89 protein-coding genes, 2 tRNA genes and 2 pseudogenes are annotated in these 98123 nt (G+C 65.7%); 48 read left to right on the top strand and 45 right to left on the bottom strand.

What is annotated here, in order from left to right; genetic code table 11:
* Positions 1–106 precede the first annotated feature (106 nt).
* Both GKO32_RS17610 and GKO32_RS17605 read right to left on the bottom strand, forming a co-directional pair.
* Positions 107–179, bottom strand: a tRNA-Thr gene (locus tag GKO32_RS17610).
* A 73-nt stretch (positions 180–252) separates the two neighbouring features.
* Positions 253–2874: a putative bifunctional diguanylate cyclase/phosphodiesterase gene (locus tag GKO32_RS17605; protein ID WP_154757964.1), complete on the bottom strand. Its 2622-nt coding sequence runs from the start codon at positions 2872–2874 to the stop codon at positions 253–255.
* Positions 2875–3339: 465 nt separating this feature from the next.
* Here GKO32_RS17605 and GKO32_RS17600 point away from each other — a divergent pair, with 465 nt between their 5' ends.
* The 3 genes from GKO32_RS17600 to GKO32_RS17590 all read left to right on the top strand — a co-directional run bounded on the left by GKO32_RS17600 (position 3340) and on the right by GKO32_RS17590 (position 7148).
* Positions 3340–4191 (top strand): SAM-dependent methyltransferase, encoded by an 852-nt coding sequence (locus tag GKO32_RS17600; protein WP_154757963.1) that lies wholly within the window; start codon positions 3340–3342, stop codon positions 4189–4191.
* A gap of 204 nt (positions 4192–4395) precedes the next feature.
* Positions 4396–6798 carry an endopeptidase La gene (gene lon, locus GKO32_RS17595; protein ID WP_154757962.1) on the top strand — a complete coding sequence of 801 codons (2403 nt, stop codon included), beginning with the start codon at positions 4396–4398 and terminating at the stop codon, positions 6796–6798.
* Positions 6799–6932: 134 nt separating this feature from the next.
* Positions 6933–7148 (top strand): hypothetical protein, encoded by a 216-nt coding sequence (locus tag GKO32_RS17590; RefSeq protein ID WP_154757961.1) that lies wholly within the window; start codon positions 6933–6935, stop codon positions 7146–7148.
* Positions 7149–8128: 980 nt separating this feature from the next.
* Here the strand turns inward: GKO32_RS17590 and GKO32_RS17585 are convergent.
* Together GKO32_RS17585 and GKO32_RS17580 are read right to left on the bottom strand one after the other, a co-directional pair.
* On the bottom strand, positions 8129–9148 hold the full coding sequence (locus GKO32_RS17585; protein ID WP_312868024.1) for a FecCD family ABC transporter permease: 1020 nt from the start codon (positions 9146–9148) through the stop codon (positions 8129–8131).
* Complete coding sequence (locus GKO32_RS17580; RefSeq protein WP_312868023.1) at positions 9145–10173, bottom strand: FecCD family ABC transporter permease; 1029 nt, start codon at positions 10171–10173, stop codon at positions 9145–9147. Before GKO32_RS17580 ends, GKO32_RS17585 begins: the two co-directional genes overlap by 4 nt.
* 145 nt (positions 10174–10318) lie before the next feature.
* Between GKO32_RS17580 and GKO32_RS17575 the strand changes: the two genes are divergently transcribed.
* The gene (locus GKO32_RS17575) at positions 10319–11335 is read left to right on the top strand and encodes an iron-siderophore ABC transporter substrate-binding protein (RefSeq protein ID WP_154757960.1); all 1017 of its coding nucleotides are present in this window, start codon (positions 10319–10321) and stop codon (positions 11333–11335) included.
* A 20-nt stretch (positions 11336–11355) separates the two neighbouring features.
* Entirely contained in the window at positions 11356–12354 is a 999-nt protein-coding gene (locus GKO32_RS17570; protein WP_154757959.1) for an ABC transporter substrate-binding protein, read from the top strand.
* Positions 12355–12412: 58 nt separating this feature from the next.
* Here GKO32_RS17570 and GKO32_RS17565 read toward each other — a convergent pair whose 3' ends face one another.
* The 7 genes from GKO32_RS17565 to entS are packed head-to-tail and all read right to left on the bottom strand — an operon-like array spanning position 12413 to position 36188.
* Positions 12413–15766: a non-ribosomal peptide synthetase gene (locus tag GKO32_RS17565; RefSeq protein ID WP_376765969.1), complete on the bottom strand. Its 3354-nt coding sequence runs from the start codon at positions 15764–15766 to the stop codon at positions 12413–12415.
* A complete protein-coding gene (locus GKO32_RS17560) occupies positions 15760–22797 on the bottom strand; it encodes a condensation domain-containing protein (RefSeq protein WP_154757958.1) in 7038 nt (2345 codons plus the stop codon). The genes GKO32_RS17565 and GKO32_RS17560 overlap by 7 nt, the downstream gene beginning before the upstream one ends.
* Positions 22790–26971 (bottom strand): non-ribosomal peptide synthetase, encoded by a 4182-nt coding sequence (locus GKO32_RS17555; protein WP_166459618.1) that lies wholly within the window; start codon positions 26969–26971, stop codon positions 22790–22792. The genes GKO32_RS17560 and GKO32_RS17555 overlap by 8 nt, the downstream gene beginning before the upstream one ends.
* On the bottom strand, positions 26968–33888 hold the full coding sequence (locus tag GKO32_RS17550; RefSeq protein WP_154757956.1) for a non-ribosomal peptide synthetase: 6921 nt from the start codon (positions 33886–33888) through the stop codon (positions 26968–26970). Before GKO32_RS17550 ends, GKO32_RS17555 begins: the two co-directional genes overlap by 4 nt.
* Positions 33889–33890: 2 nt before the next feature.
* Positions 33891–34106 (bottom strand): MbtH family protein, encoded by a 216-nt coding sequence (locus GKO32_RS17545; protein ID WP_312868021.1) that lies wholly within the window; start codon positions 34104–34106, stop codon positions 33891–33893.
* A 49-nt stretch (positions 34107–34155) separates the two neighbouring features.
* Positions 34156–34959 carry an alpha/beta fold hydrolase gene (locus tag GKO32_RS17540; RefSeq protein ID WP_154757955.1) on the bottom strand — a complete coding sequence of 268 codons (804 nt, stop codon included), beginning with the start codon at positions 34957–34959 and terminating at the stop codon, positions 34156–34158.
* Positions 34932–36188, bottom strand: a complete 1257-nt coding sequence (gene entS, locus GKO32_RS17535; protein WP_312868020.1) for an enterobactin transporter EntS — start codon at positions 36186–36188, stop codon at positions 34932–34934. The genes GKO32_RS17540 and entS overlap by 28 nt, the downstream gene beginning before the upstream one ends.
* Positions 36189–36257: 69 nt before the next feature.
* Here entS and GKO32_RS17530 point away from each other — a divergent pair, with 69 nt between their 5' ends.
* Genes GKO32_RS17530 through GKO32_RS17520 form a run of 3 tightly spaced genes read left to right on the top strand, consistent with a single transcriptional unit; the run spans position 36258 to position 39747 of the window.
* Complete coding sequence (locus GKO32_RS17530) at positions 36258–37796, top strand: (2,3-dihydroxybenzoyl)adenylate synthase (protein WP_154757954.1); 1539 nt, start codon at positions 36258–36260, stop codon at positions 37794–37796.
* Positions 37793–38776, top strand: a complete 984-nt coding sequence (locus GKO32_RS17525) for a FecCD family ABC transporter permease (RefSeq protein WP_312868019.1) — start codon at positions 37793–37795, stop codon at positions 38774–38776. Before GKO32_RS17530 ends, GKO32_RS17525 begins: the two co-directional genes overlap by 4 nt.
* Positions 38773–39747, top strand: coding sequence for a FecCD family ABC transporter permease (locus tag GKO32_RS17520; RefSeq protein ID WP_154757953.1), 975 nt, complete (start codon positions 38773–38775; stop codon positions 39745–39747). Before GKO32_RS17525 ends, GKO32_RS17520 begins: the two co-directional genes overlap by 4 nt.
* Positions 39748–40043: 296 nt before the next feature.
* On the opposite strand, the gene GKO32_RS17515 is transcribed toward GKO32_RS17520, so the two are convergent.
* Entirely contained in the window at positions 40044–41306 is a 1263-nt protein-coding gene (locus tag GKO32_RS17515) for a salicylate synthase (RefSeq protein WP_312868018.1), read from the bottom strand.
* Positions 41303–42583, bottom strand: a complete 1281-nt coding sequence (locus GKO32_RS17510; protein ID WP_154757952.1) for a lysine N(6)-hydroxylase/L-ornithine N(5)-oxygenase family protein — start codon at positions 42581–42583, stop codon at positions 41303–41305. The genes GKO32_RS17515 and GKO32_RS17510 overlap by 4 nt, the downstream gene beginning before the upstream one ends.
* Before the next feature lie 107 nt (positions 42584–42690).
* On the opposite strand from GKO32_RS17510, the gene GKO32_RS17505 reads away from it, so the two are divergent.
* The 3 genes from GKO32_RS17505 (at position 42691) to GKO32_RS17495 (ending at position 46087) form a co-directional block, all read left to right on the top strand.
* A complete protein-coding gene (locus GKO32_RS17505; protein WP_154757951.1) occupies positions 42691–43632 on the top strand; it encodes a methionyl-tRNA formyltransferase in 942 nt (313 codons plus the stop codon).
* A 233-nt stretch (positions 43633–43865) separates the two neighbouring features.
* Positions 43866–44897: a glycosyltransferase family 2 protein gene (locus GKO32_RS17500; RefSeq protein ID WP_166459628.1), complete on the top strand. Its 1032-nt coding sequence runs from the start codon at positions 43866–43868 to the stop codon at positions 44895–44897.
* Complete coding sequence (locus tag GKO32_RS17495) at positions 44894–46087, top strand: MFS transporter (RefSeq protein ID WP_154757949.1); 1194 nt, start codon at positions 44894–44896, stop codon at positions 46085–46087. Before GKO32_RS17500 ends, GKO32_RS17495 begins: the two co-directional genes overlap by 4 nt.
* On the opposite strand, the gene ligD is transcribed toward GKO32_RS17495, so the two are convergent.
* Together ligD and GKO32_RS17485 are read right to left on the bottom strand one after the other, a co-directional pair.
* Positions 46084–47058, bottom strand: a complete 975-nt coding sequence (ligD, locus tag GKO32_RS17490) for a non-homologous end-joining DNA ligase (protein ID WP_154757948.1) — start codon at positions 47056–47058, stop codon at positions 46084–46086. The genes GKO32_RS17495 and ligD overlap by 4 nt on opposite strands.
* On the bottom strand, positions 47055–48131 hold the full coding sequence (locus GKO32_RS17485) for an ATP-dependent DNA ligase (RefSeq protein WP_312868017.1): 1077 nt from the start codon (positions 48129–48131) through the stop codon (positions 47055–47057). Before GKO32_RS17485 ends, ligD begins: the two co-directional genes overlap by 4 nt.
* 121 nt (positions 48132–48252) lie before the next feature.
* Between GKO32_RS17485 and GKO32_RS17480 the strand changes: the two genes are divergently transcribed.
* Positions 48253–49059 (top strand): mechanosensitive ion channel family protein, encoded by an 807-nt coding sequence (locus GKO32_RS17480; RefSeq protein ID WP_154757947.1) that lies wholly within the window; start codon positions 48253–48255, stop codon positions 49057–49059.
* Here GKO32_RS17480 and GKO32_RS17475 read toward each other — a convergent pair.
* The gene (locus GKO32_RS17475; RefSeq protein ID WP_154757946.1) at positions 49050–49391 is read right to left on the bottom strand and encodes a DUF6401 family natural product biosynthesis protein; all 342 of its coding nucleotides are present in this window, start codon (positions 49389–49391) and stop codon (positions 49050–49052) included. The two genes, GKO32_RS17480 and GKO32_RS17475, sit on opposite strands and share 10 nt — an antisense overlap.
* Before the next feature lie 98 nt (positions 49392–49489).
* Here GKO32_RS17475 and GKO32_RS17470 point away from each other — a divergent pair, with 98 nt between their 5' ends.
* From GKO32_RS17470 to GKO32_RS17440, 7 genes are all read left to right on the top strand, one after another.
* Complete coding sequence (locus GKO32_RS17470; RefSeq protein WP_246243961.1) at positions 49490–49879, top strand: VOC family protein; 390 nt, start codon at positions 49490–49492, stop codon at positions 49877–49879.
* Positions 49880–50359: 480 nt separating this feature from the next.
* The gene (locus GKO32_RS38060) at positions 50360–50902 is read left to right on the top strand and encodes a cytochrome P450 (RefSeq protein ID WP_166459627.1); all 543 of its coding nucleotides are present in this window, start codon (positions 50360–50362) and stop codon (positions 50900–50902) included.
* Between the two features lie 73 nt (positions 50903–50975).
* Complete coding sequence (locus tag GKO32_RS17460; protein ID WP_154757944.1) at positions 50976–51443, top strand: VOC family protein; 468 nt, start codon at positions 50976–50978, stop codon at positions 51441–51443.
* 64 nt (positions 51444–51507) lie between these two features.
* On the top strand, positions 51508–52527 hold the full coding sequence (locus tag GKO32_RS17455) for an aldo/keto reductase (RefSeq protein WP_154757943.1): 1020 nt from the start codon (positions 51508–51510) through the stop codon (positions 52525–52527).
* 78 nt (positions 52528–52605) lie between these two features.
* Positions 52606–53019, top strand: a complete 414-nt coding sequence (locus tag GKO32_RS17450; protein ID WP_154757942.1) for a DUF1761 domain-containing protein — start codon at positions 52606–52608, stop codon at positions 53017–53019.
* 166 nt (positions 53020–53185) lie between these two features.
* Entirely contained in the window at positions 53186–54088 is a 903-nt protein-coding gene (locus tag GKO32_RS17445; RefSeq protein ID WP_154757941.1) for an MBL fold metallo-hydrolase, read from the top strand.
* A gap of 52 nt (positions 54089–54140) precedes the next feature.
* Positions 54141–55055, top strand: a complete 915-nt coding sequence (locus GKO32_RS17440; protein ID WP_154757940.1) for an AraC family transcriptional regulator — start codon at positions 54141–54143, stop codon at positions 55053–55055.
* A 116-nt stretch (positions 55056–55171) separates the two neighbouring features.
* Here GKO32_RS17440 and GKO32_RS17435 read toward each other — a convergent pair whose 3' ends face one another.
* The 3 genes from GKO32_RS17435 to GKO32_RS17425 are packed head-to-tail and all read right to left on the bottom strand — an operon-like array spanning position 55172 to position 58419.
* Positions 55172–55783 carry a response regulator transcription factor gene (locus tag GKO32_RS17435; RefSeq protein ID WP_154757939.1) on the bottom strand — a complete coding sequence of 204 codons (612 nt, stop codon included), beginning with the start codon at positions 55781–55783 and terminating at the stop codon, positions 55172–55174.
* A complete protein-coding gene (locus GKO32_RS40190; RefSeq protein ID WP_312868016.1) occupies positions 55777–56874 on the bottom strand; it encodes a GAF domain-containing sensor histidine kinase in 1098 nt (365 codons plus the stop codon). Before GKO32_RS40190 ends, GKO32_RS17435 begins: the two co-directional genes overlap by 7 nt.
* 27 nt (positions 56875–56901) lie before the next feature.
* Complete coding sequence (locus GKO32_RS17425; RefSeq protein ID WP_208024446.1) at positions 56902–58419, bottom strand: class I adenylate-forming enzyme family protein; 1518 nt, start codon at positions 58417–58419, stop codon at positions 56902–56904.
* A 651-nt stretch (positions 58420–59070) separates the two neighbouring features.
* On the opposite strand from GKO32_RS17425, the gene GKO32_RS39160 reads away from it, so the two are divergent.
* Positions 59071–59556, top strand: coding sequence for a MarR family winged helix-turn-helix transcriptional regulator (locus tag GKO32_RS39160; RefSeq protein ID WP_208024445.1), 486 nt, complete (start codon positions 59071–59073; stop codon positions 59554–59556).
* A gap of 55 nt (positions 59557–59611) precedes the next feature.
* Here the strand turns inward: GKO32_RS39160 and GKO32_RS17415 are convergent, their stop codons facing one another.
* Positions 59612–59899, bottom strand: a complete 288-nt coding sequence (locus tag GKO32_RS17415; RefSeq protein ID WP_154757938.1) for a type 2 periplasmic-binding domain-containing protein — start codon at positions 59897–59899, stop codon at positions 59612–59614.
* A 232-nt stretch (positions 59900–60131) separates the two neighbouring features.
* On the opposite strand from GKO32_RS17415, the gene GKO32_RS17410 reads away from it, so the two are divergent.
* Positions 60132–60296 (top strand): hypothetical protein, encoded by a 165-nt coding sequence (locus tag GKO32_RS17410; RefSeq protein WP_154757937.1) that lies wholly within the window; start codon positions 60132–60134, stop codon positions 60294–60296.
* A gap of 384 nt (positions 60297–60680) precedes the next feature.
* Positions 60681–61499 carry an enoyl-CoA hydratase/isomerase family protein gene (locus GKO32_RS17405; RefSeq protein ID WP_154757936.1) on the top strand — a complete coding sequence of 273 codons (819 nt, stop codon included), beginning with the start codon at positions 60681–60683 and terminating at the stop codon, positions 61497–61499.
* Positions 61500–61563: 64 nt separating this feature from the next.
* On the opposite strand, the gene GKO32_RS17400 is transcribed toward GKO32_RS17405, so the two are convergent.
* Together GKO32_RS17400 and GKO32_RS17395 are read right to left on the bottom strand one after the other, a co-directional pair.
* Positions 61564–62082: a YceI family protein gene (locus tag GKO32_RS17400; protein WP_154757935.1), complete on the bottom strand. Its 519-nt coding sequence runs from the start codon at positions 62080–62082 to the stop codon at positions 61564–61566.
* The gene (locus GKO32_RS17395; protein ID WP_154757934.1) at positions 62079–63140 is read right to left on the bottom strand and encodes an LLM class flavin-dependent oxidoreductase; all 1062 of its coding nucleotides are present in this window, start codon (positions 63138–63140) and stop codon (positions 62079–62081) included. The genes GKO32_RS17400 and GKO32_RS17395 overlap by 4 nt, the downstream gene beginning before the upstream one ends.
* A gap of 116 nt (positions 63141–63256) precedes the next feature.
* Between GKO32_RS17395 and GKO32_RS17390 the strand changes: the two genes are divergently transcribed.
* Positions 63257–63457: a hypothetical protein gene (locus tag GKO32_RS17390; RefSeq protein ID WP_154757933.1), complete on the top strand. Its 201-nt coding sequence runs from the start codon at positions 63257–63259 to the stop codon at positions 63455–63457.
* A 471-nt stretch (positions 63458–63928) separates the two neighbouring features.
* Here GKO32_RS17390 and GKO32_RS39155 read toward each other — a convergent pair whose 3' ends face one another.
* The gene (locus GKO32_RS39155) at positions 63929–64207 is read right to left on the bottom strand and encodes a helix-turn-helix domain-containing protein (RefSeq protein ID WP_154757932.1); all 279 of its coding nucleotides are present in this window, start codon (positions 64205–64207) and stop codon (positions 63929–63931) included.
* A 205-nt stretch (positions 64208–64412) separates the two neighbouring features.
* Here GKO32_RS39155 and GKO32_RS17380 point away from each other — a divergent pair.
* The 3 genes and pseudogenes from GKO32_RS17380 to GKO32_RS40545 all read left to right on the top strand — a co-directional run bounded on the left by GKO32_RS17380 (position 64413) and on the right by GKO32_RS40545 (position 67084).
* Positions 64413–65614 (top strand): annotated as a pseudogene (locus GKO32_RS17380) (transposase).
* Positions 65615–66118: 504 nt separating this feature from the next.
* Positions 66119–66406 carry a type II toxin-antitoxin system Phd/YefM family antitoxin gene (locus tag GKO32_RS17375; protein ID WP_154757931.1) on the top strand — a complete coding sequence of 96 codons (288 nt, stop codon included), beginning with the start codon at positions 66119–66121 and terminating at the stop codon, positions 66404–66406.
* A 429-nt stretch (positions 66407–66835) separates the two neighbouring features.
* Positions 66836–67084 (top strand): alcohol dehydrogenase catalytic domain-containing protein, encoded by a 249-nt coding sequence (locus tag GKO32_RS40545; protein ID WP_376765970.1) that lies wholly within the window; start codon positions 66836–66838, stop codon positions 67082–67084.
* A gap of 219 nt (positions 67085–67303) precedes the next feature.
* Here the strand turns inward: GKO32_RS40545 and GKO32_RS17365 are convergent, their stop codons facing one another.
* Positions 67304–67513 (bottom strand): hypothetical protein, encoded by a 210-nt coding sequence (locus GKO32_RS17365; protein ID WP_154757929.1) that lies wholly within the window; start codon positions 67511–67513, stop codon positions 67304–67306.
* Between the two features lie 157 nt (positions 67514–67670).
* Between GKO32_RS17365 and GKO32_RS17360 the strand changes: the two genes are divergently transcribed.
* From GKO32_RS17360 to GKO32_RS17305, 13 genes are all read left to right on the top strand, one after another.
* Positions 67671–68027, top strand: coding sequence for a DUF6907 domain-containing protein (locus GKO32_RS17360; RefSeq protein WP_154757928.1), 357 nt, complete (start codon positions 67671–67673; stop codon positions 68025–68027).
* Positions 68024–68263, top strand: coding sequence for a hypothetical protein (locus GKO32_RS17355; RefSeq protein ID WP_154757927.1), 240 nt, complete (start codon positions 68024–68026; stop codon positions 68261–68263). The genes GKO32_RS17360 and GKO32_RS17355 overlap by 4 nt, the downstream gene beginning before the upstream one ends.
* Complete coding sequence (locus tag GKO32_RS17350; RefSeq protein ID WP_154757926.1) at positions 68260–68634, top strand: hypothetical protein; 375 nt, start codon at positions 68260–68262, stop codon at positions 68632–68634. Before GKO32_RS17355 ends, GKO32_RS17350 begins: the two co-directional genes overlap by 4 nt.
* A gap of 56 nt (positions 68635–68690) precedes the next feature.
* Entirely contained in the window at positions 68691–68885 is a 195-nt protein-coding gene (locus GKO32_RS17345) for a hypothetical protein (RefSeq protein WP_154757925.1), read from the top strand.
* Between the two features lie 242 nt (positions 68886–69127).
* On the top strand, positions 69128–69259 hold the full coding sequence (locus GKO32_RS39850) for a hypothetical protein (RefSeq protein ID WP_281353875.1): 132 nt from the start codon (positions 69128–69130) through the stop codon (positions 69257–69259).
* Positions 69260–69377: 118 nt separating this feature from the next.
* The gene (locus GKO32_RS17340) at positions 69378–69563 is read left to right on the top strand and encodes a hypothetical protein (protein ID WP_154757924.1); all 186 of its coding nucleotides are present in this window, start codon (positions 69378–69380) and stop codon (positions 69561–69563) included.
* Positions 69564–69699: 136 nt separating this feature from the next.
* Positions 69700–70887: a DUF2637 domain-containing protein gene (locus tag GKO32_RS17335; protein WP_166459626.1), complete on the top strand. Its 1188-nt coding sequence runs from the start codon at positions 69700–69702 to the stop codon at positions 70885–70887.
* A complete protein-coding gene (locus GKO32_RS40185) occupies positions 70884–73007 on the top strand; it encodes an FtsK/SpoIIIE domain-containing protein (protein ID WP_208024444.1) in 2124 nt (707 codons plus the stop codon). The genes GKO32_RS17335 and GKO32_RS40185 overlap by 4 nt, the downstream gene beginning before the upstream one ends.
* A 198-nt stretch (positions 73008–73205) precedes the next feature.
* Complete coding sequence (locus GKO32_RS17325; protein WP_154757922.1) at positions 73206–73490, top strand: hypothetical protein; 285 nt, start codon at positions 73206–73208, stop codon at positions 73488–73490.
* A 5-nt stretch (positions 73491–73495) separates the two neighbouring features.
* A complete protein-coding gene (locus tag GKO32_RS17320; protein ID WP_154757921.1) occupies positions 73496–73663 on the top strand; it encodes a hypothetical protein in 168 nt (55 codons plus the stop codon).
* Positions 73664–73931: 268 nt separating this feature from the next.
* Positions 73932–74330, top strand: coding sequence for a type II toxin-antitoxin system CcdA family antitoxin (locus GKO32_RS17315; protein WP_154757920.1), 399 nt, complete (start codon positions 73932–73934; stop codon positions 74328–74330).
* Positions 74330–74548 carry a hypothetical protein gene (locus GKO32_RS17310; RefSeq protein ID WP_154757919.1) on the top strand — a complete coding sequence of 73 codons (219 nt, stop codon included), beginning with the start codon at positions 74330–74332 and terminating at the stop codon, positions 74546–74548. The genes GKO32_RS17315 and GKO32_RS17310 overlap by 1 nt, the downstream gene beginning before the upstream one ends.
* 194 nt (positions 74549–74742) lie before the next feature.
* Positions 74743–75195, top strand: coding sequence for a helix-turn-helix domain-containing protein (locus tag GKO32_RS17305; protein WP_166459625.1), 453 nt, complete (start codon positions 74743–74745; stop codon positions 75193–75195).
* A gap of 27 nt (positions 75196–75222) precedes the next feature.
* On the opposite strand, the pseudogene GKO32_RS17300 reads toward GKO32_RS17305, so the two are convergent.
* Positions 75223–75779: pseudogene (locus tag GKO32_RS17300) on the bottom strand (HD domain-containing protein).
* Between the two features lie 8 nt (positions 75780–75787).
* Positions 75788–76909 (bottom strand): helix-turn-helix domain-containing protein, encoded by a 1122-nt coding sequence (locus GKO32_RS17295; RefSeq protein WP_166459624.1) that lies wholly within the window; start codon positions 76907–76909, stop codon positions 75788–75790.
* Positions 76910–77116: 207 nt separating this feature from the next.
* On the opposite strand from GKO32_RS17295, the gene GKO32_RS17290 reads away from it, so the two are divergent.
* The 4 genes from GKO32_RS17290 to GKO32_RS17275 all read left to right on the top strand — a co-directional run bounded on the left by GKO32_RS17290 (position 77117) and on the right by GKO32_RS17275 (position 79528).
* Complete coding sequence (locus tag GKO32_RS17290) at positions 77117–77323, top strand: hypothetical protein (RefSeq protein ID WP_154757916.1); 207 nt, start codon at positions 77117–77119, stop codon at positions 77321–77323.
* 80 nt (positions 77324–77403) lie between these two features.
* Positions 77404–77871, top strand: coding sequence for a glycine-rich domain-containing protein (locus GKO32_RS17285; protein WP_154757915.1), 468 nt, complete (start codon positions 77404–77406; stop codon positions 77869–77871).
* Between the two features lie 13 nt (positions 77872–77884).
* Positions 77885–78562, top strand: coding sequence for an SAM-dependent methyltransferase (locus GKO32_RS17280; RefSeq protein WP_154757914.1), 678 nt, complete (start codon positions 77885–77887; stop codon positions 78560–78562).
* A gap of 219 nt (positions 78563–78781) precedes the next feature.
* Positions 78782–79528, top strand: a complete 747-nt coding sequence (locus GKO32_RS17275; protein WP_154757913.1) for a hypothetical protein — start codon at positions 78782–78784, stop codon at positions 79526–79528.
* Between the two features lie 417 nt (positions 79529–79945).
* Here GKO32_RS17275 and GKO32_RS17270 read toward each other — a convergent pair whose 3' ends face one another.
* The 3 genes from GKO32_RS17270 to GKO32_RS17260 all read right to left on the bottom strand — a co-directional run bounded on the left by GKO32_RS17270 (position 79946) and on the right by GKO32_RS17260 (position 81067).
* Positions 79946–80230, bottom strand: coding sequence for a hypothetical protein (locus GKO32_RS17270; RefSeq protein WP_154757912.1), 285 nt, complete (start codon positions 80228–80230; stop codon positions 79946–79948).
* Positions 80231–80306: 76 nt separating this feature from the next.
* Complete coding sequence (locus tag GKO32_RS17265; RefSeq protein WP_154757911.1) at positions 80307–80822, bottom strand: hypothetical protein; 516 nt, start codon at positions 80820–80822, stop codon at positions 80307–80309.
* A 29-nt stretch (positions 80823–80851) separates the two neighbouring features.
* A complete protein-coding gene (locus tag GKO32_RS17260) occupies positions 80852–81067 on the bottom strand; it encodes a hypothetical protein (protein ID WP_154757910.1) in 216 nt (71 codons plus the stop codon).
* 512 nt (positions 81068–81579) lie between these two features.
* Between GKO32_RS17260 and GKO32_RS38055 the strand changes: the two genes are divergently transcribed.
* The 3 genes from GKO32_RS38055 to GKO32_RS17250 all read left to right on the top strand — a co-directional run bounded on the left by GKO32_RS38055 (position 81580) and on the right by GKO32_RS17250 (position 82759).
* Entirely contained in the window at positions 81580–81996 is a 417-nt protein-coding gene (locus GKO32_RS38055) for a helix-turn-helix domain-containing protein (RefSeq protein ID WP_166459623.1), read from the top strand.
* 7 nt (positions 81997–82003) lie between these two features.
* Positions 82004–82414: a helix-turn-helix domain-containing protein gene (locus tag GKO32_RS39845; RefSeq protein WP_166459622.1), complete on the top strand. Its 411-nt coding sequence runs from the start codon at positions 82004–82006 to the stop codon at positions 82412–82414.
* 87 nt (positions 82415–82501) lie between these two features.
* Positions 82502–82759 (top strand): hypothetical protein, encoded by a 258-nt coding sequence (locus GKO32_RS17250; RefSeq protein ID WP_154757908.1) that lies wholly within the window; start codon positions 82502–82504, stop codon positions 82757–82759.
* A 203-nt stretch (positions 82760–82962) separates the two neighbouring features.
* Here GKO32_RS17250 and GKO32_RS17245 read toward each other — a convergent pair whose 3' ends face one another.
* From GKO32_RS17245 to GKO32_RS17175, 15 genes are all read right to left on the bottom strand, one after another.
* Positions 82963–87084, bottom strand: coding sequence for an aggregation-promoting factor C-terminal-like domain-containing protein (locus tag GKO32_RS17245; RefSeq protein ID WP_154757907.1), 4122 nt, complete (start codon positions 87082–87084; stop codon positions 82963–82965).
* A 442-nt stretch (positions 87085–87526) separates the two neighbouring features.
* Positions 87527–87778, bottom strand: coding sequence for a hypothetical protein (locus GKO32_RS17240; RefSeq protein ID WP_154757906.1), 252 nt, complete (start codon positions 87776–87778; stop codon positions 87527–87529).
* Positions 87775–88314, bottom strand: coding sequence for a hypothetical protein (locus tag GKO32_RS17235; RefSeq protein WP_154757905.1), 540 nt, complete (start codon positions 88312–88314; stop codon positions 87775–87777). The genes GKO32_RS17240 and GKO32_RS17235 overlap by 4 nt, the downstream gene beginning before the upstream one ends.
* A 100-nt stretch (positions 88315–88414) precedes the next feature.
* Positions 88415–88609 carry a hypothetical protein gene (locus GKO32_RS17230; protein ID WP_154757904.1) on the bottom strand — a complete coding sequence of 65 codons (195 nt, stop codon included), beginning with the start codon at positions 88607–88609 and terminating at the stop codon, positions 88415–88417.
* Positions 88610–88653: 44 nt separating this feature from the next.
* Positions 88654–89160, bottom strand: a complete 507-nt coding sequence (locus tag GKO32_RS17225) for a hypothetical protein (RefSeq protein ID WP_154757903.1) — start codon at positions 89158–89160, stop codon at positions 88654–88656.
* A 17-nt stretch (positions 89161–89177) separates the two neighbouring features.
* The gene (locus GKO32_RS38050; protein ID WP_166459621.1) at positions 89178–89408 is read right to left on the bottom strand and encodes a helix-turn-helix domain-containing protein; all 231 of its coding nucleotides are present in this window, start codon (positions 89406–89408) and stop codon (positions 89178–89180) included.
* A gap of 764 nt (positions 89409–90172) precedes the next feature.
* Positions 90173–90394 (bottom strand): hypothetical protein, encoded by a 222-nt coding sequence (locus GKO32_RS17215; protein ID WP_154757901.1) that lies wholly within the window; start codon positions 90392–90394, stop codon positions 90173–90175.
* A complete protein-coding gene (locus GKO32_RS17210) occupies positions 90391–90792 on the bottom strand; it encodes a DUF6011 domain-containing protein (protein WP_154757900.1) in 402 nt (133 codons plus the stop codon). Before GKO32_RS17210 ends, GKO32_RS17215 begins: the two co-directional genes overlap by 4 nt.
* A gap of 331 nt (positions 90793–91123) precedes the next feature.
* Positions 91124–91579: a single-stranded DNA-binding protein gene (locus GKO32_RS17205; RefSeq protein WP_154757899.1), complete on the bottom strand. Its 456-nt coding sequence runs from the start codon at positions 91577–91579 to the stop codon at positions 91124–91126.
* Positions 91580–91694: 115 nt separating this feature from the next.
* Positions 91695–91958: a hypothetical protein gene (locus tag GKO32_RS17200; RefSeq protein ID WP_154757898.1), complete on the bottom strand. Its 264-nt coding sequence runs from the start codon at positions 91956–91958 to the stop codon at positions 91695–91697.
* A 311-nt stretch (positions 91959–92269) separates the two neighbouring features.
* Positions 92270–93487 carry a hypothetical protein gene (locus tag GKO32_RS17195; protein WP_154757897.1) on the bottom strand — a complete coding sequence of 406 codons (1218 nt, stop codon included), beginning with the start codon at positions 93485–93487 and terminating at the stop codon, positions 92270–92272.
* Positions 93488–93603: 116 nt separating this feature from the next.
* On the bottom strand, positions 93604–93903 hold the full coding sequence (locus GKO32_RS17190) for a hypothetical protein (RefSeq protein WP_154757896.1): 300 nt from the start codon (positions 93901–93903) through the stop codon (positions 93604–93606).
* Entirely contained in the window at positions 93900–94418 is a 519-nt protein-coding gene (locus GKO32_RS17185) for a hypothetical protein (RefSeq protein ID WP_154757895.1), read from the bottom strand. The genes GKO32_RS17190 and GKO32_RS17185 overlap by 4 nt, the downstream gene beginning before the upstream one ends.
* Positions 94419–94496: 78 nt before the next feature.
* Positions 94497–94799 (bottom strand): hypothetical protein, encoded by a 303-nt coding sequence (locus GKO32_RS17180; protein WP_154757894.1) that lies wholly within the window; start codon positions 94797–94799, stop codon positions 94497–94499.
* On the bottom strand, positions 94796–95059 hold the full coding sequence (locus GKO32_RS17175; protein ID WP_154757893.1) for a hypothetical protein: 264 nt from the start codon (positions 95057–95059) through the stop codon (positions 94796–94798). Before GKO32_RS17175 ends, GKO32_RS17180 begins: the two co-directional genes overlap by 4 nt.
* A gap of 588 nt (positions 95060–95647) precedes the next feature.
* Here GKO32_RS17175 and GKO32_RS17170 point away from each other — a divergent pair.
* Together GKO32_RS17170 and GKO32_RS17165 are read left to right on the top strand one after the other, a co-directional pair.
* Entirely contained in the window at positions 95648–96343 is a 696-nt protein-coding gene (locus GKO32_RS17170) for a helix-turn-helix domain-containing protein (protein WP_166459620.1), read from the top strand.
* The gene (locus tag GKO32_RS17165) at positions 96330–97865 is read left to right on the top strand and encodes a tyrosine-type recombinase/integrase (protein WP_166459619.1); all 1536 of its coding nucleotides are present in this window, start codon (positions 96330–96332) and stop codon (positions 97863–97865) included. Before GKO32_RS17170 ends, GKO32_RS17165 begins: the two co-directional genes overlap by 14 nt.
* Positions 97866–97977: 112 nt before the next feature.
* Here the strand turns inward: GKO32_RS17165 and GKO32_RS17160 are convergent.
* A tRNA-Tyr gene (locus GKO32_RS17160) sits at positions 97978–98059 on the bottom strand.
* Positions 98060–98123 lie beyond the last annotated feature (64 nt).

The following is a 98123-nucleotide window of genomic DNA, read 5'->3' as shown; positions in this document are numbered from 1 at the left end:
GTCCAGGGGGCTTGCCCCCTGGCGGGGGTCTGGGGGCTCGGCCCCCAGAGGACACTGCGAAGCGAGTCAGGTCCACGCTTGCGTGGACAGACTACACCCGCTCGCGAGCCCCTTTACGGAATCGAACCGTAGACCTTCTCCTTACCATGGAGACGCTCTGCCGACTGAGCTAAAGGGGCGGGTCAACGCCTTCACGTTGAAGCCTCGAAGAGATTACACAATCGGCCGACACCGCTGAGCACCGGGGTCCCCTCACGTCAGCAGGGTCAGGATCGCTTCCCGCTGCCGGCCCGCTGACCTTGCCGTTCGAGCCTGTAGCCAGGCTTCCAACCGGTCCTCGGCGAGCGGACGTGAGATGAGATAGCCCTGCGCGACGTCACAGCCCATCGCCTCGAGCTGGTCACGTGCGATGTCCTCTTCGACGCCCTCAGCGACCACCGTCAGGCCCAGCGAGTGCCCCAGCTCCACGATGGACCGGACCACCGCGAGATCTCCGAGGTCCGTGCCCATCCCCAGCACGAAGCTCTTGTCGATCTTGACCTCGTCCACCGGAAGGCGCCGCAGATAGGCCAGCGACGAGTAACCCGTCCCGAAGTCGTCGACGGCCAGCACGATCCCCAGCGCATGCAGTTCCTGCAGGATCGGCAGCGCCTTCTGCGGGTCGGCCATGACCCCGGACTCGGTCAGCTCGAACGTCAGCAGCTCCGGCGGCACATCGAATCGCCGCAGCGCCTCGACGACCTTGGCCGGGAAGTCGGCATCCGCGAGGTTGCGCACGGACAGGTTGACCGCCACGGCGATGCGCAGCCCCTCGTCCATCCACTTGCGCACCCGGATCAGCGACTGCTCCAGCACGAACTCGGTGAGCACGCCGATCAGCCCCGCCGCCTCGACGGCGGGCACGAACTCGTCCGGATCGATCTTGCCGAACTCCGGGTGCACCCACCGCACGAGCGCCTCAACGCCGAGCACCTGCTTGCTGGGCAAGGAGATCTTCGGCTGATAGTGCACGCTCAGCTGGCCCTCTTCGAGTGCCTGCCGGAACTGCGTGACCATCTGGAACCGGCGCAGGAAGATCTGGCCCATGCTCGGCATATAGCCGCGGACTTCCTCGCCACCGCGAGCGGCCCGCACGGCGACGTCGGCATGCTGCAACAGGGTGTCGATGTCCAGCCCGGCGGCACTGTCCTCCGCGGTCGGCGTCGCGTAGCCCACCATGGCGTTCGTCTCGACGGTCAGCTTGTCCACCGGGTACGGCGCGGAGAGCTGCGTACGCAGTCGCTCGGCCACTTCGTGGATCTGCGTGCTGTGGTACCCGACGAGCAGCGCCGCGAACGAGCCGCCTTCCAGCCGGGCCAGCGGCACGTACGGCCCGAGCGCGTCCCGGATCCGCCGCCCCGCCGCGACGACCATCCGGTCCGCCCAGGCGTAGCCGAGCGCGTCGCTGACAGTGGACAGGATGTCGAGCTCCACCCGCAGCACGGCGCCGTCCCGCCGCTCCCGCAACGGTTCCCGCGCCACCTGACGGAAACCCGGCCGGTTCAGCAGCCCGGTCAGCGGGTCGTGATAGGCGTCATGGCGCAGCGTCGCGAGCAGCCGCCGGTTGTCGAGCGCCGTCGCGAGGTGACTGGCCATCGTGCCGAGCAACTGCACGTCGTACTTGCCGAACCCGCGCCACCGCGAGAGCCGGTCGTGCGCCTCGATGACACCGAGCAGCTGGGTGGCACTGCGCAACGGCACCACCAGTGCCTCCTGCACACCGCGATGCTGCAACGCGGAAGCGACTTCGCCGGTCGCCTCGGCACTGCGGAACTGCCGCACCTGCGAGCCGGACAACTGGATCAGCGGGTCCTCGCCCACGATGTCGCCCGCGGGCAACGGGTCTCCCGCGACGACCGTCGTCATGGCGGCGTTCGACTCCAGGCGAAGTCGCAACACCACCCGCGCCGCGGCGAGCTGATCCTTGATGCGCTCGGCGATCGTGGTCCAGTCCCCCGCGCCCGGCCCGCCGGCCACGTCACCGCCTGCTGGGCGGACCACCGCGTGCTGGCCGGATTTCGCGACCATCAGACTCACGTCTGAAAGCGCTTCCATATCGCGCTGTTCACGGAGCAGATCCGAATAGGCCCAGTACAGCGCGGAAAGTCCGAGGAACACCGCGACCACGAGCGGCCACGCGTTGCTGGTCCCGGCGATCACGAGATAACCGCTCAGGCCAACCGACGCGTTGACGAACCCGACGACGAGGATGCGCCCGGTCAGCCGCAGTGCGGTGCCGATCCGCATCCGCCGCCGCAACACCCGCACCGCGGCAAGCGCGAGCAAAGTGCTGGCGAGCGGGGCGGTCAGAGTCCCGGCGAGCGCGGCGGGCCAGGTCATCGTCGTACTGCCCATGGTGTGCAGGACGAGCCACGCCACGGCGAACGCACTGGTGATCTCGAGCAGGAAAGCACCGGCGTTGTAGAGGACACGGCCGGAAACCCGCCGCACCAGCAATGTGCTGATGCCCGCGACGAGATGTGCCAGCAGCACGACTTGGAACGGGGCCACGAAAAAGCCGATGACAAGCGGGATCTCGGTGAAGGAAATGGTCCACGAGATACCACTGCGGACATCGACGTTGATGCCGAGTTGCTCCGCGAGCAGGAACGAAAGCGCGAGCACCGGACCGATCCACCACAGTTGTGCGTGCCACTGGAAAGGCAGCCACAGCAAGGAGACCGTAGTCGCGGACACGACACCGAAGGTCAGAACGACCGCGGTGTAGACCCGGAACCGGCGCTCATCACCGCGCGCCGTACCGGACTGCGCGTGAGCCTCGGCGTCGGACAGCGCTGGGTCGGATGCATCCGGCGTGCTGCGCTTGCGCGGCATGCAACCTCCTTCCCCGCCCGAAGGCCCCCAAAGCGGTCCGCCATGTGATCTCGGCGCGAACGAGGTGACACTGTACCCCCGTGGGGGTAGTTCAGGCTGTTTCTCACTGCCATGAGATCAGTCCGTAGTTAACAATGCGCCAACTACACGGAGACACCACGACTACCGGGTGAAACCAGCGCCTACTTACGTTGCCTGGCACTAACAAACGGTAACCAGACTTCGCTCGCCGCGATCGTCACACCCGCGCGGACACCGCCACGACTCGCGTGGCGCACGGCGGCCGGTTGAACAGCGCAGATCCATCCGCGGGACACGACGCCCCTCCGCGCGGGCGCCTGTGATCGGGCATGGGCGGGATTCGCAGTCCGTAACGAAGTATTCGCAATTTCAAGTGACTCTCCGTGGCAGGCCTCGTCAGTGGCCTCCTGGTCCCCCGGGCCCGCCGTGCGATAAAAGATTCCTATGGGTGAAAGCCAGAGGTCTGCACCAGCGGCACCCGAGGGTGTCGACGTCGAGAAACCGTCCGCGGCCAGGATCTACGACTGGTATCTGGGCGGCGACCAGAACTGGGCGATCGACCGGGAGTTCGGCAAGCGGGCGGTCCAGCTGTTCCCGCCGATCCGGGACTCGACCCGGCAGAACCGGGCGTTCCTCGGCCGGCTCGTGAAAGCGGCGCTGGACGCCGGGATCCGGCAGTTCCTCGACCTCGGTTCCGGGGTGCCCACCGTCGGCAATGTGCACGAGCTGGTCCGTGAACATCTGCCGGAGGGCGAGCGGGCGACCGTGGTGTACGTGGACTACGAGCCTGTCGCCGCCGCGCACGCGACTGTGCTGCTGGAACGGGACGGCTCGACGGAGTGGGCCGGTCTCGTGCACGCAGACCTGCGCGACACCGACGCTGTGCTGCGGCACCGGACGACAACGGAACTCATCGACTTCGACCAGCCCGTGTGCCTGCTCATGATCGCGGTCCTGCACTTCGTCGGTGACGAAGACAAACCCGGCGAGATCGTCGCGCGGTACCGGAACAAACTCGCACCCGGGAGCTGGCTCGGGATTTCGCATGCCACGGACGAAAACGTGTCCGCGGAGGACGCTGCCGCACTGCACGAGTTCGCCGACAGCTACGCGCGCACGAGCAATCCGATGTGGGTGCGGCAGAGCGCGGACATCGAACCGTGGTTCGGCGGCTGGCCGCTGATCGAGCCCGGCCTCGTGTCGGTCGCGGACTGGCGTTCGGAGGCGACGCTGAGCCCGGCGGGACAGCGTGCGCGGCCGTTCGGGATCTGCGGGGTCGCCGAACGCCCGCGCTGAATTACCAATCCGACCGAAAGCAGGCGAACACGGTCCGCAGCCGATCGCTTGTAGACGCCCGTTTCCGCGGTGGCTGCCGTCGGATTGGTAACGAACGGCACAGTATTCCCGGATGGCTGCTCGCTCATAGCGAACGACCTGCGGAAACAAATCGGGACCCGGCGAAGTTGAGCTGTGCAGACTCAACTAAGAAGGAGCGTCCCGATGACCGAAATCAGGCTCCTGCCCGTGCTGCCCCTCGACGAGGACGTCGTGCTGCCCGGCATGATCGTGCCGCTCGAGCTCGATGTCGCCGAGGTCCGTGCCGCGGTGGAGTCCGCACAAGCCCGGACCGCACAGACCCCCGGTCCCTCTTTCCCCGGTATCCGGTCGCTGCCCGCCGCGAAGGCCGAAGTGCTGATCGTGCCGCGAGTGCATGGTGAGTACGCCGAAGTGGGGACGGTCGCGACCATCGAGCGGGTCGGGCGGATCCCCGGCGGCAAGGCTGCCGTACTTCTGCGTGGCACCAGCCGCGCGAACGTCGGGGCGACCGGCGACGGACCGGGCGCGGCACGCTGGGTGCGGGCCGAAGGCGTCACGGAGCAGAGCGACGAGCGTGCGCAAACCCTTGCCACGGAATACAAATCGGTCGTGATCTCGATCCTGCAGCAGCGTGGTGGCTGGCAGATGATCGACGCCGTTCAAGAACTCGAAGACCCGTCGGCGATCGCCGATCTTGCCGGCAATGCGCCGTACCTCAAGTTCGAGCAGAAGCTGGAGTTGCTGCGCACGCTCGACGTCGCGGCCAGGCTGGACCGCGCACTCGAATGGAGCCGCGAGTACCTGGCCGAGCTGGAGGTCACCGACACGATCCGCAAGGATGTGGCCGAGGGCATGGAAAAGCAGCAGAAGGAATTCCTGCTGCGCCGCCAGCTCGAAGCGATCCGCAAGGAGCTGGGCGAGCTGGACGGCTCGTCCGACGACGAGGACGACTACCGCGCCCGCGTCGAGAAAGCTGACCTGCCCGAGCACGTCCGCAAGGCAGCACTGTCCGAAGTGGACAAACTGGAGCGGGCGTCCGACCAGTCCCCCGAGGGTGGCTGGATCCGGACCTGGCTGGACACCGTGCTGGAGCTGCCCTGGACGAAGCGGACCAAAGACCAGCTGGACATCGCGGGCGCGCGGGCGGTGCTCGACGCCGACCACGCGGGTCTGGACGACGTGAAGCAACGCATCATCGAGTACCTGGCGGTGCGTGCGCGGCGCCAGGAATCGGAAATCGGCGGGCGGCACAACGGTGCCGTGCTGGCGCTCGTCGGTCCGCCCGGTGTCGGCAAGACGTCGCTCGGCGAGTCGGTTGCGAAGGCGATGGGCCGCAACTTCGTCCGCGTCGCGCTCGGTGGAATCCGGGACGAGGCGGAGATCCGCGGTCACCGCCGCACGTATGTGGGTGCGCTGCCCGGCCGGATCGTGCGTGCCATCTCCGAAGCAGGCTCGATGAACCCGGTGGTGCTGCTGGACGAGGTGGACAAGGTCGGTGCCGACTACCGCGGTGACCCGACCGCGGCGCTGCTGGAAGTCCTTGACCCGGAACAGAATCACACGTTCCGCGACCACTATCTCGAGGTGGAGCTCGACCTGTCGGACGTGGTGTTCCTGGCGACGGCGAACGCATTGGAGACGATCCCAGGGCCGTTGCTGGACCGGATGGAGCTGGTCACCCTCGACGGCTACACCGAGCGCGAGAAGGTGATCATCGGCCGTGACCACTTGCTGCCGCGTGAGCTGGAGCGGGCGGGTATGGCGCAGGGCGACGTGGTACTGACGGACGCCGCGGTGAGCCGGATCGCCGCCGAGTACACCCGCGAGGCCGGTGTGCGTGACGCGAACCGGACCATCGCGAAGGTGTTGCGGAAGATCGCGACCAGGGTCGCGCTTGACGAGGTGTCCCTGCCGGTCACGATCGACGCCGGTGATCTGCCGGTGTATCTCGGCCGGCCGCGGCATCTGCCGGAGTCGTCGCTGCCCGCGTCGACGCAGCGCACTTCGACCCCGGGCGTGGCGACGGGGTTGGCGGTGACCGGAGCCGGCGGTGACGTGCTGTATGTCGAAGCGTCGCTGGCGGATCCGGAGTCCGGTGGTACTGGGCTGACGCTGACCGGTCAGCTGGGCGACGTGATGAAGGAGTCGGCACAGATCGCGTTGTCGTACCTGAGGTCGCATGGCGCGGAGCTGGAGTTGCCGGTGGGCGACTTGAAGGAGCGCGGCATCCACGTGCACGTGCCCGCGGGCGCGGTGCCGAAGGACGGGCCGTCGGCCGGGGTCACGATGACCACTGCGCTGGCGTCGCTGCTGTCGGGCCGGGTGGTCCGGACGGACGTGGCGATGACCGGCGAGGTGTCGTTGACCGGGCGGGTGCTGCCGATCGGTGGCGTGAAGCAGAAGCTGCTTGCGGCGCACCGGGCGGGGATGAAGACGGTGATCATCCCGCAGCGCAACGAACCCGATCTCGATGATGTGCCCGCGGACGTGCTCGCCGAGCTCGACGTGCACCCGGTGTCGAATGTGCGGGAGGTGCTGGAGCTGGCGCTCACCCCCGCATCGGCTCCGGTCGCGCAAGCGGCTTGACGTCTCGCTGCGATGCCCCCCTCGCCGCGGTTGCGGCGAGGGGGGCATTTCGGGCCGAAGATCGTACTCCGGGATGAGGTCGGGGCGGGGTTCGCCTGGCAGCCTGGTGCGGTGCTCGACTCGAAGGAGGAACGATGACCGACCGGCGCCTTACGTTCATCCCGCGGACCGCGCTGATGTGCGTGCTGTATCTGGTGATCGGCGCGGCCCTGCTGGTGGGTGCAGTGTTGGACCTGACGCGGCACCCGGACCGGATACCGCCGCTGACGGTGGTCGTCATCGTCGCGGCGGGATTGCTGGTGATCGTCTCGTTGATCGGGTTGCTGGTTCCCCGTACGCGCGGACGGTGATCACTGACCCCCCGGTGGGTCGGCCGTCTCGGAGCGGCGCTTTGTTCCGAGAGCAGTGCTCTCTGATGAGAGCGCCTCGCGCAGGCCTGCTCGAAGCGGTGCTTCGCAACGAGAGCACTGCTCGCTGCCCAGAGCGCGGCATGCAGGCCTGCCCGAAGCAGCGCTTCACGATGAGAGCAGTGCTCACGGACGAGAACACGTCACGCAGGTCTAGTCGAGACGGCGCTTCGCAACGAGAGCAGTGCTCACCGAGCAGAGCACGCTACACAGATCCGCCCGAAGCAGCGCTACACGACAAGAGCACTGCTCGCGAACGAGAACGCGTCGACCGATCTACCGGGAACGGCGCTTCGCAACGCGAGCAATGCTCAGAGGCAGGGACGAGAACGCATCACACACGTCGCTCGAAGCGGTGCATCGCAACGAGAACAGTGCTCACCGACGAGAACACGTCACGCAAGCCCAGCCGAGACGGCGCTACGCAACAAGAACAGTGCTCACCGACGAGAGCGCCTCACGCAGGTCTAGTCGAAGCGGCGCTTCGCAACAAGAACAGTGCTCACCGACGAGAACACGTCACGCAAGCCCAGCCGAGACGGCGCTACGCAACAAGAACAGTGCTCACCGACGAGAGCGCCTCACGCTGGTGCGCCGAGTGGCGAGGGACCCGATCTTCTCCGGCGCCGCGTCACCTGTCGCCGATACCAAAGATGGGTCTCGAGTACGGGCGCGCGCCGGGCGGAGATCGTCGGTGCGGCGCGCGATTTGGTCGCTTACAAGGGTTTCTTCGGTACGTTCGGGCGGCCTTTCGGACCCAACGGGTTGTGGAGGCGCTGTAGCGGTATTCCCCCACAAGGAACGCCTCGCGCCGAGCGGCATCGAGGATCCGCGGGGCGGCGTGGGCGCCGAGTTCGTGCTGGCGCCAGAAAATGAACCGGGACGCCCAATGGATTCTAGCCGTCCATAGTGGACCGATGGATTCAGGAGCGGCGCCGCCACTGCTGAACTAGCAGCCATGCCAGATAGAGGCCTCCGAGAGCGCCGCTCACAACGCCGACTGGCAGTCTCGAATCGAAGCCGCGCTGCGCGATGAGATCACTGCTCACCAACAAGAGCGCCCCCATCAGCGCGGAGGTGCACAGGGCGGGGCCCGCTGTTCCGGACAACCGCCGGGCGATCTGCGGGGCGGCAAGCGCGAGGAACGCGATCGGCCCGGCGACGGCCACTGCGAAGGCTGCCAGAGCGACGCTCACAGCCAAGAGCACCAGTCTCGTTTGCTCCGGGTGCACTCCGAGCGCTTGAGCCTTGTCGTCGCCCAGTTCCAGCAACGACAAGCGCCGCGCGAAGGCTAGCGCGACCGGAAGTAACACCACGACGGCAAGCCCGGAAACCGTTACGTGCTCCCAATTTCGCCCATTGAGTCCGCCCACCAGCCAGGATTGCGCAACGATCGCGTCCGGCAACGCGGCGCGCGTGATCAGGTAGGAGTTGACCGCCAGCAGCGCCGCGCTCACCCCGATGCCCATCAAGATCAACCGTGGACCCTGCACCCCGCCGCGATAGGACAGTAGGTACAGCACGATCGCGGTCACGATGCCGCCGGCGAGCGCACCGGCCGAGCTGGCGGCGGTGCCACCGTCCAGCACCAGGATCACAAAGAACGCGCCGACCGCCGAGCCCTGTGTAAAGCCGATGACGTCCGGGCTGCCGAGCGCGTTCCCGGAAACACTCTGCAGGATCCCGCCACTCGCGCCGAGCGCGGCGCCGACGCAAAGACCGGTCAGCAGCCGAGGCAGGCGCAGTGTGGTCACGACGAAATCGGCGCCGGGCGGGCCGTTGCCGGACAACGTCTTGACCACTTCGACCGCCGACAGCGGGTAGTCGCCGGTGGTCAATGCGAGAACACTGATCACAAAAGTGAGCACCGCCAACGCAATCGCGATGGCGACCGCGCGCGGGTGCACGCGCAGCGAAAGCGGTCCGGCACGGAGAACTGTCACAGCCGTGCCAGCTTCCTGCTGCGGCACAGCAGCACGAACACCGGCGCGCCGACGATCGCGGTGACGATGCCGACCTCGACCTCTTCGGCCCCGCCGATCACGCGGCCCAGGATGTCCGAGCCGATCAGCAGGATCGGCGCGAGGATCATCGAGTACGGCAGCACCCAGCGCTGGTCGGGGCCGACGAGCAGGCGCACCGCGTGCGGCACGGCAAGCCCGACGAACGTGATCGGCCCCGCGGCCGCGGTCGCCGCCCCGCACAGCAACGTCACCGCGACCGCGACGAGCACCCGGGTGCGGCCGACGTGCGCGCCGAGAGCTTTGCCCGCCTGGTCGCCGAGCGCGAGCGCGTTCAGCGCTCGGGCCTGCGAAAGCGCGAGGACGACGCCGATGACGACGAATGGTGCGACCTGCGTGACGACATCCATCCGGCGCGAGGCGAGCGAACCGACGTCCCAGAACCGGAACTGGTTGAACGTCAACGGGTTCAGCAGCAACACCGCCTGCACGAAGGCGAACACCACGGCGGTGATCGCGGCGCCGGCGAGCACGAGCCGCTCCGGAGTCGCCGAACCGCGGCCGGCCGTACCGAGTACGTAGACCAGCACCGCGGCGCCCGCGGCACCGGCGAGCGCGAACCACAGGTAACCGGTGAGGCTGCTCAGTCCGAAGAAACCGATCGCGATGACGACCGCGGCCGACGCACCCATGTTCACGCCGAGCAGGCCGGGATCGGCGAGCGGGTTGCGGGTGAGCGCCTGCATGAGCGCGCCGCCGAGGCCGAGTGCCGCGCCGGCGAGCAGGCCGAGCAGCGTCCGCGGGATGCGCAGGTCCTGGATGATCGCGGCTTCGCTCGAACCGTTGTCATGCCAGAGCAGGTCCCAGGTCGCGGTGAACGGGATGCCTTTGGCACCCACCCACAGGCTGACCAGGCACGCAAAGGCAAGCAGTACCAGCGCCAGGACCAGGCCCCATGCTCGCGAACCAGAGCGGTGCTCTCGAAGTTGCTCAGTGTTCACGGGCACGAACTTAGACTAGCCTTACCTATCTATGCGAGGCGCGACGGCGCGATGAACGACACGTCTGCCCGGGGCGCTGACGCCTGATTGGTCCGGGTTCGTGATCTATCGCGCCTTGACTTGCAAGTTTGGGTAGGCAAACCTAACTGCCATGACCTCATCCCTCGTCGGCCGGCGCCGGCTGCTGTTCGGCGTGCTGGTCTCGGCACTACTCGCCGTGACCGCGTGTGGCGGCGATGAGACCACGAGCCAGGCGGGCGCCGCCGGTGGTGCCTACCCGGTCACGATCGCCCACAAGTACGGGAGCACGACGATCAACGCCGTCCCGAAGCGGGTGGTCACCGTCGGCCTGACCGACCAGGACGCGTTGCTCGCGCTGGGCGTGGTGCCTGTCGGCACCACGGAATGGTTGGGCCACTTCCCCGGCGCGATCGGACCGTGGGCTCAGGACGAACTCGGCAGCGCCGCCAAGCCGGAAGTACTGTCCACTACGGACGGACTGCAGTACGAGAAAATCGCCGCGCTGCGGCCGGATCTGATCCTCGGCCTCTACTCCGCACTGACGCAGGACCAGTACGACACGCTGTCGAAGATCGCGCCGACCGTCGCGCAGCCCAAGGAGTTCAACGACTACGGCATCCCCTGGCAGGAGTCGACCCGCACGGTCGGCCGCATTCTCGGCAAGTCCGCCGACGCCGACCGGCTCGTGTCCGATGTGGAGGACCGGTTTACCAAGGCACGCAGCGACAATCGCCAGTTCACGGGTGCGACCGCGGCGATCGCGACGACGTACCAAGGCTACTTCGTCTACGGCAGCGAGGATCCACGCTCCCGCGTGCTGACGTCGCTCGGTTTCACCCTGCCCGCCGACCTCGACCAGGTCATCGGCACCAGGTTCGGCGCCAACCTGTCCGCCGAACGCACCGATCTGCTCAACGTCAAGGCGCTCGTGTGGCTGACCTCGGCGGCCGATGGTCGCAAGGCGCTCGAAGCGGACAAGCTGTACTCCGGGCTCGACGTGGCCAAGCAGAAACGTGAGGTCTTCATCCCCGACAACACCGACTTGGGCAACGCCATGTCCTTCGTATCCGTGCTGAGCCTGCCGTCGTTGCTCGACCAACTCGTCCCCCAGCTCGCCGCGGCTGTGGACGGCAATCCCGCCACCTGATGAGGAAAGGCAATTTCTCCATGTCCCGTAAGAGAGTTCTCGGTGCACTGCTGCTCGCCGGCGCCGTATCGTTCGGTGTCGCCGCGTGTGGTGATGTGCAGGACTCGTCGTCATCGGCCGCATCCGCCGCGGCGACCGACCCGGCGGCGTTCCCCACGACGATCACGCACAAGTTCGGCACGACGACGATCGAGAAAGCGCCTTCACGCGTCGTCGTGATCGGCACCTCCAGCGACGATCTGGACGCTGCGCTCGCACTGGGTGTCACGCCGGTGGCGTTCTTCACCAAATCCGGATCGACCAGTGTGCCCGGCTACCTGCAGGGCAAGCTCGACCCGGCGAAGACGAAGATCGTCGACGCGGCCAACGGGGTCAACGCCGAAGAGGTCGGTGCGCTCACCCCGGATCTGATCCTGGCCACCGCCGACTACGGTCTGGACCAGGAATACGCGAACCTGTCGAAGATCGCCCCGACGGTCGGGTACGCCACCGAATGGGGTGCACAGACCTGGCGGGAACACGTGCAGGTGGCGGCGAAAGCGCTCGGTAAGAGCACCCAGGCACAGAACGTCATCACCACCACGCAGTCCACAATCGACAAGGTCAAGGCGGACTATCCGAAGGCGGCAGGCAAGACGTTCACGGCGTCGGTCGGGAACACCCCTGGCAAGATCTTCACCCTGGCGTCCGAAAAGGACTTCGCGGTGCAGCTGATCCAGTCGCTCGGCCTGAAACTGAGCCCCGCGGTGGCCGGCCTCGGCCAGAACGACTCGGGCAGCCCGACCGGCTCGCTGACCCCGGAACAGTACGACAAGCTGGCCGCGGACCTGGTGCTCATCGCCTTCACGTCGCCGGATTTGCAGCAGGCGTTCGAGAGCAACCAGCTGGTGACAAACGTCAAGTCGGGCAACTACCTGGTGACCGACATGGAAACGATCTCGGCGCTGCGCTACCCCACGGTCTACGACATCCCGTGGGTACTCGACAAGTTGCGGCCGGGTCTGGCGAAGCTTTCCTGAGCTGACGACGGAAGAGTGCCTCCTCCCGCAGCGGCGGGAGGAGGCACTCTTCCGTCGGCTAGGACAATTCGGCGTCCACATCGGACTCGCTCAGCGCCTCGATCTCCAGGTAGATCTCCGCGACCTGCGTGAGCCGGCCGGGGGTGGTCTCGTCGGCAAGCAGCCGCTCGGCCATCGCACGGACGCTGAGCGCCGCGAACAGGGTGCGGACGGAGATCTCGTTGGTGTCCAACGCTTCCCGCAGCCGACCGACGATCACGGTCGCCAGCACGGAGTCCCCGCCGATGGCGAAGAATGGATCGTCGGCACCGACACGCTCGACCTCGAGCACATCCGCCCATACCTTCGCGATGACCTTCTCCAGCGGCGTGGTCGGCGCGACATAGGACTCCGACTCGGCCGACCAGTGCGTCGCGACCGCTCGCCGGTCGACCTTGCCGTTGGCCGTCAGCGGCATTTCGTCCAGTACCACCACACGCGCGGGCACCATGTGTGGTGGCAACAGGGTGCGGGCGAACTCGCGGACGTCGTCCGCCGTCACGTCACCCGCGACCGCGGCGACGAGCTGGTTCCCTGCGACACCCGCGATACCGCGCCGCACGCCGGGATGCTCGGCCAGTGCGGCTTCGACTTCGCCGAGTTCGATCCGCACGCCGCGCACCTTGACCTGGTGATCGCGTCGGCCGAGAAATTCGAGCGTGCCGTCCGGCCAGTAGCGGGCCAGGTCGCCGGTCCGGTACCAGCGACGGCCTTCATACTCGACGAACCGGTCGGCGGTGCGCTCTGGATCCACGCGATACCCGTGTGCGACACCGTCTCCGCCGATCCACAGTTCACCGCCGACCCAGTCCGGGCAGTCGCGCCCGCGGGCATCCACGACACGGCAGGCAACATTGCGCAGCGGCGTGCCATAGGGCACCGATCGCCATTGCGCAGGCACCCCGTGCACTTCGCACACCGTCGAGTGGATCGCCGTCTCCGTCGTGCCACCGAGCCCGGCGAACCGGCAGCGCGGCGCCTGCGCGGCCACCCGGCCGGGCAGGTCGGTGCCGACCCAGTCACCGCCGAGCAACACCGTTCGCATCCCGGCCAACTCGCCCGGCCGGGCCGCGGCCAGCAACATGTCGAGCAAGGCGGGCACGCAGTTGACCAGCGTAACGCCTTGTGCCGCACCGAGTTCGACCCAAGCACGCGCGTCCCGGCGGTCACCTTCCCCGACGAGCACGACCGCGCCACCGGCGCCGAGCAGACCGAAGATGTCGTACACCGAAAGGTCGAAGTCCAAAGCGGACACGGCAAGACACCGGTCGGACTCGCCGATACCGAAGCGTTCGTTGAGGTCGTCGATCGTGTTCATGGCCGCCCGATGAGGGACCTCCACGCCTTTGGGCTCACCGGTGGAGCCGGAGGTGAACAACACGTAGGCCACGGACTCTTCGCCAACACGCACTGGTTCGGCGAGCGGTTCGGCTGTGCTGTCAGCGTTGGTGAGGACGGTGCTCAGGCCCGCGATGCGGCGGATGCGCTCGGCGCGGGCGGGTGGCTGATCGATGCCGATCGGCACGTACGCGCCGCCCGCGGCGAGCACCCCGAGTACCGCCGCGATCTGGTCCGGTCCTTTCGGCAGGCTGACGCCGACCGTGTCACCCGGCGAGACATCGAGAGAACCCGCGATCCGCAGCGCCCGATCGGCCAGTGCGCCGTAGCTGAGACTGCCGGTGGACCACAGCAACGCCGGTGCGTCCGGATTCTCCCGCGCCCGCCGGAAAAACCCGTCATGCAAAAGGTTCCCGCTGCGCGGACCGGCCGTGTCGTTGACCTTCGCGCGGATCTCAGCCTGCGCGGCGGGCAGCGCACCACCGACCGGCCGTGCCCACGCGTCGCCGTCCTGGCCGAGCCGGGTGATCAAACCGTGGAACGCGGCGAACATGTCGTCGATGAGACCGGACGGGAAAGCGCTTTCACGGACGTCCCAGTTGATCAGCAAACCTTCGTTGACCTCGGTGACCTGCGCGTCCAGCAGCACCTGCGGGCCCTGCGAAATGATCCACACCGCCTCCCCGAACAGACGGCGGACCTCGGCGTCGAACAGCTCGCCGAGGTTCAGCGCGCTCGTGAACACCACGGGGGCGAGCACCTGCTCACCTTGGTGGCGGGAGAGATCGCGCAGCACCTCCACACCCGAGTACGCCGCGTGCGCCGCGTCCGCGTGCATCCGGTTCTGCAGCGCCCTTGCGTGGTCCACAAAGGACGATTCTTCGGAAAGGTCCACGTCCAGCAGTACGGAGCCGGTGAAGTCGCCGACGAGCTTGTCCACCTCGGGATGAGTGCCCTCGCGGTCGAACATCGGAACGTTGAGCAGGAAGCGCGGTTGCGCGCTCCAAGAGGCGAGTGATTCCGCGAACGCGGTCGCGACAACCATCGCCGGGGTCAGGCCGTGTTCATGGGCGCGCGACGCGAGCCGCTTACGATCCTCGGGGGCAAGCCAGTGGTGGCGGCGGGTCACACGCGTCGTGTCGCCACGCTCAGCTTCCGGGACGAGAGGCAAATCGGGCGCAGCAGGCAGCCCAGGAATCCTTTGCTGCCACCATTCCCGGGCGCGTACGCGGTCAGTCTTCCGGGCCGGCTCGCGTTCGGCCAGATAACGCGGATAGCTGTAGGCCATCGGCTCACCGGCCTCGGGGTCCTGGTAGAACCGCGCGAGATCGGCGAGCAGGACGCGGTAACTGAGCGCGTCGGCAGCCAGCATGTCAACGTCCACATGCAACCGGGTCCGGCCACCGGGCAGGCGGCTGAGCTGGATTGAGAACACCTCGCCGTCGGCGACGTTCAGCTGGGCATGCGAGCACCGCTCGCGGATGGCTTCCAGTTCTTCCTCGTCGTCGATGTCATGCACGACGAGCGCCGGCTGGGTGCGCTCGGGCATGATCTGCTGCCGGCCGTCGTCGGTGAACTTCGCGCGCAGCATTCCGTGCCGCTTCACCAGCGCCTGCACGGCACGTTCGAGTTTCGCGGCGTCGACATCGTGACCGTCGAACTCGACATACAGGTGCGCGGCGACCGAGCCGAGCGTGGTCTCCTCATCCCGGCCGATCCAGTACGCGTGCTGCATCAGGGCGAGCGGGAATGGCTCGCTCTCGTCGATGTCAACGGTGACAACGGGTTCTGGCGCGACCCCGGCCGCGTCGGCGAGTACCTGACGCCAGCCCGCGAGCGTCGGGTTCTTCGCCAGCTGTGGGAAGCCGACCTTGATCCCCTTGCGGCGCCACTTGTTCGCGACCTGCATGAGCTGGATCGAGTCCAGCCCCCATTCGATGAGACTGTCGTCTTCGGACAGTCCAGCCGCCTCCGGGCCCAGCAGGTCGGTGACCTCCCGCAGGAGCTCCCCCGCCGTCGGTTGCTGACTCACCACGTGCCCAGCTCCTCTTCGAACTCGTTGATCTCGTCGTCACTGATGTCCACAAGAGACAGATCCGGTTCGGTTCCGTCCAGTGCTTCGGCAAGCCTGGCGACCAGCAACGTGACGTCATGCCGGCTGGCCAGGCTGATCCACAATTCACCGTCGATGGCGGCGGCGTTAATCTCGAGCGCCCAGTCCGGGCGGCGGCCGGGCCGCGGCGGCACACGCAACATCGGTGCCTCGGGCGCGACGGTCCATGGCGAACCGTCGCTCGCGTCCACCCGGCCGAGGTAGTTGAGCACGATGGTCGGCTCCGGCAGGCCGAGCGGGCGCAGGAGCCCGTAGCCGATACCACGGTCGGGCAGGTCGTCGACGCTTCCGTTGGTGCGCAGGGGGAATATCGTGGTGAACCAGCCGACTGTCGCCGACAGGTCCACACCGGACGCGATCTGCTCCACCCGGCCGTGTCCTTCGACGGCGATCACCGCGTTGTTCACGCCGAGCGCCTGGCCGAGCGCGCGGATCAGGGCGTGCTGAACATCGCCCGCCGGCAGCGGCGCGGCGAACTCCGTCACCACCGGGATGGCGTCGGTCAGGGGCAGCACGGGATCGGCGCCGTCGAGGATGCCGCGCCACAGCTCCCATTCGCCACCACGGTCCTGCTGTCCGAGTACCTCACTCCACCGGCGGAACGACGTACCGGTGCGGAACAACTCATGTCCTTGCCAGGCTTCGGCCAGATCATCGAGCAGGATCCGCCAGGACACGCCGTCGACGACAAGGTGATCGGCGACGACCAGCACCCGTTCGTCGAACCAGACGACCTGCACCATCCGCTCGTCGGAGATCCGGTCCCGGGCGGCGAGCAGCTCGTCGTCGAGTGATCCGGTCGCTCTCGTCAGTATTTCCTTGGCAGGGAAGGACTCTTCGGGTACGACGAGGGTCTCGCCGTCCCAGCGGGCGCGCAGGATGTCATGCCGGTCGATGATCGCTTGCAGGGTACGAAGAAGCTCCGGTTCGGTCAGGTTTTCCGGCGCCACAAGGAGCATCGCCTGGTAGAGCCCCCGGTAGCGCATGATGGGCGTCGGCTCGACGCGTCCGAACGGGGTGTCGGCGTGCACGGGGAACTCGGCCGCGGCGGCGAGCCCGGCAGGGGTGCGGTGCTCGAAGATCTGCCGGGGGGTCAGCGTGATACCTGCCTTGCGAGCGCGGCTGACGAGCCGTACCGAAACGATACTGTCGCCACCGAGTTCGAAGAAACTGTCGTGGATGCCGACATCCGGCAAGCGCAGGATCTCGGCGAACAGCGTGCACAGCACCCGTTCCCGCTCGTCTCGTGGTTTGTCATCCCTGGCGAGCGCCGCGAAGTCCGGAGCAGGAAGCGCTTTCCGATCCAGCTTTCCGCTGGGGGTGAGCGGCAGATCGTCGAGCGTGACGACGGCGGCCGGCACCATGTGTTCAGGAAGTGAGCCGGCCAATTGCTCCTTGACGTCGCCGGGTTTTCCGGTGACGTAGGCGACCAGTCGCTCGTCTCGCACGACGACGGCCGCAGCGTCGACACCGGGCACGGCCGCCAGCGCCGCCTCGATTTCGCCGAGTTCCACGCGGAAACCGCGGATCTTGACCTGGTCGTCGGTCCGCCCCAGATAGTGCAGGACACCGTTGACCGAGCGCACCAGGTCGCCGGTGCGGTAGAGCCGTTCACCGTTGTGACCGGCGACGAACCGGGATGCGGTCAGCCCCGGCCGGTTCAGATACCCCCGCGCGAGTTGCACGCCACTGAGGTACAGCTCGCCCGGAATTCCTGGCGGTACGGGCCGCAGTAGGCGATCGAGGACGTGGACTTCGGTATTCCACACCGGACGTCCGATTGCGACCTCGTCGGTCACTGTCCAATGCGTGACGTCCACCGCGGCTTCGGTCGGGCCATAGAGGTTGTGCATCCCCGGCTTCGCGATATCCGCCGGAAGCGCCTCACCACTACAGATAACCCGTTTCGGTAGCGGCCGGTCACCGTACGCCCGCAGCATCGACGGAACAAAATGGACAGTAGTCACCCGACCCATCACCGACGCCAGATAATCCGGATCCCTATGCCCACCCGGCCTCGCCACCACCAACATCGCACCAGTAATCAACGGCCAAAAAAACTCCCACACCGACACATCAAAACTCGACGGCGTCTTCTGCAAAACAGCATCACCGCCGGTCAACCCATACTCATGCTGCATCCACAATAGACGGTTCACGATCGCACGATGCGTGACCACCACACCCTTGGGGCGCCCCGTCGAACCCGACGTGTAAATCACATACGCCGCGTTGTCCGGCCCTGCCTTCCGTGGCTCAGCCCGACCAGCCAGGGCCGCAGGCAACACCACCACCGGCACCGCATCCGAAATCATAAAATCCAGACGCGCCTCCGGATAGGAAGGATCCAACGGCAAATACGCGCCACCGGCCTTGAGCACTGCCAACAGCGACACGATCAAATCCAACGACCGATCCTGCCGAACACCAACAATCCGATCAGGCCCCACACCCACCGCCGCGAGACTCTCCGCGAGGCCGGAAGCGCGCATGTCCAGTTCCGCGTACGTTAGTGACTCCCCCTCGAACACCACGGCTGTGGCATCGGGCGTCCGCGTGACCTGCGCCTCGAACAGCTCCGGCAACGTGGTCGCCGGGACGTCGACGACCGGGAACGTTTCGGTCTCGGTGAGCGCCAGTTGCGAAAGCGGGCGATCGGGGTCGGCAAGCAGCCATTCGACGACGGTGACGAACCGGGTCGCTACCTCGTCCACTGTGGATCGGTCGAAGAGATCCTTGCTGTAGACCAGCCAGCCGTCGATCCCGCTCGCGCCCTCGAACAGATGGAACGACAGGTCCATGCGTGCGGCATAGAAATCGACGTGTTCCTCACGCATGGATGCCGCCCCGAAAGGCACGGCGTCACGCGGCCCCTGCTGGTAGGCCAGCATGACCTGAAACAACGGATGCCGCCCCATCGAGCGCGCAGGGTTCACCGCTTCCACGAGGCGTTCGAACGGCAGGTCCTGATGAGCGAACGCGCCGAGATCGGTGGTGCGCACTCGCTCGACGAGCTGCCGGAAGGTCGGGTTCCCGCTGACGTTTGTGCGCAGGACCAAGGTGTTCACGAAGAACCCGACGAGCCCGTCGAGCGCGTCGTCGGTCCGCCCTGCGACGGGGGTGCCGAGTGGGATGTCACTGCCCGCGCCGAGGTAGTCGAGCAATGCGGCAAGGGCGGCCTGCACGGTCATGAAGACGGTCGACCCGGTCTCGCCCGCCAACTCCGCAAGTGCGGCATGCATCTCGGGGGAAAACCGGAACCGCACGGCGTCGCCTTCGAAGCTCGGAACAGCCGGACGCGGCCGGTCGGCAGGCAGTCGCAGCTCGTCGGGCAGTTCGGCCAGCTGGTCCCGCCAGTATTCGAGCTGAGTGGAGAAAGCGCTTTCCGGATCAGCGGCATTCCCGAGAAGGTCGCGCTGCCAGAGCGCATAGTCGGCGTACTGCACCGGGAGCGGCGACCAGCTCGGCGTTCGGCCGCGCACTCGCGCGGTGTAGGCCGTGGCGAGATCGGCCAGCAACTGCTCACCGGACCAGCCGTCGCCGGCGATGTGGTGGGTGAGCAGCGAAAGCACCTGGCCGTCCAGCAGCCGCGCCTCGAACGGCGGTTCGCGGTCCAGTTCGAACGCCCGCCGGGCGGCCTCCTCCACGGTACCGCCGGACCGCAGCGTCGGTGTCCAGTCGAGAACCTGCTGGTACGGCTGCCCTTCGAAGTCGGGGTAGACGGTGCGCAGCACCTCGTGCCGTCCGACCACATCGGACAGTGCGGCCGTCAATGCTTCGACATCGAGTGGCCCGTCGATACGCACCGCGAGCGGGATGTTGTACGTCGGGCTCGGACCTTCCAGCCGGTAAAGGAACCACAGGCGTTGCTGGGCGAAGGACAGCGGCACCCGTCGCGGCCGCGGCATCGGAGCGAGTGCGGGCTGCTTCTGACCACCCTCATCGAGCGCAGCGGCCAGGCGCGCGACGGTGGGTGCGTCGAAAATGGTGCCGATGGCGAGCTCTATCCCGAGCTCGGCGCGGACCCGGCCAACGAGTTTCGTGGCCAGTAGCGAATGTCCGCCCAGCGCGAAGAAATCGTCATGAATGCCGACGCGGTCCAGCTCGAGGAGGTCGGCGAAGAGCCGGGCGAGGGCGTGTTCGCGTTCGGTGGTCGGCTCCGCGTCGGTGACCGTGACCGACGGTTCGGGAAGCGCTTTCCGGTCGAGTTTGCCACTGGGGGTCAATGGCAGTGCCTCGATGTCTACGACGACGGAGGGCACCAGGTGCTCGGGCAGTGACTTCGCCAGTTTCCTCTTGACGCCATTGGCTTCGCCGACCACGTACGCGATCAGCCGCTCCCCCCGCGCGATGACGGCGGCGGCCTCGACACCGGGCAGCGCGGTCAGAGTTGCCTCGATCTCGCCGAGTTCCACCCGGAAACCACGGATCTTGACCTGGTCGTCGGCACGGCCAAGGTATTCGAGCGCACCGTCTTCGCGCCAGCGCACGAGGTCACCGGTGCGGTAGAGCCGTTCACCGCTGCGCCCGGCGACGAACCGGGATGCGGTCAGCCCCGGCCGGTTGAGATACCCACGCGCGAGTTGCACGCCACCGAGGTACAGCTCGCCGGGCACGCCGGGCGGGACCGGGCACAGGAACCGGTCCAACACGTGGACTTCGGTATTCCATACTGGACGCCCGATCAGCACCTCGTCGGTCACTGTCCAATGCGTGACATCCACCGCAGCTTCGGTCGGGCCATACAGATTATGCATCCCCGGCTTCGCTATATCCGCCGGAAGCGCCTCACCACTACAGATAACCCGCTTCGGCAACGGCCGGTCCCCATACGCCCGCAACATCGACGGAACAAAATGGACAGTAGTCACCCGATCCATCATCGACGCCAGATAATCCGGATCCTTGTGACCCCCCGGCTTCGCCACCACCAACATCGCACCAGTGATCAACGGCCAAAAAAACTCCCACACCGACACATCAAAACTCGACGGCGTCTTCTGCAGAACAGCATCCCCACTCGTCAACACGTACTCGTCCTGCATCCACAGTAGACGGTTCACGATCGCGCGATGCGTGATGACCACGCCTTTAGGGCGCCCTGTCGAACCCGACGTATAGATCACATACGCCGCATCATCCGGGCCTGGTTTCCGCGACTCAGCACGATGTTCCAGGACCGCAGGCAACACGACAACCGGCGCCGCATCGGAAATCATGAAATCAAGGCGCTCCTCCGGATACGAAGGATCCAGCGGCAAATACGCACCACCCGCCTTCAACACCCCAAGCAACGACACAACCAAATCCAACGACCGATCCTGCCGAACACCGACGATCCGATCCGGACCCACACCCACCGCAGCCAACGACCCAGCAACAACAGACGCCCGCGCATCCAACTCCGCATACGTCAACGACTCACCCTCAAACACCACCGCCGTCGCATCCGGAGTCCGCCTCACCTGCGCCTCAAACAACTCCGGCAACGTCGTCTCCGGAACCTCGACGGCGGTATCGTTCGGCAGCTGCTCGGAGTGGTACTCAAGGCGGCCAATGTTCTGGTCGGGTGCAGCGAGAGCCGCCGCGAGCAGCGATTCCAGATGTCCCAGGAACCGGTCGATCGTTCCGGCGCGGAACAGATCCGTCGAGTACGTTGCCTCGATGCGCAGCTGCCCCCCGGTGAGGAATGCTTCCAGCGCAAGGTCGAACTGGGTGGTGTCGTTGTGCACGGTCTCCCAGCTCGCGGTCACGCCGGGCAGATCGAGGCCCTGCAAACCTTGGGTCAGAAACAGCAGCATCACGTCGAACAGCACCGAGCGTCCCGCAGTTCGCGGTGGCCGCAGGCGTTCGACAAGGAGATCGAACGGCAGGTCCTGATGTGTGTAACCGTCGGTGCAGACCTGGTGCACTCGCGCGACCAGGTCGGCGAACGATGGGTCACCGCCGAGATCCGCGCGCAGTACCAGGGTGTTGCCGAAGTTTCCGATGAGCCGTTCGACCTCACCGGCGTCACGATTCATCGACGCCGAACCGATCGGCACATCGGTGACGCCCGTGTACCGATGCAACAGTGCGGCGTAGGCGGCAAGCACGATCATGAACGGGGTGACGCCGCGGGACTGTGCGAACGCCGTCGCCCGCTCAGTGAGTGCAGAGTCGAATGTCCTGAAGCGACGGTCGCCACGACTGGATCGGGCGGCGGGACGAGGAAAGTCGGTCGGCAGGGGAAGGTTCTCCGGCATCGGATCGAGTACGCCGCGCCAGTAACCGAGATCGCTCGCGAGCCGTTTGCCGGTCAGCGTTTTCCGTTGCCACAGCGCGAAGTCCGCGTATTGCACCGGCAGGGGCTCCAGACCGGCGGGGCGTCCGGTGGTGTCCTCGCGGTAGAGCGCGGACAGGTCGTGGGACAACGCGTTGAACGTGAATCCGTCCCAGGCGATGTGATGCACGGTCATCACGAGGACGTAGTCGTCCTCGCCGCAGCGTAGCAGCCGCAACCGCAGGGAGTGCTCGCGGGAAAGGTCGAACGCGTGTGCAGCCTCCTCGCGAGAAAGCGCTTTCACCATCCGCGCCCGCTCGTTCTCCGGCAGGCCGCGCAGGTCGACCTCGGCCATGGTGACCACGGCATACGGGTCGATCACCTGCCGCGGCTCGCCGTCCCCGCCTGGAACGTAACGCGTGCGCAGGATTTCGTGCCGCTCCACCAACCGCTGGAAAGACCGGTGCAGTGCCGCGGTGTCCAGGTCGCCTTGCAGGCTGATCGCGAGGCACACGTTGTACGCGGCACTGGCTGGTTCGAGCTGCTGCAGGAACCACATGCGCGACTGCGCGTACGAAAGCGGCAGGTCGTCGTCGCGGTCGCGGCGCGGAATCTGGTTCGTGCTCGCGAGCCCGGCGTGCGCGAGCCGCCGGCGCAAAAGTTCACGCTTGCGGGCGGCAAGGTCACTCATCCGAAATCTCCTTCAACGCCGCGAACCATTCGCGCGACAACTCATGAATGCGGTCTTCCGAAAAGATCCCGCTCGCCCATTGCCAATCTGCTTCGAGCGCCTGCCCGTTGACCAGTGCGTTGAGCACCAGGCAATACGGCGCGGGCATCTCACCGTCCACGCCACCGCCCATCGCGCCGGCTTCGGGCGCACCGGACCAGGGTTGGCCGTCGGTTTCGCCGACCGTCAGCCGACCGAGGTAGTTGAACTCGACCTGTGGTTCGGGCAGGCGCTGCAGTTCCGGCGCTGTGCGCGGGTTGAGGTAGCGAAGCAGACCGTGACCGATTCCCTTGTCCGGCAAGGACAGTTGCTCGTGGACCTTGTGCACGTCGATCGGGTCGATGCGGACAGGATGGACACTGGTGAACCAGCCGACGGTGCCGGACAGGTCGGTTCCGGCCACGAGTTGCTCCTCCCGGCCGTGCCCCTCCAACGCGATCAGCACCGAACCCGGCTCACCGCGCCACCGGGCGACGGCACGCGCGAACGCGGTCAGCAGGACGTCGTTGATCGACACGCCGAGCCGCTCGGGCACGGTGGTCAGCAACTTTCCGGTGAGCTCGGCGTCGAGCACCGTGCGAGTGGCGCGCATCGTCGCGCGCGTATCGATCGCCGGGTCGAGCCTGCGGGTGCCGAGTACCGGATCGGGCCCCGACAGGATGTCGCGCCACAAGTCCAGCTCGCCCGCCTTCGTGTCCGCCACCTCGGAAAGCGTTTTCGCCCATGCGCGGAATGAGGTACCGACCGGCGGAAGGTCGCGCCCCTGCCACAGATCCGCGAGCTCCGGCACCAGCACGCCCCACGAAGCGCCGTCAACGACCAAGTGATGCAACAGAATCAGCAGGCGGCCGTCGCCTTCTCCCTCGAACCAGACGAATCGCGCCATGTCCCCGCGCTGTGGGGAAAGCTCGCGCAGCTCCTCCTCCATTACATCCGCCAACTGGGCGGCCACGTCCTCGAGCGGCACCCGGCGGACGGATGCCTTTACCGCGCCTCGGGGCCGCACGGTGAACGAACCGTCGAAAGTGGACCGGAGCACATCGTGCCGGTCCAGCAGGGCCTGGACCAGTTCCGTGAGCCGCTCGAACGTCAGCCCGGCGGGAGTGCACAACAACCGGGCCTGGCTGAGCCGCTCGTAAGGCTTGTTGTGTGTGAGCCAGGCGAGCATGGGAGTCATTGGCACGTCGCCGATACCCGCGTCCGGGTCGGCGGACCGCGTCGCCGCGCCGGCCACCTTGGCAAGCTCGGCGACCGTCCGTCGTTCGAACACGTCACGTGGGCTGAACCCGACGCCTAGCGCACGGGCCTTGCTGACCAGGCGCATCGACACGATGCTGTCGCCGCCGAGGGCGAAGAAGCTGTCGTCGGCGCCGACCTCGCGAACCCCGAGCACCTCGGCGAACAGGCCGGCCAGCTGTCGTTCGGTGTCGGTGCGCGGCGGCCGAGTGATTCCCCGGTAGTCCGGGGCAGGAAGCGCTTTCAGATCAAGCTTGTCGTTGCGCGTCAACGGAAAGCTGTCGACGGCGATGACCGCGGCGGGGACCATGTAGTCCGGCAGGCTCGCGGCGACCCGCTCACGGAGGCCACCGATATCACCGGCACGCAGCACGACGTAGGCCACCAGGCGACAAACACCGGGCGTGTCCTCGCGCGGCACGACGACCGCACGTTCGACCCGATCTTCCCGCGACAGTACGGCTTCGATCTCGCCCGGTTCGATGCGGTACCCGCGAATCTTCACCTGGTCATCGACACGGCCGAAGCATTCGATGCGCCCGTCGACGGTCCACCGCGCGACATCTCCGGTCCGGTACAGCCGACCAGGGCCGAACGGGTTGGCCACAAAGCGTTCCGCCGTCGTGCCGGGACGGCCGAGATAGCCGCGGGCGAGCCCTGCACCAGCCAGATAGAGTTCGCCGTCGACACCGATCGGGCAGCGCCGCAGCCGACGGTCGAGGATGTAGGCGTTGGCATTGCCTACGGGCGAGCCGATGGACGGCGAGTCGCTGTCGGCGAAATTCGCGGCCATGGAGTCCACAGTGCACTCGGTCGGGCCATACAGGTTGTAGACGGCCAGATCCTCCTGGTTCCGCAGCATCCGCCACAGCTCGCCGGGCACCGCTTCACCGCCGACACCGAGCATCCTGAGCGACCCGCGCCATGGCTCACTCGCGACCTGCGCGAGCAGCGATGGCGACAGCTCGACGAACTCGATTCGGTGCTGGGCCAGGAACGTGCGCAGCAAATCGGCGTCGCGCCGGACGTCAGGTGGCACCAGGTGCAGCTCGTGCCCGGCGAACATCCACAGCATCGGTTGCCATGACGCGTCAAAGGCCATGGGCCACGCGTGCGCGACCCGCAGTGGCCGGCCAACCCGCCGCCGTGCCGGGTCGAACAGGTCCGTGCTGTGGCTGACCAGCAGGTTGGTGATCGACCAGTGTGTGGCCACCACGGCTTTCGGTGTCCCGGTCGAGCCCGAGGTGTAGATGACATACGCAGGGTTCTGCGGTCTTGCGCGTTGTGGAGGGTTTTCGGCATGACCGTGCGGAATTTCGGTCACTACCACCACGGGCTGTGCATCCGCCAGCATTGTGGCGATGCGCTCCGCCGGCCAGTCCGGATCAAGCGGAAGATACGCGGCGCCGGCCTTCAACACCGCGAGGAGCGCGATGATCAGGTCCGGGCCTGGTGGCATGTTCAGCGCGACGATCCGTTCCGGCCCGGCGCCCTGATCGACGAGTCCATTCGCGACGAAATTGGCCCGGCTGTTGACCTCGGCGAAGGTGAGCCGCTGCCCGTCGGCGACCAGCGCGATCGCGTCCGGGGTGAGCCGGGTCTGCGCTTCGAACGCCTCGGATATCGTGGCCGATCCGGGCTCGAGCGGTTTACCGGTACCGAATTCGGTCAGCTGCCGGTGTTCTTCCGCCGACAGGACGTCAAACGGTTGGTGGTCAGCGAAATTCGCGGCCACCCGGGTAAAGTATCGGGCGATCGCCTCGATCTGCGCGTGGTCGAACACATCCGGCCGGTACTCAAAGGCCACGGAAAGCGCTTTCTCAGCGGCGACAGCGAGGGTCAGCGGGTAATGCGTCGCGTCGTCGACCTCGACGTGGCTGATCCTGATGCCCGCCCGGTTCTCGCTCTCCCCCACCGCGTCCGAGTCGATCGGGTAGTTCTCGAACACGATCAGCGTGTCGAACAGGTCACCGGTGCCGCGCTGGATCTCGGTGAGCCCGAGGTACTGGTGCTCCAGCAGTGCGGAGTTCGCCGCCTGCAGGTCTCGCAAAGGCTCGTCTGTCCGGACCCGCACGGGAACCGTATTGATGAACAGGCCCACCATCGAGTCCACACCGGACAGCTCCGCCGGCCTGCCGGAGACCGTCGCGCCGAACACCACGTCGTCCCGGCCGGTCAGCCGCGCCAGCACCTGACCCCATAGGCCCTGCACGACGGTGTTGATGGTCAAGCCCTCCGCACGCGCCCGCGCATACAGCCGATCGGCAGGCAGGTCGATCCGGATCTTGCCGGGCCGCTCAGGCACACGTGACGCGCCAGGTGCCAGCAGGGTCGGTTCCGCTCCGGCGAGTGCCTTCTGCCAGGCGATTGCCGACGCGGCGGTGTCGCATGTGGACAACCAGGTGAGGTAGTCGCGATACGGCCGGGGCCGGGCCGGCTCGGCTCCGGCGTACAGCGACAGCAGTTCGCTGATCAGCAGCGGCAACGACCAGCCGTCGAGCAGGATGTGGTGATTCGTCAGCACCAGCCGGTAGTCGGTTTCCGCGAGCTTCACCAGCGTCATCCGCAGCAACGGCGGGTTGGTGAGATCGAATTTCACCTCGCGGTCGCGCCGCAGCACACCCGGCAGATCGCCGTCGACTTCGGCCCACGGCAACTCGACCTCGTCGAGGATAACCTGCACCGGATCGTCGACGTCCTCGTGCACGAACGCGGCCCGCAGGTTCGCGTGCCTGGCCAGCAGCGCTTGCGCCGACCGATGTAAGCGCTTTCCGTCAACGTCCCCTTCGAGGCCCAGCACGAACTGGACGGTGTAGACATCGTCGGCGCTCTGGTCGAACAGCGCGTGGAACAGCATGCCCTGCTGCAGCGGCGACAGCGGCAGGATGTCCTCGATCACTTTTTTCCCCACTTCGCCGCGAGCTTGTCGAGTTGCCCCTGGTTCAACGAAACCAGCGGGACGTCGGACGGGGTGAGCCTGGTGTCGGGCTCGCCGGAAAGCGCTTCCAGCCAGCTGCGCGCCAGCGCGCGTACTTCGGGCTCGGTGTACTTTCCCGTCCATGACCAGGTCGCCTTGAGCATCGGCCCATCCGGGCCGTCTTCGGTGAGCGCGTTGATCTCCAGTGGACGGTGCTGGGTTTCCGGGTCCGGCAGTTTCTCCGGCGCGGGCGTCCAGTAAGCGTCGCTGAGATCGAACCGGCCGAGGTAGTTGAAGCCAACGGCGGTTTCGGCGTCACCGGTAACGGTTTCGTTGGCTCGAAGCCGTTCCTTGACCTCGTCGAGGGTCGGCCGGTTCAGCTCGAACGGCAATACCGTGGTGAACCAGCCGATCGTGCGGGACAGGTCGGCGCCCGGGACTAGCTGTTCGTCACGGCCATGTCCTTCGAGTGCGACGACTGTCGGCTCGAGCACCTGTCCCAACGCGAACAGCAACAGCTCTTGGACCCGAGTGTGCTTGCCCGCCAATACCTTCCTGGTCTCCGGTACTCCCAGCTCGATCGTCAGCCTGCCTGCCACCGGCTCGGACTGTCCTGACGCGACGGTCATCGGGTGCGCTGTCGCGAGCGCCCAGCTGCGGAAAGAGGTCGGCACCAGGGCGAGCTCGGGCTCGCGGCCGGCGGCGCGCGCGACCCACGCCTCGGCCAAGTCGTCCGCGAGAATCCGCCACGACACGCCATCGACAACGAGATGGTGCACCACCAGCAGAAGCCGCCCGTCGAAGGCGACCGCACGGACCATGGAGTCCGCCGGGTCAGCTGCGCCGTAGTGCTCCGGGCGATAGGAGCCCGCGACGTGTTCGACAACGGCCTTGACCGAACCCGGCGGCGGGACATGCAGCACCCCGTCACCGAGCCGCGCGCGCAGCAGATCGTGATGGTCAAGCACATCCTGCAGCACCTGCTCGAACGCGTCCGGCGCGAAGGGTTGGGGCACTCGCAGCAGCGCGGCCTGGTGCATCGCGCGGTCGCCGGCCGCCTTCCACCATTGCATGATCGACGTGAACGGCACGTCACCGGTCCCGTCGTCATGTGTGACAACGGAAGCCGCGTCAACGGTACGGGCGAGCGCCGCGGCGGTCTGGTGCTCGAACACCTGGCGCGGTGAGATCGCCAGCCCGGCGGCGCGGGCCTTGCTCACGAACCGGATGGACAGAATGCTGTCACCGCCAAGGGCGAAGAAGTTGTCCTCCGCACCAACGTCCGGCAGCCGCAACAAGTCCGCCATCAGTCCACAAAGGATCTTCTCGGTGTCGGTGGCCGGTGCCCGGGTGGTCGTCTCCTCCGGTGCGGGCACAGGCAGCGCACGGCGGTTGACCTTGCCAGATGGCATCAGCGGGAACTCGTCAAGAAACACGAACCGTTGCGGCACCATGTGTTCCGGCAGCCGCGCGCGCACCCACCCGGCGAGGTCGTCGATCGGCGGCGCGAGGCAGTACGCGGTCAGACCAGGCCGTTCCTCGCGCACCAGCACCACGGCCCGCCGGATCTGCTCATGTTGTTCGAGCACCGCATCGATCTCCTCCAGCTCGACGCGCATGCCCCGGATCTTGATCTGGTTGTCGGCGCGGCCGAGGAACTCCAGGCTCCCGTCGGGCCGCCACCGGGTGAGGTCGCCGGTTCGGTAGAGCCGGGATCCAGGCGGGCCGAACGGGTCCGCGACGAAATGGTCGGCCGTCTTCTTCGGATCGTTGAGGTAGCCACGGCCGAGGTAGACCCCGCCCGCGTACAGCTCGCCCGGCGCGCCGACAGGAACCGGTAACAGGTTACGGTCCAAAACGTACAGTCGGGTGTTGCCGTTGGGCTTGCCGATCGAGACCGCACCACGGATCTCGTCCGGATCGCGGTAGACGACATGGCTCACCCCGATCGTCGCCTCGGCCGGTCCGTAACCGTGGTACATCACGGCGTCGCTGGCCCGCCGGAACCGCTGGAAGAGTTCCGGGGTGAGCACTTCGCCGCCGCACCAGACATTCCTGAGCGAGCGAGCCTTCCGGGTGAAGTCGGCGTTCTGCAACAACAAATCGAGGATCGACGAAGGCAGATAGGTGAAGGTGACTTCGTGCCGTTCGATAAGATCCATCAGGTAGTCGAAATCACGCTCGCCGCCGGGTTCGGCGATGACCACCTTCCCACCCGTGACCAGCGGCAGAAAGACCTCGTTGATCGAGATGTCGAACCCGAGGGGAGCCTTGAACAACGCCGCGTCACCGAGACCGAACGGGAGCATTTCCCGTTGCCACAGCAGGCGGTGGGTGATCGCACGATGCCGGATCATCGCGCCCTTCGGTGTACCCGTCGAGCCCGACGTGTAGATCACATAAGCCAGGTTCTCCGGTTCGATCGGCACACTGACCGGGTCCGAAGTGGACTCGTCGATATGCACTACCGGGACGCCGAGCCCGCGCACTGGCTCGTCGTGCTTCTCACCGCTGAGGATCGCGGCCAACCCGGCGCTCGCACAGACCTCCGCGATACGGCGCTGCGGCCACGACGGTTCGAGCGGCACGAACGCACCGCCGGCCTTTTCCACGCCGAGCAGGCCGACGATCATCTCGACCGACCGCTCCCAGTGCATGCCCACGGTCTTTTCGGGCCCGACACCGTGTTCACGCAACGCGCGGGCGACGTGGTTCGCACGCGCATCGAGCTCGGCGTAAGTGAGTTTCTGCTCATGGAACTCGACCGCGATCGCCTCGGGTGTCCGGGCGACCTGCTCCTCCACCATCGCCGTCAATGTCGTCGCCGGGCGATTTTCGCTGGTATTGTTGAATTCCCGGAGCTGGGCATGTTCTGCGGGAGCCATGATGTCGACGAGGCCGATCGGACGGTTCGGGTCGGCGATGAACGCCTCCAGCAAGAAAGCCAATCGCTGCCCGAACCGCTCCACTGTGGACTCGTCGAACAGGTCCTCACGATAGGAGATCTGGCATTCACCGGATGCGAAGTGGAACGCCAGGTCGAACTTCGCGCCGGTCACGCCCGGGTCGAGCGGGGTCGTGGTGATATCGGGCAGCGTCAGCTCGGCGCTCGTCGGGTCCTGCTGCGACACCATCGTCTGGAACAGCGGGTGGCGGCCGGCTGAGCGCGCCGGGTTGAGCGCCTCCACCACTCGTTCGAACGGCAGGTCCTGGTGCGAGTATGCGTCGAGATTCGTATCCCGGACCCGTGCCAGCAGCTCGCGGAACGTCGGGTCGCCGGACACGTCGGTCCGCAACACGAGCGTGTTGACGAAGAATCCCACGAGGTCGTCGAGCGCCTCGTCGCCACGCCCCGCGGTCGGGGTGCCGAGCGGGATGTCCTCACCCGCACCGAGCCGGTGCAACAGGACCGCGACCACGGCCTGGCCGATCATGAGGTCGGTGACGCCGAGCTTGCGAGCAAGCTGCCGGGTATCCGGCAGCGGCAACCGGACGCTGCCGGCCTGGCCGCTCGGGGTCCGCGGTCGTGGCCGATCGGTCGGCAGCGGTAGTTCCTCGGGCAACCCGTCCAGCTGCTGGAGCCAGAATTCCTTGTCGTCACGCGCGTTTTCCCGCTGCCACAGCGTGTAGTCCGCGTACTGCACGGGAAGTGGCGGCCAGTCCGGCGCTTTTCCTTGCACCCGAGCGGCGTAGGCGAGACCGAGGTCCCGCAGCAGAGGCCGGGCGGACCATTCGTCGGCCGCGATGTGGTGCACGACGAGGGTGAACTCGTACTCACGCTCACCGATCCGGCGCAGGTCGTAGCGGATCGGCAGTTCCTCGTCGAGCCGGAAGGAATGCTCAGCCGTACCCCGCTGCGGTGCCTGGGGTTCGAGGATCTGTTGGCGCGGCTCGGTTCCCGGGAAGATCGTGCGCAGCGGTTCATGCCGCTCGATGACGTCGTACAGCGCGGCTTCGAGTGCGTCCGGGTCAAGCGGACCGTTGAGGCGCGCGGTGAACGGAAGGTTGTACGTGGGGTTCGGGCCTTCGAGGCGGTAGAGGAACCACAAGCTTCGTTGCGCCGGGGAAAGCGGTATCTCGGCGGGGCGCGGGCGTTTGACCAGCGCGGGTCGGCCGACGCCGTCATCGAGGAACCGGGCGAGACGCGCGGCTGATGGCGCGTCGAACACGGCACGCAACTGCAGGTCCACACCGAACGTGCGGCGGACGCGGCTGATAAGTTTCGTCGCCAGCAGGGAATGGCCGCCGAGAGCGAAGAAATCGTCCTGCGGACCGACGGCGTCGAGACCGAGAACGTCAGCGAACAGTTCACAAAGGATCTCTTCGCGGGGGTCCCTCGCCTGACCGGCCCCGGCCTCGACCCGCGGCTTGGGAAGCGCTTTCCGATCGAGTTTCCCGCTCGGTGTCAGGGGAATCTCATCGAGCATGACGATCGTGGACGGAGTGAGGTGCTCGGGCAACCGGAGCCCGGTGGTATCGACGACGGCGCCGTCCTGCGGCACGACGTAGCCGATGAGCTGCTGGCGTTCGGCCTGCACCGACGCGGCGGCGGCCTTGACCCCGGGTAGCGCGGCCAATGCAGCCTCGACTTCGCCGAGTTCCACCCGGAAACCGCGGATCTTGACCTGATCGTCGGTCCGGCCCAGGTAGTGGAGGACACCGTTCTGCCAGGCCACGAGATCGCCCGTACGGTAGAGGCGCTGACCATCCGGCCCGGCAACGAACCGCGAAGCCGTGAGCCCAGGTCGGTTGAGATACCCCCTCGCCAGCTGCACCCCGCCGAGGTACAGCTCACCTGTCAGGGCTGGGCGTAGCATCCGGTCGAGCACGTACACCTGCGTGTTCCACACTGGATGTCCGATTGCGACCTCGTCGGTCACTGTCCAGTGCGTGACATCGACAGCGGCTTCGGTCGGGCCGTACAGGTTGTGCATCCCCGGCTTCGCGATATCCGCCGGAAGCGCCTCACCACTGCAAATAACCCGCTTCGGCAACGGCCGGTCCCCATACGCCCGCAACATCGACGGAACAAAATGGACAGTAGTCACCCGACCCATCACCGACGCCAGATAATCCGGATCCCTATGCCCACCCGGCCTCGCCACCACCAACATCGCCCCAGTAATCAACGGCCAAAAAAACTCCCACACCGACACATCAAAACTCGACGGCGTCTTCTGCAAAACAGCATCACCGCCGGCCAACCCATACTCATGCTGCATCCACAGTAGACGGTTCACGATCGCACGATGCGTTACCACCACACCCTTAGGGCGCCCCGTCGAACCCGACGTATAGATCACATACGCCGCATTATCCGAACCCGGCCTCCGAGGCTCAGCACGACGTTCCAGGGCCGCAGGCAACACCACCACCGGCACCGCATCCGAAATCATAAAATCAAGGCGCCCCTCCGGATACGAAGGATCAAGCGGCAAATACGCACCACCCGCCTTCAACACCCCAAGCAACGACACAACCAAATCCAACGACCGATCCTGCCGAACACCAACAATCCGATCAGGCCCCACACCCACCCCCGCGAGGCCCTCCGCAAGGGTAGAGGCGCGCATGTCCAGCTCCGCATACGTCAACGACTCACCCTCAAACACCACCGCCGTCGCATCCGGAGTCCGCCTCACCTGCGCCTCAAACAACTCCGGCAACGTCGTCTCCGGAACCTCGACCGCGGGGAAAGACTCGGCTTCGGGCAGCACGAGTCGCCCCACGGGAAGCTGCGGTGTCGACACGAACCGGTTCACGACCTCCTGGAACCACGACGCGATCAAGGAAATGTCGGGGAACTGTGCCAGATCGTGATCGATCCGCACAGTGACCTTCTCCCCCGGGACGACCAGCAACGCGAGCGGGTAGTGCGTCGCGTCGCGTACGGAAACCTTGTCCAGCAAGGGAATCGAGCTGTCCATCGGATAACTCTCGAACACGACAAGCGTGTCGAACAGGCTCGAATGCCCGCTGGTGCGCTGGATGTCGGCGAGGCCGAGATGCTGGTGCTCGAGCAACCGCGCCTGCTCTTCCTGTATCCGCGCGAAAAGCGCGATGAGGGACTCGCCTGGGCTCAGCCGCACGCGCACGGGCACGGTGTTGATGAACATGCCGACCATCGAGTCGGCACCGGCTACTTCGGCACTGCGGCCGGACACCGTCGCGCCGAACACCAGATCGTCACGCCCGGTCAACGCCGACAGCGTCAACGCCCACGCGCCCTGCACAACGGCATTCACCGTCACACCGTGGCGACGGGCCGATTTCTCCAGCGCGCCACCGTCCAGTGTGAACTCCTCGCGCCGCGGAAACCCGAGCGAAGGACCACCCACCAGCGTCGGCTCCTCCAGCCCGGAAAGCGCTTCCTGCCAGGCGCGCGTTGCCGCGCCTTTGTCCTGTTTGGACAGCCAGGCGAGATGGTCACGGAACGGCCGGACTGCCGGCAGTGGCTGCCCCTGGTAGAGCGCGAGCAACTCGCGGACCAGGATCGGCGCTGACCAACCGTCCCACAACAGATGGTGCGCGGTCAGCACCAGCTTTCGCGTTCCTACCAACGTAAATCGCAGCAACGGCGGGCGCGCGAGGTTGAACGGTTCGGCGCGCTCGGCATCGAGGTCGACTTCCTCGACGACGCGGAACGGCACCTTCACGGTGCGCCGCACCACCTGCACGAATTGCCCGGAAGCCTGCGTACGGAAGGCCACCCGCAGGTTCGCGTGGCGGCGCAGCAAAGCCTCGCCCGCGTCACGCATCCGCTCGGGATCCACATCCTCGGACAGGCGCAGCACGGTCTGCACGGTGTACACGTCCACCCGGTCGTCGAGCAGGGCGTGGAACACCATGCCCTGCTGCAACGGCGTGAGCGGGAGGACGTCCTCGACGCTCGAAACCACCGTCAGGACTCGGTTTCCATCGCGCGCACGAGACTGCGCGGACGCAGGTCGGTCCAGTTCGCCTCGATGTGGTCGAGGCACGCCTGCCTGCTGTCCTCGCCGAACACGATCGTCCAACCCGCCGGCACTTCGGCGAAGGTGGGCCACAGCGAGTACTGGCCCTCGTCGTTGATCAGCGCGTAGAAGCGGCCGCTGTCGTCGTCGAAGGGGTTTGTCACGGAAGCCTCCCAGTCGTCGTTAGCTGAGGCTTACCTTAGTAAGGTGAGACTAAGTATGTCTACCCGCGAAAAAGGTGATGAGCGCGGCGTTGACCGCGTCCGGTCGCTCCAGGTAGCCGTAGTGCCCGCAGTCCGCCAGCTCCAGATAACGCGCCGATGGGATCGCGGCGGCGACTTCCCTTGCCAGATAAGCGGGTAGCCGCAGGTCGTCGGCGAAACCGATGACCAGGCAAGGAACATTGATCGCGTGATATGCGGGCAGCCGGTTCCCGGTGATGTCCAGGCGCAGCTGCGCGCGCAACCCAGGCGTCCAGATCGTGGGCGACATGGTGAAAAGGTCAAGCCAGTCGCGCATCGCCGCGTCGTCGTTCAGCGTGCGGGGCGACAGATTCTGCACCGCCCGCGTCACGGCTTCATAGCGCGCCGGCAACCGAACGTCGCTGTCACGCAACTCTCGTTCGGCGGCCCCCATTTCCTGCCGCAGCACATCCGGACGGCCGCGCGTCGCCATCATGACCGCCTGCGTCACCAGTTCCGGACGGGCCAGCGCGAGTTCGGTGACGACCTGGGCGCCCATCGACGTGCCGACAAGACGGCAGGGCCCGAGATCAAGGTGCTCGATCAGCTGCGCGGTGTCGACGACGAGATCGTCGATCGTGAATTCCGTTTCCCCACCGGAAAAACCGCGGTTGTCGAACGTGATCACGCGGTAACCGGCGTCGACGAGCGCGGGCACCTGATGCAGCTGCCAGACCCGGCCGCTCGCCGCGGTCCCCATCACGAGCACCACCGGCTGGCCGGAACCTGTGTCCTGATACGAAATCTTCACGCCGTTGACGGCAGCGAGGGGCATTGGTCTCCTTGCAGGCTCGCCCGGCGCAGCCGGGGCATCGTCACCGCGACCAGGCAGACACCCAGCACGCACACCAATCCGCCGCCGATCACAGCGCCGGAACCACCGAGCAGCCGCGCGGCCAGACCCGCTTCGGCGTTCCCGATCGCGGTCCCACTCGTCGCCTGCGCGAGCCACAGGCTGGACACCCGGCCCTGCAGATGGTCCGGCGTGTAATGCTGCAACAACGCCCGGCGCAGGATTTCCGATGTGGTGTCACCGATTCCCGCGATCCCCAGGCACAACAGCCCGAGCCACAGGTGCCCGGACAAGCCGAACGCGGTGATTGCCAAGCCCCACAACAACACCGACGCGATCAGCGCGCGCCCACTGTGCCGGATACGACCGGTCCAGCCGCTGGCCAGCGCACCGAGGAACGCGCCGACCGCGGGCGCGGTGTAGAGCAGCCCGACGGTCGAGGGTCCACCGTGGAACACCTGTTCGGCGAGTTGCGGGAACAGCGAGTACGGCATCGCGAACACCATGGCCCACACGTCTATCAGCAGCAATCCCGCCACGACCTGGTTGCCGCGCACGAACCGGAACCCTTCGGCCAGTGCCCGCAACGGATGCTGGGGCTCCTGGTCCGATCGCAGCGATGGTATGGACCACATGAGCATGACACCGAGGACGTAACCGGCGGCGTCGACCGCGAAACACACCGCGACGCCCGGCCCGGCCGCGATAAACCCGGCGATCGTCGGGCCGACCATGGCGCCGAACTGGCTGGTGACGGTGAAAAGCGCGCCGGCCGCCGCGAGCTGCGCGGGCTGCACGAGCGACGGGACCGCCGACATCAAGGCCGAGCCGCCGAGACCGTTGATGCTCCCGGCCAGCACGGCGGCGAAATAGACGACGGCCAGCACGGGATGCGGCAGCGCCGCGTTGACCGCGAGCCCGGCGAGGATGAGCGCAACCACTGAGCGAGTACCCAGGACGAGGCGCCTGCGGTCGAGCCGGTCGGCGAGCACCCCTCCCGCGAGCAAGCCGGCGAGCAACGCGAGACCGAACACGAGGCTGACCAGACCAACCTGGACGCTCGACCCGGTGACCTGGTAGACGTGCAGGTTGATACCAACATTGGTGAGCGCCGTGGTCAGTACCGTGAGCGTCTGCGCGGCGAATACCTTGCGGTACGCGGGACTGGTCCGCAACGGTGTGACGTCCATGACCAGTTCACCGAGTCGCACAAGCTACCTTCCTCCCGTTTACATCGGCTAGCCTAACCTAAGTTCGTCGCCGGACCCAAGGAGCCGAGGATGCTGGACGGGTGTGTGCCCTGGCCGGAAGAGCTGGCCGAGCGCTACCGGGCGAAGGGGTATTGGACCGGGGAGCCGCTGGACGTCCTGTTGCAGGACGGGGTCTCGCGGCACGCCGGGCGCACCGCCTTGGTCGGCGCCGATGGCGCACGATGGACCTACGCCGAACTCGATGCCTGGGTTACGCGGCTCGCGGCCGGTCTGTCCAAACTGATCTCGCCACGCGAGCGAGTCGTGGTGCAAGTCCCCAATATTCCGGAATTCGTGGCGCTTTTCTTCGCGTTGCTGCGGGTCGGCGCGCTTCCGGTGCTCGCGCTGCCCGCACATCGTGAGGCGGAGATCGTGCCGCTGTGCGAACTCAGTGAGGCGGTCGCGTACTTCATCGCCGACGAACACCGGGAACTCGGTCTGGCGGTACGAAAGGCGGTGCCGGGCCTGCGGCACGTCATCGTCGTCGAGGACGAGCTGCCGACCGCGGACCCCGTGGTGCTGCCTGATCCCGACCCCGCAGACGTCGCGTTGTTCCTGCTCTCCGGGGGGACCACAGGGACGCCGAAGCTGATTCCCCGTACCCACAACGACTATCTGTACAACGCCAGGGCCAGTGCCGAGGTCGCCGGGTTCGACGAGTCCACTGTGTACCTCGTGGCGTTGCCCGCCGCGCACAACTTCGCATTGGCGTGCCCTGGCCTGCTGGGCGCGTTCGCGGCGGGCGGCACGGTGGTACTCGCGACGGATCCCAGTCCTGGCACGGCTTTCGAGCTGATAGAACGTGAGCGAGTGACGGTGACCGCCGTGGTGCCGCCAGTCGCTCTACTGTGGATGGACGAATCGGAGTTCGCTGACGAAGACCTCTCGAGTCTGCGGCTGCTCGAAGTCGGCGGCGCGAAGCTCAGCGCCGAGCCGGCGAGCCGTGTGGGTTCGACGTTGAGCTGCGCGTTGCAACAGGTGTTCGGAATGGCCGAAGGGTTGCTGAACTTTACGCGGCTCGATGATCCGGAGGAGCTGGTCGTCACCACTCAGGGGCGTCCATTGTGTCCGGACGACGAGGTGCGCGTGCTGGAGAACGGCGAGTTGCTCACACGCGGCCCGTACACGTTGCGGGGCTACTATCGTGCGGCCGAGCACAACGCGCGGTCGTTCACCGAGGATGGCTTTTATCGCAGTGGTGATGTCGTGCGGCAGCTGCCGTCCGGGCATCTCGTCGTCGAAGGCCGGGTGAAGGATCAGATCAACCGGGGCGGGGAGAAGATTCCGGCTGAGGAGCTGGAAAACCACCTGCTCGCCCACCCGGCGGTGCACGACGCGGCGGTCGTCGGGATGGCGGACGAGGTGATGGGTGAGCGCACGTGCGCGTTCCTCGTCGTCAAGGGACCGGCGCCCACGCTGCGCGACGTCACGGCTTTCCTGCGGGAACGCGGGGTTGCCGCGTACAAGTTGCCGGACCGGATCGCGGTGCTGGAGAAGTTCCCGCTCACGAACGTCGGCAAGGTCAGCAAGGTCGAGCTCGCCCGGCGTCTCGCCGGTGACGCCGGGTGAGGTCACGCTCCGCCGGCTTCGTCGTCGCACTCGTGCTGCTGGTTGTCGTCGCGCTGCTGAGCATCGCGGTGGGTGCCCGCTCGATTCCACTGTCCATAGTGGTCCATTTACTGTTCGAACGGGACGGTTCGGACTCTGCGTTCGTGGTGTGGGACTTACGTATCCCGCGCACGCTGATCGGGATCGCCGTCGGTGCGGCGCTCGGTGTTGCGGGCGCGGTCATGCAGGCGCTGACCCGCAACCCCCTTGCCGACCCAGGCCTGTTGGGTGTCAACGCGGGGGCGTCCGTCGCGGCCGCGTTGTCGGTGAGCGTGCTGGGCCTGACCGATCTGCGGGCGTTCGTATGGTTCGCGTTCGCGGGCGCCGCGATCGCCGGGACGGTGTTGTACGTCATCGCGGGCCGGGGCGGGGCGTCGCCCGTCCGGTTGGCGCTCGCGGGGACGGCGGTTTCGGCTGCCCTCACGGGGGTTACCCAAGGATTGACCTTGCTGGACCAGGAAACGCTGGACCAGATGCGATTCTGGACGGTGGGCTCGTTGCAGCGGGCCACTGGGGCGACAATGGTTCAGGTCGTACCTTTCCTTGCGGCCGGTTTGATTCTGGCGCTGTTACTGGCACGTCCGCTCAACGCGTTGGCGCTCGGCGACGACGCGGGGAAGTCGCTCGGCGCGCATCTCACGCGCACGCGGCTGCTGGCGCTCGTCGCGGTCACTCTGCTGGCTGGAGCGGCGACGGCTGCGGTCGGTCCGCTCGTGTTCGTCGGTCTCGCGGTGCCACACATGGTGCGTGCGCTCACTGGTCCGGATCAACGTTGGGTGCTGCCGTACTGCGCGGTGCTGGCGCCGACGCTGCTGCTCGCGGCGGATGTGCTCGGCCGGGTCGTGGCACCTGAGGAGATCGATGTCGGTGTGGTGACGGCTTTCCTCGGGGCGCCGGTGTTCATCTGGTTGGTGCGCCAGAGCAAGGCGGCGCGGGCATGACCAGATCCTTTGTGGTTTCGGCTGGTTTACTGGCGGCGATCATGGTGATCGGTGTCGTCGCTCTCGGCGTCGGCTCGATTTCCGTGGCACCGCTGGATGTCGTGCGCACGCTGCTGGGCAATGGGAGCAGGCTGACCAACTTCGCGGTGCTCGATCTCCGCTTGCCCCGGGTGCTGATCGCGCTGTGCGTCGGGGCCGCGCTGGGCATGAGCGGCGCCGTTTTCCAAAGCCTTTCGCGGAACCCGTTGGGGAGCCCGGACATCATCGGGTTCAATTACGGTGCGACGACCGGCGGCCTGCTGGTGATCCTCGTTTTCGGCGGAGGCTTGCTGAGGGTTTCCTTTGGTGCCCTCATCGGCGGGATCGTGACCGCGCTGGCGGTGTATCTGCTTGCGTGGCAACGAGGCGTGCGCGGGACGCGGTTGGTGTTGATCGGGATCGGGATCAGTGCCATCCTGCAGGCGGTAAACTTCTATCTGATCGTGAACGCGAAACTCGCCGATCTCTCCCGCGCCACCGTGTGGATCACGGGAAGCCTGAACAACCTTGGCTGGGAACACTTCTGGCCGGTTATCATTGCTATCGTCATTATTGGGCCACTACTTTTGGTAGGCTCACGATGGCTGACCATCCTGGAAATGGGGGACGATTCGGCTGCCGCGCTCGGTGTCCGGGTTGAGCCGAGCCGCCTGTACCTGATCATTGTCGGCACCGCCGCATGCGCCGCCGCAACGGCCATCGCGGGTCCGATTGCCTTCGTTTCACTGACCGCGCCACAATTGTCGAAGAAACTCACCCGGGGCCCCGGCCCGGGTTTGTTACCCGCCGCGTGGATGGGCGCACTGTTGGTGCTGGCAGCGGACTTCGTGGCACAACGGGTGGCAGGGAACGGGACTCTCCCAGTCGGCGTCGCAACAGCGGCGCTCGGCGGAGCTTACCTGGGATGGCTCCTACGCCGGACACGTCGTTGAGGAGTGGGGACGTGATTCCCGTCCCGCCAACTCACCGCCGAAACCGCCACCGTGCAACGAAAAGCCGGCCAGGCCCCCCAAACCAACACGAAGCCTCCGCAACGATCAGGCGAAGTGGGGCGGGGGTCCCCTGAAGGCGCCCAGCGCCCGGTCACCCAGGCACCCCAAGGGGCCACCAGGGCATCGCGCGGAGCGGGACAAAAAAAGATGTCCTCGCCGGACGGGCGCCGGACGGGCTGGCTCCGGGATGACAGACCCAACGGGACGTCACCTTGTCGCGGTGGTCGAGGCTTTTTTCAAGCCCCTTTTTCTACTACATATGGGGCTACGCTGGTTAGTTTTTCGCACGTTTCCTCTAGTTCGCGGTCTGGGGTCGAGTCTGCGACGATGCCCGCGCCGGCGCGTAGCCAAGCGACGCCCGCCTCTTGGTATACCGCCCGCAGGACCAGCGCCGCATCCAGGGAACCGTCGTGTGCAGCAGTGATCACTGCCCCCGAGTATAGGCCTCGGGGCTCGTCCAGGCGGGCGATCGCGTCCAGGGACTCGGGTTTCGGGATGCCGGAAGCGGTCACCGCCGGGAACAGGGCTTCCAATGCGTCCCACGAAGTGCGTCCCGCCGCGAGGGTGCCATTGACCAGCGAGGCCAAGTGTTGCACACTCCCCCGTTCCTTGACCCCCATGAAGTCTCCGACCCGCACCGATTCCGCGACGCAGACGTGCCGCAGTTCTTCTTGCGCAGTGCGTACGGAAACCGCGTGCTCAAAGATTTCCTTCGGGTTCGATTCCAGCTCCGCACGCGCGGCAGCATCGACATCTGCACCCCGGCCGAACGCGCGTGTGCCCGCCAGCGGTTGTGTCGTCACGTCCCCCGAGGCGGAAACCGTCACGACGATCTCGGGACTGAACCCGGCCGCCTCCAAGTTTCCCAGCCGCATCAGGAAAGAGCGCGCCGGGGTGTTGCCGCGCCGGCCCAGTTCGTACGTGGCGACCATGTCCGTCTCAAAAGGAATTCTGACCGATCGCGAAAGGATGACCTTCTGATATTGCCCTTGGCGGATTTCCTTGACTGCCTGCGCCACCCGTTCCCGGTAGCTCGCCCCATCCACCCGGACATCAACGAGCGTCGGCTTCCCCGACGAAACGCCCGGTTCCCCAAGGATTTCCCGCACGCGGTCCTGATCCTCGCCCCGAAGCGTCACCTCGCCATCGGCGATCCGCACCTCTGTGCGCGGAATCAGCAACCGTACCAGCTCACCGGCCGGCGCCGCGGCGCCTCGCAGTCCCAAACCGGGCAGCAACCCAGCGAATCCAAAATGGACTCGACCGTAAGCACGCCAGTCACGCACCGGCAACGAGTCAAGCGCCTTCCGCAACGCAGCACCGGGAGAGCCCGACCATTCAATGTCAGAGTCCAGCACACCCCGCACCCGGACATGCGTGGCGTCCAGGGTGACGGTCGCGAGCGCGCCACCCGCGAAAGTCCAGGCGCCATCACGTTCGTACACAACGTAATCGTCGAACCCGGCGCGTGCGAGCGCCGTCACCATCTCCAGTGTCACGCCCACTCCTTAACGGCATACTCAGCCGGCCGGCCGGCTCCTGGCCGCCGTTCCACAATGGAAGAAAGGATTTCGCCCACCCGGACGGCGGTGTTGGACAGCAACGACGAAGTGATGCCGTGCGTGTGCTCGGTGCCGCCCTGCAAGTAGATTCCGCCTCCCACGCCCGGCACGGAAAGCCGATAATCCCGCTCGATACGCAACCGGCCGTGCTCGTCACGACGGCACCGTTCCCCGAGCTCCCCGAGCAACGGCACCGGATCCGCCGGCAGGTAACCAGTGGCGTAGACCACCAGATCCGCGTCCAGCACGGTTTTTTCACCCGTGGTCAACGATTCCACGGTGACGCGTACCGTCTCGTCCTCGGTGATGTCCACCGGGCGAGAAGTGTTGAAGATCCGCAACCGCTGCCTGCCCTGGACCTTCTCTTGATACTCACGCCGGTACAGGTCGTCGATGAGGTCGATGTCCACGGCCGAGTAATTGGTGTTGGCGTGGTAGTTCATCAAGCGCCGCTTGACATCCTCGGGTGCGGAGTAGAAATTGTCGACACCCTCGGGGTCGAAGATCCGGTTGGCGAACGAGCTGTCGTCCGACGGGCTGTAGCCGTACCGGGCGAACACCGAGCACACCTCGGCGCCGGGAAAACGGTTGTGCAGGAACGCCGTCACCTCGGCGGCGCTCTGGCCCGCACCGACCACCACACAGCGCCCGGGCTCCCGGATGTCGCCGATGCGGTGCAGCAGTTGATGGTTGTGCCAGATGCGGTCGCTGGTCTCCGTTCCTTCCGGCAGGTTCGGGCGCAACCCGGTGCCGAGCACGAGATTGCGCGCACAGTAGACCTCGCCGTCGGCGGTGCGCACCTCGAACAACGGGTCACCGCCGCGCACGGACACGACTTCCTGGCCGTACGAGACCTGGTCGGCCATGCGCGCGGCGGCCCACTCGAAGTAGTCGTGGAACTCGATCCGCAGCGGGAACAGGCTTTTGTGGTTGATGAAGTCGACGAGCCTGCCTTGCCCATGCAGGTACGAAAGGAAACTGAACGTGCTCGCCGGATTCCGCATCGTGACAAGGTCTTTGAGGAACGAAACCTGCATCGTCGCGTCCTCGAGCAACATGCCGCGATGCCAGCCGAACCGGGGCTGGCGCTCGAGGAACCGCGCGGTCACCGGCTGGGCGGCCGCGGCGTTGTGTTCAGCCACGGCGATTGCCAGCGCGAGGTTGGAGGGCCCGAAACCCACTCCGATCACGTCCAACTCCGGCGATAGTGGCATGCCCGTCCAATCTGTCGATGTACAACCCAGGCAACCCTAACCTAACTTAGGTGAGCCTCAACTACTACATTCGGGCGTGATGTTGATCCCTTACAGGAGGAGAGCCGATGCGGGTCGCGATGTTCGGATACCAGACCTGGGGACACCGAACGCTGCAGGCGTTGCTGAACTCGCCGCATGACGTGGTCCTGGTGGTGACCCACCCCAAGAGCGACCACGCATACGAGCGGATCTGGTCCGACTCGGTGGCCGACCTCGCGGAGGAGCACGGCGTTCCGGTGCTGCTGCGGAACAGGCCCGATGACCTGGCCACGCACCTGAAAGAGGCGGAGCCGGACATCATCGTGGCGAACAACTGGCGCACGTGGCTGCCACCGGAGATCTTCACGTTGCCGCCGCGCGGAACACTCAACGTGCACGACTCCCTGTTGCCCGCCTACGCCGGGTTTTCCCCGCTGATCTGGGCGCTGATCAACGGCGAGCCGGAGGTCGGCGTGACCGCCCACATGATGGACGACGAGCTCGACGCCGGGGACATCGTCCTGCAGCGCTCGGTCGCCGTGGGGCCACGTGACACCAGCACGGACCTGTTCCACAAGACCGTCGACCTCATCGCACCCGTGGTGACCGAGGCGCTCGAACTGATCGCGTCGGGGCGCACGGACTGGACACCACAGAACCGCGCCAACGCGAGCTTCTTCCACAAACGGTCCATTGAGGACAGTCGCATCGACTGGACCTGGCCCGCCGAGGACCTCGACCGCCTCGTTCGCGCCCAGGCGGACCCGTACCCGAACGCCTTCACCTTCCATCGCGGGCAGCGCCTGCGGATCGTGCGAGCCTCGGTGTCGCAAGGACTCTACGGCGGTACGCCGGGCCGGATCTTCATCAAGGAAGGCGACGGCGTGGTGATCGTCGCCGGTGCGGACGCGCGATTCGGCCGCAACCACGGCCTTGTGGTGGAACGAGTTCGTACGGACGACGGAACCGAATCAGCCGCGCCGGACTACTTCCGCACGATGGGCGGTTACCTCACCACACAACCCTGACCGCGGAAGTCGTTGTAGACCAGGATGAGTCGAACGACTGGTCTCGTTGCCCCTTCAACACCTATGTGGTTCGGACCACAAGAATTCAGCGCCGTGAAGGCGGCGGTCAAAAAAGGCATTTCCGCCTGCAGTTAGTCGTCATTGCGTCTTGGTCCGGGGATCAAGGCGCAATGACCTGTTTACAGTTGGCCACAGAGCGCTCAAGTGTGACAAAAACACCCCAAGGAGCCTCAGTGCCTTCTCCCATCCCCGGCCAGTCGGCAACTGTGGCGTTCGTAGTCCCGTATTTCGACGACGGACTTGCGTGGCGCCGCGAATGCCTACGTCTCACCCTAGCCAGTCTCGAACAGCAAACGGATCCGCACTGGTGCGCCTATGTGGTCAACGACGCCTCACCCGCCGCGGACACCTCGGAGTTTCTGAAAAGCCTTGCCGCGTCGACAGTCGGCCAGGTGACCGTGCTGCACACCCAGGACCATGGCGGCGCCGGGCGGGCCCGGAACGTCGCCATCGAAGCCGCGCATCGGGACGGCCATGCATTGCTGGCATATCTGGATGCCGACGATCTGGCGCACCCGCGGCGGGTGGCCGCCGTCCGCGCGATGTTCGCCGCTCAGCCGGAACTGGACTTCGCTTACAGCGACATCGAGTTCATCGACGAACACGGCAAGCCATGGGAGTCGAACCAGCTGCTGCCCGGATTGCATTTGCTCAACGAGCAACAGCGGCTGCCCAAGTTACGGGGCCGCGAGCGATGGATCGAGCAGGCCGTCGAGCGTGACAACATCGCCATCCCGTCGGCGATGAACCTCCGTACTTCCCTTGCGCTGCAAATACCTTTCCCGATCGTGCCATTCTGTGAGGACGTCGCGACGTTGTTCCGTTACCTCGGTAGCGGCGCCGTGATCGACCATGTGCCGGGGATTCCGACCCGCTACCGGGTGCCCCGCACCGGCGGTAGCGCCTCCCGCAAACAGTCCGGTGGAGTGGACGCGTTCAACCACTTGCGTTGCGCGAACGAGCGAGAAGGATTGGAGAAGGCCATCGCCATGGCTGTCGCGCGTGGTGCGGCCAGCGAGCGGCTGGGCCAGTCGGTGCTGTGCCGCTACCTGATCCGGATCGGGCGCACCGTCACCGCGGATGGCAGCCCGGAACTGGGCCGATCCCAGCTGCGCCAGGCCCAGGAGCTGGATCCGGAAACCTTCGCCCAGTACGCCACGGCGGTGGAGAGCCGCGAAACCGGCGCCGCCGCAATGGTTCCATGACCACGGCCGCGCCATCCGGCGTCTCCATCGCGGAGAATTCCCGGCAGTCCCCGGGTTATGGCCTGATCAGCTGCTACCTGTTCGTGGTGTATGGCACCGTGGCACTGGGCATGGGTCTGGTCCCCGCGCTGATCACGACCTTTCGCGAGGACTACGGACTCAGCGGCGGGCAACTCGCCAACATCCAGAACCTCAAGGACATCGGGCTGATCGCGGCCATGTTCGCCGGGCCGGTCCTGTTGCGCCGGCTCGGCGTCGCACGGATGACCACGCTGGCGATCTCGGTGGGGCTGGCGGGCTGCGTAATCCTGATCACCGCCCGAAATCCCGCGGCGGTACTAACCGGCGCATTCATGCACGGCGCGACCTTCTCGCTCGGCACCCTCGCCGCTGTGTCGTATTTGTACCGGCTACCGAAGCGCTACCACCGGATTTCCGCGCTCTACGCCACTTTTGGCGTGGCCAGCTTCACCGCACCCGCCATGGTCGGCGCGCTGGTGCCGGCCGACGGCGACTACCGAGTGGTCTATGCCATTTTCGCCGCGGCACTGGCGGTTCTGGTGGCGGCGGGTACCGTGCTGAACCGATCAGCCGGCAAATCCGTTACGCAGCAAGCTGATCAGGCCGTCCAGCCCCGGCTCAGCCGGGCAATGCTAGGCGGCTGGCTCACCAACATCGTGGTGTTCGCGACGCTCATGGCCGGGGAAACGGTGGTCGTCTCCTGGGTGACGTCGCTCGGTCAGTATCGGTACGGGCTTTCCCTGCCCGACGCGTCGTTCCTGCTCGCGCTGCTGTGGGTGGCGTACACACCCGCCCGTGCGGTCGGCGACCTGTTGGTCAAACGCCTGTCCATCACCACCATCATGGTGATGGGCGCCGCGCTCGTGATCATCGGCAACATCCTGATCTGCGCCGGATCGGTCGCCATGGCTTATGCCGGTGTGGTGGTGTTCGCCTTCGGCACGGCACCGCTCATTCCCGTTTACCAGGGTTGGCTGCTGAGCCGGACCCCCGCCGAACAACACGGTCCGCTCAACGCGTCACTGGGTGTGGGGTCAGCGGTCGTCACCACCGTGATGGTGTGGTTGACCGGGCTCACCGTCGACGTCGACGCTCGCCTGCCCTTCGCGGTGTCAACAGGCTGCCTGGCCATTGTCGTCGCGTTGGTGGTACGTACCCGCAACGCCTAGGTTTTCTTGGCACGGCTCGGCGCGACGCGCGGTGGCTCGTTCGGCATCTTCGGATAGACCGGCGGCCACGGCGCGTCCATCAGCCCGTTTTCCGTGTCCTGGCGCGACATTTCCAGTAGCGGTTCCAGAGATTGCGGCCGCATGTCCGCCCACGGATCGCCACGCTCGGCCACGAGCGTGGGTACCGTCGCGATCGTCAGCTCCGCGGGGTCCACCGATTCCAGCTGATCCCAGCCGATCGGCGTGGAGACCTGAGCACCGGCGCGTGGCCGCACACACCACGCCCCGAATACGGTCTTGTGCGGCGCGTTCTGGTTGAAGTCCACGAAGACGCGGGCGCCCCGCTCTTCCTTCCACCACTGGGCCGTGATGAGTTCCGGGTGCCGCCGCTCAAGCTCGCGCGCCAGCGCCACCGCTGCCGCGCGCACCTGGTAACCGTCCCAATTCGGTTGCAGCGCAACGTAAATGTGCAGGCCACGCGAGCCCGTCGTCTTGAGGTGCGGCTCAATACCGAGTTCTCGCAACAAAGCACGGGTGAGCGCGGCGGCCTCCCGCACCTGCGGGAAACTCACGCCCGGCGACGGGTCGAGGTCCACTCGCAGTTCGTCGGTCACGTCGGGCGTCTCCGCATGCACGGGCCAGACGTGGAAACCGATACACCCGAGATTGACCGCCCAGAGAATATGCGCCAGGTCCGCGGCCACCAGCGCGTCACTCGTGGTGCCGTTGGGCGTCGAGACAACGGTCGTGGTGACCCAGTCCGGTGTGGACTTCGGGACTCGCTTCTGGAACCACGATTTCCCGCTCGCTCCATCGGGATAACGTTCCAGCAGCAACGGCCGGCCCCCAAGGCGCGCGAGCAACGGATCTTCCACCGCCTCGTAGTACCGGATCAGATCGAGCTTGGTCTCCCCGCGCTCGGTGAAGTACACCTTCTCCGGGTGCGAAATCTCGACGCCGTCGACCCTCATGCCCGAACCTCACTGAACAAAGTGGACAGTTCGGCCGGAGCGATCTCCTCGAGCTGTCCGTAGGTGCACGACTCCGGTTGCCGGTCCTGCCGGAACCGGACCAGTCGCGTGCCGTGGCGAAACCGTCCACCTTGGACGTGCTCGTACCGCACCTCCGCAACGAGCTCCGGCCTGATCGGTTCCCACGAGAGATCTTTCCCGACACTCCAGCGACTCTGCGCGCCCGGCATCCGTCCGGCCCACTCGGACTGCGCCTCCGCCCATTGCCGCCACGGATGCTCGTCGAGCGCTCGTTCCCGCAACGGCGCGAGCTCGTCGACCAGCTCCTTGCGCCGTGCCGCCGTGAAACTGCTGGCGACACCGACATGGTGTAGCGTGCCGGCCTCGTCGTACAGCCCCAACAGGAGCGACCCGACACCTTTTCCGTCCTTGTGCCAACGAAAGCCGGCGACGACGCAGTCGGCGGTGCGCTCGTGCTTGACCTTCCACATCACCCGCTTGTCCTGCTCGTACGGCTGATCGGCGGGTTTCGCCATGACACCGTCGAAACCGGCGCCCTCGAACCGGTTGAACCAGTCCTGCGCGATGTCGGGATCCTCGGTCATCGGCGTCAGGTGCACGCGCGCGAACTCGCCGCTGACAACGCTTTCCAGCAACCGGCGCCGCTTGGCGAACGGCTCTGCACGCAGATCACGATCGTCGAGCGCGAGCAGATCGAAAACGACGAAACTCGCCGGGGTTTCCCGCGCGAGCTTGCGCACCCGGGACGCCGCCGGATGCAACCGCAGTTGCAGGCTCTCGAAATCGAGACCATGCTCGGTGACGAGCACAATTTCCCCGTCCACCACACAGCGTGTTGGAAGCGCATCCTGGAGTAGGCCGACCAATTCGGGGAAATACCGTGTGAGTGGCCGATCATTTCGTGAACCGAGTTCGACCTCGTCGTTGTCGCGGAACACGATGCACCGGAAACCGTCCCACTTCGGTTCGTACAGCAACCCGGGCGCGCGCGGGACCTCGTGCACAGCCTTGGCCAGCATCGGCCGGACCGGCGGTAGCACAGGAAGATCCACGCTGTCGATGCTAGGCCACTCAACGTCAGCCGGCTTCCCACCCGACTGGGTGACTCGTTTTGCGGCCTTTCCCAGGTCGTTCGACCATTTCGATAGTGATTTTCACGAAGGGAGAAGAACCATGGCGACAAGTCATCTAGCCGCTGTCGACTTCGGACAGGGCGTATCCAACGCGTGGAGTTCGGTCGCCAATTTCGTCCCGAAGCTGGTCGCCTTCCTGGTGATCATGCTGATCGGCTGGATCGTGGCCAAGCTGCTGGCAAAGCTCGTCGACGCGATCCTCGGACGGGTCGGCTTCGATCGCGTCGTGGAACGCGGTGGCATCAAGCAGATGCTGTCGGGGAGCAAGTACGACGCGTCCGGCATCATCAGCAAAATCATCTACTACGCGATCCTGCTGATCTTCCTGCAGATCGCACTCGGCGCCTTCGGCCCGAACCCGGTGAGCGGCATGGTGGCCGGCATCGTCGCCTGGCTGCCGAAGGCCGTGGTCGCGATCATCATCGTGGTCATCGCCGGGGCGATCGCCCATGCGGTCAAGGATCTTCTCGAAAACATGCTCGGCGGGCTGTCCTACGGCAAGGTGCTCGCGACCTTGGCCTCGGTGTTCATCTGGGGCCTCGGCATCATCGCCGCGCTCAACCAGATCGGTGTTGCCACCGCGGTCACCACGCCGGTGCTGGTCACCGTTCTCGCCACCGTAGCCGGGGTGATCATCGTCGGCATGGGCGGTGGCCTGGTGCGGCCGATGCAGCAGCGGTGGGAGAACTGGCTTGGCAGGGCGGAAAACGAGCTGCCTTCCGCACGGGCGCGCACGGAGGCCTACCAGCGCGGACGTGAGGACGCGGCACGCCAGGGCGAGCCGGCGACCGAGGAGATGCCGGCGTCGCAGCATCCGACGTCGGCCCCGCCGCGCGGTCAGGAGTGAGCGTCGTGCCGTTTCGCCAGCGCGCAGATCGCCAGCAGGCGCGCGGTGAACCAGTCGGCGTGATTCCAGTCCGCAGGTGAGGTGAAGCGCCAGCCGTGCTCCTTGGCCTGGTCAAGGAGCCCGCTGGCGTAACCCGCGAGTACGACACTGGCCGCGACCGCGGCGGACCCCTCGACGCCGTAAAGCATGATGTCGCGTACCGCGGCGGCGTGCTGGTCGATCACCGCCAGCAACCCCGGTGCCGCGGCCGCGGCCAGCAACCCTGCGCCCAGCTGGCGATGCAGGCTGTCCAGCGTCCTGCGCGCCGAGAACTCCGCCAACAGACTTAGCATGGCGGCAGGCTAACCCGAATGGGTACATTCGCCGCCCATAGATGTGAGATATCGCAGCTCAGAACCGCGCCAAAGTCCCGGGTTGGCCGGTGTTCCCGATGAGTTCCGCCGCTTGCCCGGGTCTCTCCCGCATGACGCACATCAACGGAATCGCGACGGTGGCCATCCCCGTCACCGATCAGGAACGGGCGCTCGAGTTCTACGCCGGCACGCTCGGCTTCGAGAAACGCCGCGACACCACCCTCGGCGACATGCGCTGGATCGAGGTGGCACCGGCGGGATCACCGGTTTCGGTCGCCCTCGTCACCGGCACGGGCGGCATCGACACCGGCATCCGCTTCACCACCGCGGATGCAGACGCAGACCACCAGAAGCTGCGGTCCGCCGGGGTGGACGTGGACGCGGAAATCCTTCGCTGGCAAGGTGTTCCGCCGATGTTCACCTTCCGCGACCCGGACGGCAACAGGCTGGTGCTCGTGGAACTTTGAGGCGGTGATCGCCTGCCTGCAGTCACTTGCCGACGTCGAGAACGGTACTCACCCGGCTCCATTCCCCGGGCACGTCAGACGGCGGGTGGCGCGAGTCGCACGTTGAATGCGCGCGAGTTGCGCGTTCCAAGCGCCCGAGTTGCGCGTTTCGGGCGACCGGAACGCGCAACTCGCGCCACCGGAACGTGCAACTCGCGCCGACGCGCTTTTCGGCGAAGCCGTCGACTCGGATTCCGTAGACGAGCTGGGAAGAATATTTTCGACCTGGATGGATGGCACCCTGAGCCGCCAGATGTTCCCGTTTTGGGCAAAACCTCCCACCGCGGGAAATCGGCGATATGCCAAGGCTCTCGCGCGTTGGCACGGCTATGCGGATCGTCTGATATCGCGTCAGTCTTACCACTCGGACAGACTTGGCCATCTCCTCAGCGCTTTGCTGGAATTTCGTACTTCTTCGGGCCAGCCGTTGCCGACAATGAGTTGGCGGACCAGGTCGCCGTACTTCTGCTTGCCGGGATCAAAACCACGAGTACCGCCTTGACCTGGTGCCTCTATCTCATCAGTGAGCACCCCGAGGTGCAGAAACGACTTTGCGAAGAGTCTGACCAGGTTCTTGGCGGGACAGTCGCGGGGTGGGACGACCTGCTGAACCTGCCCTACGCTCATTCGGTTCAGCGACGAGCTGACAGTTATGTGGAGCCGCAAAAATTCGACCCACTGCGCTGGATGGGGAGACCACCGGCACCGCAGGGTGGATTTATTACGTTCGGCCTGGGGGTAACCAAGTGTGTCGGGGGCAAATTCGCGGTCAATGAGGCGGTGCTCGCCCTGGCCTCGATTTCGGGAAGATTCAATATCCGGCGAGATGTGTCAGTGAAGGTGCGGGCAAAAGCCAAGACCACCCTCGAACCGTCAAAGTTCGTTGCGATTTTTTCCCCGCGGCAAGAGGCGGCCTCGCCCCGTTCCCACCCGCTACCAGGCTCACAGTCCGGAGAATTCCCTCGAGTAAAGGACAGATCCTGACCGGTACTCGCGGAACAGTGGATCTCGCCGCCGGAAGCCTCCGGCGGCGGAACCACTATGAGGACGGACCATCATGTCGCTCAACGCTGTTGCTCACCTGAACTTCCACGGCGAGGCCCGTGAGGCCCTGGAGTTCTACCAGTCGGTGTTCGGCGGGCAGCTTTCCATCGCAACCTACGCCGACTTCGGTATGCCCCCCGAGGTGCCCGGCGCCACGAACGTCGTCTTCGGTCAGGTCGTCGCCGACAACGGCTTCCGCGTGATGGCCTACGACGTGCCCGGCGCGGATACGCCGGCCCGATCGGATGCGCCCACGACCTACCGTGAGAACGGCACCACGATCACCAAGGAGCCGTTCTTCCTGTCCGTCCGCGGGGAAACCGTCGACGAGGTCACCCCCCTCTGGGAAAGCCTCGCCAAGGGCGCGACCGTCATCGAGGAGTTCGGCCCGGCGCAGTGGGCGCCGGCGTTCGGGATGCTGACCGACCGCTTCGGCGTCACCTGGATCGTCGACGTCGCGGCCCAGTACACCCAGGCCTGACTTTCCCCAGGGCTGCGGCCGGGTCCGGCCGCAGCCCTCCCGTACCAACTCAGGAGAAATCCCTATGCACATTCGTCCGCTCGGCCGGACCGGCATCCAGGTCAGCCACTTCACCCTGGGCACGATGATGTTCGGGCCGCACGGCAATCCCGACCCCGACGAGTGCGTCCGCATCGTCCACCGCGCCCTCGACGGCGGCATCAACGTCATCGACACCGCTGACGTCTACGGCGGCGACGGCACATCCGAGAAGATCGTCGGCAGGGCTCTACGCGGCCGGCGCGACGACGTCATCCTCGCCACCAAGGGCAATGGCCCGATGGGCGCGGACCCCAACCGGCGCGGCAACTCCCGCCGGTGGATCGTGTCCGCGGTCGAAGGGTCGCTGCGCCGCCTGGGGGTCGACCACATCGACCTCTATCAGACCCACCACCCCGAACCCGGCACCGACATCGAAGAAACTCTCGGCGCGCTGACCGACCTGCTCCGCACGGGTAAGGTCCGCGCGATCGGCCACTCCAACCTGCCTGCGTCGGAGATCGTCGAAGCCCAATGGGTGGCCGAACGGCGTGGGCTGGCCCGCTTCCGGACCGAACAGCCGCACTACTCGATCCTCAACCGCGGCATCGAGCGCGAGATCCTGCCGGTCTGCGAGCGCTACGGGCTGGGTGTGCTGGTGTGGAGCCCGCTGGCGATGGGCCTGCTGGCCGGCCGTCTCCGCAAGGGCAACGCGGAGAAGGCGTCGGCAGGCCGGCTGCACTGGGCACGGCAGCACATGACCGACGAACGCAAACTCGACGCGGTCGAGGCACTGGCCAAGGTCGCCGAGGAGGCCGGGTTGTCGCTGCCGCACCTCGCCTTGGCGTTCGTGACCACCCACCCGGGAGTCACTTCGGCGATCATCGGGCCGCGCACGCCCGCGCAGCTCGACGACCTTCTGGCGGGAGCCGACATCCGCCTCGACGACGAGGTGCTCGACCGCATCGACCAGATCGTGGCCCCGGGAACCGACATCGGGCCGGTCGACGTGGCCTATGTTCCGCCCGCGCTCACGCAGCCTGCGCTCCGGCGCCCCGCTGCCTGACACCCGTCACCCGCGCGCTGCCGACAGCCGGGGATCGTTGCGCTCCCCGGTACACCACCGTTTCAGAAGGACGAAGCCATGTTCGCTGTTTTCCCCCAGATCAACTGGATCGCCGTGGTCGTCTCCACGGTCGTACTGTCCGGCCTTGGCGCCGCGTACTTCATGGTCGCTGTTCCACAGCAGTACGCTCGCGTCCTCGGCCGCGAGGGCGCCCCGGCCCCTGAGCGGCGCACCGTCGACGGGGTCGGCCCGCTCGTGTGCAACCTGATCAACGTGCTCGCCAGTGCGGTGCTGTTCGCCGCGCTGGGCATCACCTCCGTCGGGGACGCGCTCGTGTTCGGCGTGATCGTCGGTGTCGGCTACCTCGTCGCGATGACCTTCAACATCGCGATCAACCCGAATTTCCCGCACCCGCTGCGCTACGGCTTGCTCAATGCCCCCTACTTCCTCGTCAGCAGTGTTCTCACCAGCCTCGCCCTTGTCCTGATCTGACGTCACCAGTCGTCAGGACCGGACGGAAGACCAGATGCGTCCGATGATCCGGGCGATCGTCGCCGACACCGTGGTCGCACCGTCTGTGTCTTCTCCAAGACGCTGGATTAACCAAATGAGACGCCAGAACATTTCGCGTCTCGCCTACTCTGATCATCATCAGATCATGAAGCAGTTCATTCTTGGTGACGTCGAGATCTCCCGGGTGGTCGAATGGCACGGCCCCTTCGCCCCCGTGGACTTCCTGTTCCCGTCCGTGCCCGCAGAGCTCTGGCAGGAGCACGAGTCCTGGCTCGACCCCGACTTCCGGGACGCCACCTCCGGGGACTACCACGCGTACATGCAGACCTGGGTTCTGCGCAGCGCAGGCCGCACCGTCCTGGTCGACACCGGCCTCGGCAACGACAAGCCCCGCGAGCACCCGCTCATGAACCGGCGCGACGGTGACTTCCTCACCCTGCTGGCAGACGCGGGAGTGCAGCCGGAAGAAGTCGACCTCGTCATCAACACCCACCTGCACTCCGACCACGTCGGGTGGAACACCCGGTTGGTCAACGGTGAGTGGGTTCCGACGTTTCCCAACGCCCAGTATCTGATGAACAAGACCGACTACGGCTACTGGAACCCTGCCAACGGCCACACCCGCCAGGCCACGTTCGGCTCGGTCGCCGACGACAGCGCAACGTTCGAAGACAGCATCCTGCCGATCCACCAAGCCGGCCAGGCAGTGCTGTGGGAGGGCGATGCCCACCGCATCGACGCGGACCTGTCCCTCGAACTCGCAGCGGGCCACACCCCCGGCTCGGCGGTGCTCCGGCTCGAGTCCGGCACGGACCGGGCGCTGTTCGTCGGCGACGTCGTCCACACTCCGATCCAGATGATCGAACCCGACCACGACACCTGCCTGAGTGAAGACCGGGTCGAAGCCGCCCGAGCGCGGCACCGCGTCCTGGACCAGGCGGTCACGACCAACAGCCTGGTGGTGCCCGCGCACTTCGGCGGAGCGGGAGCTGCCGAAGTCGCGCGCGAGAACGGGCAGTATTCGATCAAGCGGTGGGCACCCCGGTGACTGGCGGGCCGGTCGCGATCGGACTGGCGCGGTCTGAAGGGATGATCGTGGTATGGATGTGCTCAGTGACGCGATCGGCGCCATGCGCGCGGGGCGCCCTTACTCCTCGCTGACGGCGGCAGAAGCGGCGTGGACAATGGAATTTCCCGCGTTCGGGGGTGCCCGGTTCCACGTGGTCACCGCGGGCGTCTGCCACGTGGTCCGAGCGGCCGGCCCCACCGTGACGCTGGAGCCCGGCGACGCGGTCCTGTTCCCGCACGGAACGGCGCATGCGCTGCAGAACGCTATCGACGGCGAAAGTCAGCTCGTATGCGGCGCCTACCAGCTCGACCAAGCCCGGCCACATCCGCTCATCGAAGACTTGCCCGAGCTGATACACCTGCCTGCCCGGGCGGACCGCTACGCCGGTCTCGAGTCTTCGATCACCCTCTTGCGAGACGAACTCGCCGACTCGGAGCCAGGCAAGGATGTGCTGGTACCGGCGTTGCTCGACGTCCTGCTGGTGCACCTGATCCGCGCCTGGTTCACCGAACGCGCCGGACGGCAGGACACCGGGTGGTGCGTCGCTCTCGGGGACAAGGTCATCGCCCCGGCGCTGCGCGCGATCCATGAACAACCTGGCGATCCGTGGACCGTGGAATCCCTGGGTGCGCGGGTGGGTCTGTCCCGCGCGGCCTTCGCCCGCCGGTTCGCCTCGCTCGTCGGGCTGCCTCCCCTCACCTACCTGACGTGGTGGCGGCTCACCAGCGCGGCACGCCTGCTCCGCACGACCGACGCGCCGCTGGCCGCGGTCGCTCAACGCAGCGGGTACGGCTCGGCGTATGCGTTCGCCAACGCGTTCAAGCGCGAGTACGGCATTTCCGCGGGGCAATACCGGCGCCAGCGTCGCGCCGACCACAAGCACATCTCCGAATGGACGCCTAAGTCCACCGGCCTTCCGCGGGCCCTGATTCCGGAGACACAATGACAGTGCTGTTCGGGCGTTCCCTGGTCGGGGTCATCGAAGGCGACGCCGTGCCCGACCGGTTCATCCCGCTGATGATCGAGCTGTTCCAGGAAGGCCGGTTCCCGTCCGAGAAGAGGTCAAAGCAGGCCGTGGACCCGGGCGTTGGTGATGACCTGCGCCCGGTTCCGGGCCCCCAGCTTGTGCATTACGTTGTGGAGATAGGTCTTGACGGTGTTGAGCGAGAGACCGAGTTGCTGTCCGATCTCGGCATTGGTGTGACCCGCAGACACGAGCCGCAGGACGTCGTATTCGCGCGGCGTGATCGGCGCCCGCGCCGGCGATGCCTGGGTCGACGTCGCCCGGTAGCTCCCGGTGCGGGCGACCTGGAGGAGCGCTTCCCGCAGTGCGGGCCCTGAGGCGTCCTTGACCAGCAGACCGCACGCGCCGGCAGCCAGGGTGGGGGCGACCGCTGCGTGCTCCGGGAACGCGGTGAACAAGAGGATCTTGCTCGAGGGGCTGACCTCGTGCAGACGTGGCACGACGTCGGCAGCCAGCGCGTCGGGCAGCCGCAGATCGAGCAGGACGATGTCGGGTTGCTCCCGCCGGCAGCCAATCACCGCTTCGGCCGCGGTCGCGGCGTGGCCCACGACCTCGATGTCGCGGTGCGGCCCGAGCTGGGTGACTACTCCGTCTCGCACGACTGGGTGGTCGTCGGCGACGAACACGCCGACGCGTGGTCCGGTCAGCATGGGATCTCGACGCGGAAGGTGGTCCCGCCGTGCGGGTCGCTCGTCACGCGCAAGGCACCGCCGACGCGCGCCACCGCCTCCTGAGACTTGGACAGGCCCAGGCCTGGGGCGTGGCCGGTGCCCAGGCCGACCCCGTCGTCGGTGACCGCGACGATGATCTCGCCGCTCGGGCGGCGGCTGACGGTCACCACGACCGCGGAGGCGCGAGCGTGCTTCTCGACGTTGAGCAGTGCCTCTCGGACTGCGCTGATCAGCACGTCGGCACGCGATGGGGCCAGCTCGGGGGGGTCGTCCAGGATGATCAGCTCGGCGGGCAGGCCGGTGCGGTCGCTGAACGCCGAGCAGTCTCCTTGCATCGCGACCGACAGCGCCAGTGCCGACGGTGAGGCACGTAGCGTGCGCAACGAGGTACGCAACGCGTTCGTCGCCTCGGCGACCTGGGTCTGCAGGCGCTGCAGCTGCGCCGCGACGTCCGGATTGCCGGTGGAGGTCTCCGCCAGGCCGGCGACGCCGGAACCGATGGCGAACAGCAATGCTCCGACGGTGTCGTGCAGGTCGGCGGCGACCCGGCTGCGCTCCTCGAGGACCGCGGCTTCACGGGCGTGACGCGCGCGTTCGGCGACTGCCAAGGCGAGCGCCGCCTGGCCTGCGACTTCGTTGGCGTGCTCCGCAGCCCGGTCACCGAACGTTCCATCACACCTGGCCCCGACCGCGAGGACACCGAAGACCTGCTCGCCGTGCACGATCGGCACCGCGAGCAGGCGGCGGACCCGTTCGGAACGGATCTGCCGGTCGAAGGTGTGGGTGATGACCGGCGAGCCGAAGTAGTCGTCGACCCAGGCTGGGGCGGCGGCCCGGTGGACCTTGCCTGTCAGCCCGAGCCCGAGGGGGACGTGCAAGCCGCGCAGCTGGCCGGTCAGGTCGCCGTGAACGGTGCGGAGCACGAGGTCGTCCGCGTGGTCGGGTTCGCCGATCCACGCGATGTTCCCGTCTTCGGCGAGCTCCTCGACCGCGGCGCGAAACGCCTCGCCGCGGTCGAGGAGCGTGACGAGGTCGAGGTGGTCGCTGCTCGGTTTCGTTGCCTCAGCCACGATGCGTCCCCGTTCGTCGTGCCGGTCCTACGGCGTGAACTGCTTGATCAGCTCCCGGCGCATGATCTTTCCGGTCGACGTTGCGGGAAGCCGGTCGACGAAGCGCACTAGGCGCGGGCGTTTGTAGGCGGCGAGGCGTTCACCTGCATAGGCGATCAACTCCTCCTCCGTCGCCGCGGCACCGCCGACGAGGACGACATAGGCGCAGGCGAGTTCGCCTCGGACCTCGTCGTCGACCGGGCCCACCGCCACTAGCGCGACGGCGGGGTGCGCGGCCAGCACCCGCTCGATCTCGGCCGGATAGACATTGTAACCGCCGGTGATGATCATGTCCTTGCGCCGATCGACGACGAACACATGTCCGGTTCCGTCCATCGTGGCGATGTCGCCGGTGTGCAACCAGCCGTCGGGTTCGATCGCCTCCGCTGTCGCCTCGGCGTTGCCGTGGTAGCCCAGCATCACCAGCGGACCGCGCACCATCAGCTCGCCCGGCTGCCCCGTGGGCGCGTCCCGCCCGACGTCGTCGAGATCGGCGATACGGACATCCAACCCAGGGAGCGCCACGCCGATGGAGCCTGGCACCGGCGGCGCGTGCAGGGCGTGGGTGGTGCCCAGCCCGGAGATCTCGGTCATGCCCCACAGCTCGATCAGCGGAGCTCCGGCGCGCGTCTGCCAGCGCTCGATAGTAGACAGCGGGATCGTCTGACCGCCGACGGTGCAGCGGGTCAGCGAGGACAGGTCGGCCTCGTCCAGCTCGGGGGCGGACAGCAGCATCGAATACATCGCCGGGACGCCTTCGAACATCGTCGCGTGGTGTTCGGTGATGAGTCGGAGGGCCTCGGTTGCTGCGAAGCGTTCCATCAGCACGACCGTGCCGCCGGCCAGGAAGGTCCCGTTGATGGCGACGTTGCCGTAGACGTGCGGGGCAGGCAGCGCGGTCACGACGATGTCCCGTTCGTCGCGGCCGTGCATCGTCGCGGTCAACGCGCAGTTGAGCAGAACAGCCTGGTGGCTCTGGACCGCGCCTTTCGGATGGCCGGTCGTTCCTGAGGTGTAGCCGATCGTGCACGGCGCCGTCGGATCGGCGGTGAAGGTGGGGGTTTCGCTCTCGGACGCGAGAAGCTCGTCGAATCCGAGCACGCCGTTGGCGCCGCCGCCGAAGGCGACGACGGCTCGCAGGTCCGGAAGGCCGCGGGTCAGCTCGGCGACCCGCGGTGCTTGCGCCGCGCTGGTGAACACGGCGGCGGCTCCGCAGTCCTGCAGCACGAAGGCTAGTTCTTCCATGGTGAGCATGACGTTCACCGGGTTGACGACCGCGCCGGCCCGGAGTGCCCCGTGGTAGGCGGCGATCCACTCCCAGCGGTTCTGGGAGTACAGCGATACCGGAAGCCCGGGGCGGACACCGTGTTCGAGCAGCCCGGCGGCGACGCGGTCGGCGAAATCGTCAAGCTGCGCGTAGCTCAGCGTCTTCGTCGCGGTAATCAATGCGGTCCTGTCGCCGAATCGAGCTGCGGCGGCTCGCAGGATGTCGCCTGGACCGTTCACGGGACCTCCTCGTCTCGGAGGTGACAGGAGACCGCACGCGGGCGTCGGGCGGCACACCCGAATGGGTGTGCCGTGGTGGCGGGCGCACGCCTACCGTTGTCCCAGTCGGACATCGATACGACGAAATCCCTGAGGAGGACGGAGATATCTGTCGTCGCCTGCCGAAGTGATCTCTCTGATCCAGTCCGGCAAGGTCAAGGACCACATCCTGCTCGTTCGCGGTGGCACGACGACGTTCCCTGCCCCGGCGCCGTCGCTCGTCACCGCGAGCATTCGGCGTCCCGATCACCGCCTCGTTAACCGCCCATGCCCGCCGCCAAGCCCTACGTCGACATCACCATTGACGAGATCCTAAGCAGGCGGAAGTGGCGCACGGCTTGCTCTTCCTGCCGACAGCGGCCTCACCCTGCCCCACGGCGAACCCAGCACCTGCGGCTACTCCGCCATGGACGGCTCTCCGCGGAAACAGTCCGCGAGGTTCGGCACCGGCAAACTTGCCCCCGCGCTCCGGTCGAGATCTACGAGGACTGAGTTTCAGGGCGGCGGGGGCGGTACCCGTGTGGCTGCTCCGCCGATCAGCGGGGTCAACGATCGTGATTCCCGACGATCGTGGCGCGCGCCTCTTCGGCGCGACGGCTGTACCATGAATCGGTGATCGTGGAGACAGGTGACGACTTCGGCTGGTTGCTCGGCACCGTGATGCGGGCGTACCTCAAGGCAGCGGAAGACGCCGTGGCCTATTTCCCGAGCGGGCCGCGCGGCTACCAGGTCATCGAGGCCGCGGCGGCGATGGCCGCGACGGGTTCCATACCCAACCAGGCCGCGATCGCCGAGCGGCTGGGCATGGACCGCACCATCATCACGCATCTGCTCGACGAGCTGGAGCGGCAGAAGCTCGTCCGCCGCACGCCCGACCCGGCGGACCGCCGGTCCCGGCGCGTCACTCTGACCGCGAAGGGCGAGAAAACCCTCCAGTCGCTTTCCGCGCGGGTGGCTGAGGCCGAGCGGCACGTTCTCCGGCACCTTTCGGACGACGAAGCCCGTCAGTTGACGGCCTTGCTCGGCCGGGCCGCGGAAAGCGCCGGCGAACGGGCGACCAGTGCCTGCGAGTTGGCCGCCCGAGCCGAGCCCAGCTGACGGTCGCTTCAGAAAAGCTTGCGGCGTCGGGGCAATCGGCCGACTGCGGACCGTCTCAGTGGTTCGTCGCGGGCAGGCCTCGCCAGCCGGGTTCGGACTCGGCTGGCAACGGGTCGGTGGGGCCGACATCGAGTTCGTTCCGCAGGCCGGTGTCGGACGTCACGACGGCCCACGCGGTCGTCGGCTCCTTGTCAAGCTTGGTGTAGCCGACCGCGAGCGGCGCCGGGAGGTTCTCATCGAGGTCCTTCTGCCCGATCGTCAGGGGAATCACCCACGCGTCGACGGTGCCGTTGGCCACTTGTGTGAAGGCCGGGTTCGAATCGGGGAAGCGCACCACCTGCACGCCGGAGACCTCAAGTCCACTGTAGACTTGAAGAACTCGCTCGAGACGATGGCTGCACTGCCGATCGTCAACCGGCCGTTCGCGACGCTGTTTGGCAGGCTCGAGAAGAAGTCGACGTCGGGCGAATTGCAGTCACAGCCTTCCCGGCGGGCGATGTCGCACAGCAACTCGTTGTCGTACCTGGCTGCACTGGCCGTTCTGCACGAAGGCGGCCGACGGCGAGTCTCCGAGCGTGCCGACGTTGTATCACCGAAGGGCAGGACGCGATCTCGCGGAGTTCGACGCGCTGTTCGCGGCCGCGGGCTGGCGCCGCGTCGCCGGTCAGGACGCGCAGCCGATCGTCGGGCAAGACGGGCCGGCGGGCGGACCAGGCCGGCGCGATCCGGAGCCCCGATGAGGGCAATCAACGAGCCGCTTTCGTTGATGTACGGCGGAAGGAAGGTGTCGCCGCCGTCGGCCGAGATCACCGTTTTTTGAGACCGGATCGGCGGCGGCGAGTTCCAGGCCGCGCCACATGGTCGAGCGGATCACGGCCGGGACGTCCGGGCTCGCGGCTGCGCGAAGCGCAAAGGTTTCAACCACTTCGCGATGATACGTCATTCTGGTCAGTCCGACAATTTCCTTGACAGTTCCCGTGTTTCGTCAAGTAGGATGATCTACAGACGTTCTGTCTGCTCGACGTCACGGTGTGGTCCTCGGAAACCCGCTGCGATCGTCATTCTTTCCGTCAAGCGCGCGCGATTGCGCTTCGGGTAATTTCCTGGAAATAGAGGAGAAAGTCATGACTGTGGTGCGTTTCCGGCAGGATGGTGCGGTCGGGCATCTGATCCTGGCGGGCGGCCCTAATAACTGGGTCGATGACGAGTTCCGCCATGAGATCCGCGAAGCCGTGCACGCGGCGAGTGAGTCCGACATCCGGGCTCTGCTGATCGAAGCGGAGGGACCGAACTTCAGCGTCGGCGGCGCGGCCCATGAATGGCCGGGAAAGAGCCGGGACTGGTTCCGCACGTTCATCGCGGAGATTGACACCGCGTACCGGGCGATCGAAGCGCTGCGGGTTCCGGTGGTTGCTGCGGTCCGCGGGCTGGCGGTGGGTGGCGGTTTCGAACTGGCGCTGGCTGCCGACTTCTTGGTGGCGGCGGAAAACGCCGTCTTCTGGAACATCGAGATCAACGGCAACAACGTGCCGCTCGCCGGTGGCCTCCAGCGGCTCGCGACGAAGATCGGCCCGGTGAAGGCCACCAAGATGGCGATGCTCGGCGAGCCGACCCCAGTGCGCGAGATCCCGGAACTCGCGTCCTACGTGGTGCCCGACGACGAGCTCGACGAGTTTGCCGCGAAACTGGCGACCCGCCTGTCCCAGGGGGCGACGCAGGCCCTGGCCGTCACCCGGACACTGCTGAAGGCCTGGTCGATCGGCGGCACTGCGGCAGCCGACCGACTCACGCATGACCTCACCATCGACCTGTGGGACAGCCCGGACACCCAGGCGGTCTTCCAGTCGGTGAAGGAGAACCACGACGAGCGCGTCAAGGCCGAGGGGCCGGACTACGCCGGCCCGGCCACAGCGCCGCCGCACGTCATCTTCACCAGCCGCTGAACACCACGAGAACGGGGCCGTCCGCAACGCTGCGGAACGGCCCTTTCTCGTGTCGGATCGTCGATCAGGACACGACTTTCACCGCGTGCACGGCGAGATCCAGCTTCAACCGACGCGCGGCGAAGCCCTTTCCGGCGGTGATGCCGTGGGCGTAACGGTCGACGACACCCTCTGCGTGCAGCGAGAGGCCGTCACGCGTTGTCTTGGCTTCGGTGACGGCAAACTCCACCGGCGCAGTCTTGCCGCGGACCGTCAGGTCGCCTTTGAGCACCCACTGCCCGTCTTCGAGGCGCACTTCGGTGGATTGGAAGGTGAGGCTGGGGTGCTTTTCGGCGTCCAGCAACATCGCGGAGCGCACGATCTTGTCCCGAAGCTTGATCTTCGTGCGGAAGCTCGTCGCGTCGGCCTCGGCGTGCACCTTCGACGTCGTGGCCGGCAAGCCGACCTCGATCCGCCCGTGGTTGAGGTCGAAGGACCCGGTGACCTTGGCGCTGCCGAACAGGTGCCGCGTGACGAACGAGATGGAGGACCGGCCGGGGTCCAGCTCGTAAATACTGGCTTCGGGGACCTGCCGGTATGTCAAGCGACGGGTTGGGTAACGGTGATTTCCTTGCGCAGTACGGGCGCGACCTCCGTGCCGAGCAGCTCGATCGCCTTGAGGTGGTCCTGCTGAGGTACCCCACCGAGTCCCATGTAGACGAGGACGCGATTGTTGTTGTACAGCTCGTGCTGGAGCATCAGCTTGTCGATCACCTCTTGCGGGCTGCCCGCCATCAGCGCACCTACGGGCGAGGCCTGGGTATCGAACATCGGCCGCGGCATGCGGGGACCGGCCTGCGCGCGGTGCCGCGCGTTCGCGACCATGCCGTTGCTGAAGTACGGGTACATCAGGTCCCGAGCCTCCTGGCTGGTCCGCGCCACGAACCCGTGCCCGGCGATCGTCTTGTCAAGCGAACGCGGGTCGTATCCGGCGCCGACGGCAGCAGAGTTGTACGCCTCGTCCACACGCAACGCGTCGTCCACCCGGCCGAGCAGGACACCGTAGGCGAGAGGCAGCCCGAGCCGCCCGGCGCGAGCACCCGAGGACGGAGTACCACCCACACCAACAAAAATCGGCAGCCTCGACTGGACCGGCCGAGGCGCGACATCGGCAGCGTCAAGCGCCGGCCGGAACGTCCCCTGCCAACTGATCGGATGCTCGTTACGGATAGCCACCAGCAGTTCCAGCTTCTCCGCGAACAGGGCGTCGTAGTCGGCAAGATCGTAACCGAACAGCGGGAAAGAATCGATATGCGAGCCCCGCCCCGCGATGATCTCCGCGCGGCCACCCGAAACCAGGTCCAACGTGGCGAAGTCCTGGAACAACCGGACCGGGTCCAGCGAGCTGAGCACCGTCACAGCACTGGTCAGCCGGATCTTGCAGGTCCTGGCAGCGATAGCGGCCAGCATCACCGCAGGCGAGGACGCAATGAAATCCCCCCGATGATGCTCGCCAACACCGAACACATCCAACCCGGCCTGCTCGGCCACGACGGCCTGCTCCACGGTGTCACGCATACGCTCCAACGCGGAAGGCACCCTACGGGTGAAGGGGTCGGGAGAGATTTCACCGAAGGTGTGGATGCCGATCTCGAATGCCATAACCAGTCCCTCAAGATGTGCTAAAGTCGTTATAGTCGAGTATAACGACGATCGTTCATATCAACTAGTTTTCCGCTGTGAGCCGAGTCACGGCAGACGGGAGGTGGGTAGCTCACGTGCTGGGACCGCTGGTCTCCGCAGCGGCGCGTGACCGGGTGCTGGACCTAGTGGGCGCCGCAGAGTTGGCCGGCGCCAAGATCACCGTCGACTCAGTCGTGCGCGTTGGCGGCTGGAACGCGTCCCGCTTCGGGGGCCAGCACATGGCCGGCACCGAGGGCTACCGCTTCTACACCCAGCGGGCCGATAAGGAGGCGTGAGCCCTGTCCTCGGCATGAGATCTCCGACCGGAAACGGCGACATCCCGCTGCTCCAGATCGACCACCAGATGAGCGGGGTGGGCGATGCCTGTCGCCTCCAGCATTCGAGGAGTGACGAGTATGGGTTGGTCACCCAGCCCGGACGGCGCACCGAGGGTGCGCAGGGTTGTATTTGTGATCGCGCTAACATAACCCTCTATTATCGAATAGTTGGACTTCCCACGACGGCTGGAATCGACGCCGTCGCTTTTTTGGTCAACGGACCCACGTTCATTCGTACGCGGCCACGCCGTCAACGAATCGGACACTATGAGCACAAGGCGGGAGATGCCGGTGACGGTCTGGCGACGAGTCGTACTTTGACGCAACCGCATTCGGGTCAGGCGAGAGCTAGCAGTCCTGCTCCGTCGCCGGAGGATCTCGTGCCGCGGTCAATGTCTGATTAGGACAGCTGTTGCCAGAACGGGCTAGCTAGGGCCGCCGGCCCGGGTCTCGCCGTGTGTGGACCAGATCCACCAGCTCCCGCATGATCGGGGCGGGGTCGATTCTGAGGGCGTGAAAGAGGAAGACCAGCGTATCGAGCTTCGCGGTCGCATCACCCTGTTCGATCCGGTGGATTGTCGTCCGGTCGAGGCCGGTTCGTTCGGCCAGGTCGTCCAGGGACAGCCCGGCATCACCTCGAGCGCTCCCAAGCCGTTTGCCGAGCACTTGCTTTAGCTGGTCCAGCAGAAGCGGAGACTCGTCGGGCACGCTGTCAACTTACCCAGAGTTCACGATTGCCTGTCATCGGCGTGCACGCATAAATCCACACGGTCAGTCCGGGGTGTCGCACGAGTCCGGCAGTCAGGAGGGGTGATCTGAAAGGTCTGGAGTTCTGATCAGGGCCAGCGTTGGCGCGCTGGTTCGGGAAGGTACGCCCATGCTCACGTAGTCCCTGGCCCCGAATCCGGTGGCGATGACCGGCCTGGTCGCGAATGATTCGTCGTCGTTGATCGACCGGATCGTCCGGGAGGGCGCGCGCCGGATGCTCGCCGAAGCTCTGCAAGCCGAGGTCGACGCCTATATCGCCGCTTATGCCGACCAGCGCGACGAGCACGGCCACCGCCTGGTCGTGCGTAAGGGCTCCCGCCAGCCCCCGCGAGGTGTTGACCAGCGCGGGTGCGGTGGAGGTGACCGCGCCGCGGGTCAACGACAAGCGCGTCGATCGCGAGACCGGCGAGCGGAAGGGGTCGCCTCGACGATCCTGCCGTCCTGGGCGCGCAAGACCCCGAAGATCACCGAGGTGCTGCCGCTGCTCTACCTGCACGGCCTGCCCTCGGGCGACTTTGTGCCCGCGCTGGGTCAGTTCCTCGGCTCGGCCAAGGGTTTGGCCGAGCCGGTGGTCACGAAACTGACCGAGCAGTGGAAGGCTGCGCAGCGCGCGTTCGCCGAATGCCATCTGTCCACTGTGGACTTTGTGTATCTGCCATCCGCCAGGGCAACGAGTTCCTTGCGCCCGTCGGCGCGCATGTTTAGCGCCGCGGGATGCGGGCCTCGGCGCTCGCGGTCGGGGACGGTGCGCTCGGATTTTGGGGCGCACTGCGCGAAGTGTTCCCCGAAACACGGGAGCAGCGCCGCTGGTTCCACAAGATCGCCAACGTGCTGTCCGCGTTGCCCAAGTCCGCGCATCGCGGGGCGAAGAAGGCCCTGGCCGAGATCTGGAACGCCGAGGACAAGCGACACGCCCTGGACGCGGTGAAGGTGTTCGACGCCGCCTACGGGGCCAAGTTTCCCAAGGCCGCCGCCAAGATCACCGAGGACGTCGACGTGCTACGAGCGTTCTTCGACTACCCGGCCGCGCACTGGATCCACCTGCGCACCACCAACCCCGTCGAGTCCACCCCCTCCACGGTGCAGCACCGGACCAAGGTCACCAAGGGACCCGGCTCGCGCGGGGCCGGGCTGGGGACGCCGTTCACGCTCATCGAGTCAGCGCAGACCCGCTGGCGCGCGGTGAACGCGCCCGAACTCGTCGCACTCGTCCGCGCCGGCGCCCGCTTCGAAAACGGCCAACTCCTCGAACGCGACCCCACACTCGAGACACTCACCGAGCCGGACACGGCGCCCGATCAGCTCGCCAGCCCCCGTCGCGCAATGACCTTCATCCACAGGCCTTGACAATTGCTCCAGCTGGGTCGCTCACAGCCCTGATACCGCGGAGTCACACCACCAACGGCGCGGACAACCTTCGGACAACTCCCGGCCGTTCGAGCTCGTCTCCGCGACCGGAGGTGATCGACGCTAAGAGAGCAAGGATTCGAACCTCTGAAGGCAGTGCCATCTGATTTACGGACGATCAAGCAAACCACCTTTGAACTGCGGTTTCTCGGCGTACACCCGCCGTTTGGGCGTTGATTGGGCGCTGGCGTCCAAATGCCGACCCCGCGTTGATCGCCACCCACGACGACGGCGCTATCAGGCAGGTCCGCGGAGGCACGAACATACAGACAGGAGACGCTAGCGTGCTGGGCATGGCTTCGATCGAAACGAATGAGACCAGGAATGAGACCACCAGCAGCCCGCCCAACCCGTCCGGACCTGTCACATTCACCCCTGGCGGTACCGCACTGTGACACGCCCGCCCGCTGTCTAGGAACGCATGAGCCCCGTATCCTGAGAACCATGACCGAACCGGCAGGCACCATCCGCGCCGAGGACAACCCGTCCTTGGCCGATGTCGTGCGCCGCGCCGAACACGGCGAAACCATCTCGGTGATCGCCCACGGCGAGCACGTGGCCGACCTCGTGCCCTCCGGCGAGCTGGACCGCTTGCGCGAGACCATCGAGGTGTTGTCCGACCCCGGCGCTCGCCGGGCGCTGGAGGACACCGAGCCCGTGGTCGTCGGCCGTGACGCCCTCAACGCGCTGATCGCCGAACGCATCAAGCGCGAACGGCCGCATGACCGCTGAGCCCTACGACGTCAACCTGACCCGCACGGCCCGCCGAGCCCTCGCCGAACAACTCCCGATCGACGTCGTCATAGCCGTGTCCGACTTCCTCAACGGCCCACTCACCGAAAATCCCCACCGCGTGGGCAAGGACTCGACTCGCCCTTTCACGGCGTCCACTCAGCCCGCATCATGCGCGAATGGCGCATCCTGTATGTGATCGACGAACAAACGCGAGAAATCACCATCCGCGACATCCGACACCGACGCGACGCCTACAAACCACGCTGAACCCCGCCTGGTCGCCTCCCCCAATGTCCGCCCCGGACCCAACTGGTACCCGGTACAGTAAGGCCCAGGGCACGTCTTCGGTGGCAGGCGGCAACGTTGGTCGCACGGGGCAAATTCGATATCCGCGAAGTCACCTTCGATGAGTCCAGCACCGGCCACGTGCTTGTTCAGATGGTGACGGCCGCAGTCTGCGGCAGCGATTTGCATCGTCTCTTCGGTCACAAGGCGGACCAGATCAGTTACCCGGGGCTTCCGGGTTTTCCCGGACACGAGGGAATCGGGCAGGTTGTAAACCGTGGGCGCCCATTGGGCGCCAGCGGCCGTGGACGGCGGGACATGGCCGGACACCGCCGGACAACACCAAAAACACCCCCATGCCCTGTTCTCGCAGGTCATGGGGGCGTTTGAGCTGGTGTGGCGGGTAGAGGATTCGAACCTCTGAAGGCAGTGCCGTCTGATTTACAGTTCCACCCTGTTCATGTTGGACCGTGCCGAAAACTGTCAGAAATTGGCGTTGGCCCTGCTAGAGGCGCTGTTCGCGTGTCGGACCATGACTTGCCCTGTTGGACTCTGTCGACAAGTGCGGCACCGAACATGGCACCGAATCGCGGCCCGGTCCTGTATCCCTCACACGAGGCCCTTGACGATCTTCCGCACGTACTCGTCGCTCCACACGTGATCGATGCCGCGAACGATGTCCGCCTGGCGCATGCCGGCGGCGTACTCGGTGCGAATCCCATCGATGAGCGCCAGGCGGGCGTCTTCCAGATCGTTCTGAGCACGCCGGTAGTGGTCGACGAGTTGAGTCAGCGAGGGCGGCGTTCGTTTGGTCGTCACGCGCAGCATGGTTTCACAACAAAGTTCCCCAAGCAAGTTGCCCAACTCGGTTGCATTTCCAACCAAGTTGGGCAACACTGTTGGTAGAACAAAGGCGGCCCCCGGTGGTGCTGGAACACCAGCCGGGGACCTTGATCGACTGCGAAGGAGTCGACCCATGCAGAACCCTATCGACAAGCCGTTTTGGCTGACCACCGATTGCCCGAAGTGGTGCACGGAGACCCACCAGGCCAGGCACTCCGGCAGTGACCGTGCCCACTGGTCGGACACGGATGCCACGGTGAAGTTGACGCTTGGCCAGGCTGTCGTTCTCGATACTGATGAGGGTTACACCGCGTACCCGCCGTCGTTGTCGGTGTTTTTGCAGCAGGAATACCGTGAGACGGAGCCGCGGGTCGTCGTGGAACCCGATTTCACCGACACGGGTTCCCGTTACGACCTGACCCCTGCTGAGGCGATGCAGTTGGGGCATGCCCTCATCGAGGCCGCTGAACTGGCTGGGGGTGTGGCGTGAACGCGCTCGCCACACCACCCCGGCCCACCAGCAACCCGTTTTGGCGGGCCTACGGCCACAACCAGGCCGGTAACCGGGTTGAGGTACGAGCCCTGCACGTCCACACCCCCCGCGGCGTGGAGATCGGAATACAGGTCGGCGCCCAGCAGCCGGTGTTCTTCGACCTGCACGGCCTCGGGCAGCTGCTGGCGAACCTCCGCCAGGTGGGTATCGCGGCGTGGGAGGTGGACCGGTGAGCAAGTACCTCCCTGTTGCGGATTTGGTTGAGCGGTGGGCAGAAGCCCGGGTGCGCACGTTCATGGCCCGGGAAACCCATGGTGTCGCTGCGGCGGCGGACTACTGGGCCGAACTCAGTGCCGGTACGGAGATCGCCCGCGAGGTCACGACCGGCCGGTGGGTGGTCGTGATGTACCTGCTGCGGCAGGGCGAGATCACCTCGTGGGCGCAAGTCGGTGAAGCCTTGGACATGACTGAGACCGAAGCCCGTGACGGGTTTTCGGCGTGGATCGCCGGGCAGCGGGACCTTCACGCCGTGACCGGGAAGCTCGGTGTCACGACCGCCGAGGCTGAGGAGTTGTACGGCCTGGTCAGGGCGGTGTCGTGGTGAACCTCGATGGGACATTCCGCTTGGGTTCAGGTTCGCGGTATGGCGGGGGTGGGCTGGTGAGCGGCCTGTTGCCTTGCCAGCAGGCCGAACTGCTGAGGATCAACATCGGCTACCTGGTGGGTTACTACAGCGCTCACCGTCACAGCGGAGTGGTGCCCGTCGAGCACCTTCGCCGCGCCCTCACCGTCACGTCCCACGACGAACTTCGCATGGCGCTGGAGGCCGTGGCGGAGGACGAAGAAACCTCCTGATGAAACACCACAAGGAAGGAACTGATCCATGTTTCTGGTGATCGAAACCCCACCCGAAGCCACCACTTCCCAGGCCCCGGTTGGTGGGTGCGGGTCCGTGTGCACCGTCGTTCCCCGCGGTGATTCCTGGGACGACTACGGGCCGTGCCCGATGACCCGCGGCAAGCACTGTCCGAGTGACCCGGCCGAGCAGGCGAAGTGCCCGGTCTGTTGACCCGGCCTGAACGCGAGGAGGTGAACCTGTGACCTGTCCCGACTGCGACGGCCAGGGCTGCACCACGTGTGGCGGTGTCGGCACCGTCCCTGACTGGCTGGCCGACCCGAACATCACGGGTGAGTCCGCCAAGGACTGGGCCAAGAACAAGCAGAAGTGACCAGCGCGCCCGTCCTGTTGGCCTGACCGAACGTGGCGCTGGGTCACGACCGCAACGCCTTCCAGGGCACGTGATCGACCCAGGAGCCGATCCGATGGAGAACCAAGGAGAAGGGGACATGAGGAATCTTGACGACGCTGCCCGTGACGTGGTGGAAGACGAGGTCGAGACGGGGATGTTGCTGCGGGAACGGGCCGAGGAGCTGAAGCAGGCCGGCGATCACCGGCAGGCGGCTGTGTACGACCGGGCCGCTGCGAAGGCTGACAACCGCGCAGGCGTGTTCCGCGGCTTGCTGAAGAAGTAAGGATTTGGACGCCCCTGGGTGGCGACTCCACTCGCCACCCAGGGACTTGATCGGAAAAGAGGCTTCCGACCCGATGAAGCAAGATAGTGGCCGATCGGCCCGCCCACGTGTCGGCGTGCTGACTTGGCTTGGATTGTTGGCCGTCGCGACTGGCGCAGCGGTGTTGTCGTTCACGTCGCTGACGGACTTGGCGATCGTGTGCGGCACTCACCGCAACCTCGCTTGGTTGTTCCCGGTGGCGTTGGATGCGGCGGCTGTGGTGGCGACCCGCGTGTGGTTGGCGCGGGTGTCCTCTGAGGTGGTCGTGGAGGCCCGCAGGATCGCGGTCGGCACACTCGTGCTGTCTGTGCTCGGCAACGCGACCGACCATTACCTGAGGGCCTACCAGGTGGTGCCGCCGTGGTGGCTGGTCGCCGTGGTGGCGATGGTGCCCCCGGTCGTACTGGTCACCACCGTGCATCTGGTGGCGGCGATGGTCAGCGACCGGCAGGCAGTCACCGCTCCCGACGCGGCCACTGTTGGGCAGAGCCCAATGGTTGAGCTGGACCAGGGGCAGGACGAGAAGGGTACGGCGATCTGCCGCACCCCTGGCGGCGAGCAGCCGGTTGGACTGGACCAGGCAGAGCCCGGTTCAGGTACCAGGCAGAGCCCGGTACCTGCCGCTCCTCAAGCCGCAGGCAAGCATCCAGACACGGAAAAGCCGGTCGTCGGTGTTGACCTGCGGAAACACGATGGGCCTCCGGGAAAACCGCAGTTCAGCGCACCGAGCGCGGATGGGCGTGACGCCGAGGTAGCGGAGGCCCCGACGAACTCCACGCCCGCCGCTCCTGACCGGCAGGAACCCGAGGACGAGAAGGGTACGGAGGCTATCCGTACCCCTGGCGGTGACCGGTCGGACACGCCGACCGGTCGGCCGCCCGAAACCCTGACCGAGGCCCGACCGGTCGATGTCGAGGAGGCCCGACCGGTCGGGCCGACCGACGCCAACGGGGTCGGTTCAATCGACGCCCTTGGCGGTGCCCAGTCGGTCGGACCGGTCGGGGCGACCGATGCCCGACCGGTCGCCCCACTGAAACCCCGACCGGTCGGGGGTGCGAAACCCCGACCGAGGCCCGACCGGTCGAGGCGGAAAAAGTCGACCGGTCGGGCCGACCGGTCCGACGATGAACTCCTCGACCAGTTACGTGAAATGCCCCGACCGGTCGGGGGTGAACTGCCGTCCCGGACCGCCGTGATGAAGGCCCTGTCGGTCGGATCCGGTCGGGCCTCCCGACTGCTCGACCGGTTGCAGCCCCAACCATCGGAAGCGGGGGCTGACCAGTGACGACCCATCCGATCGTCGGTGAACTGGTCGACGACGACCACGACGGTGAATCCGACCGTTTCAACCACGCCGCAGGGCTACCCGCCCGCCGGCCACCCGCCGCGCTGGTGCGTCGTGTGGGCGGAACCGTGGTGCGGGTCGCCAAGGACGACCGCACCCAGTTCGTTGTCCGCAAGACCGGTCGGCAGCTGTACACGGTCGGCGCGGGCTACCGGTCGTGGGCGGTGCGCATCTGGGACGCGACCACCATGGGCGTCTACCGAAGGCAGATCACAGCCGCCGAACTCCGGGGCGACCGGGAAGCCCTGACCGACTGGCTGGACCGCAAAGAGGCCGCCGTCCAGCGTCGGTTCCAGCGCATCAAGGAAGTCCCTAAGATCGCGCTGGGCTTCGCGCTGGTCGGCGTCGGCAGCGTCGCCGCTCTGGTCGTCATCGTGCTCGTGTCCGGTCTGGTTGCGCAGCTGACCGGGGGCCAGTTCGGGGCGGTCGTACTCGGGGTGCTGGATGTGTTCGGGTGGATCATCTCCGCGATCGCGATCGCGTGGACCCCGTTCTTGATTGCCTTGCCGTTCCTGATCTCGTGGGGCGCGTACCGGGAAGGGAAACGTCGCGGCACCCCACCGACCTGGTTGATGACCGCGGACGAGCGGAAGCAGGACACCGAGGTCGTTACCCCGTCCATCGTGGTGAAGGCATTGCGTGATCTGGGGATGTCGCAGCTGCGGAAGCTGATCGACGCGATGGACGACGCGGGCGCGGGCATGTTGTCCCCCATCACCCTGGCTGGTCCGGGCGTGGAAGTGCAGGTACAGCTGCCCTCCAGCATCTCCACAGAGGACATCCAGAAGCGGCGGAAACGCCTCGCGGAGAACATGGGCCGGCACGAACACGAGCTGTTCATCACGATCCCGAAGCGTGCCCGCAGTGTCCTGTTGTGGATCGCGGACTCGGGTGCGCTGGATGAGCCGATCGAACCGTCTCCGCTGGTCACCGAACCGCCGACGCGGGTCAGCATGTTCCGCGACCGGGCACCGTGGGGCAAGAACCTGCGAGACGACCCGATCGGTCTGAACCTGTGGCAAAAGCACCTGCTCATCACGGGCCTGTCCAACATGGGCAAGACCGCCGCGTTGCGCGCCCTGGCGTTGTGGCTGGCGTTCGACCCGACCGTGGAGTTCCGAATCGCCGATTTGAAGGGCCTCGGGGACTGGCACATGTTCCAGGGCTTGGCGACCGTGCTCATCGAAGGCCCCACCGACGAGCACGTGATCTCGGCTACCGAGATGTTGGAAGCGGCGGTCGATGAGATGGAACGCCGCATGGTGGGGTTCGACCCCGAGCAGCACCCGGACGGTGTGCCGCCTGGCCTGCCCGGATACCACCCCATCGTCGTGATCGTGGACGAAGAACAGGTCGCGTTCATGTGCCCGGAGAAGGACGAGCACAAGAAGCCCTACGGCGGGAAGTCCAACACCAGTCGCTACTTCAACGCCGCCCGCAAGGTCCACAACCAGGGGCGTGCGGTGAACGTGCTGCTGTGGGACGGAACCCAGGACCCCACGGACCAGAACCTGCCGAAGCTGGTCCGGGAGGGCGCGCACATCCGCGCTGGTCTGAAGCTGGGTAGCGAGTCGCAGTCGCGGATGGCGCTGGGCGACAACGCCGTGAACGACGGTGCCGCCCCGCACGAGTTGAAGCAGGAGCACAAGGGCACGGTCGTGGTCACCGGCATGGGTGTTCCGACGCAGCAGGGCCAAACGTCGGAGACGGTGCGCACCCACTACATCGGCGGCAAGGACGCGGTCGAGGTCGCCGACCAGGCGAAACAGTTGCGTGGCGCGGTCGACACGGCCGACACGAGCCCAGACGAGCGGGACTTGCTCACTGACGTGGATCAGGTGCTCGGCGGGAAGGACGCTCGGGCCGCGGATGTGCCGCGCCGCCTGCGGCAGCACGCCCCCGGCTACGCGCCCTATCGGGAACTGACCGGTGAATCGCTGGTGGCGCAGCTCGAAGCGCTCGGGGTGAAACGGGGAAGCCAGGGCGGCTATCCGATGGTGCGCACGGAACGTGTCCGTCACGCGCTCGCCGAGAGGGAGGTGAGCGATGACGACGACTAGGCAGAAAAGCCGCTTCCCAGGGGCCTCACGCAGCAGTGGTCACCCGATTCACCTCGCTCACCTTCCGCACGTTTACGCAGCTCAACATGGGTGACTGGCCAAGGTGGGTGGTGTTGGTGGGTTTTCACCTTCTCCGCTCCACTCACCTTGGCTTCCACCAACAACAACACGTCACAGAAAGTGAAGGGAGAAGGGAAAATGTTGGGTGGCAAGTGGGTGTCGACGGTCGCGTTGACCGGGGTCCTGGCGGCCGGTTCGCAAGGCACGCAGTCCTGTGACACCACAACCGGGAAGTCTCCGAGCGGTGGAGGTTTGAGCCGCCAGGAGAAGGCCCGCGGCGTCGAGTACACCGCCGAATGCGACAACGACGGCAACGTCAAGAGCTACCGTCCGCACACCGCGGAGGCGAAACGGGAAGCCGTCAGGGCGTGCAAGAACGTTGACGACTACGCCGACCGGATCCAGCGCGGAATCCGGCGGTAGATGTCATGTCGAAGAACACGCACGCTGCACGGGAAATCACGAACGGGATGGTGTACACGTTCTGCGGGATCTCGTTCCCCGAGAAAGGATCCGGGAAGCCGTGGATCTTCTGGGGTGTCTGCCCGCGGTGTAATCGGGCGATGAAGCGGGACGCGAAGCAGGGCCGGCGATGAACACCGCAGAGTGGGTCGTTGGTGGAATCGTGGCGTTCCTCGCCTACGTCGTGTCCTGCCGCATCTACCCCTACGCGGCGTGCCGCAACTGCAAGGGCACGGGGAAGTTCCGGTCGCCATCCGGGAAGGCGTACCGCAACTGTCGACGCTGCGGTGGCCGAGGGCGTCGGCGTCGCCTGTTTGCCGGGTCGGAATGACGGCCTGGTTGCAAGCCTCAGACCGAGGGGTTATAGTTAGGGTTATAACCCCCGACGTGAAGGGACATCCAATGGGGAAGATCAACGTGTACCTGCCCGACGAGCTGGAGCAGCAGGTGAAGGCGGCCAACATCTCTGTCTCGCCCGTGTGTCAGCAAGCGCTCCAGCAGGAGTTGCAGCGGCAGGCCAGGGCATCCGAACTGCAAGCGGGTATGTCACGGATCGAGTTCGTCGACGACGACATCCCGAAGGCATTCACGGGTACGCAGATCGCAATGGACCTCGACCACGACACCGATGTGTTCCTGACCAAGAACGGGCGCATTGCGGTGCTCGACCACGGGCGTTCGAAGATGTTTGTCTACGACGAGTTCAGTGACTTCGCAAAAGACTGCACCGACAACGACGAGTTGGTGCAGTCCGTTGCGAACGCCTTGGGCAATAACCACTTTGTCGAGTTGGACATCTGATGGCGATCAGCGATGAGGACTGGCAGCGCATCAACGCAGTGAAGCGTGAGGCGATGCTGCGCAACCAGGAGGAACGTCGGCTGGTGCTGGAGAGGGCGAGCAAGCCCACTGCCGCGCAGGTCAGGCGCAAGCAGGAGGAGGAACGCCTTCTACAGTCGCGGCTGCGGAGGCTGCGTGACGAAAAGGTCAAGCCGATCGATCTGGACAACCTGGGGTAGGTCCTGACCAATCCAGCGGCTCAGCGGCCGTCTGGTCCGCGACCGACATCTTGCCGGGCACTAACGAGTGCGCCGCAGTGCCGGATGTCGGTCGCGTCGTAACTCGGTGGATGTGGACGCTGTGGCAGCCAACTGGCCGTTCGGATAGCTCGGAAGCCGTGCGAACTCTCGCCACAGGTGCCTACGGTTCGACCATGCCGAAAGCAACTGTGCACCTCCGCCAAACCCGCAAGAACCGGGGTCTGAAAGTGGCCGAACTGGCAACCCTCGTCGGAGCGAAGGCGCACCACCTCCGCAACGTCGAATGTCAAGCCGGCGGCCTCTCGATCGAGCTGGCCAACCGGATCGCGTCTGTCTTGGATGTGCCAGCAGCCTCGTTTCTCGAACTCCCCGAAGGGGTCACAGCGGAGGACCTGCCGCAACTGGTGAATCCCATACACCCGGTGGATGAGGTCGACAAGCCCACAGTTGAGCGGTTGGCGTTCAACTCCCACCAAGCCGCCGAAACCCTCGGAGTTTCACCCAGGGCAGTCCTAGCTTTGATCAAGAACGGTGAACTAGCACACCGCAAGATCGGCCGGTCTTACATCATTCCCCGCTCAGAGATCGAGCGACTGCTGGACAGCTGCGAAAGGAAGGCCGTCTGACTCCCCGCAGCGATGCCGGGGTCATCGTCAACGCTCACGCCAGGCGAGTGGCGAGAGGTGAACTGCTGCCTCGGCCACTCGCCTGGCTGTGTTAGTCGTGAGACCTTTCAGCGCACTATCGATCCACCCCTGCACCCGCTGTACACCAACTTCGCGGTATTCGACGGCTTGCAGCAGCATTTCGAGCTTGTCGGCGTCCCGGGCGCATCGGGCCTCGATCGTTTCCTTCGCCTCATACTCGGCGACCGCTGACCGAACTGACCCGCCGGCCGCCGTCGGTAGGTCCGCAGTCTGATCCACGGTGATCTGCTCGGGATCGGGCTTGGTCAGGTAGGGCTTCACGGTGTGCGGCAGGTCGCCGGTCCGGGTTTCCTGCGAGTCGTGCCAGATCGCCAGGTACGCGGCACGTGCTGGGTCGGCGCCTTCCTCGGCGGCCAGTAGGCTGGCCAACTGCGCGGCGCGCAGCGAGTGCTCCGCAACCGATCGGGGTCCCGCACACCGACCTGCCACCACCCGGCGCGGCGGATCCGCTTCAGAATGCCCAGCTCGTACGCGAAGGCGGCGATGGCGTTGGCGTCGGACACCTGTTCTCCTAGCGGTCGGCGATACGTAAGGCGTAGTGCAGCCCGGCGAACTGGTCGCGCTCGACGCGGGCGAGGCCGTTACTGGACAGTCCGGCCTCCACGGCCTGCGCGAGCGGTGCACGGAGGTGGGGCCAGTCGGTCAGCAGCGACGGCCGCGAGGCTATCAAGGCGCACAGCGTGTGGAGGTTGAGTGCCAGATGCGGCGACGCGGGGTCGACCCGCTGGGTCAGGTGCTGAACAAGGTTGACACCACCCCAGGAGCCGGGATCGGTGTCGAGCATGAACTGGTCGTCGACCTGATCGTCGCGAAGTTCGCCGATCCAGTAGGCCCAGTAGTTTAGGTTCGCTGCCTCGGGTCGGGGGTGGTCCGACAGGCGGGCGGTGAAGCCGTCGAGAACGTCGCGTTCGCCGAGGGTGGCGAGCGCAACCGACGCTGAACGGGCTTCTAGCAGCCGAGGTACGTCGTTGTCGGCGACACGGCGTTGGCTGGCGCGTCGCCATTCACTGCGCAGCCATTCACGGGTGTCGGCGCTTCCGTCGAACCCGAGGAGGTACACGGCTTGACGCCGGAGAAGCGCAGACTCGGGTGTCGTGCTTTGCTCGGTGAGGGTGAGCATGTGCTCGAAGAACCTGGCTTGCTCGTCGGAGTAGAGCACGGGGCGGGTCGCGACCGGGCCCCGGCGACGACCTGTCGACGCGAGGGAACGCAGCTGGGCAGGCATCGCGCCCGTGATAGGCCAGGTGATCAGGTTGGTGAGGGACCGGCGGTGCACGTTCGCGGCCAGCGGATGCTGATGCGGGGCAATCCACCGGTTGCTGGCGTCAACCGCAGCGGCGAGCACTAGGTCCGCCTCGATCGCCTCATTCAGGTGCCATCCGACAGCCGCGGGTGCACCGAGACGGGTGAGGGTGGCGCGGAGACGGACGAAGTCGCCTATCTGCATCGCGGCAAGCGGACGCCGCCCAGACTCCCAACCCTGAACCGTCGTGGTGTCCACTCCCGCAGCCTCAGCCAACTGCTCCTGGGTCACCCCAGCGGATTGGCGGCCAAGCTTGAGCACAAACCCCGCGATGATCCCGAGGCAGCGTGAACCCTGACTGCCAGTCGGTGTTCGCGGTGCCTTGCCCATCGGTGCCGCCCCGCCCATCGCCGTTGAGGTCCGCCGCAACTCGTACTGCTGGTCCGTTCTGTCGAAACCGGCGCGATTCTAACGTGTTCCCATGCAATTACGGCGAGTGATCGAACGGTGGAAGGCAGGGGCAAAGCACCACCACACGGCACAGCGCGTAATCGTCGTGATGAACCAGGCGAACGGCTGGCCGAAGGTCTACCGACGATGAGCGCCTGGTTGTTCATCGCCCGCCCCCTTCCCGGCACAGTCGGCGAAACCCGGCGGGTGGCGCACCTGTTTCCCGAGCCCACGACCCCAGACACCATCACCGCCTACTGCGGTGCCGCATTCGGCCCGCACCAACTCGAACTACTCGACACCGTGGGCGGCATGCCCTGCGAAGCCTGCCTCGCTCGATCCCCACGCCCCTAAACGCCCGGTCGGCGACGGCCGCCCCGACCCATCGTCGCCGACCGGGTCCTCATATCGGTCACAAAAGATGAAGGAGAGCCATGCCCACCGCTATAAACCAGGCCCGGCCCAGCCACTCACTGATCAACGCGGAACTGTTCGATCGCCTTGTCGACCGGATCGTGCGCGACGAAGACATGACTCGACCGCTCGCTACCCGCGTCATGGATCAGGCACTCGCATTCCTCGCGGCATGCGCCAGGGACCACGGCGAACCCCTAGCGCCCAGCCCACTCGTTGACATCGGGTGGCACACGTTCCTGCTCCACACCCGTGCCTACGCCCTGTTCTGCCAGGATGTCGCGGGCCGGTTCCTGCATCACGAACCAACCGAACCGGCCACTCTTGACCGTGGCGAGATCAGCGAGACGCGGCGGCGGACCCTGGCAGCCATCGAGGCCGCCGGCTACAGCGTGGACCTCGACCTGTGGCCCGGCGTCCATGCCGAGTGCAAGCAGGACTGCCACCAGTGCCACCAGGGATGCTCGGACAGCCCGAAGAAGAAGTGACGCCCTGTCTGCCATGACCGATCTAGCCGTCGCGTGGGACACCTACTCCCGCACCAAGCCATCGAGACGGACTACCAACGCCGCCGGCAACACCACGTGGTTCAACTGGACCCAGCACCCCGATTACGGGCCAGGGGAAGAACTCCTCGCGCCACAACCGGGGGCACGCATCCTCGAACTCGGGTGCGGCAAAGGCGGCAACATCGCCCATCTCGCAGCTTGTGGTGTCCACGCGACGGGCATCGATATCTCCCCCGCTCAACTCGACGCGGCCCGGGAACGGTGGAGGCAGGTGCCAGCCCTAACACTGCTGGAAGCGGACGCGCTGGAGTTTCTGCGCCGCGGGCAGCAGCAGTTTGACGCGATCTACTCCGTTTTTGGGGCCATGTGGTTTGTCGATCCCAGGATTCTACTTCCCGCCATACGCGACCGGCTCACCCCCGGAGGCCGGCTGGTGTTCTCGCACCGGCCACCCATCGAGGGCTGCTACGGATGCCAGTCGGGGCTGATCCAGCGTGGCGACGGGCAGGAACCTTTCGTCATTCGCCGCTGGGACTACACCGCGGACGCCTGGATCGACCTCCTCGCCGATAACGGGTTCGTCGATGCCGCGGCGCACGTCGTCCCAAGCCCCGGCGGCCAGCAGCAGACGGCGGGCACCTTACTAGCCCAAGCACGCAATGCTCAATGAGTAGTCACACGGACACAATTAGTCACTACAGCTTTCGTGTGATCACGTGAGACGGCGACCAATACCCGCTGGTCAGAGCCCAGAATTCGGCTGCCATTTGATCAGGCATCAAGTGGTGGGACGCTGAAGCTTCGTGATCAACCACGAAGTAGTGCAAGCTGTGGGGTTGTGGAGCTGATCCCGGAACACGTACATCGCGCCCTCTCATACGTTCGACTGATGAACGACCAGGGGCACGAACCGAGGCGAACTGAGGTTGACCAGTTCGCGACAACAAGCCCGCCGCGGCCCGCCGTGTACGGATATCAGGGGTTTAGCGTGCCTGGTGTAGCCGCACTGATCCGACACACGCCGGTTTTGGACGCCGACCTCGTTGTCGGCTACCTCGAAAAGATGCTCTGGGTGGAGCAGTCGGATGATTTCCGGATACGGATCACGCCACTCGGCAGGAAGCTCCTGCGGGCTGTTGAGGCTGAACGTCCCGAAGATCTTCCTGAACCAACGGTTGCCGACGTGGTGTTGGAGCCAACCGATCCACTTGCGTGGGTCAACCTCACTGGGGTCGTAGCGCGGGCTGGGGCCGGCCTGCTCGTTGACGGTTACTTCAAGGTCGAGTCGATCCAATGGCTCCTGAGCGCGACAACGATGCGTCGAGTCCTCGTTTCGTCTCGACATCGGACGGCCAAGGGCGACTTGGCTGCCATGTCGATAGCTCTCGCGACGATTCCAAACGCTAACGAGCTCGAGATCCGGCACACCGCGAACCCAGAAATGCATGACCGGTGCGTCATATCACCCGATGGTCAAGTTCAGCTGCTTGGCTCGTCTATCAACGGCGTTGGCAAACATCTGACGACCGTGATCGCCCCCGAGGAGAAGGTGATGAACATCTATCGCAAACGCTACGAGCAGCTTTGGGGCGAAGCAGAGCTAGTCACACCTCAACATCCGCTATCTGAAGATTGAAGGCGTACCAGATGGACCTTAGAGTCGGCCACGAATACGCCGCCGATCGCGCACCTGTCCGCCGACGTAAGACGATCAAGGATGTCGGCATCATGCCGGCCGGGCCCGCACATGCGGTGCCTGCGGGGACAACGCGCTCGCTCTGTGGCCGAGACATGAGGATGGTTACCGATACCAACACGTGGCCGCCGGGCATCGGCCAGCGATGTCCGGAGTGCTCCAACGCAACCACAGACAGTTTAACCCGCTGATCGACAATCAGATGACCGCTACGTCATGCCTGTTCAGGAGAGGTTCGGTGCCGAGGCGGTGCCCGAACGCGCAGCGCAACGACCGCGATGTCTCGACCACGACGAGCGCGACCCGCCGGTGAGCCCCGCCCAAGCGGGGTACCGGCGGGTCGCCAACGTTCGTCCGCTACTCGTCGGTGTCCTCCCACCACACCTCTCGGCCTTGCCAACGACGCAAGCCAGCGGACGTTTCGAGAGAAACGGGAACCTTCCATTCCTCGGTGAACTTGTCCGCCCACTCGGACACCGGTGTCACCAGGCGGTTGCAGCCGATGCGGTGAAAGGTGAGCGCGCACAGACGATCGGCGGCCATGAAGACGGCGTGTGTCCACCAGGGCTCGCGTCGCACGACGAGCACGCCCCGCCACTCACCGTCCCCGCCCGTCGCCGTGGCAAGGATTTCGTAGTGCATCTTGGTCTCCCGGAACTCGTCCCCGCCCGGGTGGGCAGGGCATCTTCCGGACGACTTCGGTCATCACAGGGCCCTTCTACGCGTCTACGAGCTGCGCCATCTCAGCCCGGTGCTTGTCGCCGGCCAACAGCTTTCGAGCACGCACGAGGTGGTCGGCCGCAGCTAGCTCCCGGTCGTAGGTGTCCCCGGTCTCGGTGCCGTAGTTGTCAGCGAACCACTCGGTGACCTCAACCCACGAGTAGAACGCCGGCTTCCCTGGCAGCGACGGGCCGGGGAAGCTGCCGGGGCCACGTTTCCCGGCCGCCAGCAGCCGCACGGACTCGTGGCTTCGACCTGTCCGGTTGGCGATGTCCTGCAACGTCGCCAGGTCGTCCGATTGGACCCCAGCGACCTTGACACCGGCCTTTTCGACGAGGTGGATCGCGGCGATGATCGCGGCGGCGAGGGTCGCGGCGTCCTGCGCAACATGCACGACATTGCCCAGCGGGCCACCCTCGGGTACGTAATCGCCTTCACCGAGCTCGAACAGGGTCTCGGCGTGCGGGTCTTCGCTGGCGTCCCGGTCAACGACCAGCGCGAATTCATACTGCATGGTGACCTCCTTGTGGTCGTGTCTCGGGTTCAGTTGTGGTCGCGGTGCTTGGCGACGAAACGCCTGATGACCTTGGCGCCGTTCTCGGGGTTTCTTCCCGTGGAGAACACCTGAACGTGCTGCCCGCAGCTGCTACAGATGATCCACGCGTAGGTGTGTCCGCTCTTGGGTTCGACCTTGAAGCCCAGGTCCGTGGCCTCGTCGATGGCCTTGCGGATCTCTTTGTGGAGGGGCTTCCCTGTCATGTCATGTACCCTACCAGCAGTGTTGGACAATTCCAACATATACAGCAAGGGAAACTCAGGACAGCCCGCGCCTTACCCCCAGGGCAAAAAAGCCCCCGCCCGAGTCCCGCCTATACCGGCGAGTCGAGCGGGCGTCGCTGCGACCGGAGCGGCTACCTACGCGCCTGGTCCAGCTTCACCAGCTGCTTCGCGAGGGGTGCCCGCGCTGGTTCGGAGCTGGACCTCTTCCCGCATGTGTTCCAGCACGTCCCGGCCTTCCTCGAGCCATTCAACAACGTTGCGGGGCCGTGGTGGCGTGGTCATGATCAGCACTCCTTTGACGAACGAGTCGGGCGGGGCTTCCCCCTTCACCCGACCCCATCAGTAGAACATACGTTCGATGGGTGGGCTAGGTGGTTGAGTCTGTTCGTCACCCTCGTGAGTGCCCTCAGAAGGGTGGGACACGACCACTGACGAGTGTTGCCCTTCGCTTCAACGAGAGCGACCGCTGGTGTTCCAGTAAGACAGCACCCGTGCGGCGAGTAACAACTACCCCGGAACTCTCAGAGGCTGGCGACCGGCTCGTCGCAGCCTTTGGTGACTTCATCACCAGCTTGGTCGACTACCTGGAAAAACCGACAAACCCGCCAACATCGGCCGATGTGACGGCAGCTTCTCCGGCCGCTGCGTTCCCGGCCGACGCCAGCAACAAATGGCTGACGGCGCTTGAGGCGGCGAAACATGCGCGGCGCAACCACATCACCGTTCTGAAAGCACTGGGGTCGGGAGAATTGCACGGACACCAAAACCGGCGTGGTGGCCGGTGGCAGGTCAAGCGGAATGCCGTGGATGCGTGGATCGAGCACAGCGACGGCGCGAAAGCCTGCGGCTGCCGAGACATCACTGACCGACGACACCGCAGTGACAACAGTCCGAATCGACGCGCTTAGGACACCGGTGACCGGAAAGCAGAGGCGCCAACAGTCGCACCTCGTCGATGTTCCTATCGCTGTCAGGGTTGCCGGCGAGCAGTTCGCGATCGCCTTGTTTCGCCTCGTTCAAGAGGTTGTGCCCGCTTCCATCGGCGCTGCGGAGGGCAAATCGGCCACGGATACAGAAGCCACGCGAGCCCACGAAAGCAGTGGAGCATCGAAGCCGCAGCAGGAAGGCTACGCGCAAAAGACTGCCCAGGCCTCTGCGGCTGATGACCGGCTTGCCTACCGCATCCCCGAGGCGGCGCGTCTCCTGGGTGTCCAGGAGTGGACCGTTCGCCGCATGATCACGGAGGGGGAGATCACGGCTCGTAAGGCTGGCAAGTACATTGTGGTCTCCCGAAGCGAGATCATCCGCTGGCTCGAAGGTGCTTGATCAGCGTTGGCTTCAAGCTGGATACTATTTCAGTCACCCGATGTGCTCGGCCGTAACACGCGAGGCCGCTTGGGGGATGGGTCGTACATGAGCGAAGACCAGATGCCCATCACCTACTACATCGACAATCAGGAGAAGTGGACCGAGACCCATCCCGGCGGCTACTACCCAACAGCCGGCACGGGCCTCATCTGGAGCAACGGGCAGCGTTACCGAGTCGCCGACGTGTGGTTCGGCATGGAGAAGAATGCAGCCATGACAATGGGCGTCCACGTCTTCTTGACCTCAGTACCCGACGACGAAGACCGACCGGCCGAGCTGTATCCCGACTACTACCGGGCATAAAAGATAGTTGATCGACGATGGCGTGGACCTTTCCCCTGCTGTGCGCGGGTGGCTGCGTCAGATCGCTCGATCACATGCTGGAGCACGAAAAAGGGGCCCCCGGCTCTCTCCGAAAGTGGAAAGAGCCGGGGGCTCGACGCTGCAACTTGTTGTGGGTGCCGATATTGTCGCTGAGCCGCGCATCCCTCAACAGTCGCTCGACATCACCGCAACGCCCACGTGATTTCGCGAGTGATCTTTTCCGCGATCTCGTCCGCATCGCTCCTGGCGTGGACGTTGTTCACCACCGACACGCCACCTGACCCGCCAACGCGACCCGACTGGAACGCCTCATTCAACGCCGTCAACGTCTCGGTCAACCCCGGCGGCAACACCATCTCCGGTCTCCCAGTGGTGTTCAGGCCGGGGTTGTGCAGCATGTAGCCGCCCTGGTCGTACCAGTTGAACGCCCGCTCGTGCGCGGCGGCACCGATCGGATCCCCGTAACGGGACTGGATGTACCGGCCACCCGCTAGGGCCTGCAACGCCGGATCCGAGGTCTTGGGAACCCCGTAGCCGCCCCACGTCGAGTTCAGAAACTGGAACATTCCATAGGCTGTGCTCGTCGGGTTCTGGGCCACGTTGTTGTAGCTGGACTCCCGCATCAACAGGTAGTCGGTGGCGTTGACCTGTTCCGGTGAGGTCCATCCGAACTGGCGCCAGGTATTGAGCACGATGTCCCGGTTCGAGCCCCGAGCCGCGGACACGGAGACGTTGCCGAACGCGGCGGCTGCGGCGGGTGCGACATACGCCGGCAGACCGGGCGGATGCGGAAACGCCATGGCGTCCAGAGTGTTCACCGCCGACTGGTAAGCGGTGCCAGCACCCGACAGGAAGTAGTTCACGTTCTCCGACTCGTACAACCCGCCGCGTGCGAACCCCGGCAGCGAAGCCCCATCCCCACCCTTCGGGAACCGCTTCGTGCGCACCGCCTCCATGAAACCGACCCCGTAGTGGTCCACCGCGTCAGCGGGTTGCACGAACTCCTGGTCCGATAGCCACGCGAGGTTCGCATCTTCCCGGGGGCCACCGACACCTCGGAAGAGACCGCCGGTCGCGAACGCGTGAGCCACGTTCTGGGAGACAGGCCCGATCCGTCCACCGAACTTGTCGTTGTAAACCCGGTTCAGGTCGTCAAAGTTGGCCTGGGCAACCGCGGTGACCGAGTACCTGAAGTCCTTCGGGATCAGGTTTTCCTTCTCCAGGAACGCCTGGGCCTGCTGCGTCGACCAACCAAACGCGGCAGCCGTATCGTCGATGAGCTTCTTGTACTGCTCCTGGACAGGGCCTCCCTGATCCTTGATCGCGCCCCACAACGCCACCAAGGCACCCAGGTTTTGGCGCCCCGCAGCAGTATTCACATCCATCGAGGTAGACGACGCGTTGTAGGCGGTCGTCAACTGATCCTGCGCGCCCCGCAACTGCCACGACGCCTGAGTTTGGGACCACTGCGCATCCCGCACCCCCAATTGGGCCTGCTGCAACGACCAGGCCGCGTCCTTGACGCCCTGGTGGGCGTTCCGCAACGCGATGTCGGCTTGCTGCAAACCCCAGTTCGCCTCAGTGACCTGCTGCTGCGCCGCCGTCACCGCGTCGGCGGCCGAGGTGACCTGGTCATTCGCCTCCGCTAACGCCTTCTTCGCGCCGATGACCGACGACGAACCTTCCACCCCAGCAGCGTCCGCGTCCGCGACCTGCTTCTGAAGCTTCGTGTTCTGGTTCTGGGCGTCGTTGAGCTGGTTCTGCGCGGCCAGCAGATCCAGGGCGACCTTGATCCGCTCTTCGTTCGCCGCCGTCACCTGCTCCTGCGAAACCGCCTCAGCATTCGCCAGGGTGATGCCCTTACCTGCGGCGTTCTGCTGCGCATCAAACAAGCCCAGCTGCGCCTGTCCCACCGACACCACCTGGTCGGCCATTTGCAGGTGCAGGTCCTTCAAGTCCTGGATCGCCTGTTCCCGGGCCCGGTTCAAATCGAGTTGGGCCGTGCGGGCCTCGTCCTGGGCTTGTGTGTACGACCGCTCCGCCGACGTGACACCCGCCAACGCGTCCCGATACGACCGCTGCGCCTGCGTCACCGAATGCTGCGCGTTCGCCACCGCCTCATTCGCCGACGTAACACCCCGCTGGGCCTGCTCCACCGAATGCTGGGCGTTCACCACCCCCTGCGCGGATTGGGCCGCCGAATGCTGCGCCGACGCCACCGACTGCATAGCCTGCGCCGCCTGCTGATTCGCCTGCGACAACCGATCACTGATCGACGCCTGCGCATTCGCCACCGCCAACTGCTTCCCCAACGCATCCGCATTCGACACGAACGCCGCAGTCGCGCTGGCTGTCGCAGCCGCAACCCCAGACGCAGCCGTAGCCTCCGCCTGCTGCGCCTGCGTCGAATCACGGAAAAGACCAGTCTTATTCACAATTGCCGCTTTCTCCGCGGCAGCCTGCAAACCAACCTCACCGCCCTGCTGGATGTACTTCTCCAGCACGGCGTTGATCTCATCCATGGCCTGCTTATTGCCCAACACGGCATCGGTCACCCGCGGCAACGCGATCCCGAACTGCTGGGCATAGTCGAGCACAGACTTACCCGAGCCACCCGACGCCTTCTGCGCCAAATCCCGCGCCACCGAGGCCCGCACATTCGCGTCAATCGCCCCCTGAGACGCACGCAACGCAGACACGTAATCGTTGGTGACCTGAGTATTCGCGGCCTTGGCCTGCGCCTCTTGCTGCTCCTGCTGCCCCAGAACCATCAACGCCGCACTAACCCCAGAAACAGCCAACGTCGTGGGGTTGAACAGGGCCGGGCCAATTTCCCCAGCGACACCTTTGATCTTCGACCCGAAGGTGTCCCCCTCCCGATACGCGCTCTTGATCTTGCCGCCGATACCGTCGAACGACGCCCCGACATTCACCCCGAACCGTTGCGCCAACAACGCGGTCGCGGTGAGGGAACCACCGAACTGTGTGACCGGGGCCGGCAACGCAGCAGCGACCGACGCCACACCACGAAGCACTGACAACGCACCTGACGCGCCGCTGCCCACACCCTGGAAAAAGTTGTAGACCGACGACCCGTTCTGGGTCAGCGTGAGAAGGGTTTGTTCACCCTCCTGCAACACGGTGCGGAACGCTTGCAATGTCGGGTTTCCGTTGTTCGCGAGGTTCGCGAACAGGGAACCAGCGAAACCCTCGAAATCCTGGATGATGTGCCCGCTGGTGGTGAGGATCTGCTGAGACCCCTGCGCACCTGTCGACACTGTGGTGAAGAAGTCAGTGACACCAGCACCGGCCGAGCCCGCCGCCGAACGGATCCCCAGCAATGCTGGAGTCGAGGTCGCGGATGCCTGCACGAGCCCTGGCATCGCCCGTACAGCGAAGTCATCCACCGCGCCCGTCAAGATCCCGACTGCGGGCGCGGAGTTCGCGAACGCACTACTGATCTGCGGTGACAACTGCGTCAGCGTGCCCCGGATCTGACCAGCCGACTCCACAAACGGTCCTGCGAGAGGCTGCGCCCACGACGCAGCCTCCTCCTTGACACTCGCCCCGAGACCACGCCACGAATCCGCGACCTGCCGGTTCTCCTTCAACGCCACCGCACCGGCAGCAACGAACGCGGTAGGCACAGCCGCCAACGCGGCGGTAGTCGCAACGCCCGCCGTAGCTGCGGCGGCAGGCATGCCAGCGAACATGGCCGCGAACACGGTCGCAGAACCGCGAGCGGCGCTGTTCGCCGCCGACTTAGCGCGGTTCGATTCCTTCTCCGCAGAGTCGGCGACATCCTTGAACGCCTGCTTCGCGGGAGCGGAGTCCACATCGACTGGGATGTGAAGCTTGGCCTGCTCCTGCGTCGACTTCGCCAACGCCTCAACCGAGGCCCGGAACTTCGCCGCTTCCGCAACATCCGCGGGGATCTGCTGCTTCACCTGCGACTGAAGCTTCGTAACCTCAGCCACAAGCTGCGCCCGGTACTGCGCCGTCTCCGGAGTGACAGGGATCTTCAACGCATCCGTCGAGATAGACCGGATCGACGCCTGAACCTGCTTGCGCCACGCTGCATCGATCGGATTGTCCGCACGGGTCGAAATGTCGACCGGAGCGGACTTCTTTACCTTCTCCCGAACCGGTGCGACCGGATCCTTGCCGCTGGTCTCGACCTTCGCCCTGATCGTGACATCACCACGACGCTCAAGGTTCGACTTGATCCGGTCATAGTCAGCGGCGGTCTGGTCGTCCAGGTTGACGACCACATAGGCCTTGCCGATCTCCACACCCTCGGGCATATCGGCTCCTTTCAGTAGATGGTCCACGCGGCCGAAGATCCTGTGACATCACGTGATACGGGCTCGAAAACCTGCTGGTCAGGACCATTAGAAATAGGGGCATTTGATGAGGCATCACATGCTTCCGGGCGGTTCTCCAGGAGGCCTCGAAGCACTTTCGGCCTCCATGAGGTCACGCCCGACACGTGGTGATTGGTCGTGGTTCAGTCCGCCGGGACGTAGCTTGAAAAAGACCCCACCGTTTTCGGTGGGGTCTTACGGGGCATGAGAAAGCCGCGACCGGTTGGCACGGTCGCGGCTACAGGTCTTCAGTTATGGCAACCAGGATGGCACCGATACGGCACCGAACATGCCGCGAGCAGCGGAAACAACCCTTCCGTCGGATACCAAATCAGACGGTGGACGGGGAAGTCATCTTCCGCTGCGGCGATATGTTGTCCTCTCACACGCTGCCACGGATGAGCTCGGCCTCATCCCGAGCCACACGAGCCCGAGCCTCATCGATAAGGCGAGCCAACTCTTCCGGGTCCACACGACCACGGGGACGAGCCAACTCCTCCGCCAGCGTCAACTGACGCTCACCCCGAGCCCTCCGAATCAAGTTCATCAGGGGCAGCAGACCCGCAGTCACTTCCGGCGAAACAGGAACCAGCTCGGGGCTGAGACGGTCGATGACGTGATCCAGCCAGTTCATGACGCCTCCGAACGCACAAGCTCAAGATGACGAGCAGCGGCCTGCCTCGCCCGGAACCGGCCACTGTGGTCAATGCCCGCAGCATCCAGACCAGCTTCGAGGGCGGCGATCACAACCGCCGCCTGCTTCTCACTGATCGCGGCCAAGCGGCTATCAATGTTGAGCTTCGCGATACCCGTCAGCACAGTCGTGAGCTGACTGACCGCCGTGTTGTACAAGACCACCTCGCTCTTGATCTGCTCGCTGGTCATGCCCCGGTAGCCAACAGTGGTCAACTCACCGATCTTGTCCTTAAGTAGCTGTTTCCAGGCCAGCACTTCGCCGGCCAGTTTCGCCAGCTCCGACAGCGGATCATTCACGGGAGCGTGCACGGTCTTCGCCCACAACTGTCGGGCCTGCTGCTCCAGCATATTGCGCGCTGCGGCAGCCTTCACTTGACGGGCCGCGCCACCGTGCGAGCGGCACACCTGCGCCCCGGCAATCGCGCTCTTACGGCACTGCTGGCCGGTGCTTCTCACGGTCGCGGTGCACTGCATGCGGCCACCTCCTTCACAGGTCACCTCGGGGATCCGACCTTGATGGGTCGATGACCCAAGAACTGGCGCTAGGTGTAGTTGTCCGGCGCATTGATGTCCGTCATGCCGGGTTGCTCGGTGGGATGAGAGCGACAACCTGATCAGGGTTGATCAGCCAGCCGTCGTTGCTCCGGATCAGACTCTTGCCGAGTTTGATCAGCGGCATGCTCATCCCGTCCCAGAGAGCGATGTCCCCGGTCGGCAGTAGAACGGTCCAGTACTTGTCGTCGGCCGTGACAGTTGCGCGTGTGCTCATGTGCTTCCTCGCTGAGAGTGCGGTGGTTTGGTGTCGGACTTGGTTCAGGAGCGCTTAGGCGGTTTGGTACCGGATTCCCGTAAGTACTGCTCGATCTGGAACCGCACCGGGCCGCGGCGCATCATGTCGGCAATTAAGTCGCCCGCCGAGTCGTAGCCCTGGGTTTTCCGGGTGCCGTCTGCGTCCATGCCGGCGTCGGCGCGGGCTTTCCTGAGCCGATGGGCCGCGTCGGCTTCGTTCATCTCGCGGCGTTCGGCGGCGGCGAGTTCCCGCTTCGTTGCGAGGTACTCGGAGTGTGCAGCGCTGTAGTCGGCGTGGTCGCCGCGTTTCGCGGCGTTGATGAAGCGGGTCTCAAGTTCGGCGGCGTCGTTGCGCAACTCGGCCGCAGTGGGCGCGGTTTGCGGGTCGGCGTGACGCACGGACTGTTGTTGCTGCCATTCGCGTTCGGCGGCGGTGATCTCGCGGCGGATCCGGTCGGCGCGGGATAGGTGTCCGGCGTTCGCGGCTTTTTGCATCTCGGAGTACATGTCTTCGATGTGGCTGGGGTTCATGGCGTATTCCTTTTCGGTCAGACCCCGACTGGGTCGACGGTGGGTTCGAGGAGGTCGTCGATCTCGCAGCCGAGGGCATCGACGAGGCGGGTCAGCGTTTTGAGCGAGGGATTGGCGTGGCCAGTTTCGAGTGAAACGATCATCGGGGCTCCGCGCCCGATGAGGAGGGCCAGCTCCTCTTGCTGGAGACCGGCCGCCAGTCGCAGGGCGCGGAGCGATGGACCCGAAAATTCGCGGTCTCTGTACATGAGTCTCCTTCGACGGTCTGCGCGATGAGGGGATTTGGTGGTGTTCCGCGTCCGTCTTGGACCGGAACGAGAAAGGCCCGGAAAGATTCCGGGCCCTGATTCTGGTGACGGCACCAATTCCAGATACCGCTTTTCATGAATCATAGCATTTTTTGGTGATGGACAACATCAGGCAGCCCACATCCCCGCCGAAGGTTCGAGAAGGTGTCAAGCGCCGATCAGTTGTTCCCGATCGTCAACTGAACGCCCTGCATCGCCTCATCGGGAAGGATCACCTGCGTGCCTCGATGTGACACGGTCACCGAGTACGAGGCAAGGCCCTCGGGAACCTGGCCGACCGTGAAAGGAATGTCGCATTGGAAGTTGGATCGGGGGTTCCGATTTTCAGGCTGCCGGTTGCGACAATATGGCCCTGCGGATCCGCGACCGTCACGGCCGTGCCTGGGGCGAGGTCGCTGTAGCCTCCGATGCCGTAGCAGGTCCCGCCGTAGCCGGGCTGTTCGATGCCGCGTCCATCCGCGTTGAGCGTGATGGTCCCCTTCAACGTGAACACCACGGGTGCGCTGGGAGCGGGCTGTTCCCCGCTTCCGCGGATGGCGAGCAAGGTCCCGATGAAGGCTGCGAGGATTAGCGCGCCTGCCAGGGGGATGACCCAGGGCCATCGCGGTCTTCGTGGCTTTGGCGCGGGCGGCAAGTGATACGACGGCTGACGCACGACGTGCAAGTCGCTTCGGGTGCGCGTTGTGTCACTCGTAGTGGCGCGGTCACGATGCCGCGCTGACCGGTTGCGCGGTCGCGCAGCGGTCGCAGGCCGCCTGTCGAGTGGGGGTCGCTGAGCCGTCGCCCCAATCGATCATGACGCGCACGACTCGCTTCGCGGTCCGGTTGCAGCCGGCGTAGCGAAGTTGGCAACGATGATCCGCCGCGGCGAGCACAAGTTCGTGGACCTTGGCGTCGGTAAGCGGCGGCTTCGGACGGGCGCTCATCGAGCCCCCTTCAACCGGGCCTCGCGGATACCACGAGCGCACTCGGGGCCGATGCCGCGCAGTTTCGAGTCCGGATCGGTCAGGGCCTTGCCGCACCACCCGCAATGGCCGGTGAGCTTGCCGTAGTTCTCCCGATACCACGGCCCAAGTTCGTCGTCGGTCAAGTACTCCAAGTAGTACTGAAACGGGAGGTACTCGCGCTCGTTGGCGAGGACAGCATCGAAGCGGGGCCAGTCGATGCCATCCATCGGCTTGGCGGCGGGGGTGAGTTTGCCGCGCTTCGTGACGCGCACCAGGTAGTGGCCGACGAGTTCGCAAAACCTGGGGTCCTCTACGTCGTAGCCCGAATACTCGTCGTGGATCGGGATGGCCCAGTAGCCATGGGGGAGGTTGGTCATCGGACACTCGCTCCGTCGACTGCGGCGAGCCGAAGCCTTGGGGCGGTGGCGTAGCGCCCTATCTGCGTGCAGTCGGGCTTGTGGAGGACACACGTGCCGACGCTGTATTCGTCATCCATAACCGCAGCGGGTTCTCCTCCGCATTCGGTGCAGGCTGGCGTGAGCCGAACGGATTCGAGGATGTCGGCAAGGTCTTCGGCTAGGAGGACGATCCCGTGACGAGACTGCGCGGTCTGGTGTTCCGACATGGTCTTGCGCCTTTCTCTCGCGAGGGGGTCGCGAGTGTTCGTGTTCGGTTCCGGGGCGTGCTCGGCGAGTCAGTGTGTTGTTGCTAGAAGGGCGGCTCGTCGGCGAATCCGCCGCCGCTGCTGGCTGGCTTGCCGCCCCACGGGTCGTCTGTGGCCGTGGTGTTGCCTCCACTGCTGCGGCTGACCTTGTTGACCTTGGCGGTGGCGTAACGCAGCGACGGACCGATCTCGTCCACGGTCAGTTCGTAGCTGGTCAGCTTCTCGCCGTCTTTCTCGTAGCTGCGTTGCTGGAGGCGGCCGGTGACGATGACGCGGGTCCCCTTTGTGAGGCTTTCGGCGACGTTCTCAGCGGCAGACTTCCAAACGTTGCATCGGAGGAAGAGCGGTTCCCCGTCTTTCCACTCCCCTGTCGCCTTGTCGAAAGCGCGAGGAGTCGAAGCGACCGTGAAGTTTGCGACCGCCACCCCGCTTGGGGTGAAGCGGAGTTCAGGATCGGCGGTCAGGTTGCCGACCACGGTGATGACGGTGTCTCCGGCCATGTTGTCGTTCTCCTTGTTGGGTAGTCGGCTGCGGGTGCTGCCGAGGTAGGGGGCGGGTTTTCCCGCGAGTTGGATGTGGCTGTGGTGGTGCCGGATGACGAGTCCAGCGTCACGTTCAGGACTCCGGGGTATCGCGGAGGATGCGGACGGTCGCGCTTGGGAAGTGCTTGCTTACAAGCGCTTTGAGGAGGACCTGATGGCCATGCCAGATGACGAGGCATTCGGGCTTGTCGAATGTCCCCCACTCACCGTCTTCTTCGGCCATGCACCAAGCGACGACGGTCGCGGTGTCGGTGTAGGTCTTGCGGTCTTTCCCTTCCCAGGTGAACGTCACGATCCAACCGGGTTGAGCGGTTGTCATCGCCTTAATAGTGGACATCGTTCCCCCTCGTGGGTTGGTCGTGGGCGACCAAGGTTGGTCACCCTTGGTCGTCTGTTTTCGCAGGTCAGAGCTGGGTTGGTCGGGTTGGTCGGGTTGGTCGGGGGGTGTCTCGGATCCCCTCCGAAGCGCTTTTCCCTATACACACAGAACAAAATTTATTTAGTTGTAGTAAGTAAATACTCTTTCTTATATAGAGAGTGACTGTGTGTAGTCGCGATCCCGGGTCCGACACAGGGGGGGCGACCAACCCGACCAAGGCGACCAAGCGCAGGTCAAATGGGTTGGTCCCCGACCAAGGTTTGGTCGTTTCAGGCCGCATTCTCCAACGCCCTCCTCCCCGCTAGTGACAGTGCGTACTTGTTTCCGTTCGGGGTTTCGTGACGCACGATCGCGGGCGGTTGCGTGTTCAGCAGCCATTCGATGGCTTCGGGGAACAGCTCGCGCAGATTTCCGCGACGGCTGATGCCCGCCCGGAGGGTGCCGTGTGACATCGGCTCCGTACTGGCATTCAGCATTTCGAGGATGCGGGTCCGCACGCGACGTAGCCGTTCGGGGCGACTGTCGGCAGCGGCACGCACAGCGGCGATACGACTACCTTCCTTCGCCACCGCTTCCATCGCGGTCTCCTCGGCAGCCTCGATCAAGGCATCACGCACCTTGTTGGATTCGCCGAGCAGGTACTTCGCGTGTTCCCAGTCCTCGCTGTTGATCCGCAGCCTGCCATTCATCCACGCCAGGGTCGCGCCGATCTTCAGCAACATGACGGGCCGCTGTGAGTCGTGCTCATTGATCTGCACGTCGCCGCGGTTTATGCGCAGCTTGTTGTCCAGCAGCTCGCGGTAGATGTCGTCCACAACCGTGATCCGCAGGTCGTCGATGATCGGTTTGCCCTCGACCGTCAAGTCGATGGTGGGCGGGTCAAACAAGGCACCCCTGTAGAGGTGGGCGTTCGGGTCGATCGTGGGATCGGTCGCGGATGCCCAGAGGAACCGTTGCGCGGTGCCTGTGGTGGTGTCAGTGATGAGGTCCCCGACGATCCCGGTCTGCAACCCGATGATCAAGCCGCCGTTATAGGTGCCGGCCTCCAGATTGCGATTCCGCTCCGCCGATGCGTTCGTGGTGCCAATGTCTGTGCCCGACCAGAAGTCGCGGATGATGCCGCCGAGTTTGCTGTTCTCGCGATTCAGGTCGGCGTAGAAGTTCGCGCCCTCGCCGACGATGAACAACGCGTTCGTTTTGGTGCGTGTCCGGATGCGGCGGCTGACCTCGTTCCCGCGGGCGTCGACCTCACTGGTCTCGACCTCGCCGTAGAAGCTCTCCAACATCCCTTCTCCGGTGGCGAGGGTGAGTGGTGCCGGTCCGCGGATTAGGTCGCGAGCGACCCGCTCAGAGCTTGTTTTGCCGGATCCTGATGGGCCGCAGATCGCGGCGAACAGACCGGGCGTGACGTTGGCTGCCATGCCGGAGTCGATCGTGATACCGCCGGGGATGGACGCTGACACGATGACGAGGGTGGCCAGCAGCACCGCGTCAGCGGACGCGATGCGGCTGTGGGCGTGTTCCCGCACCGTGCCAAGGACCGGGTTCATCCTGAAAAGGTCCCTGCTGTAGTTCGGCAGGCGCGGGGCCTCGTTATCGTCGGTCACGCCGCGCCTTTCATACCGTACTTGCGCCAGCTGTTTTCGACTTGCTCTCGGATCTGGAGCGGCGAAAGCGCAGGCTTGTCAAACCGGTTGCGCAGGTTGGTCACCTGGTTGGCGCGATACCGAACCACCTCTTCGAGTGCCGTGTTTGCCTCGGTAAGTCGGACGAGTTCGTTGGTGTCGAGTAGTTCGTGAAGCACGTCCCCGAAGCGGTCGATCTGCCGAAGGAGCCGGAATGCGTGCGCGTCGACACGTAGGAGCCGTAGCTCTCCAACAGGAACATTGATCTCCTCGGTCATGCAGCACCCGCCTCGGGTTCGGCGAAGCCCTGTCGGCGGTACCAGGCCAGGCCTTCCGGGGTCGCGCGCCAGATCTTCCAATGGCTTCCACGGTGTTTGCGGGTCTCGCCAGAGTCGACGACATACCCGAACTTGATCAACTCGACGCGGCGGGGCCTCACGCTGCTAGCCAACAGGCGCAGACGCATGCTCAGCTCGAAATCGGTGGCGCCGCCGCACTCGCAGATCAACGCAAGCACGCGTGCCCGTTGCGAACCCGTGCGAGGCTCAACTCGGCTCGCGGCCTTTGCGGAAGTGTCTGCCGGATTCCGGGAAACCATTCCTTCCCGGTTCCCGGACACCGCCTCGTCGTGGGCGTCCGCGACCCGCTTCGTCAACTCTTGATATCGGTCCAACTCGGCAAGGGCAGCGTCGATAGCCATACCGGCGGGGACACGCGCCGCTTTGGCTTCACTCAGCCAATACCGGACCATGTGAAGACTTCCGAATGGGGCAGGAATTTCGTTATCTGTCATTTCTGATCTCCGAATGCGATAAGAGAGGGGAGATCACACGGAGTGCACATTGTTCTCAATCAGTCGGGGGTTATGCCGTCACCGCGCTTTTCCTTGAACGAGGCTGAGGGTCGCGCGGCGCTTGCTCGTGTGGGGCCGGGCGGTACGGATAACCCGCAAAGGGGTCCGTTCGGCGACCGCGTCTAGCCACGGCCGGACAAGATCCTTGATGGTGAAGCCGTGCTGCTTCGCCAACCTGTCCAGTTCTTCAGGGCGGGCACGGCCGACCATGGACACAAGCACGTCGAGAGGGTGGTGTCCCTGGCTCACAGCCAAATCCACCAGGTCCGTCAGGTTTTCCCCGCGGTCTGCCGCGTCGAGAAGTGTTGTCGTGCTCATCACATGCCCTCCACTTCGGGCGCAGTGGGAGCAACCAGCATCCGGTTCGGTGCTTCGCCGTCGTGGCTAGCGGGATCCGCGACCTGCAAAGCGAACGCAACATCCCGAACAGTGGCGCTGGGCGCGATGTACACGCAGCCGCCAATGACTTCCGCCGCGATGTCGGGTGGCAACGGGTGGATCGGGGAATCCGCCTCGTCATTGAAGAAGATGCGGGCGATTCCGTTGTCACGTGCGGCGATCCGCATCAGCGTGCCGATCACATCGCCAACGGAGCCATGGTCGAAGGTCCACGCCTCACCGACGAGGGTTTGCGCCCTGTCGGGGCGGGGTGGGACAATCGAGCTGGACACTGAGGGTCCTCCTTGGTTATCCGACGACCCGTTCCGGTCCAGCCGCCAAGCGTGCCGGGGCGGGTTGTCTGTCTTCTGGGTCTGTTCGTTCCGCTCATGCAGCCCCCTTTGGCTGCTACAAGGGGTCGTCCGAGCCACCGGGCGGCCCGTCGTCATATTTGGGAAGCCCCGCGTCATGCCGCTGGCTTTTCGGGCTCCGCATCGTCCACCAGGCCAAGAAATCGCAGGATATCGGCGGTTGCGACTCGGTACGAGGAACCCAGTCGGAGCACCGGGACGGGAAACTCTCCCGCCCGTGCCAATTCGTAGCTTTTCGTGCGACCGAGGCGACACGCACGACCAGCAGTAACGAGGTCGGTCATGGCTGGCAGCGCCATGATCTCCGCCCTACTCATCCCACTTTGGGTCTTCACGACTCAGACTCCTGTCGTTTGGGGTCATGTCGAAACAGTACAGTTCGGGTTGTTGCGTGTCAAACAGTCCGTGTATTGTTCCGCTGTGACCCAAAATGATGAGGAATGGCCCAAACGGTTCGCGAGGGTTGTGGCCGGCGAGGTGAAGCGGCATCGCAAGCTGCGGAAGATGAGCGCCCAACGCCTTTCCGATGCCACGGCGGAACTAGGCTCGCCGATCCCCCGTACTGTGCTGTCGAACTTTGAGAACGGACGACGACCCACGATCAGCCTCGCTGAGTTGCTGGTGATCGCCCGCGCCCTGGAGGTGCCTCCGGTCCTATTGCTGAGTCCGTTGGGACGCACGGATAAATTCGAGGTTCTGCCCGGGATCCGCATGGATCCGTGGCTAGCCCTGAAGTGGTTCGCCGGCGAGGAAGAGCCCCCCACGATTCCTGAAGGGCCAGAGGAGTGGCACGGTGTAGCACCAGATCGGGACGGCACTCGAACCGTCGCTCTATTCCGTGACCATGAACGTTGGTCCAATCGTCTGGTCGACGCACGCGCACAGCTCTGGTCAGCCCAACAGGAAAGGGCTGGTTTCGAAAAGTCAGGCGCGACCGCAGATCCGAACGCGCAAGCAGGCCATGAGCTGGCCGTGACCCTGACTCAGGACCTGGTAGTGGACAACGAACGTTCGCTGCGCCGTGTACGGGAAGAGATGCGTGCCAATGACTTGGTTCCGCCGATGCTGTGGCCACAGCTTGCCTACTTGGAAGGTGATCGTCATGAGCAAGAATGACCAAGGCGTCGAAGTCGACAGACGAACGCTGAAGCTCGCCCCGAAAGACTCAGGGCTCTACAAACGCTGTGGCTGCACCAAGGTCGGCGCGGACGGTCGCCGTCGTGAGTTGGGGATGCGTTGCCCGAAGCTGGTCAAGCTCCAGTTCGACGCGGCCGGCCAGTTGAAGGTGGACGACGAGGGCCGCGCCCTGTGGGAATGGGACGGCAAGCACGGCTTGTGGGCGTACCAGATCGACGTGGCCGCGCCCCGCGGTTCGGGCAAGGATCGGCAGCGGATCCGCAAGGGTGGCTTCAGGAGCAAGACCGAGGCGAAGAACGAGCGCGCCAAGATCGAGGCGAAGGGTGCCAGCGCGAAGACCCGACGCATGGGGATCACCTCGCAGACCACCAGCGACGCCTTGACCGCATGGCTGAAGACCAGGAAGGTCCGCAGGAACACGCTCGTGTCGTACACCGGGCACGTCGACAACTACTTGGTTCCGCACCTCGGGAAGATCAAGTGGCGCGAGTTGTCGGTGGATGACGTGGCCGAGATGTTCCGGGCGATCGAGGAGCAGAACGAGCGCATCCGGCAGTCGTTGGCGATCAACCCGCGAGGCAAGCGGCACCAGAACCTCACCAAGGCCGAGAAGGCGGCCGGCGTGAAGCGCGAGCTGCGGCGCGTCGCCGGACCTGCCACGCTTCAGCGGATCCGGGCGACCGGCAGGAAGGCATACAACGACGGTCTCCGGGCTGGCACCGTGAGCGGACCCAACCCCTTCTCTCTCGTTGAGCTGGAATCGGGAGCAGCGCCGAAGCCGACGTTGTGGAGCGCTGACCTTGTGGCGAAGTGGCGTCGGACTGGTGAGGTGCCGCACTCGAAAATGGTGTGGACTCCCGAGCAGACCGGCCAGTATCTGGACTTCGTCGCGGGCGAGGTCGAGACCGAACGCGAAGAGGAAGCCGTGTACGAAGCCCTCAACTTCGCGTCCTTCACCGGGCTGCGACGGGGCGAGCTGTGCGGGATGCGCTGGGACGAGGACGTGAACCTGGACGAGGGCTACGTAGACGTTCAGGTCCAGCTCGTCGTGATCGAAGGCAAGGTGGAGGAAGGACCGGTCAAGTCCGACGCTGGGAACCGTCGCGTCGCGCTCGACTCTGGGGCGGTAGCCGACTTGCGGCGGTTGCGGACACAGCAGGCCCGGAACCGGCTGGCGATCGGGACGGCATGGGTCGACTCGGGCAGGGTGTTCTGCCGGATGGACGGCAGCCACCTGAACCCGGACAGGTTGTACGACGCGCATGTGCGGATGGTGAGGAAGGCCGACCTGCCACCCGTTACGGTCCACGGGTTGCGGCGCTACTGGGTGACGACTGCGCTCGCGTCGGGTCAGCCGCTGAAGGCAGTCAGCGCGGGTGCTGGCCACGCCAACCAGAAGGTCACCGAGGAGTATGGCGCGACCGCCGATGAGATGACTCGGGCGATAACGACGACCGTCCGGGCAGCGACTCCACGCAAGGGCGCCGGACGGGCGGTGTGAGCGGAGATGGCACCGAAAAGGCACCGAACGGCCCCACGGACATGGATTGGACACGACTTGTCTAGACCTGGAAACGAAGAAAACCCCCGGATGACCAGGGGTTTTGCATCTGTGGCGGGTAGAGGATTCGAACCTCTGAAGGCAGTGCCGTCTGATTTACAGTCAGATCCCTTTGGCCGCTCGGGCAACCCGCCGTGGCTGGGTCAACCAGCCGGGACACAGCGTACCCAACGTGTCGGCGGCGGGGGCAACCGGGGG

It is taken from the genome of Amycolatopsis pithecellobii (assembly GCF_009707865.1).
In the GTDB taxonomy this organism is placed as follows: Bacteria; Actinomycetota; Actinomycetes; order Mycobacteriales; family Pseudonocardiaceae; genus Amycolatopsis_E; species Amycolatopsis_E pithecellobii.
This window is presented reverse-complemented; position numbering and strand designations above follow the sequence as displayed.

Excerpts from the sequence above, each read along its gene's own strand:
- GKO32_RS17245 (WP_154757907.1), bottom strand. The coding sequence starts at position 87,084 with ATGCCCGAGGGTGTGGAGATCGGCAAGGCCTATGTGGTCGTCAACCTG.
- GKO32_RS17470 (WP_246243961.1), top strand. The coding sequence starts at position 49,490 with ATGAGTTCCGCCGCTTGCCCGGGTCTCTCCCGCATGACGCACATCAAC.
- GKO32_RS17340 (WP_154757924.1), top strand. The coding sequence starts at position 69,378 with ATGAGGAATCTTGACGACGCTGCCCGTGACGTGGTGGAAGACGAGGTC.
- GKO32_RS17315 (WP_154757920.1), top strand. The coding sequence starts at position 73,932 with ATGGGGAAGATCAACGTGTACCTGCCCGACGAGCTGGAGCAGCAGGTG.
- GKO32_RS17360 (WP_154757928.1), top strand. The coding sequence starts at position 67,671 with ATGCAGAACCCTATCGACAAGCCGTTTTGGCTGACCACCGATTGCCCG.
- GKO32_RS17455 (WP_154757943.1), top strand. The coding sequence starts at position 51,508 with ATGCACATTCGTCCGCTCGGCCGGACCGGCATCCAGGTCAGCCACTTC.
- GKO32_RS17230 (WP_154757904.1), bottom strand. The coding sequence starts at position 88,609 with ATGAGCACACGCGCAACTGTCACGGCCGACGACAAGTACTGGACCGTT.
- GKO32_RS17310 (WP_154757919.1), top strand. The coding sequence starts at position 74,330 with ATGGCGATCAGCGATGAGGACTGGCAGCGCATCAACGCAGTGAAGCGT.
- GKO32_RS17210 (WP_154757900.1), bottom strand. The coding sequence starts at position 90,792 with ATGACCAACCTCCCCCATGGCTACTGGGCCATCCCGATCCACGACGAG.
- GKO32_RS17275 (WP_154757913.1), top strand. The coding sequence starts at position 78,782 with ATGAACGACCAGGGGCACGAACCGAGGCGAACTGAGGTTGACCAGTTC.
- GKO32_RS17460 (WP_154757944.1), top strand. The coding sequence starts at position 50,976 with ATGTCGCTCAACGCTGTTGCTCACCTGAACTTCCACGGCGAGGCCCGT.
- GKO32_RS17270 (WP_154757912.1), bottom strand. The coding sequence starts at position 80,230 with ATGCACTACGAAATCCTTGCCACGGCGACGGGCGGGGACGGTGAGTGG.
- GKO32_RS17440 (WP_154757940.1), top strand. The coding sequence starts at position 54,141 with ATGGATGTGCTCAGTGACGCGATCGGCGCCATGCGCGCGGGGCGCCCT.
- GKO32_RS17205 (WP_154757899.1), bottom strand. The coding sequence starts at position 91,579 with ATGGCCGGAGACACCGTCATCACCGTGGTCGGCAACCTGACCGCCGAT.
- GKO32_RS17250 (WP_154757908.1), top strand. The coding sequence starts at position 82,502 with ATGAGCGAAGACCAGATGCCCATCACCTACTACATCGACAATCAGGAG.
- GKO32_RS17215 (WP_154757901.1), bottom strand. The coding sequence starts at position 90,394 with ATGAGCGCCCGTCCGAAGCCGCCGCTTACCGACGCCAAGGTCCACGAA.
- GKO32_RS17600 (WP_154757963.1), top strand. The coding sequence starts at position 3,340 with ATGGGTGAAAGCCAGAGGTCTGCACCAGCGGCACCCGAGGGTGTCGAC.
- GKO32_RS17260 (WP_154757910.1), bottom strand. The coding sequence starts at position 81,067 with ATGACAGGGAAGCCCCTCCACAAAGAGATCCGCAAGGCCATCGACGAG.
- GKO32_RS17200 (WP_154757898.1), bottom strand. The coding sequence starts at position 91,958 with ATGTCCACTATTAAGGCGATGACAACCGCTCAACCCGGTTGGATCGTG.
- GKO32_RS17560 (WP_154757958.1), bottom strand. The coding sequence starts at position 22,797 with ATGAGTGACCTTGCCGCCCGCAAGCGTGAACTTTTGCGCCGGCGGCTC.
- GKO32_RS17280 (WP_154757914.1), top strand. The coding sequence starts at position 77,885 with ATGACCGATCTAGCCGTCGCGTGGGACACCTACTCCCGCACCAAGCCA.
- GKO32_RS17165 (WP_166459619.1), top strand. The coding sequence starts at position 96,330 with ATGAGCAAGAATGACCAAGGCGTCGAAGTCGACAGACGAACGCTGAAG.
- GKO32_RS17540 (WP_154757955.1), bottom strand. The coding sequence starts at position 34,959 with ATGCCCCTCGCTGCCGTCAACGGCGTGAAGATTTCGTATCAGGACACA.
- GKO32_RS17435 (WP_154757939.1), bottom strand. The coding sequence starts at position 55,783 with ATGCTGACCGGACCACGCGTCGGCGTGTTCGTCGCCGACGACCACCCA.
- GKO32_RS17405 (WP_154757936.1), top strand. The coding sequence starts at position 60,681 with ATGACTGTGGTGCGTTTCCGGCAGGATGGTGCGGTCGGGCATCTGATC.
- GKO32_RS17510 (WP_154757952.1), bottom strand. The coding sequence starts at position 42,583 with ATGCCACTATCGCCGGAGTTGGACGTGATCGGAGTGGGTTTCGGGCCC.
- GKO32_RS17505 (WP_154757951.1), top strand. The coding sequence starts at position 42,691 with ATGCGGGTCGCGATGTTCGGATACCAGACCTGGGGACACCGAACGCTG.
- GKO32_RS17225 (WP_154757903.1), bottom strand. The coding sequence starts at position 89,160 with ATGAACCCCAGCCACATCGAAGACATGTACTCCGAGATGCAAAAAGCC.
- ligD (WP_154757948.1), bottom strand. The coding sequence starts at position 47,058 with ATGAGGGTCGACGGCGTCGAGATTTCGCACCCGGAGAAGGTGTACTTC.
- GKO32_RS17395 (WP_154757934.1), bottom strand. The coding sequence starts at position 63,140 with ATGGCATTCGAGATCGGCATCCACACCTTCGGTGAAATCTCTCCCGAC.
- GKO32_RS17285 (WP_154757915.1), top strand. The coding sequence starts at position 77,404 with ATGCCCACCGCTATAAACCAGGCCCGGCCCAGCCACTCACTGATCAAC.
- GKO32_RS17495 (WP_154757949.1), top strand. The coding sequence starts at position 44,894 with ATGACCACGGCCGCGCCATCCGGCGTCTCCATCGCGGAGAATTCCCGG.
- GKO32_RS17520 (WP_154757953.1), top strand. The coding sequence starts at position 38,773 with ATGACCAGATCCTTTGTGGTTTCGGCTGGTTTACTGGCGGCGATCATG.
- GKO32_RS17190 (WP_154757896.1), bottom strand. The coding sequence starts at position 93,903 with ATGACCGAGGAGATCAATGTTCCTGTTGGAGAGCTACGGCTCCTACGT.
- GKO32_RS17375 (WP_154757931.1), top strand. The coding sequence starts at position 66,119 with ATGACCGAACCGGCAGGCACCATCCGCGCCGAGGACAACCCGTCCTTG.
- GKO32_RS17605 (WP_154757964.1), bottom strand. The coding sequence starts at position 2,874 with ATGCCGCGCAAGCGCAGCACGCCGGATGCATCCGACCCAGCGCTGTCC.
- GKO32_RS17325 (WP_154757922.1), top strand. The coding sequence starts at position 73,206 with ATGTTGGGTGGCAAGTGGGTGTCGACGGTCGCGTTGACCGGGGTCCTG.
- GKO32_RS17570 (WP_154757959.1), top strand. The coding sequence starts at position 11,356 with ATGTCCCGTAAGAGAGTTCTCGGTGCACTGCTGCTCGCCGGCGCCGTA.
- GKO32_RS17480 (WP_154757947.1), top strand. The coding sequence starts at position 48,253 with ATGGCGACAAGTCATCTAGCCGCTGTCGACTTCGGACAGGGCGTATCC.
- lon (WP_154757962.1), top strand. The coding sequence starts at position 4,396 with ATGACCGAAATCAGGCTCCTGCCCGTGCTGCCCCTCGACGAGGACGTC.
- GKO32_RS17305 (WP_166459625.1), top strand. The coding sequence starts at position 74,743 with ATGCCGAAAGCAACTGTGCACCTCCGCCAAACCCGCAAGAACCGGGGT.
- GKO32_RS17530 (WP_154757954.1), top strand. The coding sequence starts at position 36,258 with ATGCTGGACGGGTGTGTGCCCTGGCCGGAAGAGCTGGCCGAGCGCTAC.
- GKO32_RS17185 (WP_154757895.1), bottom strand. The coding sequence starts at position 94,418 with ATGACAGATAACGAAATTCCTGCCCCATTCGGAAGTCTTCACATGGTC.
- GKO32_RS17295 (WP_166459624.1), bottom strand. The coding sequence starts at position 76,909 with ATGGGCAAGGCACCGCGAACACCGACTGGCAGTCAGGGTTCACGCTGC.
- GKO32_RS17265 (WP_154757911.1), bottom strand. The coding sequence starts at position 80,822 with ATGCAGTATGAATTCGCGCTGGTCGTTGACCGGGACGCCAGCGAAGAC.
- GKO32_RS17590 (WP_154757961.1), top strand. The coding sequence starts at position 6,933 with ATGACCGACCGGCGCCTTACGTTCATCCCGCGGACCGCGCTGATGTGC.
- GKO32_RS17475 (WP_154757946.1), bottom strand. The coding sequence starts at position 49,391 with ATGCTAAGTCTGTTGGCGGAGTTCTCGGCGCGCAGGACGCTGGACAGC.
- GKO32_RS17235 (WP_154757905.1), bottom strand. The coding sequence starts at position 88,314 with ATGCAGTGCACCGCGACCGTGAGAAGCACCGGCCAGCAGTGCCGTAAG.
- GKO32_RS17290 (WP_154757916.1), top strand. The coding sequence starts at position 77,117 with ATGAGCGCCTGGTTGTTCATCGCCCGCCCCCTTCCCGGCACAGTCGGC.
- GKO32_RS17445 (WP_154757941.1), top strand. The coding sequence starts at position 53,186 with ATGAAGCAGTTCATTCTTGGTGACGTCGAGATCTCCCGGGTGGTCGAA.
- GKO32_RS38050 (WP_166459621.1), bottom strand. The coding sequence starts at position 89,408 with ATGTACAGAGACCGCGAATTTTCGGGTCCATCGCTCCGCGCCCTGCGA.
- GKO32_RS17320 (WP_154757921.1), top strand. The coding sequence starts at position 73,496 with ATGTCGAAGAACACGCACGCTGCACGGGAAATCACGAACGGGATGGTG.
- GKO32_RS17240 (WP_154757906.1), bottom strand. The coding sequence starts at position 87,778 with ATGAACTGGCTGGATCACGTCATCGACCGTCTCAGCCCCGAGCTGGTT.
- GKO32_RS17575 (WP_154757960.1), top strand. The coding sequence starts at position 10,319 with ATGACCTCATCCCTCGTCGGCCGGCGCCGGCTGCTGTTCGGCGTGCTG.
- GKO32_RS17450 (WP_154757942.1), top strand. The coding sequence starts at position 52,606 with ATGTTCGCTGTTTTCCCCCAGATCAACTGGATCGCCGTGGTCGTCTCC.